Genomic DNA, 115,343 nt, shown 5'->3' with positions numbered 1-115,343 from the left:
CCCCTAGGACATAAAGATTTCCAGGATTGGCACCATTGCTCGACACATTTCCCACGCCCGAGGACATGATCCTGTTCTGTTTTGACAATAGACGGTGTCCTTACAAATGTCATCATCATTCATCATTCGACGTACCTAAAAACCAAGCCTTTGGCTAAACTCACGACACCTGACCTCCAAACTCACACCCCATTCAATCGTGATTCGATGGAAGGTCTTCGTGATTCTCATTGGTCTCATCCATGATTCAGATAAATCATCATTTGATCAGTTGCGGCGTCATATTTTGCCCGCCCTCGAACGACACGCTCTGCTGTCGTAGCGCCAATGCCTGGATCGAGAATGGCATCGACTTTGTCAAAATCCGCATCGCTGATCCCCGTAAAGTAGACATACACCACATTAGAATTACTCGGGATATCGCTACCGCCGTCATTATTCAGATCCCAACCAATATTGCTGGCGTCTGCCGCAGCAGCGTAGGCCACAGGCGTGCTAGACGTCGGCATAAAGACCTGCGTTCCCAAACCAGGCGGAACATTGGTGATAAACTTTGCCAAATATGGACCTCGAAACCTTACCCAACTATTCGCACCGGTATTCAAGGCATCGTTCACATCCAGCGTCAGGCGTGCCCCAAGCGATGTAGCCTCAGTGCTATTCCCCGTGGCTTCTGCTGTTGGCGTTCCACCAGCATCTAGCGGTAGCAGCGTACTCAGATCGGAGTAATAATCAACAACTGCTGTTTCATACGTTCTGACTGCAGCCACCAACGCATTCGCTCTTGATTCAGCCATGATTTCGAACACTTTTGGCAACAACAGTGCCACCAAAATCGCAATGACGGCTAAGACACCGATCATTTCGATCAAGGTAAATCCTTGTTCCTTGTTCATATTCTTCATAAATCCCTCTCCTCTTGCGGCTTCGTTGATGACCCTATGATTGGTTTGTTCACATATAAAGGCATTTCATTCTCGTTTCCTGTTTTCATTGTCATTCTTCGGCAGTCTTTTCTCCAGCCTTGAGGGCTTTCTGACTATAAAAGTAAAAATGTTGCTCGTTGCTCGTAAAAGAAAGATCAGAAGCTTTTTCTTTCGAGCGACGATTTACGCTTGCGCGCCGGAGCGCTCCCGGCCGTCGTAGCCAAGAGACTACTATGGCGGGGTCGACACAGCGCGCAGGCACGAACAACGAGCAACGTTTTCCCCTATTATTGGTGAGCCAGATAGAGGTGAAGACTCATTTCAACCGGATCGTATTTCGCCCGCCCTCTGACCTGCCTCTCTTCCATTGTTCTTCCAATGTCTGACTCCACAACCTTATCAATACGGAGAAATTGCTCCGGAGTAATTCCTGTGACACGAAGCACGACGATATGAGCCTGGGTCGGAACATCGCTTCTTGCATTATCGCCTTTTAAATCCCAGGCATCATTACTCCTGGTGACCACGGCGCCTAACGGCAGTGCTTTATGGGTCTGCAGATACATGGCTCCACCAAGTTCTGGGGGATGTTGCGTATCGAATTTCTCCAAGTACGGTCCCTGAAACTTCGTCCACAAATTAGAACCCCCAGCACGCGGGTCACCCGCAACAAGTGTGAGCTGAGCAGGAAGCGAGTTGGGGTTTGCGCTATTTCCCGTCTGTTCGAGATGAGGCAACCCCTGAGAATCCAAGGGCAACAGAGTCCCCACATCAGCATAATATCGACTGATCGCTTGCTGATAAATTTTGACAGATGAAACGAGCGATTCGGCTTTGGAGTCTGCGATCAAACCATAGACGTGAGGGAGCGTCATGGCCGCTAATACGGCGCCAATGGAGACCACTCCAATTGTTTCTAGTAGGCTTAAGCCACCCTGAGCATGAAGAAGAGCAAATTTTCGTAAATTCAACATCACCTGACTTTCAGATTTTTCCTTTGTTGTGATGTCTTTCGGTTGCCTGTTCATGAATCTATACCTGTTGATCTCGCAAGGCAGGTAAGCGTTCATCTGTCAACCTGCCAAACTGAAACAGAAAGATTTCCGAGTTTTCCTACAAAGTTATGAACGGGAGTCGAGTCCTTGTAGCGCAATCTTGGCAAAAGGGTCGCCCTGTTGCGAGGCACGCCGAAAGAGGTCCTTGGCTTTCTCAGTATCCTGATGTTCTGTCTGGGCGTCGGCATAAATAGAGCCAAGATGAACGAGTGCGGCGGTAGAATTTGGCTCTACTTGAAGGGCTTGTTCATACGCGTTGATTGCCTCCGATACTTGACCTTGCATTCTGAGCGCACTGCCAAGCCCCACATAGGCTTCGGCCGCATCTTGATTCTGACGAAGGGCTTGTCGATAAGCGGCGGCGGCGGCTTCATAGTTTCCACGAACAAAAAATGACCGCCCTAGTTCTTGATGCCATTTTTCACCATGGATGATGGGGTGGCCTGGTTCCGGAGAAAGACGGACTGGCAGAGGTGAGGGCATGGACACAGGTAGGTTCTGTGTTTCCATGCGAATTTCGCGTACTGATTCTTTTACGTTGAACAATGAGGAATCGTGCAAACCACGAAGAATGGCGGCTTTGGTAAACTGACCTTGTTGTGCCAGCGTTGCCGGATTTTTAACCGATTGAAGACTGCCGCCGTTTTCATAATCGGTTGCACACCCCTGACATATAGACAGTCCGACTACGATGATGGCACATCGGCTAAGCCAATTCGTTGTTCTCTTCACGACAGACTCCTCTGTTCATACATGGATCCCGATGGGAGACGTCACTCACCAATACTCCCATGATATTCAATCGTCACAACTTGGGATTCTTGCTACTTGTATCGGGACATTGACGTACGTCCTTGATCTTGAAATGCCGCACTCATCTCCTATAGCCGCGTCAGTTATACCGGAACGATACAGCGCCAATTTGTACGATGTTGATATCCAATACGTGAGAGAAAACGTCAATTATTGTCAGTACATCCAAGCGGGTATAACCTTCCAATGTTTGAGGCGTATAGCCGAATCAATTAACTTTCAATGTGTGATGTGAGTAATTTCGCTGGGTTACTTGGATATCTCTGATTGGTGGTATTAAAAGGATAAGGTCACCATGATCGATTGCCCACCCGTGACGCTTAGTCTTGCGAACGATCGTATCCACTGGGGCTATCTATGACCACCATATTGCATGACCATAGGAATTCTCAGTGAAGGTTGGACAGATATGACGAGTGGGGCGTTGAACGTTCATGGCCTCAGCACACCACTGGAAATTCTTTAAATTCGCAATAAACAACGACGACTGAGTGAAATATCCCTCAATGAATAACTTCAGAGGAACCATGAAGAAAATGTATTGAAATGAGTAGGAACGAAATCAAAAGCGTCACGAATAACAGGATATTCAGAAGCATTCTGATAGAGGAAACGGAGTAGGAACACGAAGCCCGCCAGGAGAGGCAGGCTTCGTGTTTTTTTTCTAGCAGGGGGTGACGTGTCGCTGAGAAAGAAGAGCGTGTTAGTCGGTTTTGAACGCCTCCTTCAGCAACGGTTCAATTTCACCTTTTTGTTCCATTGGCCCCAACACATCAGTATCACCATAAAACGTTCCATTGATGAACACCTTGGGTAAGGTTGGCCAATTCGTCATCTGATTCAAAAATTCTCGTTTTTCCGGGTTTGTGAGGACATTAATCAGCTCATAGGGATGCCCGAACTTATTAAAAAACTCCATCGTCTCTACGGTAAATCCACATTGAGGGGCAGATTTCGTCCCCTTCCCGTAAATCAAGATTTTATGCTCTTTAATTTCGCGTTGAACTTCTTCTTCGATTGGATTGGACATGGGATTTGTTCTCCTTATGCTTCATCGTGAGTTTTTGCCTGTAGCTCCACTGCATGTATACGGCCATCTTTCATTGGAACATCTAACGCCTGGTAAATCATTCGGTGCCGATCTAATAAATTTTTCCCTTTGAACATATCTGAGACCACATCGACGTTGAAGTGATCCATGGTTCCCGTTCGATCAACAATCGAAACTTTTGCATCAGCCATCGATTGCTGAATAAACATTGTAAGATCTTCTTTGCTAATCATGTATTCTCCCCAGTTCGCGAGTAATTGACTTCTTTCACCTAATATAGCCAACCGACTATTCGTTGCGCAATTCCAGATATCGCGCATCCACTACCCCTTAGCCTTCATCCACATACCGATATAAAGCAGATCTGATGAAGATCCCCAGCCGCTCCAGAACATTCATAGGAATCTCATGGCCTCCACGAAATTCATGCCATTCCACAGTAAGCCCTTCTGCTTTCAGCATATCACGGAGCTGTTTCGCCACGACCGGAGAAAGGATTGGATCATCAGTCCCATGACTTTGAAACACCGGCATTCCCTTCCGCTTGCCAGCCAGAGATGCCCATTCATCGCTCGCGATCAAAGAGCCAGAGAGTAAGACCAGGCCGGCATATGACTCATTGGCCCGTAACGCGGCATCACAGGCCAACATCGCTCCTTGCGAAAATCCGCCAATTATCAGTTCATCGGGTGTAACGTGAAATTCTTCCTTGACGGTCTGCAACACCTCAACAATTTTTTCGCGAGCCTCTGACAAACCATTCGGGACTTCTTTCGTTAATTGAGCCCAGTTCCCGCTTGCACGCTCTTGCGCAAGACGCTCCATGTCTAACATCCACCACGCTCGGGAATCCCCGAACCCGAAGTTCAAGGACAATGGTGCAGCGGGAAAGACAAATCGGGTTTCGTCAGGAACATCAAGGACCCGCCACAGAGGGACCAAATCATCTCCAGGAGCCCCAAAACCGTGAAGCAGCATGACTACAGGTCCTGAGCCACCGCCTTGACGGTCAGACCCGCCGGTTATACCTATTTCAAGTCCGGCCCATTTTTCAGTTCGCATAGATTTTTCTGTTGTTAGGGGTTACACTCCACGACCCACATTCTTTTTTTCATTATCGCGACTCTATTTCAGGATCATCTCTCATGGAGGAAACAAACGTTGCTCGTCGCTAGTATCTCGTCGTTCGTATTTCGTAAAAGAAAAGATTCTTTTTTTGCGAGCGACGCTTCACGCCTGCGCGCTACAGCACGCAGGCCCGAGCAACGAGAAACGTTGTTTCCTCTACGAAGAACGCCGGTAAACGATTTTCAATGTCCCATTTTGGGAGATCCGGCATTGGCCCCTTGCGTGATCATGGGAATTCGGAGGACTTGCTTGCAGTGTGTGCAGATGACCTTCATCGTATTCGGATCGGAATACACGATGTCTTGTTCTGGTATCCAAAACAATAAACTACATTTAGGACATTTTCTGACGAGCATCGGCATACAACAATCTCCATCAATCACTAGTTTTTAGGTAGCTATTTAGTGTAATACAGAGCAGCCTCTAATCGCCAGCTATGATTACATTTTCCGACTCGAAAGATATCACCCCCCAGAAGCTGCTCCCCCTCTTTGAGCAAGCCCAGTGGTCTAGCGGACGAACGCTGGAAGATACGTCCTCCATGCTGGCTCATAGCGATGTAATTATATCAGCCTGGGAAAGCTCGCGCCTGATCGGATTTGGGCGGGTCCTGACTGATTATGTGTTTCGTGCCTCAATTTGGGACGTGATTATCGACCAACACCATCAAGGCAAAGATATTGGCACCACACTCATGCGCCAGATTCTTGATCATCCTTCACTCCGCAACGTTGAGTTATTTTGGCTCTGCACTAGGCATAAACAGGCTTTTTACAAGACTTTAGGCTTTTCTGATCAAGAACAAACTGGCATGGTCTGGAATCGCAGTAAACATCGTTAACTAAACATTGTCTCCAATCCTATGAATGCACACCAGTTCAAGTCTGACAACACAGAATCGTATCTCGTCGCTCGTCGCTCGTCATTCGTCAATGGAAAAAACGTACCTCGTCGCTCGTCGTTCGTAGCTCGTGTAAAGAGTCTTCCTCGTCTTTTTCGAGCAACGAGCGACGAGCAACGAACGACGCGTTATTCCCCACGTTCTTCATGGCATCGTTTTTTCACCCAAACCCATGGTGTTCAACGATGATCGTTGCCGGTTTAATGTCTGGAACCTCAGCAGACGGCGTTGATGTTGCCCTGGCGAATATTCGAGGAAGCCAACATCGTCTCAATATGCACTTGAAATATTTTGAGACCATTTCGTATTCCCCTTCCCTTCGCAAGCGAGTGCTGGCAGCCGCAGAAAGCGGGCATGTGGCCGAAATCTGCCACTTAAACGTACTGATCGGCGAAGTATTTGCGACAGCCACGCTTCGAGCCATTGAGCGAGCTAAGCTCAAACCTCAACAAGTCAAACTGATCGGCTCTCATGGTCAAACGCTTCATCACCTTCCCAAGCCTCAGCGGGAACCAGGCATTGGCCCCGTTCGATCAACCCTGCAAATCGGTGATCCATCCGTCATTGCCGAGCGAACCGGCATCACGACCATTGCCGACTTTCGCTCGCGAGACCTGGCAGCCGGGGGAGAAGGTGCCCCGCTTGCCCCCTATGCTCATCACCTCTTCTTTCAGCATCGATCCCGGTCCCGGCTCATCGTGAACCTTGGCGGAATCGCCAATGTGACGGTCCTGGCTGCAGGAGCTCCTCTAGAATCCATGCAAGCCTTTGATACAGGTCCATGCAACATGTTGCTTGACGCCGTGACCGCTCGCTTGTCGAACGGCAAACAGACAATAGACCGCGGTGGACGACTCGCACAACGCGGTCACGTCGACCCGACGATTCTCCGATTTTTACTGTCGCATCCCTTTTTGCGCACTCCTCCGCCCAAATCCACCGGAAGGGAGGAATTTGGTCAGTCCTATGTCAAGAAATTGTTAGAACGGACTCGCAAACGTCGTCTTTCACGGTCCGACGTCCTAGCAACCTGTTGCCGCTTCCTCGCACATTCCATCCACAATGCACAAACGTGGATCGCAGACGACATTCATGAAGTCGTGCTCGGTGGCGGTGGAATCTTCAACGCCGCACTTATGAGCGCATTACAAGAAACATTTGCGCCAGTCCCGGTTCGCACCATGGATGAGTGCGGATCGTACAGCAAAGCCTTTGAATCCATCGCTTTCGCCGTTCTTGCTTACCAAAGTTTTCATGGCGTCTGCGCAAATGTTCCAGCCGTCACTGGAGCTCGACATCCAGTTGTGTTGGGAACCATCACCCCGGGACATCTGAGAATCAAGACGTGACACTCACAATAGAAACATCTCTGTCCAGCATAATGGCAGAAGGCACCTCTCTTCTTGCACAGTTACCTGACGCGTCGTTTCCGGTCATCCTGATGACCGTCCTTGTCCTCATCGCTCTGGCTCTTTGGTTGATTTGGGGACGTCAGCCTGCACATTCCCACACAAGCGAAACGCCATCAGATCAACAGTTTGACCAAGTGGAGGCCTCAACCCGGTCGCTCTTTCTCAACTCCGAAGCCTCAATATTTAATATGGTCCGCTTGGCCGTGCAAGACAGCTATTTGGTTCTCGCAAAACTTCCCCTCTCCTCAGTACTCGCCATTGAGAAGGATAACCGTGAGAAGCGAAAAAGGATCATGAAGGCCATCCAACACATCAAGATCGATCTGGCGTTGATTCATCCAGGGACACTTCAACTCGAAAAGGTCATTCGAATCACATCTCCTGAATCCTCCGTGATTCTGCCTTCGGAAAAGGAACATCTCGTAACCGCCATCTTGCTAGCAGCAGGTATTTCCACTGTCACGCTCGATGCCAATACATCATACACGGTCCCACAAGTATTGACGCTTTTGGGTTTAGGAGAAGAGGACTGAGGAAAACGTATCTCGTCGCTCGTATGTCGTATCTCGTGTAAGAAAATCATTCTGATCTTTCTTTTCCGAACGACGAACGATGAGATATGATTCACGCTTGCGCGCAGGCACGAGCAACGATCCTACGGACGGATTATGGGAAGCATCGTGCGAAATGTTTCTTCGCCAATCTCAGCAACGAGCCCGGATTGAATACGCGGGTCTTTCATAGGAATGAAGCGGGCAACTTTCATATATGACCGATTGGCTAATACTGCAGCAGCTTGAGACTTTCGGTCACGCGTGAGGTCCATCGTATATCCCGCACCATGGTTCCATTCCCACAGTGAAGAACTCAAACAGAGACAGAGGTGGTGATCGCAAATATCCGCATAGTGATTGATGAGATTTTCCTTGTAGCGTCGAATGTTGGGGCCTTCCAACATGAAAGCAAAAACGACATGGTGCCCCCACCAAAAGAGCGTGCGAAAAGCAAATTTTTCTTCTCGCGTATAGTGTCGAGGGAAGTCGAGATATTGATAGGGAAAATCTTCCAGATGTTCACCTTTCACAAACTGGACGGCTTCGGAGTTAAAACGCTGAGGGACGATCAGGTCCGTTCCAACGAGAGCTGATTGGATACGCGTATGAAGGGCTTCCAAGGACTGACGAACGGTGACCGTAATGCGTGCTTTTGTGCGAAAGAATGTTGTATCCGCAAAGCACTCGACTTCTTCTGGGGAAAATGAAAACGATTGGGTCATAGGAATGTCATTCATAACAACTGTATCTCGTCGCTCGTGCCTGCGCGCAAGCGTGAATCGTCGTTCATTTCTCGCAAAAGAAAAATCAGAAAACTTTCCTTGCAAGCGACGAGCAACGAACGACGAGATACGAATGAGTACTTATGAAAATTGCCACGTTTAATGTGAATTCGATCCGTCGACGCCTGCCCATTGTCATCGACTGGCTTATCAAAAAAAAGCCTGACGTGTTGTGCCTGCAAGAAACGAAGGTTCAGGATGCTGACTTTCCTCTCGAAGCCTTCGTTGAGACAGGCTACCACATCGCGTTTCGAGGTATGAAGTCGTATAACGGCGTGGCCATCTTGAGTCGAACATTGCCCGAGCATGTTTCTTCCGGCTTTGGTGATGACGAAGAGCATCCGGATGATCCTATGCGTCTCATGCGGGTCGTCGTTCATGGGATTCCCATCCTCAACACCTATGTCCCTCAAGGCTTCTCGATCGATTCACCCAAATATCAATACAAGCTCGGTTGGTATAGAAGGCTCAAACACTATTTCCAGCAACATCTCTCACCCAAGAAACCAGCCATCTGGTGTGGCGATATGAATGTTGCCCCAGAACCTGTCGATGTACATAGCCCTGAAACACATCTCAAACATGTCTGTTTTCATGCAGATGTCCGAAAAGCCTACGAGCACACGATTTCCTGGGGATTCGTTGATGTATTTCGTGCGCACTACCCCAAACGGCAGCAATTCACGTTTTGGGATTACCGGCAACCCAGCGCATTAGAGAATAATCGAGGCTGGAGAATTGATCACATCTTAGCCACACCGGTATTGGCACAAGCCTGCACAAAAGTTGCAGTTGACCTCGGTCCGCGTAAAGCGGAAAACCCCTCTGATCATACGGTGTTGTGGGCAGAGTTTTCTCGGTAGTCGGCTAGAAAAATTTGTGTATTGGCAGCTATTCAATATTTATAGCTTTTTAACTTTTCATTAAGACTTATAGCCGCTTCAGTTATACTGAAACGATGAAGCGCCAACTTGCACAATGTTGATATCCAATACGTGAGAGAAAACGTCAATCATTGTCAGTTATAGCCGATTCAATGATTTTTCGTACTCTTGACACATGGGATATCGCGTTGAAAGTCCTCATGGTTGAGCTGGAACGTATTTGTATTCGCTATAATCCAAGCGGGTATGACCTTCCAATACTTGAGGCGTAATATTACACGACTAGGCGACTTGTACTCGAGATGTCAACAGGATCGGAGGAGGAATCTATACTGTTTCTTCAGTCATCTGAGATGGTATACAACCACCGTCGCCTAGGGTACCGCCATATTGGATTCGCTATAATAATTTTATTTTTTTCGAGACGATTTTTTTCGACTCTCTACCAGGACATTTTCTGCTGGAATAAAGACACCGCACGCGACCACGGTGGTCCAAAGATTGGGTTTTCCAATGGCCGATTGTGTGATATTTTGGGTTTTGACAATTCTTCCACCCATTTTGAAGACTTGCTCACGTTCTTTCCACGCCACATCAGGGTCAAAGTCGATTCCAAGTGTGGTGGCCAGCATCTGTGCCGCTAAGTCTTCGGTATACTCTCCGGCCTCTTCATCCGTTTCCCCATAGGCATGGTGTTCAGAGAGATAGCCGTAGTGGGATTCGCGCCCCGTCGGAATCGCTAGCCCAATGGAAGACGAGATGAGCCGATTTCGTTCGTTCGTTTCTGATCGTGCCATGACACAGAACGTAATTTCTCCTGGATTTAAGAGTTTTTCTCCCCGTTTCCGTGGGACGATTTTACAATCTGGAGGGAAAATTGAAGATACGCTGACTAAATTGCAGGCCGCAATTCCTGCACTTCGCAGCGCTTCCTCAAAAGAGGTCAATTTTTCTCGATGAACACCGACCCCCCGAGTCAAAAACATATGTGTTGGGACCATAACTCCTCCTCTTTCTCTTTAAGATCTAGACCATCTATTTTCCTGCACTGACTTGTCCTTCCGCACACACCAGCACTCGATGAAACATGTTATGAATCCGTTGTCGTGTTATGAAAGGGTGAGTAGATGAAGGATAGTTTGACAAAGGCTCAACACAAGGTTTTCTTATTTACCAAGAGTCGAGGGCAAGGTGCAAGAAAGAACTCGATAATTGCATGTTACATTTTGATGACGAAGAAACCATTCAGCCTTCTAACGCCATTCCTCCAAGAGTCATGGCATAGGGACATTCAAGACCAATAACTTGGGTTCCGTCAATTCCTGAATGGCATACTTGACGCCTTCTCGACCAAGACCGGAATCTTTCACACCGCCATACGGCATATGATCGGCACGAAATGTCGGAATTTCATTGGCGAGAACCGTCCCAACTTCAAGCTGCTGAAAAGCCTGAAAGACCTTCTGTGTATTCTGCGTAAAGACGCCAGCTTGCAATCCGTACATCGAATCGTTGAGTTGCTGTAAGGCATCCTCAAACTGTCGATAGGGGCTCAACATCACCACCGGACCAAATACCTCCTGGCAGGAAACCGTCATGTGGGTCTCCACATCCGTCAGCACGGTCGGTGTTATCATTGAGCCTTGACGCGTCCCTCCAATACGAACCCTCGCCCCTTGAGTGACTGCCTCATTGACCCATGACTCAACACGCTGAGCCGCACGTTCGTCAATAAGCGGTCCTACGACCGTCTCATCTTGAGCCGGATCACCGACGACGACATCGCGAACCCGTATAAGGAATTTGTCGACTACCGAATCATAGATCGACTCATGAACGTAGACACGTTGAACGGAAATACATGTTTGCCCAGAATAGCCAAACCCTCCTGCGACACACCGTTGAACGGCAAGATCCACATCAGCATCAGGTTCGATGATCACTCCAGCATTCCCGCCCAATTCTAAAAGAACTCGTTTTTTCCCAGCCTTCGCCTTGAGCATCCATCCGACGGCAGCGCTTCCAGTAAAACTCAGGGCCTGAAATCCTTCACTCTGAACAAGCTTTTCCGCTAATGGAGTTTGGCAGGGAACGACATTCATCGAACCAGCAGGAAGATCAGACTCAAGGACCACTTCACCTAACAACAACGCGGTGAGTGGAGTTTGAGGAGCAGGTTTAATGACAATGGGATTTCCAGCAGCAAGACATGGCGCCACTTTATGCGCAACAAGATTAAGCGGGAAGTTAAATGGAGTAATTCCCAACACCGGGCCAATGGGAAACCGACGCAGCATACCCGTGTAGCTCTCCATGCCCGGCATACGGTCCATCGGGATGACTTCGCCTGGAATCCGTGTCGTTTCTTCACTGGCGATCAAAAATGTTTGAATGGCACGATCAACTTCTCGGCGAGCATCCGTAATTGGTTTCCCCGCTTCTTCACTAATCGTTTTCGCAAATTCTTCGCGCCGACGCCGAAGCGAGGCGGCAATCTGCTGCAAACCCTTAGCCCTGACATGCGCGGAGGATTTTTTTAGGAACGAATAGGCTTCTGCGGTTGATTGGAGAACCTGAGATATTTCGTGTTCCCCGGCTTGACAGACATGTGCAAGCACACGTTGATTGTACGGATTGAGAACCGGCTCAGTTTGAGGAGTCTGAACCCATTCTGAGCCAATTAAAAAATGTCGGTGAGTCTCTGTCGACATTGCCGTCATGGAGGTTAGGTTGTAAGCGGACCATCAGTCAATGCTGTCGAATCTGCTGACACGGGAGTCGCTTGAGGTTGCGCTCCAGTCGCTTGGGCTTTGGCAATTAACTCCGGCGTACCCCATTCTACCAAAGATTCTAAGGCAAAGGCCTCAAAGGTTGAAACGGCACCACAGCCTGGACAGCCCTGCATCGGAACCTTGGCTCTAAACACTTCATCAAGGCAATCCATACAGACAAACAAGTCTGGTTCACCAGGAGAACATTCAACAGACCAATAGACAGAAGATTCGGACATAATACTTTACATTCCCTTATGTTAAAACAACGCGATGACCGCGAAGTACTGGTTGACGAGAGGGCGAATGGCTACGATGCGGTTTCCGATGGCACAGATTTTAACACCTTTTCAATTTCTTCCTGAAACACATCATAGGGAAAGGCTCCAGGGATCATCACCATCTCACCATCTTTAGGAAGTGACGTGACAAAGATCACAAATCCTGGTGTTCCGCGGACTCCAAGCGTTCCGCCTTCAATTCGATCCTGATAAATGGCCTTGACGTAACTATCACCACCCACACATTCCGAAAACTTTGCGGTATCAAGTCCTAGCTCTTTCGCATACCCCGTCAGTTGCTCTGGGGAAAACTGTTGGTCACTATTGAACAACCGATCATGCATGGGCCAATAGGCATCTTGTGCTCCGGCACAACGAGCTGCCTGAGAAGCTTGAAGACCGGGGCCACCAGGGGCACGAGGGAAATCACGATACACAAAGCGGACCTTTCCCGTATCGATGTAGTCAGACAAGAGACGTGGAAACGTTTCATGGAAAAATTTTTCACAAAACCCACAAGTAAAATCTGAATATTCCAAGACCGTCACCGGGGCGTTGGGGTCACCCCTAACAATGTCGCTATCGCGAACGAGAAAGTCAGTCGATGATTCAGCACCTGCAAAAGTGGTCACGACGAAGAACAACAGTCCAAACAGGATAGCCCGGAAATAACAGAGTACCCGCTTGCGTGATGGATTCATTTTCATAGAAGACATAGGATTTGGTTTCTTTATCACCCAGAGATTAACAATGACCGAACAGTGAGTATGTTGACGGTCTATTGTGTCATTCTCAACAAGTCATTGTCGAGTCTAAGACACGAGAGACAGAATCACTCACTCAGTTAAGCATGAGCCTGTTTCTTTGAGATGCGGTCAAGAAGTCCCATCATCAAGATTGGCCAGACCACAGTTGCATCACTCAACACTTCCGAGAATTGCCCGCCCTCATGTTGAGGTACAAACTTGCCCCACGACACGCCCTCTTGATAGGTGCAACCACTCAATCCACCCCAGTAATCCGGCTCTGGGCATATCCGGACTCCGTAATGAAAACGCGGAGGCTTCAAATTTGTTCCCAGTCGGACATTGAGTATTTCAATATAGGGAGGAGTTTGTTGCGCCCAATTCCGTGGAACACCACCCCCAATCGTGAAAATCCCTAATCGTTTGGCAGACAATAATTGTTCCGTGTAGCTATTAAGATCCAGAAACGGGTTAAACGTCGGTCGATATTGCTGTAGTTGAGTCCAAATATCGAGAGGGGTTCCTTTCTCTGAAGGAAGCTCATGTCCTTTGCGATAATGCTCAGCCATCGCCCAAATGGAGACATCAAGGCCAAGCTCTGAATCCGTAAACGCTGGAATGTAAACAGGCACCCCTTTTTCATAGGCGCTCTTGAGAATGGCAGGACCTTCGAATTGATCAGCAAGGGTTTGACCAAGCTCCCGGTTGAGGCGTTCCGAAGACAGCGGTTCATCCGGAGACAGTCGCTTTAAGGTTTCACCCACAACTTCTTCAACATGATTTAAGTTGAGTTCCATCTCCAACGTGTCATAGACGCGATTATAGCCCTTCTCGTATAACTCGGGATCACTCATAGTGGGCTGATATTTATAATGCGTCGCTCCGACGGCCTCACTCATCCCATGTGCCATCAGCGCACCAGTTGACACCACCGCTTGCACCATGCCTTGATCAATCATTGTGCTGATTATTTTTCCCATTTTCGCAATGGTCATGGCTCCAGAAAGCGTCAGCACCACCTTGCAGTCCGGATCTTCAATCATGTTCGTGAGAATATCAAACGCCTCACCCAGGCGGCGTCCACCAAAAGCCGTTTTCTTCATCGCTTCCAACAAGTCCGAGAATGAGTTGACCCCGAGAGGATCAAGCGATTCAAGTGGTTCTAATCCATCTTGTTTGCCATCATGAAATTGTCTTGTATGCATAAGTATTACGAACCTCAGATTATGGTGATTAGCAGATGTGTGCGAATGGAACGCAGACGAAAGAAATGAAAGAAGAGTAGGTTATGAGACTTCCTGATTAACTGCACGAGTCACGAGCTGTGAAATTGTAGAACGATATTCCAACACGCCAACCCACCCGTTCGCCATTGAGACCAGGCTAGCCGGGCAGGCGGCAGCAAGGCTGGTGGTCCCAACGGGATTTGAACCCGTGTCTGCACCTTGAGAGGGTGCCGTCCTAGGCCAAGCTAGACGATGGGACCAATTTGTGTACTATTCATTTTGAATAAGAAACAGTGAAGAAACTACCAAAAATTTCAAGAAGTCTTCATCCCAGTTCCAGGGAACGAAACTGTATCACAGGGGTGATTTCTGCGCAATAAACCTTGTTCGATCACAACAATCGTCACAATTGGAGTGAACAGACATACCCAATTGTCACGAAAACCCAGCTTGACACCACATCAAATACTCGATGAGGGTGCGCCCCAACTACTCCCTTTAACCCGAATGAAGCCGCGCATGAAGGGGTGAATGCCGCAATGATAGGCATAATCGCCCGGCTGCAAATTGGAGATGACAAAGTGTTCCCCAGGTTCGAGCATCCGTGACTCAAACGCACATTTCGCCTGTCGTAGACAATCGTCTGCAAGAATGGAGTGCAGTTCCCTTCCTCTGTTCTCCCATTGAATCACCGATCCTGCATCAGCCGAAACATTGTGCGGAGAGAAGAAGGGGGGCTGTTGATAAATTTGGATAGACACAGTCGATGAACCGGCGAAAACCTTAAAAGAATATGACAGTCCGAGTATCAAGACGGGAAACATCGTCGCAATCATGACAGACATGGCAGACCAAGGCCTCGTGTGCGTTTTCACCTATATTGACCTCGCAGGACCCAGAGTTTCACGTTAGGGTTTGATTGTGAGAAAAATCGTTCTCGAACCACGTTTCAACAGCACAAGCACCGACGTCGTTTCTTCAAGATCACTTGCAACAGTGTCAAAATCTTCTATGGTTCGTATCGCTTCTCGATTGACCTCAAGAAGAATATCCCCCTTGCGAAGACCTGCCCGGTCTGCAGGAGAATCCGGCTCTACATGGGAGATCAGCACTCCTCGATCATCAGAATGTTGACCGGACGGTACCGTTTGCACCGTGATACCTGAAAGCACATGCTTCCCTGTCGTTTGACCTTCAGATGTACTCGATAGCGCCGTCACGTCTTTCGGCATCTCTCCGATATCAACATTCAACTCACGTTCTTCGCCATCTCTCCAAACGGAGAGAGAGATTTCAGAATTGGGTGGGGTTTCCGCTACAAGTGACCGCAAATGAGTGGGGTCCTTTACTGGCTTCCCATTAAAGTGTCGAATAATGTCGCCGCGCTGCACACCAGCACGTCCTGCAGGACTGTCAGCAAACACATCTCCGACTAATGCACCGGTCGTATTCGGAACCTGAAATTGCTCCGCCAAATCATGAGTGAGTTCTTGAATCGAGACTCCCAGCCAGCCGCGAATAACTTTTCCATGTCCAATCAAACTCTCCATCACATTTTTCACCATTCGGCTTGGAATGGCAAAGCCTATTCCCATGTACCCGCCGGTCTGTGAGAAAATAGCCGTGTTAATACCAATCAGTTGCCCAGAAAGATTCACCAAAGCTCCCCCGGAATTTCCGGGGTTGATGGCGGCATCCGTTTGGATAAAGTTTTCGTAATCCACGATCCCCATGTTGGCTCGACCCACGGCACTGATAATGCCCATCGTGACGGTTTGATTCAATCCAAATGGGTTGCCAACTGCAAGAACCATTTCCCCGACTTGCAACGCGCCTGAATTCCCCCACGGTAAAGTCGGTAAGCCCGTCGCCTCGACTTTAATTACGGCAAGGTCGGTTTTGGGATCGGTCCCTATCAATTTGGCAGGAAATTTCCGTTTATCGCTAAACAGCACCGTCAACTCATCGGCCTTCTCAACGACGTGATTATTGGTGACGATGTATCCATCTGCCCGTACGATGACACCCGACCCTAATCCCTGCTCCTTCCTCCGGCGAGGTTGTTTAAATTTTTCCTCAAATTCTTCCCCAAAAAATCGTCGAAAAAAGGGATCATTGAAAAACGGCGATTGTTGAGACTCTTTTGATTGACCAACCTTTCGGCTTGACGAAATATTAACCACTGAAGCCATAGCCTCTTTAGAAACTTTGATAAAGGTATCATTCGACGGAAGGGACACGGTGGCCACGTTCATCGCCTGAGCCTCCGGCTTGGGCTCAGTCACCGGGACTGTTGCTTCAGCAACCGGAGCAGAGCTGCCGGGAACATCAGAACATTGGACAAATGCACTGAGCATGCAAACAGCCATGATTATTCCAATGCCAAACGATCGTTGAGGTATAGAAGAACACAAATAATTGCGACAAACCCCTCGCATGAATCGCTCCTTTCAGCCACGACAAACTAAAACCAGGGCCAACTCTATCGCCAACACGAACAGGTCTATAACCGTTTCAGTTATACCGAAACGATAAAGCGCCAACTCGTGCAATTTTGATATCCAATACGTGATAGAAAACGTCAATCATTGTCAGTCAATCCAAGCGGGTATAACCTTCCGATACTTGAGGCCGTAGGAGTACTCTGCTAGGCGACCTGTAATAAAGACTTCAAGAGGAACCAAAGGAGGACTCTTTGCTGCCCATTCAGTCATCTGAGGGGGACAGAAAACAACTGTCGCCTAGGCGACCTTCTACCGACATCTTAGGGACAGCACGACTTTCAAGCACAGTGCCTATCAGGGTGCGCCCGGTTACGAACAATCGTCGCCTAAGCCTTAATAATTTAGCTGAAAATTAATTGGATTCGCTATAACCCTTTATTTATCATACCAGTTTGAATGAGTTAAGCGTAATCACTCACTTAAATACTATAGCAAATCTAATTAATTTCCTGTTGAGCGATTCAAATTGGCACAGCGAAATTATACACTTCAAGCTTTGGAAGTTATTCGAATCGGTTATAGCAACTATTACGTAACACCAAAGTCGTAAATTTTCTTAATGACAATATTTCCATACAATGGCCTTGAAAAATCAGAGGGAGAAGATTTTTACACGGTAGAAGGATGACGATGGATCACGGCACCTTGAGGCGTCCCGACAATAAGGATCGAAGTCATTCCCACAAACAACCCGGTCTCAACAACCCCTGGTATATCTTTGAACTGCTGTGCCAGCATTGAAGGATTTTCAAGAGCCTTTCCTTGCACATCAAACACATAGTTATGATTATCCGTCACAACGGCGTGGCCATCTCGCACTCGTCGGGTCGCCTGATACCCCAATCGCTCAATCGCTCTCATCGTACTTGGCCACCCAAACGGAACGACTTCAACAGGGAGAGGAAATGATACTCCCAACGATGTCACTTGTTTCCCTTCATCAACAATCACGACAAACTGCTTGGCATTGGCAGCAATAATTTTTTCACGAAGCAAGGCTCCGCCACCGCCTTTGATGAGGTTGAAGTGAGAATCGACCTCATCCGCGCCGTCAATCGCCACATCGATTTCCCACGCATCTTCATCCGGCAAGATTGGAATGTGGAGTTGTGTGGCTAAGGTTGCGGTTTCCCGAGAAGTCGGCACGCCCTGTATTCGTAGTCCCGCTTTGACGCATGGAGCAAGGGCTTCAAGCAGATACTTCACCGTAGAACCCGTCCCTAATCCCACCGTGTGACCATCTTGAATATATTCAAGAGATTTTTCGGCAGCCATTTTTTTTAGAGAATGGGGAGAGAGAGTTGAATCCGATTCGGTAGGCATTAGTTCGTTTTGTTATGAGTCAGCCCTGCGGCCAAAGACGCAGCACCCAGAAGGGCCGCCTGTGGATTGAGAATGACGTACACAGGAATCGTCGATAACAACCGTTTATATCGGCCTTTGGCCAGAAAGGCCTTCATAAAGCCCCCCTCACGAAGCATCGGCAGAATTTTCGGTGCAATTCCTCCGCCTAAATATACGCCACCATAAGACAAAGTATTTAATGCCATATTCCCGGCTTCCGCCGCATAGATGGAGATAAACAGGTTTAACGACTCGACACATATTTCCGGCTTTCCGGCTAAAGCGGCATCGGTAATCAGGGTTGATGGATCTCCAGTAGGTAATGTTTCAGCAAACCACGTTGGCTCATTTTTCTTCGTGTCCCGAAGAAACTGATAAATGGCATGCAACCCGGGTCCAGACAACACCCGTTCGTAACTCACATGCAAATAACTGCTCCGAAGATACCGGAGTAATTCGATTTCTCGATCACTATTCGGGGCAAAATCCGCATGCCCTCCTTCAGAAGGACAAATATGATAGCGTGTCTCGTCCCAGAATAAAGTGGCTTCCCCCAATCCAGTTCCAGCCGCTAAGAGCGTGCGAGTCCCGGAACTTTTTGAGGCCACTGAAGGGGTTAATGACTCCACTTCATCGGGCCGTAAGACTAAGAGTCCATGAGCCGTCGCTTCGAGGTCGTTGACCAGTCGAACATCTTTGACCTCAAGAAAGTCTGCTAACGTTTCGCCTTTGATGACCCAGGGTAAATTGGTTGTCTTACAGATATTATTAATGACCGGCCCCGGAACCCCAAAACAGACTCCTGTCAACGACGCACGGATTTCCGCTGAGGATAGTCGAGGAGAATCGGAAGACTCGTCTAGATTTTCATCTTCTTCATCTGAGTCCAAATCTGAGGAAGATACCGTGTCCTCTTCTTCAAGAAATTCGGTAATGATGTCTTCTAACGACTCATAGTCCTGACTATAAAACGAGTCCTCGCGAATTGGCTCAACCCGCGAACCGTTCCAGTCAAATAATGCCAACAGGGTTTTGGTCCCCCCAATGTCTCCCGCAAGAATCATGACGACCTACTCAGGACTTACGTTAATAATGAAAAGGGCACGCTCTTTCTTATTTATTGAGACTCGAGCGAATCGATGATGCTCACCTTAGCGGATACAAAAGCAACGGCGCAAGGACCCTTAAAAAGTCATGAAAATGTCGCTCGTATCTCGTCTTTCGTCTGATAATACCCATCTCCCGTCTTGGATTTCACGCTTCACGAGCGACGATTCACGAATGACTATCGGCATCCACATAGGACCAAGTTGAAAACGTGGCGGCCTGCCCATGACGTAACCCTTGAGAGTCCACAACGTTCCAGACAATCGCTCGTTCCACTACAAACCGTTTGCCAGTCTTTGAAATACGGATGCCTCGATAATCATCGATGTAGCCTTGAGATTTCGCCTTCCGCAGCATCTCAGCGCGTTCTGCTTGATTTATATGCTCAGCCGTCAGACGAGATGGCGTGTGGGTGAACTGACTCCAATCCATTTCCCAGAGAATCAACGCCTTCTGATTGCCATAGTTCAAAATTGGATCATCTTCCAGACCATGCGATACCACAATCAACGAACTTTCGAACAATCGTTCAGATTGCTCTTGAAACGTCCCAGCACGGTCAATCAATTCTTTCGCCAACCACTGTCGATAGCTACTCAACAGAAGCTGGACCCACTCCACCACATTCGGCTGTTGCCAGACCGCTACTGCATCTGGCTTTCGAGAATCTGTTGGATTATCGCTCACATTCAATATCACCTATGTCTAGACCATGACGTTCATTTGCATTTGATTCACGCAAAGAGATCTCATCGGCAGGACTCCGAATGCTTCCAATGCCTAATCATAGCGAATTGCTGAACAATATTTTATGCTGAAGATGATAAGGATCAATCAAAAAACCTCTCCGTATGTGAAGAAAAAATAGACATCATGGCATCGACTCCAACCGATCTCAAATTTACGTATGAGGATTACCTCGAATTTCCAGAAGATGGGAACCGCCACGAATTGATTGAGGGAGAACATTACGTGACGCCAGCCCCACTCACCAAACACCAACGAATTTCCTCTAATCTCATTGCCCATATCCATCATCATTGCCAGCGCACTCTTGCAGGACTCGTGTTAGCCGCTCCAACCGATGTAGTCTTTTCCGAGACCGACGTTGTACAACCTGACTTGGTATTCATCACAAAATCGCGACAACCCATCGTCACGCGTGAAAACATTCAAGGCGCGCCTGATTTCATTGTCGAAATTCACTCCGATTCGACCAGACGACGCGATGAACGAACGAAGCGAACATTATATAAACGTTATCAGGTCTCGGAATATTGGATCGTTGATCCGGAACTCGAAACAGTAAAAATCTTTCGCTTGAAAGAACGTCGCTATGTTGTCATCGAAGAATCAACCACCGAACAGCCTAAAACAAGCCTCTCAACTTCCCTCCTTCCAGGATTTTCCATCACTCTTAAGGACGTTTTTTCGTAAATAAGACCGTGTTTCATCTCCTATGCTCACAGCTTGATGTTTTACAGAATGAACTTTATCCCTTCGCAATCTCCCATTCATGAATCATCCATACAATACCTTTTTATTTTCAGAAAAATTTTCATTCATCGTATTATGCCTACCCTATGAAAATGAGACAGGCAAAGACTGACAGACCAACGGCACTTCATCGTTTGTAGGAAAATAGAGGTTATTCAAAACTTGGGTCCGGTCTATAATTAACAATGTTTCCATCTTTTCTTATGCTAGCAATTGTGCTACCGAAAGATGGATTATATTTTTGCGCTTCTTCCAAGAACACCATAGGAACGAGGATTGTCTGCTTATGTTTACCTCCACCTGTTTAATTCGATTAGCTAACTACCGTAATTATTTTTCTATACAAAATATCACATTGAACAATATTCATATTAAAGAAATTGGCTAAAGATTAGGCAATGATAAGCGTAGCGGTCAACGACAGGAGTCCGGAAGAAGGGAACATATGGATTCAACGATTTGGTCAGGTGAGAAATGATCGGTAGGAATGATGTGGTCGGCGGCAGCTTGGTATTTTGGCGTTCGTTCGTGCAAGATTTCTTCGATTTCTTCGACAAACGTTTTGGTTCCTGACAGGGAAGGGCGCTGTGTGTCACCACCAATCCGAGACGCAATGGTCGGGATTTCAGCTGTGAGCCAAAAAGTCACACTGTTGGTGTTGAGGGCGATCACATTTTCCTGTTTTAAGATCGCTCCGCCACCAGTGTCGATGACTAGACTTTCTTGCGTGCTTAATACCTGACAGACTTCTGTTTCTATCTGTCGAAAATGATCCCAACCAAACTTTTCGACTATTTCAGGAATCGGTAACTGCGCTTTTGCAATCACTTCAGCATCCGTGGAGACAACGTTTCGGCCTAATTTCTGGCCCAACAACTTCGCCACAGTACTTTTGCCGGTACCACGATATCCAATCAGCACGATGTTCATCGGAAATGTTCCTCAAGGATCGTTCTCATGACATCCACTGGGGCAGGTTGCCCGGTCCATCGTTCAAATTGCCCCACGGCTTGATTCACAAACATTTCAACCCCGCGAATGGTTTTGCCGCCGGCTTCCCGAGCGTCCCGCAGAAGCTGTGTTTCCAGGGGATTATAGACAATATCCATGACGACCACGTTTGGTGTTAGCAGAGCTTTATCAACACAACTTTTGTCAACATGGGGATGCATGCCAATTGGCGTACAATGAATCAGCACATGAGAGTCAGCAATTCCTGATGCGAGTGATTCCTGCTTGATCGGAGCCTGATTGACAGAAACAGCCGTTCGTTCACGTAAATCATTGACTAAAGATGCCCTTTCAGCTTCGTCAATTCCCAAAATTGTGAGATTTTCAATCTCTCCTTCAACAGCTAGCCCAAAGGCAATGGCCCGTGCAGCCCCACCTGACCCAAGAAGTAATATTCTCTGCCCTTTGAGCTGAGCCCCACCGAAGCGAAGAGCCTGAAGTGCTCCCGTTGCGTCCGTGTTATATCCAGTCAGGATATCTTGCTCCTTGACGATCGTGTTGACCGATCCAATATGACGCGCGGTCGCATCGATTTCATCTAAATACGGCATGACCGCAACTTTATGAGGAATCGTGACACTAAACCCGCGCAAATTCCCCAACGCTCGAATGCCACGAATCGCCCCCTCCACATCCTTCGTCACAGGCAATGCCAAATAGACGAAATTGAGCCCGAGATGGTGAAAGGCGGCATTGTGTATCGCCGGCGATAATGAATGGTGAACAGGATTACCCAGCACTCCACATAATTGTGTTTCCGTCGTAATAGTCATCGTCATCCTACAATCCCCACGTGTGTCATTGCCCACTTCTATACATGAATAGATCAGGTTGCAGTTATCACATACTCATAAGGGAAAACTCAACTCAGGAAGAACAACAGGGTGTGACTATAACGAATCCAAATCATGAGAAGCAGGTATGCTTGGACACGATAGCCCGGAAAACCACGAGTTTTTTGACATATCTCAAACGAGAGCGTTTTGAATAACCCTGCTGATGTTTACTTGAGAAATGTCCAAGTCCATTTGAGGCATATCAACTAACCCTGCGCGATGACTCACTTCAAACATGCGGAATTTATTTGAACCGGCTATAGACGTGACCGCGATGAAGTGGAGTAATCAAGGTCCGAGTGAGGATAAAAAAAGAAACCGGGGAGAAGCAACGCTCTCCCCGGTACAGTTATGAAGAACTGACCCCTCGAATTATCGAGAAGCTTTTTTGCGAGTCGAAGATTTCTTCGCACGCACGGCGGCTTTCTTTACTGGCTTTTTCTTGACGACTTTGGCCATGAACTCACCCCCCTTCCGTAGAAAATCTTATCGGAAGTTATCGGTGTACCTTGATTATTCCTAAAGTCTTTTTTCTAGGAAGTGCGCGTTCATGATCCAAAGACCGAGCAAGGTCCATGCGTGAGAAAAAATATTCGCGTGAGAGAATGTACGAATGATGGCACTGCGGTTGACAAGAACTCAACGCAAGTAAAAACAGCATTCAAGGACGAGAACTATGCGGCAAGCGAATAGGGGGCGTACACATGTTCAGGAAATGAAGTCAGACTCGAGTGAGACGCTAGAAATTTAGGCGGAGTGTGAGGACACCAATATGAATGGTGGTATCCCATTCACCGTTGATCAACGCCCCATTGATGTTATTACTCACTCCACGCGTTTGATACAATCGAACCTGATAGGCTAAATCCACACCAATCGCTTTCACACCGAATCCGTCACAACTCACCAAGCCAAGAAAGGCCCCTCCTTGGCGGCACAAAAACCCCAAACCAACCGATGGCGCGCTATACGCAGAATCAGGCACCCCCGGGTCGAAGGTTGAACTGGGAATTGGACTTTCGGAATACACGTATCCAGCTCGAACCGCCACCTTCCAGTCCGGGAGCAGGCTTGGCTGAAGCCACGCATACTCGGACCCAACCATAACGACAAACGCATCGCCATACTTGCGCGAAAATGGTACGGCTTGCCCGTTGGAAAGATTTAAATTGAGATCTTTGAAATCCCTCCAATCTTCGTAAGCAACGTCAGCTTCCACCTTCCACTCATGAAATTCATCACGTAGAGGCCAAATGGCGATGGCTCCTGTAAAGATATTCGGAAGCTCAATCGTTGTCCTCGTATCCGCCACTCGTGCTCCGCCTGCTAGAAACTTTCCTCGAAAATTGAGGTCGGCTCCACTGTGATAGACAAACGCAACATTGACGAGCGGTTTGCCCTCGTTGTTCCGTAATGGAGTCCACAAGAAACTGGCATTGTATCCTAAGGCCGTATCGGTACCGTTGGCTTCGAGCGAGGTCCCAGCAGGAAGACCAAACGCATTTCCTGCCGCGGCGGTTTGCTGAAATTGCGCCTGCCCTTCACCAATAAAACTCGCAAAGGTATAAATATCTAACCCTGCGCCTACCGAAATAGACTCGTTGAACTTCCACGCCACGGTGGGTTTGATATCGATGAGCGGTAACTCAACACTGGCGGTGACTGGGGCAACCTGACTATCTGTTGGATATTCAATGCTAATCCCAAATGGCGTTGTCACCCCCAGCCCCACAGTCCAATCATTCAAGTGCTCATTCGTCAAGTAACCAAGATTTGCCGTAAGATAGAGATGACTAGGAGGTGGATGAGCCACGGTTCCTCCAAACGTCCCCTCGACCTTCGTCCCATTGGCACTTCTAAACTTCGTCTTGGCCCCGGCCAACAGCGTTCCACCTAAAAATTGAACGCCATCTAATTGAGTCATTCCCGCAGGATTGAATTGAATAGCCGATGGATCATTGGCTTGTGCGGCAAAGGCGGTCCCCTGCCCGGTTGCCGATGCACCTTGATCTAACACACGAAACGCTCCACCGTGGGCTCTATCATGGACTGCCGACACAGAAACGAGCGTCAAGATGAGTAGACGAACAAGAGAACTTGAAAGAGATCTGAGGAATTGCAAAGATACCCCCTAGAAGCAGGTAGATTTGACTACTTTTAGAGCAGGAGGCGCAGTGTACGGGAAAGACCCTATTGATAGCAATATAACATCGATGAATAGAGCCTATTGCACAACACGATCTGATGCTATGATGGGTGCCACTCACACCGCCTACCACACGACGTTCTTGTTGGAATTCCGAGGACCAGTTAAAATTCGATATCGCTCTTTATAAGGAAAGATCTCGTGAACATCACAAAACTCCTCCATACCCGGATGCGCGTCAGCAATATGGAACAAACCATTGCCTTTTATCGAGACGTCTTAGGACTCGAGGTCGTCGATCAAAAAGTCTCACCCAGAGGATCACGCCTTGCGTTTTTAGCCACTCCAAATAGTGACGAGCTGATTGAGTTGTGCAGTTTTCCGACCAGCGGCCAAGTGAGAGTCCAAGAGGACCTCATTCACTTGGCGTTTCAAGTCGACAATCTGGACACAACCATCAAAGAACTTCAAGCAAAACACGTTCCGATCACTGATGGCCCCACCACCTCATCGTCTGGAAGCCGTTTTATTTTTATCGATGCCCCTGATGGATACGAAATTGAATTGATTGAACGCCCACCCGGCATCGCCATTGTCTAGCAGACCCGTTTCTTTGGTATTACATGAACCATACCTCACCATACAAGCTAACACAATCAGACAAGGTCTCAACCAGTCTCAGAGTCAAACTCCAGGGTCTCCCAAACAGGCCCGGCGTGTATCTCTTTAAAAATGCCCAAGGTGAGATTCTCTATATTGGGAAAGCGGCCATACTCTCAGACCGTGTTCGTTCGTATTTTCAGAACGGAGCTGACCTCAGCCCGAAGACGCTCGTACTGGCGTCATTGATTCATGACTTGGAAACCATCGTCACGCAATCTGAACTCGAAGCGTTACTCCTCGAAAGCAACCTGATCAAACGTCACCACCCCACATTTAACGTGGTGTTACGCGACGACAAACAATATCCCTATCTTCGACTACCCATCAAAGAAGACTTCCCTCGACTATCCATTGTGCGTCGAGTCAAAAACGACAAAGCCTTGTACTTCGGCCCGTATGTGCCAACCGGCGCCATGCGCGAAACCATTAAGATCATTCGCAAGGTATTTCCTCTGGCCACCTGCACCATTGACATTAATGGTACGGCAGATCGCGCGTGCCTAGAATTTGAAATTAAACGATGCATGGCCCCCTGTACTGGCAATCAAAGTCAACAAGACTATCATCGCATCGTCAAACAGGTACGCATGTTTCTGGAAGGACGAGACAGGGAACTCGTCGAATCCCTCCGCACGGACATGAACACCGCCGCGGATCATGAAGAATTCGAGGAAGCCGCCCGTCTGCGTGATCGCATTAGGAAAATTGAAAAGACGTTACAAAAACAACGTATTACACAAATTGATACGATCGATCAGGATGTCTTAGGCGTCGCCAGATCCGGCTCATCCGTCGATCTTCAAATGCTCTTTGTCCGAGGTGGCCTCTTGATTGGCCGTAAAGATTTCTACTGGAATGATGCCCAGGACATCCCAGACCAGGAGCTGATCCGATCAACGATCGAACAGTTTTATAACAAAGAGCTCTTGCCGCCAAAGGAATTATTGGTATCGACGGATTTCCCTGATAAAGAATTACTCCGGCGCTGGCTCAGTGAGAAAAAAGGAGAGAAAGTACGGATTCTTATTCCAGGACGAGGTGGGAAATATCAACTACTGAAGCTGGCTCAGGACAATGCCGCGGTCGCGCTGGATCATCACCTTCAAAAACACAGCCGAGAACGAGAAGCAGGAATCGCTTTACAACAACTCCTCCAATTGCCCCACCCGCCTCATCGCATTGAAGGGTTTGACATCTCGAATACAATGGGGACCAATTCGGTTGCCTCCATGGTAGTCTGGGAAAACGGAACCATGAAAAAATCTGACTATCGAAGATTCAAAATTAAGACCGTCGAAGGTGCGAACGACTTTGCCAGCATGGAAGAAACCATTCTTCGACGATATGGGGGCACGTTAGCCACGGATGAACAGAAAGCCCTTCCGTTTCCCGATGTCATACTCATTGATGGAGGACCAGGACAATTAGGGGCAGCCATGAGCGCGATCAAAAAACTTCATGTCCCTCCAATATCTCTATTTGGTTTGGCCAAAGCGAAGGGTGAAAAAGAGGAACGCATCTTTCTTCCCGGACAACGAATGCCCATCGTGCTTGCGCCACAGTCCTATATCAGCCAATTAGTCCAGCTCATTCGTGATGAAGCCCACCGCTTTGCTCTCCGCTATCATCGCCGACTCCGCAGCAAAGCAATCATTCCCATTCAACCCGGTCGGCGATCGGGGACAAAACCATTCACACGTCATTCATAATCAATCGAGCAGGTATTTATTCACGCTATCGCACCAGTCTTCATTCAATTTATGGATATCAAACGCACGACATTGACTTGGGTGATCAGTTTCATCGCTGTTCTGTTCGCACTATCCCTTGTCAGTCAACTGGTCGAGGAAGTCGGCCCTCCGATTCTCTTAGATCCTGAACATAAGCTTGAAATGCCTCCTCCACCTCAATCCATGTATCAAATGGGTCGAGAAGCAAACCCTCAACCTGCCAAACAAGAAGATTTGGACCCTCAACACTCAGATAAGCACTCCACTCTTCCTCTCACTCCTTTCTCTAAGGACACTCCCTCTCGTACACACTCTTTGACTGATAAAAATGCCAATACACAACCAGAAAAACCCACAAACGTATCGAGCGGCCGCCGTCACGATGATGCCAAACCATGAGAAGTGAATGACACCAATGTTCCTTAATCAAGCGCAGATTTCTTCATGTCGCGTACGGGCCTCCATTTCAGTGGACTCCGAGCGCAATAAAACAGCACGTTCATCGAATTTCATCCCGTTTTGTTTTTTCAATTGCACCTCCAACCAATAACCCGTTCCTCCTGAATACCCGCTCTATGGGGTGTAGGCGCCTCATTCACCAGCACCTGCCTTGATCACCACGTTTACACGTTCCACCTAGCAGCACTCCAACTCAAATGCCTTTTCATTTGAGACTGTGACAAAATTCATGATAAGTGCAAAGTTGCGTCGTGACATCCAAGTCTTTGTTTTCCTCACATCGACTGCCAGTCTCACACATTCAAGACTTCGCCTACCCCTTCTCAATACAAAAAATCTTCAAAAATAGGCTGATTTTTCAAGAATTCCCATAAAATTCCCGACAGAGAAAGGGAACCTCTCGAAATGCATGGCGGGTTCCTGATACCCCTACTGTGTCTAAAATATGCACAATATGAACGGTTATGAATCTGGCAGTGAGTATGCATGATGTTTCTATTCTTTCTTGAACACGACACACTATTCTATGGCTGACTTTCATTTCCTCACGGCTCACGACATGGTTCTGGACTCCTTACCACTGGGCATCTGCATCGTTCAGCAAGACTGGACTGTCGAATTTTGGAATAAAACACTTCAGGACTGGACCGGGATTCCGAAAACAAATGTTGAAGGGAAATCACTTGGAGAACCATTCCCTCATTTAACGACATCACCATACTTCTCTCGCCTCCAGCCATTGTTTTCAAGAAACTCTTCCGTGACGTTCAGCCCACCACACCACACTCAGCTTTTTCCTTCACACCTTCCCGACGGAACTCCTCGTCGGCAACACATCACCGCCCAATCTATTCCCTCCACTCAACATGATGCCTGGCGTATTATGTTTGTGGTTCAAGACGAGTCAAGTCTTCAGAGGCAAATCCCACAAGCAGAACACCTCAATGATCAAGCGGTTCAAGACCCAGAAGAACGTGAAAAGGTCAAACAAGAACTTCAAGATCTATCAGACCGGTATCGCCTAGCAACCGAAGCCGCCCAGATTGGCGTTTGGGATTGGGATAGTTCAACGAACAAGTTGCGATGGAATGATCAAATGTTCTTGGTGTTTGCCGTTGATCAACAAACATTCAGCGAGACATTAGACGATTGGAGACGCACCGTACACCCTGACGACCTTCACCAAGCGGAAGTCGCTCTTCAAAATTCCCTGCGTCACAAGACAGGGTTTCACACGGAATTTCGAATCATTTGGCCTGATCAATCAATTCACTACATACAAGCCCATGGCATCGTCATCGATGATAAACAAGGAAATCCGCGTCGGATGATTGGCGTGAACTGGGATATCACAGAACAACGCACAGCTGAACGTGAAATGGCAGAAAGCGAATCCCGCTTTCGACTTCTCGCCGACAGTGCTCCTGTCCTCATTTGGATATCAGGTGAAGATAGTACATATACATACGTAAATAAGACCTGGCTCGACTTTACCGGACGCACTCTTGAACAGGAACTCGGACGTGGGTGGGAAGAGGGTATTCATCACGATGACTATGAGCAATGTCTCCACACCTATGACTTCGCCTTCGAGCAGCGCACACCCTTTACCATTGAATATCGCTTAAGGCATGCCAGCGGAACCTATCGATGGCTCATCAATGTTGGCGTGCCGAGATATGGTCCGGACGGCAGATTTGACGGGTACATTGGTTCGTGTCTCGACGTAACAGAAGAGAAGAAAGCCAGCGAAGCCAGAGAACTCATTGAGCATGCAATTAATCAAGGGCACGAAGGACTGGCCCTCTTAAACACGCATGGCATCTTTACCTACATGAATCCCGCTCATGCTCACTTATACGGTTTTGAACCACAAGAATTGCTTGGGAAAAGCTGGAAGACGCTGTATGAACTAAAAGAAGTTTCGGCCATAGAACAAGAATGTATCCCAACCTTGCGAACCACTGGTCATTGGACAGGGGAGGTATTCGGCCGAAAGAAATCTACGGAACAATTCCCGATCGAACTCTCAATCAGCGCGTTAACCGACCGCAACGACGATATCATGGGAGTCGTCTGTGTCTGCCGGGACGTGGCGGAACAACGACGGGCAGATCAACGGTTTCGTCTCGTGGTTGAATCTGCTCCGAGCGGCATACTGATGACAAACAGTTCCGGCCATATTGTCCTCGCAAACCAGTTAATTGAGATGATGTTTGGCTATTCGCACGACGAACTGTTCGGACAAGACGTAGAAATGCTCATCCCTGAACGCTATCGTCAGCAGCACCAAACGGCTCAATCTAGGTTTTTTGTAAATCCGCACCCTCGCAAAATGCGATCAGATTTCAACCTGAATGGATTACGAAAAGACGGCACGGAGTTTCCCGTTGAAATTGGCTTAAACCCCCTCCATGCAGATGAAGACACCTTTGTCCTGGCCACAATCACAGACATTTCTGAACGACGTGAAATCGAAAATCAACTGATGTCGATCGCGCAAGACTTGGAACAAAAGAATCAAGAACTCGCCGCGGCCCGAGATGAAGCTCTCGCGGCAGCGAAGGCCAAAGCCGAGTTCCTTGCAACGATGAGTCATGAAATCCGTACTCCCATGAACGGAGTCATAGGCATGACCAGGCTACTCATGGATACAACCTTGACAGAAGAACAACGAGAATTCGCGAACACCGTGAAATATTCAGGTGAAATCTTATTGAAAATCATCAACGATATTCTTGATTTTTCAAAAGTTGAGGCAGGAAAGCTCGAGTTGGAACATATTGCGTTCGATCTTCGAACCACCGTTGAAGACGTGCTTGAACTTCTTGCGGAACGAGCAGCAGAAAAGGAAATTGAACTCGTGGCACTTGTCTACGCCACCACTCCCATCGCCCTCAATGGTGATCCGGGACGTATTCGACAAGTTCTGATGAATCTCGTGAGCAATGCCATCAAATTCACAGAAGAAGGCGAAGTGGTTGTTCAAGTTTCCCTCATCGACACACAACAAAACAACGACATCATTCGATTTTCTATTACCGATACTGGCCTTGGGCTATCCGAAGAAGTCCAAGGTCGTCTATTTCAATCCTTTACCCAGGCTGATAGTTCAACTACACGTCAATATGGAGGAACCGGACTGGGATTAGCCATTTGCAAAAAAATTGTCATGCTGATGGGGGGAGAGATTGGGGTCACGAGTGCCGTTGGCGAAGGGAGCGAATTTTGGTTTACGATCCCATTACAACGGCAACAAATTGATATCCACCCTCCCCTCTCTCGCCTGAACCTCCATGGAGTCCATGCCTGCCTGGTAGAAAGCAATGATACCGTTCGATTCTTAATTCACCATTATGCCCAAAGTTGGGACATGGCCTGTACTGTCGCCGAGAACGGGACAGAAGCCCTCACATTGCTACACTCGGCGATTACAAATAAAACCCCCTGTGATGTGATTATCGTCGACCAGCAACTCTCAGATATGAGTGGCGCTGACTTTGCCAAACGGGTCAAAAATGACCCGATATTATCCGGCAGCCGATTAATCATGTTGTCTTCGCTCGGCCAACGAGGGGAAGCTCGCCGTGCCCAAGAAGCTGGATTTGTGGGCTATCTGACAAAACCCGTGCGGCAAGAACAACTCTACCGGTGCTTGACCATGGCGATGGGCACAATTCCTCTCCCGTTCTCCGAGGATCAAAAATGTACGCCGACCTTGATTACACGACACACGCTAGAAGAAGCAGAAAAACGTTCAAAAACCCGAATCTTGCTGGCAGAAGATAATATCGTCAATCAAAAAGTTGCGACAAAAATGCTGGATAAATTGGGATATCGCGTCGACGTCGTCTCCAATGGACGTGAGGCTATTGAAGCCGTCCACCAAACCGCCTATGACGTCATTCTTATGGATTGTCAAATGCCGGAAACAGACGGGTACCAAGCCACCAAGGCAATTAGAAGATATGAGACAGAACAGGCAAAAGAGGGAAGACGCGACTCCATCGATACGACGAGCTCAACATCACGACCAGCGAAAAGTCGCACTCCAATCATTGCCTTGACCGCCAATGTACTTGAGGGAGAACGTGAACAATGCCTTGAGGTCGGAATGGACGACTTTCTTCCCAAGCCGGTTTTGATGGAAACGTTAGAAAAGACTTTACGTCGATGGACGACGCAGGAGCAGACACGGCACACGACCGCAACTCTCTCTCAAAAACTTGCCGGCACGCACGTTCCATTTTCCAATTCCGGAATGCCGGATCTTGTCGACCATCCTCCGTTAGATCTTCGCGCCGTCAACGAACTACTGACACTAGGAGGAGACGATGATCCAGATTTTTTCATCTCAGTCATTGAACAATTTCTGCAAGATCTCCCTCGCCACCTGTATGACATTCGGCAAGCGCTTCATGATCATGATGCCGCCAGATTAATCAAGGCGGCCCATGCATTTAAAGGAGGTTGTGGAAATATTGGGGCGACCTCTTTCACTGACATCTGTCTTCGCCTTGAACAATTGGGACGAACAGGAATCCCGCAAGGAGCCTCCCAATTACTCAATGAACTCAAAACAGAAGAAACCCGTATCCAACGTGCACTTCATCAATACCTGAAATACTTCGCACCACGAAATCGTTAACTTCACAAGATCTCTGAAACCTATGATTTTTTGGAAATATCACAAATCCCTGAACGCAAATGAATGGCGAGGATAATGTCGTTATCACATTCCACAACATCGTATATTGAGTCGCGTCGAGAGTTTCTTGCTTCCGCGAGCTTGAGGCTTGGAGCATTCGCCATGGCCTTATCTGGATTTTCTTCACCCTTATCATTTGCGAGAGACTCAGAAGCCTTCATCAAAGTTGGCATTCTTCATTCATTAAGCGGCACGCTCGCAACCAACGGACAATCCGTTGTGGATGGAATTCTCATGGCTATTGATGAAATTAATGAGCAGGGCGGATTACTTGGGAAAAAAATTCTGCCTGTCATTGCTGATGGTGCCTCTGACCCAAAAACATTCGAACGGAACGCCGAAGCCCTGATTGGAAGCGACCATGTTCACACTATCTTCGGGTGTTGGTCATCTGCCAACCGAAAATCTGTCCTACCAATCGTTGAACGCGAAGGTCTCCTTCTCTGGTATCCGGTGCAATATGAAGGTGACGAGCAATCTCCAGCCATCATGTATGGTGGGGCTGCCCCCAATCAACAAATCTTTCCAGCCTTACAGTGGGGAATCCAACAATTTGGGAAACGGGTCTTATTAGTCGGATCGGATTATCTTTTTCCTCGTGTCGCAAATCGTCTCATCAAAAAGATCCTTCCGAACCATCACGGTATTTTGACCGGAGAACTATATCAGCCATTAGGCAAACAAGACTTTCAACCCATCATCCATTCCATCAAGCTGGCCAAGCCTGATTTCATTATCAACACAATCAATGGTGATAGTAACCAAGGGTTTTTTCAGAGCCTCTTTGACGCCAATCTGACAGCCCATGATATTCCTGTAATTTCAACAAGTATCGGAGAAGATGAACTACAGCGGATCGGCATCGATCATACCTTCGGTCATTATTCAGTTTGGAATTACTTTCAAAGTATCGATTCGCCAAGTAACCATCGTTTTGTCACCAACTTCAAGCGACGATATGGCCAAGACCGCGTCACGGGCGACCCCATTGAGTCAGCCTACTCACAAGTTCACCTGTATGCGATGGCCGTACGGAGGGCAGGAACATTTTCTCCATCAATGATACGCCAAACGGTCAGGGGTTTGATTTTCGGAGCGCCACAGGGGCTGATTCGTATCGATCCTGAGAACCAACATACGTGGAAAGTCACACGAATCGGACGAGTGCAAGACAATGGACAATTTGCCGTGGTCTGGAAATCTCATGAACCGCTTCGCCCCGATCCCTACCCCCTTCCTCGTTAATCCCATGCGGCTCAACCCAACACAGCAGAGCTTCCAAACTAAAGTTGTCGGACTAGTTTTGGCCGCAACATTTTGTCCAATTATGGTCATGGGGTTCCTCTGGTCTGCCTATCACCGATCAAGTTTAGAACAAGAATTTCAAGGCATTTTACAAATGCAGGCTGGTCAAAGCGCACAACAAGTTGCGCAACTACTTGAAGAACGAACACGTCTCGCTTCCTTGCTTGCCAATAAGACCTTGCTCCGCCGAGACATCGCACGATTGATAGACATGAAACCAGGAACCGATGCGTATTTCCTCATACAGTTCAGACTTCACCAACAGCTCGAACAGATGATGACCCAAAACCGTTGGATCAGAGAAGCCCACATCAATCACCCCAAAACCGGCGAAGTGTTGATTGCCACGAATCCGGAGCGAATTGGAACAGCCTTCCAGGGTACACAGGAACAACTGGCAACAGTCTCTCAGGGAAAACCGTTGACCTCTTCCGTCATGCCATCAACCGCTCCTCTCGTCAATGCACAAGATCAGATTGAATCTAAATTGCCTATTCGTCATATTTTTTTCCCGATCCAGAAAGCACAATACTCTTCTGGCATTTTGACGCTAATAACGGACGCAACGAATTATGCGCAAAATTTCTGGAAAGACAAGCACCTCTTGAAGCAATTGAACTTTAAGTCCCTTGACATCTATCTTGTCGATGATCATGGAACCTTCTTGAGCCCTTCTGCCTTTGAGGACGCTCTCAAAACCAATGGAACCATTTCACGGCGCTCTCAACTCGAACTACAACTTGAAGTCCCTCAGCAAAACACTAAAACTCAAGCCTTCCAACAGTGTCAGCAGATCAGACAGAAGCGAGAAGGGGGAAAAAACTTTCAGATGAACGGCTATCTCGACTATCGCGGCATTCCTGTCGTTGGGGCGTGGAGTCCCGTTCCAGGCACGAACTGGTGTGTAATCGCTGAAATTGACGAAGCGGAAATGATGAAACCTCTGGCCGATTTTCAGCTAACGGCTTGGAGTATTGTCGCGATTATGGTGATTCTTTTTGGAATTGCCGGAACACTGCTATCACGATATCTGATTGCTCCACTTCAATCGTTAATGTCCGTTGCACAAAACCTCGCAAGTGGAAACCGACCCATCCGTTGTCCCGTAGATCGGACAGATGAATTCGGTCAACTAGGACAGACGTTGAACCATATGGCGGATGTTATCGATCAGACAGTGGGAAATCTCGAGCATAAAATTCAAGAACGGACAGAAACGCTTGCTCGTGCCAATAGTCAACTCACCTTGGAAATTCGTGAACGTCAACAAGCCGAAGATGGACTTCGAGTTAGTGAAGAACGATATGCCTTAGCCGTAGAAGCGACGAGTGCAGGGCTCTGGGATTGGAACATCACAGATAATACGGTGTACTATTCTGCTCAACTTTTAAGACTCCTTGGTTTAAAAAATTCTGAAATGGCTGAAACGCTTGAAGCCTTTACCTCGCTCATCCATCCAGCGGATGACCATCAAGCCACTGAGAGCCTCCATGCACATCTCGACCAAAGAGTTCCCTACAATATTGAGCTTCGCATTAAAACTCAAACGGCGAATTACCGTTGGTTTCACGTGCGTGGGCAGGCTATCTGGGATGATGAACAGCAACCCATTCGCATGGTTGGATCGATTAATGATATCCATGATCACCATGTGGCAGAAAACCGTCTTGCGGTTCAACACTGTGTGACCAAAATCTTATCGGAATCGTCTTCATTGGACGACGCGACCAAGCCGATCATTCAAACCATTTGCACGTACCTTGAATGGCAGATCGGAACATTTTGGCTCCCACTTCGAGACATCTCACGATTAACATGCGTAGAAACGTATGAAGATGTTCATGGTCCTTATCCACTCTTTATCACGGCGTCCTTGAATTCTAATTTTTCTTTGGCCGAAGGACTTGTCGGGCGGGTGTGGGAGAGCGGCAAAGCGGCATGGGTTTATGACGTGACAACCGATCCAAACTTTCCTCGTGCCGTCTATGCCGCACAAGAACATCTCCACACAGGGATTTCCTTCCCGATTGTCATGACAGAAGAAATCTATGGGATCATGGAATTTTTCTCTCGCGACGCGAGACAGTTCGATCCAGCCTTGCTTTCCATGCTGGAAATGATCGGACGTTCTATTGGTCAATTTGTTGAACGCAAAAAAGCCGAAGGGGAAGTGACTCGAGGAGCCTTAATATTAGAACAGCAAAATCACGACCTCGCCATGGCTCGAGATCAAGCACTCATTGCCGCTCAGACGCAAGCCGATTTCATCGCGACCATGAGCCACGAAATACGGACTCCGATGAACGGCATTCTTGGAATGACCCAACTTCTCCTTGATGCTGATCTCACGGACATTCAGCTTGAGATCGCTGACACCATTCATACCAGTGGACGCAGCTTACTGACCATTATCAACGATATTTTAGATTTCTCAAAGATCGAAGCGGCCAAAATGCAGTTAGAAGTGATCCCATTTGATCTTCGCACTACCGTTGAGGAAGTGTTGGATACGTTTGCGGAAACCGCAAGAACGAAACACATCGAACTGGGAGGACTCATTCACGCCACGACACCAACGGCTCTTCTGGGCGACCCAGGACGGGTTCAACAAATCCTCCTCAATCTCATTGGCAATGCCATTAAATTTACGGCAGAAGGCGAAGTGTTTGTCCAAGTAAGTGCCATTGAGGTTACCGAAACGGAAGCGTATCTTCGTGTTGAAATCAATGACACCGGTATCGGGATCCGTGCAGAAGACCAGAAGAAACTCTTTCAGGCGTTTACTCAAGTTGATAGCAGTACAACCAAGAAGTATGGTGGAACGGGGTTGGGATTAGTAATTTCTCGACATCTCGTGACGCTCATGAATGGAAAGATTGGGGTGAAAAGTACTGTAGGAGAAGGTAGCGTGTTTTGGTTCACTATGACCATGCCATTACAATCTGAACCCGCCCCCTCGATTTTACAACCTTCATCTCTCGAGGGAATCCGAATCCTTTTCGTCGATAACGCTGAAAGAAATCACATGGTTCTTGAGCATTATGCGACCGCATGGAATATTCCTTTCTCCAGTGCATTAAACAGCCTTGAAGCGATGGAGATATTACGAACAGCCGCACTCAACAGGCATGCGTATAACCTCGTCATTATTGGACAACCGTTACCTGAGACAGACGAGTACGAACTCGCGCACCACATGAAAGCCGACCCTTTGATATCTGACGCACGATTGATCCTTCTCACATCACTCGGCCATCGAGGAGATGAGAAAAAAGCCCAACAGGCTGGATTTATTGGATATTTACGAAAGCCAATACACCAATCGCAGTTATATCATTGTCTGACCATGGCGATGGGTCGCAGCGTTCATACTGCTGGACACTCGATAAGGTCAACTTCGGAAAATCTCAGCCATCTCCAATTTCACAGAGAAGACCGTCAGAGCCCTCTGCACGTATTGTTAGCTGAAGACAATCAGGTCAATCAAAAAGTCGCTGTTGGCATGTTGAAAAAGTTAGGCCACCGAATCAATGTGGTGCACAATGGACAAGAAGCTCTCCAAGCGGTTGAAGAGGATATGTATGACCTCATCTTAATGGACTGTCAGATGCCCGAGATGGACGGGTTTCAAGCAACGAAAGAAATTCGTCGTCGTGAAGCCTTGGTGATGAACCCTGAATTGGTAAATTCAAAAGATGACAGGACACGCACACAACAGGACACGTTAGCCAATAAACCAGCGACAACTGATAAGGCAGCTAAGCCACATCGACGTATACCGATCATTGCAATGACCGCCAATACCATGAAGGGTGATCGTGAACTGTGCCTTCAGTCCGGGATGGATGATTTTCTGCCCAAACCGATTTCTCTTGAAATGTTAGACGACACATTACGCCGTTGGACGACCCAAACCCATCCTAGACCTAGGGCAGAAAATGTCCTACCAGAGCAAGCATTGATTCATCCTACGTCTTCCACATCCCCAACCTCAAAGGGGGAGCAACGTCCTTCGGTCGATATGCAAGTATTGAATGAACTGCGTGCATTAGGAGGCGATGATGATCCAAACTTTTTAGCAACCGTGATTGAGCAATTTCTCTCAGACATTCCTCGACATCTTGCTGGTATCCGAAAGGCTATTGAAGATCACGACGCTGAAAGTCTCATGAAGGCCGCCCATGCATTCAAAGGCAGCTGTCGAAATGTCGGAGCCAAACCATTAGCTGACGCCTGTTTTATACTGGAACAATTAGGGCGAGAAGGAAAAACGGAAGATTCATTGTCGATTTTCACACAACTCGAAGCTGAAGAATCTCGGGTAGAATTGATATTGCAAACCGAAATTCACGCAAAGATATCCTCCTAACTATTTGACTTTCTCTCTATCAGAAATTCCCATTTTACTCATTTCTGATTTTTGACAAGAACATTGTCAATCAACCTGACTTTTCCCAGACGAACAGCCCCGAGTAAGACCATCCTCCCCTGAGCACGTTGAAGTGGCTCAAGCGTTTCGGCATGACAAACAGCAAGATAATCAATTTTGGCTTTTGAAGCCTTCTGGACATACGACTGCATCAATGCCTCGACTGACGCAATAGATTTTTCTCCATCGCGAATTGACGAAGCCCCCAGGTGCAAAGCGTGATAAAGAACTGGGGCCGTTCGACGTGCCAATGAAGATAAGTATCCATTGCGTGAACTCAAAGCGAGTCCGTCTGACTCTCGTATGGTGGGACACATGACCATGTCAACGCCCTGATGAAGATCTCTCACCATTTGCTTGATGATACAGAATTGCTGGTAATCCTTCTGTCCAAAATATACGCGATGAGGTCTCACAAGATTGAAGAGCTTGGTCACAACAGTGGTGACCCCTTGAAAATGCGTACGACGATGAGCACCTTCCCAATGTTGTCCTAACCGGCTCACTGTGACCGATGATTGAAAATCCGGAGGGTAGAATTCTTTTCGCGACGGAAGAAATACAACATCAACGCCCTCTTTGCGACAGAGCGCAAGATCAGTCTGTCGAGGACGAGGATATTCGCCTAGATCTTCAGTTGGACCAAATTGAAGTGGATTGACAAAAATACTGACGACGACCGTCTCACAAGATCGTCGGGCTCGCTGCATGAGAGACTGATGTCCAATGTGGAAAGCTCCCATCGTCGGCACAAAGCCAAGCCCCAAGCGTTCAGAAGAGTGTCTCTTTCTCCATAGCCGAAGCCCACGGACTGTTCGAATAATTTTCATCTTGTGCGCAAATAGAAATGAACGGTTACGAGACACCTTATGTGTTCATGCAGCAAGTACGTCGCACCAACATTAGGAGGATGGGGGTTGAGTACAAGTGGGACGGTTCCCATAGCGAGAACCGGGAATCACCGTTAACTTGCGAACCTCATGGGAATCATCAAGTTCGTGAAGCAATGTGTTGACCGATCGCTTGAACACCGGATGATTCCACTTCGGATCAAGTTCGACTAACGGCTCAAGGACAAACCGACGAAGATGAAGCCGCGGATGAGGAACGCTGAGATCAGGCTCATCAACGATCTGTTGCCCATAAAATAAGATATCGAAATCCATGGTTCGCGGCCCAGCTCGATGGGCAGAATCGCGTCCTAACGCTTTTTCCGTTTCCTGACAGATCTCAAATAATGTTCGAACCGGAAGCGAGGTCTCCAGCTTAACCGCCCCGTTATAAAACCAAGTATCCCCTAAACAACTATCAGGATCCACCGGCCGCGTCTCGTAATACGAGGATACCGCACACACGTGTGATTGCGGGAGCAATCCCATTAATGTAATGGCACGATCACATAAATCTTGGCGATCGCCATCGTTGGACCCAAATCCAATAAAGACAATTTCAGAAATTATTCCACCTCATCTTTTTATGCCATTCTTAGAATAGTCATGGTACGTGCTCTACCATCCAACTTTTTTGATCCGTTCAACAGCCTCAGACAAACGCTCTTTTGGCGTTGTGACCGTCATTCGAATATATCCTTCCCCCGGCTCACCAAATCCATTACCTGGAGTGGTGACAATGCCTGCTTGCTCTATTAAATGCGCGGTAAATGAAGCCGACGTGAACCCTTTTGGGACTTCAATCCATACATAAAAAGCCGCAGAGGGATTATCAAGCGTGAGACCAAGGCCCTGGAGACCGGGAACGAGAACATCGCGGCGTTCCTGATAAATTGCTCGTAGGCCGTCGGTCAATTGATCATCAGACTCCAGTGCGGTAATCCCCGCCTCTTGAATCGCCTGAAAAACACCGGAATCAATGTTGGTTTTCACTTTCCCTAATCCACCAATAACATCTTTATTGCCCACCGCAAACCCAATCCGCCAACCAGTCATATTAAAGGTTTTCGAGAGAGAATGAAATTCAATCCCCACCTCTTTGGCTCCATCGGCTTCGAGAAAACTTGGAGGACGTTTACCATCATAATAAATCTCCGTATAGGCCGCATCATGGCACACAATTATGTGATGCTCACGCGCAAAATCGACAACACGTTGAAAGAACGCCTTATCAGCCACAACAGAGGTGGGATTGTTCGGAGAATTCAAAAACATCAGTTTTGCTTTCTGAGCGACATCGTTTGGAATTGCGTCTAAGTCTGGGAGAAATCCATGTTGCTTCACCAGCGGCATAAAATATGGCGTCCCGCCAGCAAAACTGGTAGCCACGGGATACACCGGGTAACCGGGGCTCGGAATCAGCACCACATCACCTGGATTAATGAATGCCAGCGGTACATGCCCAATGCCTTCCTTCGATCCAATTAACGTCACCACTTCTGACGCGGGGTTGGCCTGTACGCCGAACCGCCGCTGATACCAATTGGCCACAGCGGTACGAAACGACAACATGCCGTCATAAGACGGATATTGATGATGCTTTGGGTTGTCGACCGCTTGCTTGAGTCTCTCAATGATTAGGTTTGGTGTTGGGAGATCTGGGTCACCGATCCCAAGATTGATGATATCCAATCCTCTGTCGATCGCCTTTCGTTTCATTTCATCTATCGCCGCAAACAAGTAAGGCGGCAATGTTCGAATACGATCAGCATACGTGATAGGAAATCCACCCATAAATTCTAGCTCCTTTCTTATACTCAGAAATAATGTGAAGCGTATCTCGTCATTCGTGTCTTACAGAGAAAACCAACGTTGATCGTCGCTCGTATCTTGTGTGAAGAAAAACGTTCCGATCTTTTTTACGAGCGACGCTTCGCACTTGCGCACTGGAGCGTTCCAGCGCACAGGCACGAGTAACGAACCAGGGAACGCCGCTGGCCGACTTTTTCAACGCTCCTTGAAGCGCTCACGTTACTTCAGCCTAAGGGAAGTAATCAAGGATAGGACATCAGGAGTCTCAGCTACCCTGAATAAATTTGTGAAGGATTTTCAGAAAGTATCCGGCGTGAGGTAGGAAATGAGCTTATCAGCACAAGCATGTAATTGAGGGAATGCCGAACTGACGTTGGTCAGGAGGGTCTCCGGCGAACAACCGCAACGAACCACATCCGCCGAACATTCTTGACACAAACTCTGCGCCCCTTCCATGTCCAATTCAAGGTGAAACAACAGGGCATAAACGTTTGTTCCATAGCGATACGCCTGGACGGGAAACTGTTCTGACGTGGCAAGAAGGACCGTATTGGCAGGTAACTCAAACCCATCTCCGTGCCATTGCCATACATCAAATTGACGTGGCATGAATTGAAAAACTGAATCACGCTCCCCATCAATACTTAAGGTCACCGGCAACAGTCCGATTTCAAAGTTTGGACTTGGCGTGACTGATGTCCCTAATGTCTGCGTAAGCAACTGCGACCCCAAACACACTCCGATAATAGGAATATTTTTGGATAAGGCCGATCGAATAAAGACCCGTTCCTCAGCAAGCCATGGCTCTGAGCCATTGACTGACATGGGTCCACCCATCACCAATAAAAAATCGCCGAGGGCAGAGGGCAGCCCATCTCGAGGCACAAGTTGTTGACGGACTTCATACCCACGCTGTTCAAGAAAAGGCTTGAAGACACCTGGTCCCTCAAACGGCACATGCATGAGACAATGCGCAACTCTCAATGAGGGCCTTTCCATGAGGTGTTGCCGTAACAACTCGTTGAGCGAGAAGTCTCGTCACTCTCAAGTCACATTTACAGATAATAGGCTAATTTTTGGTGAAAAGGCCGCACGAAGCGGCAGATTACTTGACAGAGACAGCCGGTATGGCATGTCCATTTTTTTGATTGACGCATTCGACGAGATGCCAAAACCGGAGAGGATTGACTTTTTTCTTCCGTTCAACAACTAGAGTCGTCCCCTCTAATACCGTGTTGAGTGATAAATCTGTTCGGAACCCCATATGCTTGCAGAGCGGCGAGATCATCTTTTCAACGGCTGCAATGACTTTATTTCCGTTGCTAAAGTGATTCAACATAATAATGCGACCACCGGGTTTGCAGACACGAATCATTTCACGAATGACTTTCCGATAATCAGGAACAGCGGTCACGACATAGGCGGCCATGACGAGATCAAACGAATCATTCTCCAATTCCATCTGTGCGGCATCCATACGACGCAGCGTCACATGATCCAACTGGTGCGTGAGAATTCGTTTCCGAGCTTTCTCCAACATCCCTTCAGAGAAATCGATACCCAGAATCTCGCAGTGCCGAGGATATAACGGCAGGGCTTCGCCAGTCCCGACACCGACTTCTAGCACTCGGTCCCCTGGCTGAACCGGTAAACCACGCACAGCAGACTCTCGTGACTGCTGAACGACTCGCCCAAAGGTTTGATCATACATCCCAGCATAATTCGTATATACCCGCTCAACCTTATCGAGGTCCATATACCCTCCCAGAGACGCTTTCACTGATTCGTTCACACGCATTTGATGAATTAAGTATGAATTACATTAAAGCTATGACATGAATAAGAATTGTGGATGGGGATCTTTTGGGTTAGGCGGGATACCCGGATGCTGGCGCCGTAGTCGGGACGGCCCACCTCCGCATGACTAGGCCTAATCTACCCAACTTTCTGCTTAGAGTCAACTGGTCATCTCGTTTCTTTCTGAAATGAGGCTTCACCCCAGTCATCAAAAAAATAATTGCCTGGGGTAGGCCAACCGATTAAGGTCCCCATCGCTAGGGATTGCAATGACTGATCCGGTTTTCTACAATCCGTGCTTTCATTCGTTCTTATCTTGCCTTTTTCTTTGGAAATAGGCCTGATGTTAAGGAGGATTGTCATGCAGGCCCAACGCTCATTCGCTGTGAAGCTTTTTGTTTGTATCATGATCACCATGTCGTGCCTTTTTTGGGATACGACGTTCAATCACGCGAACGCCATTGATATTGATCTCACCATGGAACAAGCCAACCGCGCCTTAGCTGACGGGCGAGGGTCAATGGAAAAAGCGGAGAACGTCGAAGACGTGGCGACGATCATGAAATCCGCTGAACAGGGGATTCGCGTTGGAGCTGATCCAGAGAAAAATCCTTGTGGTCCTCATGCCATTATGCGCACTCGTTATTATTGGCTAGAATACTTTGGTCGTCGGGAAGCTGCAGAATCTAAACGACAGAAGAAATCTGTTCGTATGCCGGAAGAAAAAATTCAGGAAATATTACAGATGCCATATTTGGAAGTTGAAGTTCGACTCTGTGGCGACGAAGAGTTTTTTGCTGAAGGCGTCGACATCGCATTACAGCAAGGGTCAGCCATGGCCCGTCCTGTGGATGTTGGAGCCGCTGAACGTGGCAAGAAAAACCCTGGAGATATCCCAAGCTACCGATCTCGCTTCACGGCAAGATTTGCCTATGCCGATTTTGACCCCAAAGCGGCCAGCACTTTAGCCGTCTTCTTCCCAGATGGAAAGCTGATCAATATCGAAGCTGATCTTGCCAAGATTCGTTAAACTCTTGGCGCGTCTCTCGTGAATCGTCGTTCGTATCTCGCATTCAGAGTCTTCAAACATTTCCTCTACGCTTCACGAAATATGATTCACTCTTCACTATTTAATTCCGCCATTTTCAACGTATACAAATGATGATAGAGTCCTTGCTGCTCAAGTAGCTCAGCATGCGGCCCTTCCTCAACAATATGTCCATGATTGAGGACAAAAATTCGATCGGCGGTTTGAACGGTCGTTAAGCGATGGGCAATGATGACGGTGGTTCGGCCAACCATCAAATTATTGAGAGCTGCCTGTACCAATGTTTCCGACTGACTGTCCAAGGCCGAAGTCGCCTCATCCATAATTAAGATTCGTGGGTTTTTCAAAAATGCTCTCGCAATCGCAATCCGTTGACGCTGACCTCCGGAAAGGTTGACGCCTTTTTCGCCAACAAGCGTTTGATAACCATCAGGGAGAGAGAGAATAAACTCGTGAGCATGAGCCCCCAGGCTCGCGGCATAGACTTCATCTTCGCCTGCCTCGGAACGTCCATACCGAATGTTCTCAAGAATCGTATCACCAAACAGAATGTTTTCTTGAGGCACCAAGGCAATTTGACGATAGAAACTATCCAATCGAACAGAACGGAGATCGTAGCCATCGACAAAAACCGCTCCGGCCGTTGGATCGTAAAACCGATGCAGAAGATTAATAATGGTCGTCTTCCCTGCCCCAGTTGGTCCGACGACGGCCACACGTTCCCCAGGTTGAACCTCAAACGTGACAGAGGACAACACCTCCTGCCGAGGATCATAGGCAAATCGAACCTGCTCAAAGCGTATACGTCCCTGTATCTCCGGTAACGTGATCGCCTCGGGCACGTCATAGATTTCCGGCTGAGCATCAAGAATTTCAAAGACACGCGCCATGGCCCCTTGGGACTCTTTCAATTGTGCAAACACGCGAGCAACAGAACCGAAAGGTCCAATCAGAATTCCGGCAAATAAGACAAAGGCAAACAGATCTCCGGGAGACATGGCCCCTTCGATGACTTGCTTCCCGCCATACCAGAGAACGGCAACTGCGGTAGCCAGTGTCAGCAACGTAATCACGGGAATAAACACTGAGAGAATGGCCGTACGTCGTAAGGTCGTGTCCATCAGGCTCATGACGCCAGACCGGAATCGTTTTTCTTCACGATCAGTCTGAACATAGGACTTCACAATGCGGATTCCCGATACGACTTCCTCAATGAGCGTCGTCAATTCTGCCGTACGATCCTGAATTTGAGTTGACAATGACTTAAGACGTCGACCAAACAAGCGGGCCACAATCGCCAGCAATGGCAATAGGAGAAGAATTAATCCGCACAAGCGCCAATTCATCACCAACAAGAATCCGACTCCTCCGATTACCGTCACGAAATGCTTTGCGGTATCAATAGGCGTATCCGTTAATGTCGACTGAATAACACCCACATCATTCATGAGACGGGAGACAATCTCTCCAGTTCGCCGCTTGGAAAAAAACCCCAAAGAGAGTCGTTGGAAGTGGGAAAATAAATGGGTTCGAAAGTCACAAATGATCTGTTGAGAGACTCGAGATGTTAAATAACTATGCCCCATAGAGAGCACGCTCTGCCCAAGCATAAACCCAAGAAACATCCAGATAGTCGTGGTCAACTGAGGGAGATTACGCTGAACGGTAATAAGATCCCACACATTTCCTGCATAGCGTATGAGCAGCAGGTTCAGAGCGGCAACACCCATGACCAGTAAGGCCGAGAGAGCCATCTGACCGAGATATGGTCGAAGAAATGGGAAAAAACGAGAAAACGTTGCCATTAATCGTTAGGGGCCTTTAAATAAATTTTAAACGTAAAATACGAAGGTGGGAAATGTGGAAGATTTAGAGCTGTCAAGTGAGAGACGCGAGGAATAGGAGTAAAAGGTGAGGCTAGGACACGGTCAATGTGTACGTTTTTGCTCTTGATGCTTTGTCCTGACTTAGTCCTGGTGAATGAGTCTTACCTGTTTTAATTACCAATGCCCTAGTCAGTCTAATTGCGTGACGGACTCGATCATGTTCTTATTCAACGCCACAAAGTCCGCATGTTCCGTGTCGTTCACCACAACTTCAGTCAAATTGATAAACAACACAGATTCGTCATTAAATACATCCGAAATCCTGTTGCGCATTGGAGGAATCAGTAGACTCCCAACGTAGGTATTGAGAGAAGAACGAATTCGAATACGCGCTTTTTTTCCCTGAGTCATGCACACCTATGGCTCAGTTAGAGAGCCGTTAATTACGACGACGTGCGAACTTCATTCGACGACGGAGTTTTTTATGCTTATGCTTTCGCATTTTTTTTCTCCGTTTTTTGACGACACTTGCCATAAACCTGATTCCTTACACCTTCATGTGTGGGACGAATATCTCAATCCTATCAAAGATGCCGCTAACAGCAAGAACAGCACACCGCTACGACATGGTAGGCACGGTAAGTATCACAGGGCTATAAAAGGTGTCAAGATAATGGTGGAATATGTGGACTCAAACGACACTCATAGAGCCGTGACCATTTAAAGATTGTACTTGACCTATTCTCTTGCAAACTCGCTATAATGGGCTGTGGATTGGCGACACATCATGATGTCATTGGCGATTACTGTTGTCGCATTCAGCCACGCCGGAATTCTTACCAGCTGTTCGTCCGATCCTCCGCGTTATCCAGAAAGCCATGCCAGATTCGAACGAATTGTGGAAGCCGTGAACACGCTTCAGCAAGCCTATGTGGCTCAGGACCAGGAAGCCACGAAAGACCTTCTCCTCCCGCTCGAGTCCTTGAATACGTGGGAGCAGGGAATCCAGCGAGACTTTCAGACCTATTCCGATATTGCCTTAGATCTTTCGATTGATCGGATGGTTATTGACGGCGACCTCATTTCAGTCCAGGTCTCTTGGTTGGGGGAATGGAAAGAAACACCCGAAGCACAGGCCATAAAAGCCCGAGGTCATGGAACGCTCCACTGGAGTGGAACCCATGTCATCCTTCTCACCGGCGTGGAAGGCGACTTACCATTTGGAATGGCTGATCGACAAGCACTCTCCTAGCCACTCTCTCATTCTGCAAACACTCCTCAATCATCTCTTCACACGATCAAAGAATAGAATGCCAATCATGACGTCTTCATATTCAAAGAAAATCACCAAAATTGTCGAGACAGACTTCCTTGTCATTGGAAGTGGCGTGGCTGGACTTCGCGCAGCTCTGGAACTCTGCCATCATGGACGCGTACTGATGATAGCCAAGGGTGGCCCACAGGAAAATAGTACGCTCTTTGCTCAAGGCGGTGTCGCGGTCGCGTTAAGTGAGGAAGACCATGTCGACTTGCATTTTACCGACACGATCAAGGCCGGCCATCAACTCTGCCGGAAACCGGCTACCAAGGCTCTTGTCCAAGAAGGCCCAGCGCGCATCGAAGAATTACTGGCATGGGGCGCCAAATTCGATAAGGTCAAGGGCAAGCTCGCTTTTGCTCACGAGGGAGCTCATAGCCGGCGACGAATTCTACGAGCTGGAGGTGACGCGATCGGAAGCGAGATGGTGAGAGTTCTGACAGCCCACGCCCGTCAACAACCGACTATTCAGTGGATTGGGAATCAATTCAGTATTGATTTACTGGTGCTCGATAGTCAGTGCTGTGGCGCTATTGTCCTGGATGAACTCACGGGAGAATTAAAATTGATCCTCGCTTCCGCCACCGTCCTTTCAACGGGAGGCGCAGGACAGGTCTATGCCCGCACAACGAACCCAGGAAGTGCGACAGGCGACGGAATTGCCATGGCCTTGCGAGCAGGGGCTGCGCTTGAAGATATGGAGTTTGTGCAGTTTCATCCCACAGCCCTGTACTTACCCTCAAGTCCACCATTTTTGCTTTCCGAGGCCATAAGAGGAGAAGGAGGACGGTTACGGAATAATAAGCGGGAATTCTTCATGAAGCGCTATCACAAAGATAAAGAACTGGCATCACGGGATATTGTCGCAAGAGCGATATGGGCCGAAATGCAAGCGACTAAAGCCCGACATGTCTATCTAGACATCACCCATCTTAGTGCAACATTTATCAAAAAACGATTCCCGACCATTTACGCCACATGCCTTCGCTTCGATATTGATATCACTGAAGAATGGATACCCGTGTCTCCAAGCGCCCATTACTGGATGGGTGGCGTCTATACTGATCTTCATGGGGCCACCACCCTACCGGGCCTTTTTGCTGCCGGTGAAGTGGCCTGCAGCGGAGTGCACGGGGCCAATCGTCTCGCAAGCAATTCTCTTTTAGAAGGCTTGGTCTTCGGACTGCGTTCAGCTCAATCGGCTGTCACATTCGCCTCAAACTCCTCGACTCCCCACTTAACCCTTCGAGACCTTCGAAAGCGATCGAAGCCGATTTCGAAGCCGTTAGAAGACGCAGAAAAGCTTCGGAACTCTCTCCGCCGCTTGATGTGGACGAAGGTAGGACTCGTTCGTCACGGCAACATTCTAACGAAAGCCGTAAGCCAACTGAGTCGATGGGAAAAAACATTAGAGCAAACGTCACTCACGCGCACAAATATGGAAACCCAGAATTTGCTTCAGGTCGGTCGGTCGACAACTGAAGCGGCATTATGGAGAGAGAATAGTGTCGGCGCGCATTTCCGAGAAGATTTCCCAACCCACAAGGGCCTCACTTGGAAAACGCATAGCCGTTCGCATCGACCTCTCAACACTGATCACTTCCCTTTGACATGAGAATAAGACTTGGGATTTGAACTTTTCTGCACTTTCAAAAATCCACCTCATGACTCAGGATCAGCCATCTACAAAACGATTCAGGTTGGCTTGAAATAGCTGGTGCAACTTCACGGTCCAAACACCAGGACATGAGCCGCCAATACGATGACCATCTACCTGAGAGACCGGCATCACCTCCATACCGGTATTTGTGAGAAAACACTCCTCCGAGACTAATAACTGTTCTACCGAAAACGAGCTCTCCGCAACAGACAATCCTTCTTCCTTCGCAAGCGTTATCACAACATCTCGAGTGACTCCACGAAGAATGCCGCATTCCGTCGATGGCGTACACAGCTGTCCTTGACAGACAAAGAAAATATTGCTCGTTGTACATTCAGTCAAAAATCCATCCATATTCAACATCAATGCATCGAAACTTCCGACACGAGAGGCTTCGTGCTTTGCCAAAATATTGTTGAGAAAACTCAGAGACTTTACTTCTGGCGGTTGCGCAATAATCGGATTTCGCCGAATGTTCACTAGCGCAAGATGGACGCCATTTTGACGGAAATCGACAGGATAGGGCTTATATAGTTTGGGCATGATGACCACCGTCGGGCGAGAACACAATGAAGGATCCAGACCAATCTCTCCTTCGCCCCGAGAAATGGTAATACGAATCGATGCATCCGACAAGTCATTGCGTCGCAAGGACTCTGAAAGCAGTTCCCGCCATTGGGACTTTGGGATAGGCAAGGAAAGTCCAATGAGATCACAAGAAGCTGTGAGCCGTTCAAGATGTCGTTCGATTTGAAAAATTTGTCCGTGATAGGCACGAAGAGTTTCAAATACGCCGTCTCCATACAAAAACCCATGATCAAACACCGAGATCATCGCTTGATCCCGAGAAACAAACCTATCGTTTAAGTAGATCCACTCCGTTTCTCCAACATTTTGCACTTTACAATTTTCACGTTGCATTGACTCTTCACCCTTCAGACCTAACTCCGTCATCTTCCCCCTCAACCAAACGCCTGAAAAAACGCTTGAGCTTTATGTACGGTTTCATCATATTCTTGACCTGGGATTGAGTCTGCCACAATACCGGCTCCGACCTGTAAATACCCCTGATCCGGAGCCAACAACAGCGTTCGAATGAGGATGTTCATATCCATCTGGCCCGACCAACTCATGTACCCAAGCGACCCGGTATAAACCCCGCGACGAACAGGTTCTAATTGTTCAATAATTTCCATACAATGGACTTTGGGAACTCCGGTAATGGTTCCACCGGGAAAGGCGGCTCGAAGCACATCAAACGCCGTGACACCTTTTTTGACAAAACCAGAAATATTCGACACGAGATGGGAAACATGTGAATACCGTTCAACAGTCATGAACTGCTCGGCCGAAATCGTGCCATACCGACAGACTCGGCCAAGATCGTTTCTTGCCAAATCAACGAGCATTAAATGCTCAGCACGTTCTTTAGGGCTGGCTAATAATTCCCCTATGAATCGACGATCTTCACTGATCGTCCTTCCACGAGGGCGAGTGCCGGCAATGGGTCGAATTTCCACTCGCTGTCCGTCTAATCGAACCAATCGTTCAGGGGAGTTAGAAACTAGAGTATAGTTGTCTAACATCAGCAGAGCGGAAAACGGAGACGGATTCACTTGACGAATCCGTTGATACCAACAGGCTCCTTGTACGTGATGGTCTTGAGGGAAATTTCGAGGAACATCTATCATAAATCGATGTGAAAGATTCGCTTGATAAATATCGCCAGCGGCGATCAAAGCCTGACAGATTTCGACTCGATTGATATAGTCTTGCCTCGACTGTTGGGCTTCAATTGGAGGCCTCGAGACATGAGGCCAATTACTGGTCAGATTCAAATGTTCATCTGATTTTTTCAATTGAGCCTGCCAATCGAGTAACCGCTCTTTGCCTTCCCGAACGAGTCGATCTCGAGACTCACTAACCCATCGCTTAGGTTCAGGTGTAAAAATAAAATGCAGTGCATTTGAGTCATGATCTATGGCAGCCAAAACTTCTACAAACAGAAACACCATATCCGGCAACTGCAAATCGTCAACGGCCAACTCGGGAATCCGTTCAAACTGACGGACCATGTCATAACTCAAAAATCCTACAGCCCCACCAAGAAACGGAGGAAGATTGGGTAAGCGTGGATGCGGGATGGATGGAAATAACTCCGTCAGTTTATCAAAAGGATCCCCAACTCCATCGACTTGGCCATCGTGGCTCAAAATTTCATAACGAGGCCCTTTGGCGGAAAAGATCTGGTATGGCTGACAGCCAATAAACGAATACCGTGCTAACCCAGAAATTCCCCCGCCGCTCTCTAATAGAAAGGACGAAGGCCTGCTGCCAGTCAGTCGAATATAGAGTTCAAACGGATTTTCAGTGGATAATGGGCAAGTAAGGATGAGTGGCTCTGGAGTCGTGGCACGGAGAAATCGCTGGGTGGACCAGTAGGAACACGAAGACGTGTCGCCCATAGATCACTCGTCGGGCGCAGAGGAAGACTCGAGTGCCTTAGTCGCCTCTTCGGGAGTCAGCAACCCTTTATTCACCAAGGTATCGACAAGTTCATCAACAGATTTAGATGATACTCGCTTCAAACCTCGAACTTGTATGGTTGGAGGATAAAACCGTAGATAATCTGGATTATCCAGCTCAAGCGTAATGGACTCGCTCTCTGCATAGGGCGCTAATTCTTTTTTTGAATCATACGGAACAAGAAAATATGGCCTTCCATCTTTCGTATGGCCATCAGCCCCTTTCACGTTAATACGATCAGAAATGTCTGCTCCGCTAAGTTCAACAATTCTATCAATGACCAGGATAAGGGATTCAGCAACAACGGGAACGTCTGTTTGATTTTTGACCCAAATGACATACGAAACATGACTCACCGATGTGAGTTGATCATTTGCAAAAGGATCATGTTCTTTATACGAAATAATCGGAACAACCCCGGACGTGATGTTCGGCAGCTCATCTACAGACGGAGCTGATATAGCGAGCCCTTCAAAAGACAGTAAGCTCCAGGCGCATACACACGACCGAAGAATTTTCCTAGAAATAACCATAATCCCTATACGTATCATAGCGCCCCGGTAATTACCAGTGAAGCAGACGAAGCCGGTGCCCTATTCCATTCTCACCGCTTGACAAATCGACAGACATTTTGTTTGAATTTGGCTCCTTCCGCCGGACTATGCTTACCGGCGCAACACATGGCACCATCTCAGAACCCAATGTTTTCTGGGCTGGGGCAGGCATTCAGAGTGAGTACTGATTTGCTGGCCTCTCTCATTGTCGGTGGAGCACTTGGTTGGCTCATTGACACATATGTGTTAATGTCGGAGCCATGGGCTCTGGTGATTGGGCTCTTTCTGGGTCTTGCTGCAGGGTTGCGCAATGCGTATCGGACGGCTCAACGTTGGAAATCATAATTTCTTAAAGCATTAACCATATAGGATAGTCCTTGCAAGACCCATTACACGCGTTCGAGTTACACCCCATACTCCCGCTATCTCTCTTTGGTCTCGATATTTCCTTGAACAAGGCAACCCTTGTCATGTGGGTTGTTGTCGCCCTGATTATTTGGTTTTTACTACGGGCCGGTTCGAGTCGATCGTTGATTCCCGGCAAACTCCAAAACCTTGCTGAGGTCCTGGTTGACTTCATACGCGGTATCATTAACGATACAATGGGCAAAGAAGGCATGCGATATTTCCCGCTGATTTGCAGTCTTTTTCTCTTTATCTTGTTTAGTAATCTTCTCGGGTTGATCCCTGGATCGTATACGGTCACAAGCCAGTTAATCGTGACTGCAGTGTTCGCAATATCCGTGTACGTTCTCAGTCTGATCATTGGCTTTTCCATTCATGGTGCAAAGTTTCTTCCTGGCATTTTAGTACCGCCCGGAACACCTGGGTGGTTGCTACCGCTCATGATTCCAATCGAATTTATCAGTCATATTGCCAGACCGCTGTCACTTTCAGTTCGGCTCTTCGCCAATATGACGGCGGGGCATGTTATTCTTGGCGTACTCTTTGGCTTAACGATTACTGGAGGGCTCCTGATTGGGTGGCTTCCATTCTCCTTCACTATCGCCTTGTATGGATTAGAATTTGGGATCGCCTTTATCCAGGCATATATTTTTACGGTACTGACGTGTGTCTACATCGGCGACGCGATGCACCTTCATTAGAAACAGTCATGCCTATGAAGGGCTCACGTTGACCGCACAAAACAAGAGCATACAGACCGTTCACCCGTGGCCGGTCAACTATTAACTTACGCAAACTCAGATCACTCACGATTCAACCCCTATTCAACGGGAGGAAAGAACACAATGGATGTCGCAGGAGCAGCTTTATTAGGAATGGGGCTCGCAGCCGCTGGATTTGCCGGAGCTGGCGTCGGTATTGGCTATATCTTCGGAAAAATGATCGAAGCCGTGGCCCGTCAGCCAGAAGCAGAAGCCCGTGTCGGAAAATATATGTGGATCGGATTCGCATTGGTCGAAGCTATTGCATTGTACGGTTTAGTTATCGCGTTTATTATTATGGGCAAGGGCTAACAAAGGTTCGAGACAATGCCACAATTTGACAGCAACTTTTTCTCATCGCTCATTTTCTGGGAAATCATTTCCTTTGGGATTCTCCTGTGGATCTTGTATAAATACGCCTTCCCTCCTATTCTAGAGACGCTTGAGGTACGAGAGAAAAAAATTCGTGAAAGTATTGAGCAAGCGGAAAAAAACCGAGCAGAATCCGAACAACGTCTGCAAACGTATGAGGCCAAACTACACGATGCAGCCCGTGAAGCTGAAGGCATCATCAATGAAGCCCGCGACCAAGCTCAACGTCTTCTTGACGATAACCAACAACGAATTCGTGCTGAAACGGATCGCCTCAAAACCGAAGCGTCCCAAGAAATTGATCGAGAACGAAGGAAAGCCCTACAAGATATACGAAATGAAACGGCTGACTTAGCGCTCCAGGTTGCTGAAAAAATACTGACTCGGAATCTTTCTGACGATGATCATCGGCGATTCGCGCAAGAAGCGCTGGATGCCGTAGCCCAACATCAAACTAATGGGCATGGCAAGGGATGAGAGGAAAAGGCAATTAAAAAATTCAAATAGTAAAATGAAACGTTTTGACAAAATGGATCAATTTGAACTCCCTCTTTTCCATTTCTCACTTCGAAGATTGCATTGTATTCGTGCTACCTGGTCGATATCCTTCCAAGTCTACAGTCACAAATTGAAATCCTAACCGCTTAAACTCTCTCACAATCCGACAACGCCGCCCTGGATCGTGAAATAATCCAATTTCCGAATCTGAAGTTTCAATCCTCGCAATTCCCTCATGGTCGCGAACACGAACCTGCTTCACCCCTTCACGAAACAACAAGGCTTCAGCCTGTTCCACACGCGACAATCCTACTCGCGTAATCAACGTGCCCCGAGGAATGCGGGATGACAGACAGGCCGCGGCAGGCTTATCCCAATTTGAAAGTCCCAATGCTTTAGCCAATGCTCGAATCTCTGCTTTTCCTAATTGCGCTTCCACAAGTGGACTGCGCACACCGAGAGCTCGTGCCGCGGTAATTCCAGGGCGATCATCTTTCAAATCATCAACATTTGTTCCATCAACAATCACCCTGGCTTCAGTATCTTTCTTGATGTTTCCAAGAAGTTGATAGAGGTCAGTTTTACAGTGATAACAGCGCATCTCATCATTTTTGACAAAGGCATCAATCTCCAATTGGTCCGTTTCAACAACTTGAAGGGGAACGCCGATCTCAGCGCTTAGTTGATGCACCGCTTCCAGCTCAATGGCTGGAAACGTGGGCGACACGGCCGTGACCGCCTTCGCATGAGGCCCCAAAGCTTCATACGCCACCTTCAGAACAAGTGTACTGTCTATGCCACCGGAAAATGCCACAACGGTGGATCCCATATCTTTAAACAATTTTTGCAAGACAACATACTTCTCACGCAAATCCGACTCAAGACCAATCATTTCCCATACTCCTTACTCGATCTTTTGTTGTTGAGATTTCCAACTTGAAGATCACCAAGCTGTCCGCAAGCTCCAAGGACATCACGGCCACGACTCTTACGAATAAAGACATCAAGCCCCGCGCGACGCAAAATCATCTGAAACTGTCCGATAGATTGCGCACTCGGTCGCTTGTACAGACTCCCGTGAAATTCATTGAATGGGATCAAATTGATTTTACAACGTATCCCATTCAAGAGCTTTGGGATACGCTTGGCATCGGCCATTGAATCATTGATGCCTGCCAGAAGAACATATTCAAAAGTTAGGCGTCGACCTGTCTTTAATGGGTAATCGCGGCAAGCTTTCAGTAAGTGAGACAACGGATGCAGCGTATTAATGGCCGGCATCAGTTCATGACGTTGCTTATCGGTCGTCGCATTTAAAGAGATAGCAAGATTCACCCCTAATGGAGCCACCTCCCTCAACCTGGAAGCCAATCCTGCAGTCGACACCGTAATCCGCCGAGGAGAAAACCCTACCCCCCAGTCTCCATTGGTCAAGCGCTTAATCGCTTCAGAGACCTCTTCCATATTGGCCAATGGCTCACCCATTCCCATAAACACTAACGAGGTCAGGCGAGAACTTGAAGCAACATGATCTTGAACCGTCAGAACTTGACTGACAATTTCATGTGCTTTGAGATTTCGCTTAAGACCCATTTGACCGGTTAAACAAAAGCCACAATCTAACGTACACCCAACTTGAGTCGATACACATAATGTGAGGCGATCATCCTCGGGAATCAAGACACTTTCGACTTCAAGTCCATCTGTGAGTTCAAGGAGAAACTTTTTCGTTCCATCCGTAGCCTGCCGGATAGTCACATTGGACGCACGTGTGATGGTCGCGATCGATTGAAGATGGGATCGATCCGACAGAGAAAGATCTGTCATCTCTGTAATATTAAGGATACGCTTTTGATACAACCAACATAGAATTTGCCTAGTTCGATAGGCTGGCCATCCTAACGTCGAAACCCAATCACGCATGGCAGACCAGTCCAAGGCCAATAAGTTCGTCAGCTGACGAGAAGGGCTAATCTGTATAGGGTCACTCAACATAGATAATAGTTAGAAACACGTAGATCAATACAGGAAAAAGACATTCGTTAACGTCTGCATCTTACTACGAGATCTGTCACGCAGCAAAAGCATGGGTTAAAAATCCTACAGGTTTATCTTCTTTCTGTGTACAACCAACTATTATTCACTAGGAACAGCCTCTCTTTCTACAAGCAGTCAGTCAATTTTATATATTTACTTGCATAGGAAAACTTTGCTTTATGGTGAAACACACTAAATACAGAATGATGAAATTTACAATCCACAACCTTTAGGCTTTCAATAGGGAAGCAATTGCATTAACTGTTTTTACTTTTCAAATAATAAGCATAACAAAAATTGCATGAAGTGAATTGCAATAATTCTTGTTGACATTGCTTGAACTCAATGATAAAAATCACTCATAGGCTATGGAGAGGATTTTCAGATGGACAGCGGAAAGGAAAAGAACGAACTCAAGGATATTACTGTCGGCTTAGAGCAACGTATAAGCGCCTACGAATCAAAGCTTAAGGATTTACGAAAAAAACGGGAGCAGCTCAATGAAGAAATCGCAACGATTGAGAAATACATCGAGTTGGCGAAGACTCTCTATCGTGTCGAAGCGGACAAGGCGAAACTGGCGAGCCTCTCGAGCCAGATTATTACGGATGAAACGGGAGCATTGCCCCCACAGGACACGGATGTCACGGACCAATCGCGAGAAATTCTTTTAGGTCGTAGTAAATACGTCGGCATGAGCGTACCCGATGCGGTTCATATGATATTAAAGGAAGCCAGACGATCCATGCATGCGAAAGAAATCTGCCAACACCTGGTCGAAGGCGGTATGCATATTCGTGGAAAAACTCCTGTGACATCTGTAGCCACCTCGTTAAAGCGAGATCGGCGTTTTCATAAGGTTGCGCCAAATACCTTTGCAATCATTCGCCATGATGGCGAGACCAAGCCCCTCACACAAGCGATGTGAGGTCCGGCACGCAGTCATGTGCGTAGTCAACGAACGTGAAAGGAGGTGAGTACCTTGGCCACAAAGAAAAAAGCCGCTCCTAAAAAGAAGGCTCCGACTGCGAAGCCAAAGGCGAAAGCCAAAACCAAGAAGAAGTAATCTAGCCTCCCTCCGTAGTACCGCCGGGGGCGGGGCCCCCTGCTCCCGGCGTGTTTTTCCTCCTGCCAGAGGCACACTCCTTTCATCGATCCCCTATCTGCCGCTCTTTTATTGTGTGCCCCCTTTCAGTATGCTCCATCATTACCTGGAGCAAGACAACAATGAAACCTTCTCGTATTGAACTTGACGACCTCACCAAGATTGCCATTGAAGCTGCACAACTTGGCGGCTCAATCCTGACAGACTATGCGCAAAAAGGGTTTGAGATTCACAAAAAATCCAAGATTAACCTCGTCACCGAAGCCGACCTCGCATCAGAAAAAGCCATCGTTGGAATCATCAGCCAAGCGTTTCCCTCTCATCAAGTGTTAGCGGAAGAAGAAGGGCTCCACACAAACCACAAAAGCCCCTACAAGTGGATTATTGATCCGCTTGATGGGACCACCAATTTCGCACATGGATTTCCGTTGTACAATGTATCGATTGGAGTCGAGCACGAAGGGAGTGTTGAAGTCGGCGTCGTCCTTGACCCAACGAGAAATGAACTATTTGTCGCAAAAAAAGGAAGCGGGTCGACATTGAACAACAAGGCCATCCACGTTTCCGCCACCCAAAAACTGGGAGATGCGCTCCTCGTCACCGGTTTCGCCTATGATGTCCATACCGTCGCTGATAATAATCTGAAAGAGTTTTGTGAGTTCTCATTACGCGCGCGCGGCATGCGACGGACCGGTACGGCCGCGATTGATCTGTGTTATATCGCCTGCGGTCGCTTCGATGGGTTTTGGGAATTGAAACTCAATCCCTGGGATACCGCAGCAGGCAAACTCATTGTCGAAGAAGCTGGCGGGAGAGTCACCAACTACAAAGGCGAACTGTTTTCCATCTATGGACAAGACCTGATTGCAAGTAATGGGTTAATACATGAAGGAATGGTAAGTGTCCTTAACGAAATTCGTTCGTCTCAGGAAGCAACAAAAAGCTGAAAGTTATTGGAATGATATGTCCTATATGCCAGATTGATCTTATTTCATTTCAAGAAGCTGACCTTCACTTGGATCATTGTCCAACGGGACATGGCATTTGGTTTGATGGGGGAGAACTCGCAACATATAGAAAAGAGCATCCCAATAGTGGGAACTCTGAAATAAATGGGTCCACAAAGTTTTTATCCATACCGGGAACACCCGTTAAAGACTGTCCACGATGCACGACGGCAACATTAGAAGGTGGTCGGCTATACGAACTTGATGTCCGGCACTGCTTCACTTGTCATGGGGTTTTTCTGGGGCAATCTCTTCCAATGACCCAAGACCCCCTAGATCCAACGCCAGTGCTTATCGGGACTTGGGTTCTTCAAGCAATCGCGTCTGGTTTCGGATAAGACTCAATTCTCCGCCCCCACTATCTCTCTATTTTTCTTGTTGCTGTGCTCTACAACAGCACTTTAATCCACTTTTACAAAGCTCAGGAGCAGTTTCACATCGTGAAAATGCAGCTCTCTTCAGCATCGATATAAATTTCCCAAAAGTCTGCCATCATCTCTTGCGGGATCATGCATAAAGGGGTATTGTGGGTCTTTCATTGACAATAGGTCTGTGTACTTTTTTGTAAATCGCTGGCGATGTGACAGTCTAGGCAACTCCGTTTATTTGATTTGTTGGAACCTGAAGCCAGGATGTATCCCCCCCTCTCAAATATATGTACGTCTACCCCTTTTGTAGCAGTCGACCACGTTCGTTGGTTCCACGCTCCGGTAACATGTCTCATCCCCTCACTTCTAAAGTTATGCATTACAACTCTTAGTCATACAAAAGATTTCAATTATCCAACAACAGACATTCGTCGATACGGTCTTGCATTATGACGTTCATAGAATTTTGGAATACGCATGTACACGTCAGGGAAAATCGATAGAAATCCTATAACTGTATCCGTAAGAACAACCACACCGCCATGAAGATTCTCATCGTCGATGACAAGAGGGAATCCCTCTATCTTTTGGAACAAATGCTCGCCACAAGCGGATACGAAGTCTTAGCCGCGACACATGGAGTCGAAGCACTTGAAACTCTATCAACACAATCCTGCAATCTCATTATTTCTGACATTCTTATGCCAGTGATGGATGGGTTTCAACTTTGTCGACACATCAAAAAGCACGATGAACTGCGAGCGATTCCGTTCATTTTTTATACCGCGACCTATACAGACAAAAAAGACGAAGAGTTCGCGTTATCATTGGGCGCAGACTGCTTCATCAGAAAACCTTCAGAGCCGGAGGAATTGTTACGACATATTAAATACATCACAGATAATATGCAGAGCGATCCGAACAATAAGGCACATGCGTCATCGTGTGCACTCAAAGAGACAGAAGTGTTAAAACTCTACAATGAGCGTCTCATCAATCGACTTGAGAAGAAACTTGTCGAGTTAGAGCAAGAAACGAAGGAACGCAAGAGAGGGGAAACGCGACAATCAGAGTTATTGAGAATGCTTGAAGCTTCTCTCAATGAACTCTATGTCTTTCACTTCGAATCGTTGAAATTTATCGAGGGCAATTCGGGTGCACGAGAAAATCTCGGGTATTCAATTGAAGAACTGTCTCGCCTCACACCGTTAGATCTCATGATCGAATTTTCGCCGGATTCGTTCGACAAACTTCTACGCCCAATCCGAACTGGTGAAGAAAAACGAATTCAGTTCACCACGATCCATCGTCGGAAAAACGGCACGTTATATCCCGTCGAAGTCTACCTTGAACGCTCAACATCAGAGTCCTTGCCAGCCTTCATGGCCATAGTCCTCGATATTACTGAACGCAAGCATGCAGAAGAAGCCTTTCGCCAAACAGAGCAAAAGCTTCACCAACTCCAGAAAATGGAAGCCCTCGGAACGTTATCAGCTGGCATTGCTCATGATTTCAATAACATTCTTGGAGCCATCCTCGGATACACGGAATTGGCATTGATCAAGATTTTTCCGAATGGCGATGTTTACCAGAATTTGCAACAGGTCTTGAAGGCTGGAAATCGAGCCAAAGAATTAGTCGCTCACATCTTGACCTTCAGCCGTCAAGTTGATCAACAACGGATTCCGACTGAACTCCATTTCATGGTCAAAGAAGCCCTTGACCTGTTGAGGGCGACCCTTCCTTCGACAATTACCATTCAACAAAGTCTTTCAACACAACCAGGGGTTGTTCTGGCAGATCCAACTCAAATTCATCAAGTCTTAATGAATCTTTGTACGAATGCTGAGCATGCAATGCGCGAAAACGGTGGCATCTTGGAGGTTTCACTCGACCACGTGGAAATCTCACGACACCAGGAATCTATGCCTCCTGAGCTTAAACCAGGCCTCTATCACCGCCTCTCAATCAGCGATACGGGAAATGGCATTCCCCCAAAAATTCAAAACCGGATTTTCGAACCGTTTTTCACCACGAAACGTATGGGAGAAGGAACCGGCATGGGCCTCTCAGTGGTTCATGGCATCATTGCCAACCATGAAGGGGCCATCACCGTAGAAAGTACACTGGGGAAGGGAACGAGATTTGATATCTATTTCCCTCAAACGAATGAGGTGATTGAATCTGAAATTGAAGTGAGTCCGCCAACTCAACCAAAACAAGGATGTATTCTGTTTGTCGACGATGAAGAACCGCTCACGCAACTCGGCCAAAAAATGTTGCAACAACTGGGGTATGAAGCTGTGGTCCGGACGAATAGCCTCGAAGCCTTGCGCGTTTTCCGCAATGATCCCTTTCATTACGATGTCGTGATTACGGATCAAACGATGCCAAACTTAACCGGAGACGCACTGGCTCGCGAACTACTCAGCATCCGTCCAGAACTCCCAATCATTCTCTGCACTGGATTCAGTTACACCATGACTCCTGAAAAAGCGACGGCGATGGGCATACGTGCATTTCTCATGAAACCAATTTTGAGTCATGAGCTCGCACAGACCATTCAGCGAGTGTTGGGATAAGGAAGGAAGTTATCGAGATCTGGCCGTAGCCTGAAAAAGAGGAAGACTCACAGTAAATGTGGTACCGACACCAATCTGACTGTCAACGCTGATCTGACCTCCATGCGCATCAACCACATCTTTAACAATTTTCGTACCAAGACCAGTGCCTCCAGCCTTTAGGCTAATCGTTCGATTTGTGAAGAGACTTTCACGAACCTCTGGCGACATTCCATGGCCTGTGTCGGAAATCGAAAGACGAATGGCCTGTGCACTTGAATCAAGCGAACCGCGAATGGTAATCGATCCCCCGTTCGACACCTCATCAAGCGCATTATTAATCAGATTATATAACGCATTGAAGATACGACGTTCATCAGCCTGAATGGCCGGCAAGTCATTCAGGTTTTTCTTTTCAAGACCGATACCGCGCTCTTCGGCTAATGGACGCAACGTCTCCATCACCATCGTCACCACATCGAGAATCTGACAGGAGCTAAATTGAGGCGGACTGCTCAGCCCCTTGACTGTATCAGCTATTTCCTTCACACGTTCTTGAATAAGACGAGCATTACCCCGAATCATCGAGAGAATTTTTTCGCTTGACTCCTGATTGGTTTTGACTTGCGCAACATCCTCTGGCACCACATGACCCAAGAGGTCGTGTAATTTCTTTTCAAGAATCCACGCACCATACGTAATTGGCATCATCATGTTTTTGATGTCATGACTGATGTCTCCCAAGACATGCGCCACCTCACTCAGTTTCACTTGTTCGAATAAACGTGCCTCCTCAATTGATATGGCCGTAAAAGCAGAAATAATCGTCAAAATTGAGACGTCATCATCATCAAGGCTCCCGGATTTTTTATTCATCACCTCGAGCACTCCGATTGGATTACCTTCCCAACGCTTTAATGGCAACGCAATCAAGTCCTGAGTGACCTGTCCAAACGTCTGATCGATCCGCATAAAATGACGTTGATCCTGTTGCACATTGTTCACCACAATGGCTTCGGCACGCTGAAACGCCACTCCGGCAATACCTTCATCCCAAGAAAACGTTGTGCCTATCGGCGGAGATTTTTCACCAATGACATGGGTAAACTCTAACTCTTTGGTTTCTGAATTCGCGAAAAGAATGCATCCGGCTTCCGCCCCAACAACATCCAACGCAATGCTCAAGGCTTGCTCTAAAACATCTTCTAAACGAAGACGCTGGAAGAGGGCTTCGCTAATTCGTCGGGCAGCTTCGAGTTCACGCTCTCGTCGGTCAAGCCGCTCCTGAATCTGTAAGCTGGCGCGGTCGGACAGCATGTCCGAATCATGCCCATGATTACTCATACCATCCCCTTCAAAAACTATGTACCCTGTGTATTTAAAGGATCGTAGCACCCTTAGAGCATTTTTTCTAGATAGTATCGTGCAACGAATCAACGCTTCATCCTGAGTCTCGGAGCTGACTCGCTCCTATTCGTCTTCAAGTGAGATGACGTGAAAAGCACCATGATACATGGGCATAAGATCACCGAAATGAAGAAATTTTTTGAGAAAGAATTTCTCATCGATACTTGTCAGTAGGCGTGAAAACGTCAATAATGCGTATAACATTCCTCCATGAGCCAAGTGGACATTCTCTGTATTCTCTCTCTTAACGTTCGCAGGACATGGCGAACGTCTCGAGGGAACAGAATGGACCGGAAGATGTGAAGAGCCTTTGACACTCTTCGTAGTATCATCCTGAACACTTCTAAAATGTTCATAGTCGCCTTTTCATACTGAGTAATCGAACCATTAAAGATCGACTGTTAGTAATGCAGGCATGAATTCATTCGCTGGCTTGTTAATGCGACCCCGATCCATGGGACTTGCGATCCTCGCGGTTCTACTGATCATACGAATCTGGGACCCTATTCCTGTCAAGACACTCCGCCTTCAAGTTTTTGATTATTTTCAAAAAATTCAACCCCGAACTCCAACAGGGAACCAGGTCATGATCGTCGACCTCGATGAGGCAAGCCTGGCAACTTACGGGCAGTGGCCTTGGCCACGAACGATGATAGCTCAGTTAATTACGAATCTCTTTAACTCCGGGGTGAAAACTGTCGGCTTTGATATCATATTCGCTGAACCAGATCGCTTATCGCCAGATTGGATGCTCGCAACACTTGATGGTCTCAACACACGAGCGAGAGAGCACCTGATGAATTTACCGAACCATGATGTCATCCTCGCCAATGTCATCAAACAGAAGCCCATTGTCCTTTCAGAGACGGCGTTGTCCAAGGCCAGCCCAGTCACTCATGATTCCCCACCGAGAACACCCACATTCGTTGAAATCGGCATGGACCCGAGACCTCATCTCTTTTCCTATCCAGGGTTGCTTCGTAATATCCCCGAGTTAGAAACCGCAGCAGCTGGACATGGCGTCATTACGCTCAATCCAGAACCTGATGGCGTCGTACGAAGAGTGCCCATGTTACTACGCGTTGACTCACACATCCTTCCTACCCTCAGCCTCGAACTCCTTCGGGTCGCTACGAATGAATCCGCCCTTTCAGTCAATACTGACTTTGCCGGCATTCAAAACGTGACAGTTGCGCAAACTCAAATTCCGACCGACAATATCGGCCGAATGTGGATCCATTATGCGAAACGCAATCCAGAACAGTACATCTCGGCTAAGGATATCCTGACCAACACTGTGACTCCTGAAAAGCTGGCCGGCAAATTGGTGCTGATCGGCTCATCAGCAGCTGGGTTGGGCGATGACAAGGTGACGCCAATCGAGGGGACATTGCCTGGAGTGGAAATCCATGCCCAAATTCTCGATATGTTGACCAACCAATCGTTCTTAACCCGTTCGAATATCGCGCTGGCACAGGAACTGATTACCATCCTTTTTCTGGGGCTATTCATCATTTTTCTTGTGCCGTTTTTCGGTGCACTTCAGACCTTGCTCTTGGGAACAGGCATTACCGCGGGAATGATCGCAATCTCATGGTATTGGTATGTGGCTCATGGCGTACTCTTTGATGTGTCCTACGGAGCGATAGGAATTCTCGGACTATATAGTCTCTTAAGCTATGTCAACTATGTTCGTGAAGAATATTCTCGTCGACAAATCCGGAACACATTCAGCCGATACATCTCACCAGCGCTCGTCGAACAATTGTCACGTAACTCGGGTCAGGTTCAGCTTGGAGGTGAAACCAAAACCATGACCGTATTGTTCTGTGATGTCCGTGACTTCACCAGCATCTCGGAACAATATCAAACTGACCCTCAGGGATTAACCCAATTCATCAACCAACTGCTCACACCCTTGACGGAGTCAATCCTTTCTCATCATGGAACGATCGACAAGTATCTTGGTGATGGCATCATGGCATTTTGGAACGCACCACTTGATGATCCTGATCATGCCGTGCATGCGTGTAAAGCCGCATTGGACATCATTCATCAATTAGAAATTTTCAATCAAACACGAATCTATGAATCTGACAATGCCGGGAATTCGTTTTCACCAATCAAGGTTGGAATTGGGATCAATACCGGTCCATGTGTCGTCGGGAACGTCGGTTCCAAACAACGATTTGACTATTCTGTCCTGGGAGATACCGTCAATATTGCCTCACGGTTAGAAGGACTCTCAAAATCCTATGACCTTGGAATTGTGATAGGCCCACACACGGCCGAATTCGTTCGGGCACGTTTGGCTATTCTTGAAATTGACGTTTTGACATTAAAAGGGAAAAAAGAAGCTGCCAGAACTTATAATGTGATCGGAGACGATCTACTACACATGGATCCCCGCTTTCAGGCTTTACGCCAGTTACATGCAGAAATGTTAGTGGCCTTTCGAAGCCGCGAGTGGGACCGGGTTAAGCAGATTTTGATGCATCTTGAACATAATCCTCATATGCCACTCCCACTCCACAAACTATATAATGAATGCCTTCTCTACTACCAAAAACATCCCCCCGCCAAAGACTGGACTGGCCATTTTATGTCAACCCTCAAGTAGGATGCTGACACTGCATAGGAAAGAGTACACACAAGTCGTCACCGTAAAAATCAGTACACGTGTTGTTTTAGATGAAATGTTGTATCATAATCATCCGGTCATGATTCATAAAAAAGAGAATTTCAAGGTCGTATGAACTGACCTTCCTCTTAGTCAGTCATAGGCGTATTTCTTTTTTGTGTTTCTTGGAAAGGGGAATGTGTGGTCGCGATCACCATAAAAAATCAAATGATGGTTCTGCTTGGCATTCTGCTTATTGGATTGTTCATGCATACCTCCATAGCCTCAGCAGACGAGCGCGTGATTGGAACCGTAAAATCGGTCAAAGACCACGCATTCATTATCAGAGAGGATAAACGAATCAAATGTCAAATTGGTAATGCCATCTTTCAACATGATGCTCTTGAAACAGACGAGAGCGGAACGTTGGGCGTCACACTCAAAGACAACACCAGGCTTTCTCTTGGCCCCAAAAGCTACCTCACGGTGAATGAATTTACCTTTAACCCCAAACAAGAACAATACTCACTTGTCACGGAGATGATCAGAGGCACACTCGTGTATCTCTCAGGTATCATCGCCAAGCTTTCGCCCGAATCAGTTTCGATCAAAACACCAACCGCAACAGTCGGAATTAGAGGAACACGACTCGTGATCCGAATCGATCATGAAGAAGACCGTCCTAACCAAGAAGGTTAGACGACTCGGCTCAAGACTATTGCAACACGTTGTGACGATATGGATGTCTGTTCAACGCAACCCCTAAAAGTATTTCATCGGTTGACAGGAAGGGTGCTCATTTTCCTTCTTCTTGTTTCAAGCTGTACAAGTCCACCCACACCTCTACCGGCTCCTTGGGTGAATCCAACCATGTGGGAGCATGGAACGACGGTCACAGGGACAGGAATTCCCCATGCACAAGTCTACGTTTGGCATAAAGGACTTCCCATCGCCAAGGATACCATTTCATCTGAAGGCACATATGAATTGATCGTGCCAGCATTACACGAGGAACAGATACTGACGGCGACTCAGACCCTCAACGGACAGACAAGCATCAGATCTGCTCCTGTCAGCGTGAATCCAGTCAAACTGACTGGCATCGAAGTTTACCCTGTTGTATCAACAACCATTGAACAAGATCAGACTTTCCCCTATACCGCAAAGGGGGTATTTTCAAATGGTGAGACCGAGAACCCACTACCCGAGGTTACCTGGCTCACAAATCCACCGACGGTGGCTATGATCAATGCTAATGGGATCGTCACAGGGCTCGAAGCCGGGACCACAACGATTCAAGCGACACGCGAGGGCATCAAATCTACTCAAGTCCAATTGACCGTAAAGCCTCGGCCTCCTGTCGTGACCTCCCCACTGAAGGCTGGCGACACCATGGTGACCGGCATTGCCACACCCTCTGCCAGCATCAATGTCATGATCAATGGAATTCCTCTTGACTCAAGAGTCATGGCTAACGCTGAAGGCCAGTGGCAGGCGGACGACTTCCCTCCTCTCGACGGACATGATTACGTGACCAGCTTCCAGCTTGTGAAGCACATCCAGAGCGCCACCTCACTTCCAGTCGACGTTAGTCCCGCCATCCTAACGGAAATCACTCTCAACCCTGACCCCACCACCGAGAGCACTTTGGAACTAGGCCAATCTCAACGCTACACCGCATCAGGCCTCTTCTCCAATGGCAGGACGGAAACCCCCATGTCAAAAGTCACCTGGATTTCGAAACGACCAACAGTGGCCACTATTGATACTGATGGAATTGTCACAGGGCACAAAGCCGGAACGACCACGATTCAGGCTATACGGGAGGGCATCCAATCCGCTCAAGCTCATGTGACAATCAAGCCCTGGCCCCCTGTTGTAAACTCCTCACTCAAAGCCGGCGACACTACAGTAACGGGTATGGCTACGCCCTCAGCTCAGATCAAAGTTATGGTCAATGAGATTCCTCTTGACCTGCAAGTCATTGCTGATGCCGAAGGCCAGTGGCAAATTGGCAATCTCGATCCTCTCAATGAACATGACCACGTCACCAGTTCCCAACTTGTCAAGCACGTCCAGAGTGTCGTCTCAACTCCAGTCGTCGTTGCACCTGCCGCCCTCACGCACATCACACTTAATCCTGGCTCCGCCACCATGACTATTCTGGAGCAAGGTCAGTCACAACGCCTCACGGCATCCGGACTTTTCTCCAATGGCAGAACGGAAACCCCTATGCCGAAAGTCACCTGGGCGACAACTCTCCCAACAGTGGCCGTTGTTGATGCTGATGGGATCGTCACAGGGCTAGAAGCCGGAACTACCACCGTTCAAGCTACAAGGGAAGGTATTCTATCGGATCCTGTTCAACTGACAGTGAAACCTCGCCCCCCAGTCGTCACCTCTCGTCTCAAAGCTGGGGATACGATCGTCGCTGGATCAGCCACTTCTTTAGCTCGCATTCAACTGTTTAAAAATGGCATCCCTCTTGATACACAAATCCTTGCAGACGAACAAGGCCAGTGGCAGGCCAGCAATCTCTCTCCTCTTCACGAAAGTGATCAGATTACGAGTACACAAACCGTTAATAGCGCACAAAGTGAGCCGACAACAACCATCAACGTCTTACCAAACCACCCACCGACGCTCGATCCAATCGGGGATCAAACAATTTCCGTCGGTGAAACATTGAAGATTGCCATTCACGCGACCGACCCAGAGGGTGATACACTTGCGTATGAGGTGATTGAACGACCGTTGCCTAAGAACAGCCTCCTGGACGAAGGATCAGGTCTCTTTACATTTACTCCAACCGCAGACCAAGTCGGGAAGTCCACAATAACGTTTTTGGTCAGAGACGAAAATACGTCACAGCAGGAAACGCTTACAATCAACGTCATGCTACCCAAAAGCTTGGTCGTTCTTCTTGAAAGTCCTGATGGTACAGTCGGAAGTATTCAAGTCGCCAATGCAGCAGGAAGTCAACAGCTCGACAAGGCTGGCCAAGCCGTCAGTCTCGGAAGTTCTGAGCAGGCACCTCCTGAACCATTCATGCTGAAAGAGGAAGATATTCTCGAAGTATTTAAGGATGCACTTCAAGCTAAGCCAGAAGAACCGATCTCGTATACCTTGCACTTTGAATCCGATACCAATCTCTCTCAAGAATCACAACAACTGCTACCGGATATTTTTTCGGCCGTTGCAGAACGGACATCTCCCGACATCAGTATTATCGGTCATTCCGACCGTGCGGGCTCTGACGAATACAATTACAAGCTATCCTTACGTCGAGCGACTGCTATTTTCGATTCCTTCGTGGCGGCAGGTATCAACCCGAAACTCATGGAAGTTACCAGCCACGGTGAAAATAACCCGATCGTTAAAACCCCAGATGGCGTCAGCGAACCTCTGAATCGTCGAGTCGAAATTATCATTCGGTAATAGTTGAATAAAACAGGCAGGTCTGAATAGGCAGTTACTCGGGCGGCCTCTCGAGCCTTAATGACAGGTAGCCTTAGCTACGGTAGGTGCATATTACCCGCTAAGCCTATCTAGGCAATCCACTTCGACCTCGGGCGGCCTCTCGAGCCTTAATGACAGGTAGCCTTAGCTACGGTAGGTACATATCATCCGCTAAGCCTGTCTAGGCAATCCACTTCGACCTCGGGCGGCCTCTCGAGCCTTAATGACAGGTAGCCTTAGCTACGGTAGGGGCATATCACCCGCTAAGCCTGTCTAGGCAATCCACTTCGACCTCGGGCGGCCTCTCGAGTCTTAATTACAGGTAGCTAAGGCTCAGGTCACATCGAGTTACTTGGGGACCGTTTGGACATTCATACCTATCACACGGATTGCCATTCTCATTCATCGATTCTCCGATGGAATTTCCATAACATCCTGCGCCTAAACGACACCTCAAGAATCCAATCACGAGCAACCTACATAGCTTCACACTTTTGCCCGCGCAATTAACGAGGTCAGCCCATTTCGAGAAGACGATGATCTGGGTTGCGCTCACTGGCAAAGTTCTTTGACCAAGGCGACCGAAAGAGAACGACAGGACGTTCTCGTTGATCAGTCACAACTAAGGCATCCGACGGAGCCTTAAAGGTTTTGACATCCCCCTCAAGCCATGCGCTGGACTCGTAAGCCAAGACCTCCAATTGTGTCTCCACTCGATATTCACTCCGTAAGCGAAACACCAAGACATCGAACTGAAGTTTCCCAACAGCTCCCACAAAGAACTCAAGGCCATCTAAGCTTTTAAAGATTTGAATCGCCCCTTCCAACGCCAATTGTTCGATACCTTTATCAAAGGCTTTTCGTTTGGTGGTATCCGTCGGTCGAACGCGGGCAAAAACTTCTGATTGAAATTGCGGGAGCGGTTTATAGTTAAATCCATCGGTGAGTGAAATCGTATCGCCTATCTGAAAGACCCCAGGATTGATGATACCAATCACATCGCCAGGATACGCAACATCTAAGGTATTCCGATCTTTTGCCACCATGCTATGGGGCCGAGAGAGACGGACATCGTTTTTAACACGATGATGCTTCACCACCATATCACGCTCAAATCTTCCCGAACAGACTCGAAGGAACGCCGTGCTGTCACGATGTCGAGGGTTCATATTGGCTTGCAGTTTAAAGACATAGGCACTAAACGGCATTTCCACCGGATCGACAATAATTTCTGTTCCGTCATTGGCATCAGCCGAACGAGCTTCAGCTGACGGTGCAAAGTCGACAAACGCATCAAAGAACACCTCAACACCAAAGTTGGTTAATGCTGACCCAAAAAAAGCGGGAGTCACGTTGCCTGCTTGAAACGCCTCGCGCGAAAACGGATTTCCCGCGACATCCAAGAGTTCAAGGTCATGTTCAAGTTGCTCTCGAAGGTGTTGAGGAACATGCTCAACATACCCAGGCTCGTCTAAGCCAATCTCGGTGACAATCGGTTTGGCTGCACCAGCCGATGCCGTTTTTGTATATTGCAACAGTCGTCGTTTTTCCCGTTCGACCACTCCTAAAAATTCGCTACCCGATCCGACCGGCCAATTCATTGCACTGGCATGAATGCCTAACACGTCTTCAACTTCAGACAACAAATCCAACGGAGGACGTCCGGGCAAATCCATTTTATTGATAAACGTCAAAACGGGAATCTTTCGTAGTCGGCATACTTCAAACAACTTTCGAGTTTGAGTTTCTACACCTTTTGCCGCATCAATGACCATGATCGCGCTATCAGCAGCCGTGAGCGTTCGATAGGTATCTTCGCAAAAATCTTGATGACCTGGTGTGTCGAGAACATTAATAATGGTCTCTTTATAAGGGAACTGCATAGCAGATGCCGTAATGGAAATGCCACGCTCCTGTTCCATCTCCATCCAATCCGAGGCCGCCAACTTACCACTTTTTCTCGCCCCGACCATTCCAGCGGTTCGAAGCATACCGGAATAGAGCAGAAGTTTTTCAGTCAGTGTGGTCTTTCCGGCATCTGGATGACTAATAATGGCAAAGGTTCGTCGTTTTCTCGCGGCCACACGAATTTCTTGTTTAATCTGAGGAGTCGACATGATGGATACCTTGGAAGAAAAATATATAAAGAATGGACTACAACGCGTGTAAACGCCCTTGCGCTCGAGCTAAATTCACGCGAGCCGCATTGAACGTAAACAACCCTTCAATGAGATTGTCACGAGCTTGAGCGACAGATGTTTGAGCGTTGGTGACTTCAATATTCGTCGCTACACCCACCGCGAAACGTTCACGGGCCAGATCGAGTTCCTTCAGGGATAACTTCAGTCCCAGTTGCGCCACCTCGACTTGTTGTTGCGCAGACTCAATGGTCAACAAGGCATCACGCACCTCTAAGGTCACCTGATAGTTAAGATCTTGCGTTCGAATTGATTCTTGACGAACGAGACTCCGATTTTCAGAGATCCGGCCTTCTCGCTGTCCACCATCAAAAATGGGCACAGTCAGTAAAACCTGCACATTATTCGTTGTCAGCGCGTCCGGAACTTGTGTTCCAATAAGACCAACATCGCCAGAAGCCTCGAGATTGGGAATCCGTTCACTCACGACCGAACTGAGAGTCAGCGATGCCAGCCGCTCTCGACGCTTTTGCGCAAGGAGTTCAATTCGATTTTCTCGTGCAACAAGCAACGCTTCTTTGGCGCTCTGTTTCGGGACTGGAATCAATTCCAACTCATCTGTGAGAACAAGCTCCACATCAAATGAAAGTCCAATCGCTCGAATGAGATTGAGCCTTGCACGATTATAATCATTACGAGCCACAAGAAGTCGTTGCCGTTCGTTTTCCAATTGGACACGCGCCCGTGTGACATCCAAACTTGTGGCCATTCCTGCAGACTTTCTTTCGGTAGCCAGTCTAAGGAGTTCTATGTTCAGTTTGACGTCAGCCTGTCTTGCCTGCACAGCTTTTTGTGCTCGTAACGCCTCAAGATACACTAACCCTGCAGTCGCCATTGTATCTCGTTCACTCACTTCAGAATCTAAATTGGCCACTTCGATACCTGTACGAGCGGCACGCCAGCGTTGAATTAAACTCAGACTAAAAATACTTTGCGTCAACGCTGCTCGGGCTTCATAGAAATCAATTGGTCTCGAGACTGATGGGCTCCCACCAAAAGATCCAAAGAAAAATCGTCGCCGCGCACCACTCAAGCGACCAGAAATATTTGGAAGCAATGCACCTAACCGTGTATCAGCCACATGTTCGGCTTGTGTCACCTGTTCTTTAAATAATTGAACCGTCGGATTTTGATCGACGGAGGCTTGCATCGCATCTCGTAGGCTCAGTCGAAGCATCGGGCCTTGGTCGTCGGAAAGGACTGTTGGGGGTTTCTCCGAAGCTGCAAATATCTCACTTCCCCCTCCCCACAGTAGTCCCAAGACCAACACCATGCTCCAACACGTCCATACGCCACCTTGTTTTTGACGATGACCGCACGCATCCTTATTCATAGAGAATTCTCTTTGGATTTGTAATCGACAGTATACAAGTGACGTGTTTAGACCTTGCTCGCTTCAGGAAAAAGCTGCGCCTTAACTTGCTGCTCCCGCTTTTGCTTCCATTCCATCACGATACTAAATAATGCCGGTACCACCAGAAGCGTAAACATCGTCGACATCACCAAGCCGCCTAGCACCACGCTGCCAATACCTCGATAGAGTTCTGAGCCGGCTCCAGACGACATCACTAGAGGAAGTAACCCAAACGTCGTCGTGAGCATACTCATCATAATGGGACGAACACGAGATCGCACGGATTCTCGAATAGCTTCATGCAGTGATAATGCGTGGATCGGTTCATGCTCAGACTGTTCATGAGATTCTCGATCATGTTGTTTCATGAAGTTTAACGTTTGATGGACCACAAGAATAGCATTATTGACCACGACGCCAATCAAAATAATAAAGCCAAGCATTGTCAGGACATCAAGTGGTTGATACGTCACAAAGAGGTTCACTAAGAATAGTCCAACAAAGCCACCGGCAGCGGCCAACGGAACGCTGAAAATAATCACAAAGGGATAAAGAAAACTTTCAAACAGTGCCGCCATAAGTAAATAGGTAATCACCAAGGCCAATAAAAAATTCCACTTCAGAGCATTATAGGTTTTCGTCAAATCATCGGCCGTTCCCGATAGATGAATATTATACAGTCGACCTAATTGCCCACTATTGTTGAGCGGTAGAAGAATTTCATCACGGATCAAAGACATGGCCGTTTCCAATGGCATTTCTGAAGGAGGGATCACCTGGACAACAATCGATCGTTCTCGCTCGATATGGTTAATCTGTTCCGGACCGGAAACAAAATCAATATCTGCAATGGCCCCCAACGTCGTCAACTTTCCTCCTCGCGTATAGATGGGAATCGATTCGAGATTTTGCGTACGATTCGCATACTGATCTTCTCCGCGCACCGTCAGATCTATCTCATCGCCCTCAAATTGGTAATCACTCGATTTCGCGCCATCAACCAAGGCATTGACGGTAAAACCTAGCTCACGATTCGTCATTTGGACATCCGCAGCTCGCTCACGCTTCACCCGAACATGTACTTCGGGGCTTCCCAAATCCAAACTCGGGATAGGGCGAATTTGAGCGCTTGGAAGTAATTGTTTCGCTTGTCCAAAAACCTGCCCACCTAAGGCCAACAATGTGTTCATTTCCGGTCCAGTAATTTCAATATCGATATTTCGTCCTTCTCCTAACCCTCGTTGAAAGAGGTTTCGTTGCGTCACAATGCTAATGACACCGGGCAAGTCGGCGGTGGCTCGACGAAAAAGCGGAATGAGTTCTGTCACGCGGTCATCTTGGTTGGTGCGTCCACCCATAAACACGGACCGTCCCGTCGCCACATAGAAAAAGTTTTTAATGCTCGGACCATCGAGTGCCGCATCTTCCGGCGTACCGGGCACTACATCCCAATAAGGCTGCAACACGGCTTCAATGGTCTTACCCATTTTCAAAAACTCTTCAGTGTTATAGCCTGGCGGTGGTAAAAGAATCCCAAGGATCAAATTTCGATTTCCATTCGGAAGATATTCCGCACGTGGAAGAAACGCAAATGTTAATCCAAGGGCGAACATCATCAACCCGACGACCGTCACAATCCGTCTTCTTCGATCACAACACAGCCAATAGACAAAATTCGCCACCCGCTCAGAACTGAACCCCAATCGTTGGATGAGCTGATCACTTTTCTCTAACACACGGTTCACGCCTCGCTGAACAGACGACCGTGGCCTTGTCGACTCAGAATCTTTCTGTCCAATGGTTGTCAGGATCCGAGCTGAAAGACTTGGGATGACACTGATCGAAACCAGGAGACTCAGACCAACCCCTGCGCTAATGGCAATCGCAATGTCCTGAAATAATTCTCCGGCTTGCTCTTGGACAAACACAATGGGAATAAACACCGCAATCGTAGTTAACGTACTGGCGAGAACCGCGCCCCAGACTTCGACCGTCCCGTCATATGCTGCACGAAATAGCGCCTTCCCCATTTCTCGATGTCGATAGATATTCTCAAGCACCACAATAGAATTGTCGACTAACATGCCTGCCGCAAACGTCATACCGGCAAGACTAATCACATTCAGGTTCCTGTCCAATAACCACAGTGTGATAAAGGTCCCCATAATGCTAATAGGAATAGCCAACCCAATGACCAACGTCGTACTGCCGGTGCGAAGAAATAAAAATAACACCGTGATGGCCAATAGGCTCCCGACCACCAAATTTTGCTTAACGAGATCAAGCGAACTGTAGATATAGTCCGTTTCATCATAGACCTGATACAGCTTTAAGCCCCGTGGTTTCAATAATTCTTCATTCAGATCCTTGACGGCCTGGCGAAGACCAGACATGGTATCAAGGACATTCGCTCCCGTTTCGCCGATGGTGTTAACCGCAATACATGGCCTTCCTGATTGGCGAACAACATGAGTGGCATCCTTATAATCAACTCGAGCCGTCGCAACATCTCGCACATAGACTGGTCGACCGCTTCTTCTGGCAATAATGACATCTTCGATGTCTTCAGGACTCTGATATTCACCGACGGTCCGAACCACGTAGGTGCGTTTGCCTTCATCAAAATCACCTGCACTAAAGTCACGATTTTCTGCGTCTAAGGCTTGAGACAAGTCCATCATCGTTAATGAACGAGCGGCCAGTTTATGCGGATCAACGAGTACTTGCACTTCACGTTCCCGTCCACCAAACACATTCGAAGAGGCGACTCCGGGAATTCGTTCAAAGCGAGCTTTTATAATATCTTCTGCAAAGTCTCGCATTGTATCGATATTGACTGGGTTTCCTTCTTCTGTCTGGAAGATAAACCACCCAATGGCCGCTCCTGCCGTATCGGCACTGCTAATGACAGGCTCATCAACTTCAAACGGATATTCTTTGACCTGATTGAGACGATTCGAGGCACGCAAGAGTGAACTATCAATGTTGGTTCCTGCCGGAAACCGCAAGATCACCTTGCCACTTCCATTGGAACTCTCAGAAAACATTTTTTCTAAGCGTTCAACTCCCTTCAGCTGCTCCTCTTGCTCATCAATAATCTCGCGTTCGACTTCATTGGGGCTCGCTCCTTGCCAAGTGGTATCAATCGTGATTTCCGTCTTACTGACATCAGGAGTCAATTGCACCGGCAACTGATAGAGTGCCACAACCCCAAATAGGACAACGAGCAACACACCCACCGTCGTGGTCACAGGATTACGAATCGCAAATTGCACTAACGGCATCAGTTAGCCTTCAGCCTCCAAAATTCGTACGGATTGACCGGGAAGTAGTCGCTCATTCCCTTCCACGACCACCGTCGCGCCAGGCTCAAGATCGCCAGTCACTTGAACGACTTCGTTCAAATGAAGTACAGGATTCACAGGAATCTGCGATACCTGACCTTCCTTGACAAGATAGATAAACTCTCGTCCTCCTCGTAACACGAGCGCATCTTTGGGTATAACGAGCGCGTCATAGGGCGCCCCAACCTGTAAGGTCACCCGAGAAACCATTCCGCTTTTGATAGATAAATCTGGATTGGGCAATTCCACGTTAATCGGAAAGGTCCGAGACGCCTGATCGGCTTGCGCGACAACCGAAAACACCCGCCCTTTTGCTTGGAGATCAGGCAAGCCATCAAAGACGGCGGAAACAGGGTCATTCACGCGGATGTCTTTAATATATCGCTCAGGGAGTGGCACTTCGAGTTGCACACGAGACATATCGACAATTTCGACAACTTGCCCTCCTGCGGAGACCCACTGTCCGACTTCTGTAAACTCTTGCGTGATCCATCCGTCGAATGGTGCAAGGATACGCGACTTCTGTAATTGATCACGGACTTGCTGAATTTCTGATTTCAACTGAATTAATCGCTGTCCCAATGCACTTTCTTCGGTAATCGCATCATCATATTCTTTTTGTGTCACCAACTCCTTTTTAAACAACACATTCACGCGTCGAAGATCTTTTTTCGCCTGTTGGTAGCGTGTACGGGCTTCATGATGAGAAGCCTCCGCTGAGTGCAGTCGAATAGTCAAGGTATCGGTCCGAAGTCGAGCAAGAACCTGCCCTCGTTTCACCGCCATCCCTTCTTTTACCGGGAACACTTGCACCAAGCCAGCGACTTCACTAGCAACCACGCTACGACGCCACGGTTTCACGGAACCAACCAAAGACACCGATCGCTGAACTTCTTGCATCATCGCTGTCGCAACTCGAACAGGAGAGGGTGGACGACCTTGAGGCGGTTGAGCAGCCTGCTGTTCGCTACAACCGGCCAACATCACCATCGCGAGGAAGGGAATTATCAGTTGTCGTATCTGCAAGCTCAAGGGCGTAGACTCACTTTTTTTTAATGGGTTTCTCAATCCCATTGAGAAATAAATTTCCGAGTATTTTCCCTTTACTTTCAAGCGATTCACTCGGATTCGATTGTAAAACCCATACATACATCGTCGAATTCAGCATACCATGAAAGGCTAATGAAACAGCTTCAGGATCAACACGTTGCAACTCGCCCCGACGAATTCCCTCGCGCACGACATCGGCGACTAGGGTAATTTGCGACAAATAGCATTTCCAAATTCGATTGCCGAACGCACTTTTCACGGTCCACTCAAACCCACTCCATTCTGAAACATAGATACGAAAAAAGTCTCTATTCCGATCAGCAAAAGCCAATTTCACCTGAATGACCGCACGAATTTTCTCGAGAGCCGTGTCGGCTTGAGCCATCTGCTCTTCAAGCAACTGAAATAATTCTTCACTTTTGGCTTCCATCAGTGAAATATAGATTTCCTCTTTGCTTTTGAAAATTCGATAGACGGTTCCCATGGCAAACTGTGCCGCGCCGGCAATTTCGACCATACTCGTCTTAAAAAATCCATGCTTAGAAAACAAACGTTCAGCCGCGCAGAGAATCTCATCCCGACGCGCCTCGACTTCACGCTGTTTCCGTTGTGAGCGTTGATCCATCATATTGTATCTGAATAATTATTCTAAGCTATGATTCTATATTCTACAATATAGAATGAGTATTCACATACATAGAATCGGCAGAAGAGTCCAGGTCACTTGAGCCAAAACTAGAGACACACTATATCTGGTAGACGACGAGGATGTTCAGGCACCTGAAAAGTGAGAAGTAAAATTAAATCATGAACAAGCAAAAATAAGATGGCTTGGACACAAAGAATTGAAACCGCGCACGATGACGTCAAAAGACAGAAAAACTGACCATTATGAGTATTCCTAATCTGGCCCACCAACGCCTCAACTGAATTTACGCAGAAGGCATCCCTTCCATTTGTGGGCCTCCTGAGACACCCCCGGAGACAATAAACGCCATGACATCGGAACTGTCAGCCTCTAGGGGACGAACCTGATCCTTGGGAAATACCAAAAGATTTCCCGCAAAATTATAGGACTGCGGGAAATACACGGCCACATGATCAAAAAGCCCCAAAAACTCCATATTGCTACGCGTGACAAAACCCACGGCCTCCGCATGACCATCGGGAGTGAGTGTCACAATCACGGGTTGATCGAACCTCCGTTTTTCTCCCATAAACGCGGCAATGAGATCCTTGATGGACGTATAGAGCAGTTTCACAAATGGGGCTTTCGTAAGCATTTGCTCAACAAAATCAAATACCTTTTGCACAAAGACATTCGAGGCAAATCGACCGGTTAAGGCTATGAGGCCAATTGTGACCAAAAATCCGACTCCCGGCACTGGAATATTCAGCCATCCATCGATGGTCTCGAACACAAAAAATGCGACTGATATGGTCACGACAACGGGGACTAAAATGAGTAGGCCTTCAAAGAAATTCCTGGCTAAATCGTTCATCGTGATATTTTTCCAAAACGCTGGTCTATCCCATTTCATGAGTCTTCACCCTCCACACATAAAAGGTAAATCTGAGAACATTCGTGAATCCGATAGAGATGGATCTCTGAAGCAACTGTGGCGAACCCAAATAAGTTCTAGCTGAGGCATATTAATTAACCTCGCGCAATTATTCACTTCAAACATGCGGAGGTTAATTGAAACGGCTATAGGCGTACGCCTCTCACGTTCGTAGACTCTACCGAACGATTCTAGCCGATACAAGCCGTACAACAACCTCTCTCCATACGTAATTGACCAGGGTTACAGCGAGGGAAGTGATGGGATACAATACGGGTGTGAGGCACGCACGCGGATACGAATATAGCCGTTCCAAATAACTTCGATTTTTGAGGCGCAGTATTACGCTGTCTAGGCGACCTATAATGAACACTTTAGAGGCAAGCAGGTCTCACCATTGACACCCACTTTAACCCTGCGAGAGGTATACAACAATCGTCGTCTAGACGATCTATAATGAACACTTAAGAGGCAAACAGGTCTCACAATGGTAAGCACCTTTTATGCTGCGAGAGGTATGCAACAATCGTCGTCTAGGCTGCCTTTTCTCATAAACTGGAAATTAATGGATTCGCTATATACCTAAAAAAAAGAAGGAAAATGATTATGGCAATGAGTGGAGCAAGTCCTGGGCAAGCATCATCACAATCTTCTAATGATCCCTCAGCGGAGACTGAAATATTAAATGTCGTTGTTCAACGTGATGGACAAAAAGTCAGCACGAAATGGGGTCTTCATCCCAATCTAAAAGATGAGCTGAAACCAGAAGAGTGGAAAGAGCTCACTGAAATCATGGGAAAAGTCACAACGATTGTTGGAACACGATTCTCGGAAGTATTGAATCAAACTGAAGAACGGACCGCCGGCACAGCATAACCACCCCTGCTCAAGAAAAATTTTTCATTCAAGAGGAAAATCACCGATCGAAACGATGAGGGCGATTACTCTGATGCCCTCACTAACGAAATCGCAAGCGTGAGTCCAGTCGACAGGTCTTGATACGAACCTTGCATTGACTTTCCATCCGCAGCCACAACGGCCTGGGATCGGCCGTTCGTGCCGAGAATCGTTGAATAAAAAATATTTAAGACATTTCCGCTGATCTGCCCCTCGCCTTGCGCCGTAATAGACGATCCATACAAATTGGTCGTGACTTCTTTCATGACTATATGATCACCGTTTTGCTCAAAAATATAGGAGAGTGTCAGGTCTGCAGGGGTACGCCACGTGCCTGAAATATTCAGGTTACCGCTTTTTTCAAGTGTCGCCCGTAATGAACGCGATTCTCCAGCATGCACCTCGATGTTTTTCCTCCATGAAGTGAACCCATCTTTGCGCACCGTAATTTCATATTCATCTGCATCAAGATTCTTCAGTGTCAATGACCCTTTTGAAGTTTTGCCCACCACCACATCATCAATCAATACATCGGCATTGGCAGGAGAGCTGTGGATCGTGAGCGACACCTGCTCGGCTTGTTTAGAGGATGAGGGAGTCTTGGCCAGAGAATCCACCTCAGTATTCACTGGAGGCCAACGCGAGAGAATGCCCCAGTTTTTCGCCAAGCGGCCAACGCGGGACGCGGGTACGCCATAACTAAAGGCTCCCTGATTCTCCATCACCACGCCAACCACCTGCCCATTTAGAAAAATAGGACCTCCAGAGTTCCCTTCGTCAATCGTCCCTGACAACGTCAAATACTCGCCTTTCCATCCTGAAACCCGCCCGTTGGTGACCGCCCACGGTGTATCAACAAATCGAGGAAACCCGATAAAATCAACGGACTCTCCCCCATTCAACGCATCACTGGTTCCCCATTTCAACGTCTCAATACCTTCTGGCAATTGACCTGTCACTCTCAACACAGCTAACCCGCGTGGATTGTCGACAATTGACTGCATGGCTTTAATCTCGGCCGAAAAGGTCCGTAATTTATCAGGATAAAAGGTCACGTTCATCTTGGGACGAGGGCCATTCGCATCTTCAATCACATGTGATGCGGTAATGATATAGGCTTCGTTGTCAGCATGACGGATGATGAAGCCCGTGCCAACCTTTCGTTTTCCACTTTCGAACTCCGACATGATATTTACCACACCAGCCTTGAGAGGCTCAAAGGCCAGGGCATGTACAATCGTTGGAAAGGCAACGACCAGACAAAACAGTAAACTATTGAATCGCAACCACATGACTCACCATATCCTCAGTCCGAAATTTAGCTCACCATATCTCAAAATCGTCTTACCATTCATCATGGCTTTTTTGCGTCTCGAGCACAACGAAACCCGGTTTGATCATCGGAGTCATCTGGAGATTGGTGCGCTCGGATTTTTAACGCCTGATAGACATACCAAGACCCGCCACGTTTGACTTTCTCATCGCCCATGGCCGGCCCTGGTGGATTTCGTTGAAGGCTTTCCTGATAATACCTTGGATCGTACCAATCATTCGTCCACTCCCACACATTACCTGCCATATCGTGAAGCCCCCAAGGGTTCGCACGGCCGGTTCCAACCAACGCCAACCGCGCTGCTCCATCATCAAAAGACTCAAAATTTATCTCTTTCTCAAACACCGTATTAAATGTCGTATCAGGAAGATTCCCAACAAGTTCACGAGGCGCCTGATCACCCCACCAATGCTCCGTGGTTGTTCCAGCCCGTGCCGCATACTCCCATTCCGCTTCCGTTGGAAGACGTTTTCCCGCCCATTCGCAGTATTGCTTGGCATCAAACCATGAAATTTGCACAACGGGAAGGTTGGGCAACGTTTCCGGTGTATCGTGCGTTTCCCCTAATGGTCGCTGCCAATTCGCGCCCTTTACCGTATCAGATTCCCATGATTTTCCAAAAAACAATGTTGAGTCCTCGACAAGCGCTGTTTGACGTCCTTGAGTTTCAACCGTACTCGTATACCCTGTGTCCTTGATAAATTGTCCAAATCGTTCGACGGTGACTTCTAGAGTATCTAAATAAAATTCATCGAGAGTAATCTTATGTCGAGGAGCATAATCCGCATTTCTTCCCTGGACACAAAATTCAACCTTGACGATCGAATCCCACTCGCATACATCATCAGGACGGGTGCCCATCATAAACTGTCCGCCTGGAATTAAGACCATTGAAGCGCCATCCTTCGCATCAATTGTATCAAGCTGAACTTTGAGCGATTCTTCAATCGAAGGAGAAAGACCGGGACCTGTTTCCTTTTTTGCGTCTGTCGTGCGAGAAGACGATTCGGCTGCAATGGCCGGCGTTGATTCAGCTACGGGCAGTTCCGCGTGAGGCACCCCAGACCCTTCATCCAAAGAAATATTCCAGCCACGTAATGCCACTTTCGCAATCACTACCGGCACAGCATACACATATCCATCAGTCACCTCACTCACCACTCCAATCACCCGATCGTTTTGAATCACCGGTCCGCCGGAATTCCCTTCGCTCGCCTTTCCAGAAAGAATTAAGTCCTGCCCAACTTGTCCCGTCACAATCCCGCGCGTCACAGCCCAGGGAACTGGAGGAAGACGTGGGAAACCGATCAACGTCACGTCTTCTCCCGCATGTGATCCGATTGCCTGGTCAAAGACGAGAGGATGAATGCCATCAGGCAAAGAGGAAGCTTGCACCATTAACACCGCCAACCCTTTTGGATTCCGAGCATCGAGTCCGATAATTTCACCCGGATACTTGCGATTGGGTTTCCCGTGAAACGATATCTGCGGACTCGGATCCCCTTCAATGACATGCGACACTGTCACAATATAGGCAACCTTTCCGTCCGTTTTCACAATCACTCCTGACCCCACACGGCTTCGACCATCCAGGGTCGACGTAATCTTCACAACACCATCTTTCAACCCATCCAAGTCATCAGCCAGCGCCTGTCCCATGGCGGCAACGATGAACAACAAAACCATCACAGCGAGTCTTACGACGACACAAGTTCGATGTGGGAATACTCCTTTAGAATTGTGCGTATGGTCGATCGACATACGTTTTAATTTATTCACATCGATGAACCTCCAAGTTCGCCGTCTCCTCCATGAACATTGCGCCCTCATGGCTTACCACCTTTCAACAGCCGCCACCCAGCAAACGTGGTAGGGACCATCCACACAACAACGCCGAGCAACGCCAAGATGTAGGGCTGTCCTGTGAGAAAATCAAATGCGGTGATTCGATGATCAACTTGCCGCGTGGCCGTGCCGGTTTTGAGTGTATGCGCTATTCCGTCAAAGCGTACATGCATGGTCTGGGTAGCCCCATCAAATTTCATCGTCTTTATTTCAAACACGTCTTCGTCATCAAAAGACAAATAATCCGGCGCACTCAATTCGAATGGCTTCAATTCATCGCCTTGGATATCATAGCTAATCGTCCCACGCAAACTTTCAGGACTTACGGGATTACCATTCTTCCCTTGTTCCAAAAAATCTAATCCATGAACGAGCATCGTACCTGTTGAAAAGAGCTTAATTTCTCGTTCCACAGGAAACCCCAAAATTAGCAGTACCCCGGTGTCTCCACCCTCAATCTCAAACGATGGGGCATTGGCTCGTAACGCCGCTCGTGCACTCAACGAATCCTCTGTTTCTGCAAATGCCGGAAGTTGTGCTCCTGCGATGGTAACGTGATCCAAGACAAGCTGCATCACATCGTTAGGCGTAAACGTCAGTTGGGTTGTGGGGCTTGTAATGCGGATAGCCAGAGAGGCATCTTGTCCAACACCGACAGCCATTTCCAACGTGGTATTGGGAACCACACGCACGGCATCGATCGTCCCAATGGTTGGGAATGTCGGCCCCTCAGTCTCGAAGGTGACTTCACTATCATTCGACTGACGATTAACCAGCGTGACCATGTTCTCAAGTCCCGTGAGATCTCGCCAAGCACTCTCCATAAAACGGTCAGTCTCAATATCATATTTCGAAGGATCAGCGACGCTGAACATGTTCGCACCGAAACGAATAGAGGAAAACTGCTGCAGCGTCATCCATTTCGGCTTGAGATCATCAGTCAGATACTGAGCTCCCTTCACCTCGCTCATCGTGAATGTCAGGCGATTCGTTATAAGATCAACATGGACGGACGTAGGAATTCGCCAGCTCATACTGGCCACAACCACCACGACAACCACAATGGTCGGCAACAGCAACCAAAAAATTCCAACACTCCGCTTCTTGGGAGGAGCAAGAGCGGCAGCGGCAGCCGCTTTCTCCGGTTGCCCCAACATCCTCGCAATACCTTGCACCAAGATTGCAAAGCCTTCATGAGGTTCTGTCCCTTCCCAATCGGTCAGCGACACCGTTTGCACTCGGCGAAAAGCCAACGGAATGTCAACGGGTTCGAAAAGAACCGGGATCAGATTTTGTCGTTTTCGACCCTCAGCGGCTTCACTCCTCACCCAGTCTGAATCTACTGACGCCTTCGTCCAGACGACGATGACACATTTGGCCTCGATCAACGCCGTTTCAATAACTTTATCCCAGGTTGTTCCTGGAGAAATGTGGTGATCCCACCAGACGGAAAAGCCTTGGGATTCAAGTGCGCGAGCAAGCGTCTTCACTTGTGGACGATCTTGACTTGAGTAACTGAGGAAAATGTCACTCATCAATGACAATTCACGCAGGGTTACTGAACAGGCGGCGTAGGCTGATGATAAAATCGAATAGTCTGAGCCTTAATGCCTGCGTTCGTGTTGAGAAAAAATCCAGTAATGACCAACCGATAGTTTCCCGGCGTTGCCTGCGACGCATCCCAAGTAATGGTAAACGGGCGTCCGCCACGTTTTCGGCGATACACTTGAGTATCAATAGGCTCGTCGACGCCCTCCTTAAAAATCTTACAAAACAGTCTCGCATCCCCACCGGTTTTGAGCGTAAAGCGGTAGCCGTTCACGGTCTTGGGGAGTTGGGAATGAAAAAGAATGGCCGGAAGCACTCGTTCTGTCGCTGAAGGAGTTTCTTTACCCAACCGTGCCACGACTCCAAGGTCATACAATCCGAATGAATCACTGAGTTGTCGCAGCACGGTCCCCGTCTCCCACTCAAACGCATTGTAGGATCCGGCTTTCCAGGTCATATCAAGTGTCACACGATCTAACCAATAGTAATGTCGGTAATCCAACTCTCGCACGGTCAGAAAGACGTCTGCCTCTTGCTCAGAGTAAAACCGGAGTTTGACTTTTTCAGGAAATGCTTCATTCATTTCCTGATAATCAACAAGAACAGAAATTAATTCGATGTCGTAGCCGGAAACCGGTTTGGGCTTGATACCCTCGTACCAACTCCCGCGATTTTGATATTGGAGTTCGACCTGAGCTAAGAGGTGGCTGAAACTAAAGAGAGTCAGAACCGTACACAACATGATGATCACGATGAACTGACCTTCTCTTATCTTGAAGGCACGACAAACCTTCTCACTTGCATTCGTTCTATCTAAGAGAATGAAGCTTTTTGAAACCTGTCGAGTATGTGTTGATGCATCCATAGCACTCCGATTCCCTTTTCATGAACAGCAATCATTTCATAAAATCTGTGCTCTGTTCAATCTGTCTGAATCAATAGCCGCAGTCTACCGCGTCTAAACAAATGAATCTAGAGGCTTATAGCGAATCTATAATACATGCCAGCTCATCAGTTGATGAACTCAACGTGATTACCCACATCCAACTGGGAAGATTCACAAAAGCGGCTATAAGAAAATGATAAACGTGGAAATGCGAAGGGCTGAATTTGAACCGAGTGAACGGGCGATGCTGGTCCTACAAATTCAGAGAAAGTGGAGTGTCAAAATCATCGGCAATGTATTGTACAATCCCTTTGGCACCTCCAAGTCTCCGTTCTTTCCGAATTTCTATAATCGGTACGATTTTTACCACTGATTCCTTGTTTCTTATCACAATGATTTTCTCTCCAGCTTCTACTCGTTGCAAAAGCTGAGAAAGTGGCCTCTTGGCTTGACTGATAGCTCCCCACCATCATGCTGCACTATGTTCTGGCGGATGCTCTTCGTCAAATCTACGAATCGCTTGTCAGGGATAACGGATTCTTGACAAACCCTAAGTTGTGGTCACAATGACTACAGGAGGGTTCGTCATGAAAGAGACTGTTGGGGCTCGAGAAGTAAAAACGAGATTGAGTAGTTATATTCATCAAGTCCTCAATGGCACTACGTTCGTAGTCACAGAGCGCGGATAATCAGTTGCTGAACTACGTCCGCTTCGTTTGAACGGCACGAAAGAAGAAGTGCGACTGAGTGAAGTGGTTGCCACAGGAAAAATTTCTCGAACCTCTTCGAGCTCCATACAACCGTTTAAGCCCGTTTGGATAAAAGGAAAATCATTGTCTAACAATCCTCGAAGATCGGCAGGATCGACGGTGACGCGATATTTTAATGCTAGGGCACTCGCTAAACGTTATGTCTATGAAACCGGTAGTCAACAGATGGAGCCCTTGACATTAGAAAGTTACTCCCCAACCAGCCGGTTCACCAAAGTTGAAGTCGCTTCAGCATTAGCTCGGCGCGCAGGCGAGGGCACGTTGACCATTCGAGAGCGCGATCGAGCACTCGAGGCCTTGGAGCAGGACATGGCTATATTCTATATTGTGGAGTTGAATTCGGAAGTGACTGTGTAAGCTTCCCCCAAAGAAGGACAGACCAAAAATAGAGCGTTCTGGCAGAATACCCCAGGAGGTTCTCATGAAAACGAGTCGATTCAGCGAAACACAAATCGTCGCCATCTTGAAACAGGCCGATGCGGGTATCAAGGTCAAAGACCTGTGTCGGGAGCATGGGATCAGCGATGCGACCTATTACAACTGGAACGCGAAGCAACAACGCTAAAACCACGAATTTCCATTACCATTTCATCTTTATCCGCTCTTATTCTTAAGCACTCATCATTCCGCAGTTAGCGCTGCCTTATTGCATTGTCATTCCACATCTTTCGCACAGCGCACGCCGTGCGCGGCATTCCGTGTTGACGGAAGGTTGAAGATTCTTACTCCAGTACCAAGAAATTCTGGAGACGTGGCCCATGAACCACCTCGAAGAACTTTGAAATGACCCTTCGGCGGTCCTTGAGGATTCTTCTCTGGACTTTGAGCGTAATACCCTTCCGCATACCAGTCAGCCACCCATTCCCATGCATTCCCAATCATGTCGTACAGCCCCCACGCATTCGGCTCAAACGAACCCACAGGTGCCGTTCGGACATAATGATCGTCATACTGCTCAAGAATCGGCCAAGGTCGTTTAGGGAATTCACTTTTGTGGGTGGTGTCTGCCACATTTCCAGCCCCCTGAAACCCAGATTGCGGCTTTCCCCACCACACATTCTTCGTCAGACCGGCACGCGCGGCATACTCCCATTCTGCTTCAGTCGGTAGGCGTTTCCCGTTTCCTTCACAATACCGCTTTGCATCTATCCAGGATACTGTTACAACCGGATGGCTTCCCCTTCGTGAGGCAAAAACACTCTCCGCTCCTTCCGGCTTTCGCCACCAAGCTCCGGGCACTTCCGTCCATCGTTCTTCGTCCACATAAACCCAAGCCTTTCCCTGATTCTCCGCCGTCGTTGTATAGGCATTCGTCTTAACAAATTTTCTAAACTGCCGGTTCGTCACTTCGTATATATCTAAGTAAAACGCATCCAAGGATACCGTATGTTGTGGATATTCATCGGCACTCCCTCGTGCATTTGGAGATCCCATCTCAAACATGCCAGCCGGAACAAGCACCATGCCCGTCGAAGTCCCATCCTGGGTGGATATGGCCAGATGCATGGGATCCGCCCATACCAAGAAAGGGGTACAGAAAAGATTGAATAGTAAGAGAAAGGAGAACAGCATGATGTCTATTTCATCGCATTCATGACAGGAAAAAACTTCCTGAGGTCATCATTACATAAGATAAATTTCGCCTGCATTACTCAGCACGTTCTCTATCCATGATCGGTCTGATATTCCATCCGCCGCCGACGGCTTTGAAGAGAGCCACCATCTCGGTGAGACGAGCGCGCTCTGTTGCGACTAATGTCTGCTCTGCACCCAATACACTTCGTTGCGCATCGAGGACATCAAGGTACGTCACGAGGCCTTTTCGATATCGAATCTCGGCAAGCTCACGCGCTTCATTGGCCGCAGACACTTGGGTGCCTTGGTGTTTCAGTTGTTCGCTCCGAGTTTGTAAGGCCACAAGGAGATCGGCTACTTCTCGAAAGGCATTTAGAATCGTTTGGTGATACTGCTGCAACATTTGTTCATAACGAACTTCCGCAATTTCTAATCGCGCCACATTGGTTTTCCCAAGAAAAATAGGGAGCGTGATGGAAGGCCCTATGCTCATTGACCGGCTCGCCCAATTGAACCATTGATCAAACTCGCTCGTTTGAAACCCTCCGTTTCCGGTGATGCTCAGAGATGGGAAGAAATACGCACGAGCTTCCCCAATTCTTGCATTAGCAGCAATGAGAGACCGTTCAACTTGAACAATGTCGGGACGACGTTTCAGGAGGTCGGAAGGCAGTCCGACTGGAATTCTTGGCTGGGTTAACACATTCCGAAGCGGATTGTGTGCAAGAGTTAGTGAATTCGGATGAGAACCGGTTAAGACTTCGAGATGATGGGCTTGAACAGCGCGCAGTCGATGCAGTTCGGGAATTTGTGCGGCACTCTCGGCCACGAGAATCTCTGCCCGCTTCACGTCAAGATCAGAAATTAATCCCGCATCAGCACGCGTTCTCAGTAAATTCAACGAATCTTGACGAAGGAGAAGGTTTTTCCGTGAGATTTCAATCTGTTCATCCAGTTCGCATAGTCGAAAATATGACTCACCCACATCACTGATGAGCGAAAGAACAATGCCCTGGCGTTCCATTTCCAATGCCTCAGCGTCGGCTTCAACGGCCTCTAACCCTCGACGAATCCTTCCCCATAAATCTAACTCCCAGCGCAAATCAAGGAGGGCACTCCACACATCAAAGTTCGCACCAGGCGGAGCAAAGCCTGCAGGTGCCCCACTGGTAGGGGCCACCAAGATGGTTTCCGAACGCCGGATTCGATTGTACGATCCATTCACATTGACTTGCGGATAAAGTCCTGCACCCGCAGCGGTCGTCAAAGCACGGCCCTCCAAAACTCGAAAGCTCGCGTCTTGGATGTTATGATTATTTTCCAATGCCAAATTGATCAGCCCAGACAATTCATCATTTCGAAATGCCTCCCACCAATTAGCTTCTGGAACTGAAGAAGATGTCGCCAAATTTTCAGCATCATTTTCACGCGTGAGGGAATCCCAGTTAGTCGGCACATCGATTGTCGGCTGTTGGTACTCAGGACCAACGAGACATCCAGTCACACTAAGCATCACGAAACATAGGAGAACTTGTGAGGCGGAAAGCGTGAAGTGTGAAGCGTGAAGCGTGAAGCGAAGATAGCTTAAGAAAGGATTCATTTCAGCGCTTTCTGTGTTTCGTTCTTCGACTCTTGTGAGCGTTCGATAAAGACATCGACTTGTTGCCCCACATACACCGGAAACTCTGGCTTCTCGAATTGATAAATGACTTGCAAGACTCGCGTATCGACTCGTTCCCGGTTATCACCTGTGAGCGAGCGCTTTGGTACAATATACGGCTCGATACGAGTAAATCGGAGAGGAATTGACCGCTCTGTCGAACCTTTCAGATACGCAACGGCTGGACTATGTGGTTTGACTAACGGAGCATTGACTTCATCAATATCGGCCCGAACCTGCAAGCTTTCGGTATCGCCCAAAAGAATATAGGGATCTTGAGCTCCAACCATGGCATACTCACCTGCCCGAATGTTCACTTGTAGGATGGTTCCGGCTCGAGGGGCACGCACGGTCAGTCGTTCCAACAGAATGTTTGCTTCGTCTCGCTGCGTTCTTGCCAAGCGCACATCAGCTTTGGCTCGAATAAGTGCACGTTTCGCCCCTTCAACCTCGTGCCATTTTCGTTGAATATCATCTTGGCTGACAGCCCGGCGATCTTCTACCGCCTGCAACCGACCTAATTGATCCATCAAATCCTTCAGGCGGATTTTCTGCTCATCAATGCGGGCAACAGTCGATGGAATCGAGTCCTGCCGGGTCTGAAGTTGAGCACGCAACTCACGATCATCCAGCTGGAATAAGGATTCTTTCTGCCTCACTTGATCACCCACTTCGACGTGAACTTTGGTGACCAGACCGGACACGGGCGGAGCAATTCGGACATTTTCATTCACGGCTTCAATAATTCCCGATGCGGCAACGGTTGACGAATACGGATTTCGTGGAGGCTCCTCTAATGGTGGGGGCGCAGGAGGTGTTTCACGTCCTCCCCATAATGTCGTCACCGTCAAGATCACCCCTCCGACCGCGATCCAGAAACTCAATCGTTTGAAAATCATCACGATTTTTCACCATTGGCATGTTGCACTTGATGAATTTGTCCATCTTCCATATGCACGATGCGGTCTCCAAATTCAAAAATTCGTGAATCGTGTGTCACAATAACAACGGCACGATCCGAACGCCTGCCAATACGCTGGAGCTGCTCAACCACCTTATGACCCGTCTCCCCATCTAAGCTTGCCGTCGGCTCATCGCAGAGCAGTAATCGCGGATCTCCAACAAGAGCTCGAGCAATAGCCACCCGCTGCTGTTCACCACCAGAGAGTTTGGCCGGCAACGACTGCATACGTTCAGACATCCCCAGCTCCGCAAGTATCTCCGCAGCGGTATCGAGTGCCTCCTTCTTTGATACACCACGAATGAACAAGGGCACGGCAGCGTTTTCCGCCGCGGTTAATGTGGGTAATAAATTATACTGTTGAAACACGAAACTTAAATAGTCACGACGAAATTGGGTTTTCGCTCTGGCCGAAAGGGTTGTGATTGATTGATCAAGGATAGAAAGCTCCCCTTCATCGGCATCAAGAATGCCGGCGATGACTGAGAGTAATGTGGTTTTTCCACTTCCGGACGGCCCAACTAACAACAGGACCTCTCCCATGAACACATCTAAATCCACGCTTTTCAGAACAGAGATTCGCGCCTTTCCTTCCCCGAAGCTCTTGCACAAACCTCTCGCCTTGACGAGACTTGCCTGAACATCATCTGTTGGGTGTATCATCGTCTGAGTCATGGTCACCCTCTAAACACAATGGCTGGCTCTAGTTTGGATAATTTGCGAATGCTAATGGCACTTGATAAACCACAAATCCCCAATAAGGCAACCAATACTCCACCTAATAGGGGCCACGTTTCGACAAACGGCAGCTGCTCATTGCTCGCTGCGGTCAGTCCAAAGATGGTCGCTAACCCAATCCCGATTCCATAGCCAATGAACCCCACTAAAAAACTTTGAAGAAGAATCATACGGGCTAACATACCCGTACTCGCGCCAATGGCTTTCAGTGCTCCAAATTGTTTTAAATTTTCAACCGTAAAGAGATAAAACGTCTGCCCGGAAATCGCCATGCCCACGATAAACCCTAACAAGACGGTTGTGCCGAAATTGACTCCAATCCCAGTGTTTTTCAAGACCCATTGAATGGTTTTCCACGAAAACTCTTTATCCGTAAATGCGCCCAGCTCTGTTTCGGCTTCGATACGTCTCGCCAGAGACTCCGGCGTCACCCCCGAAACAGGCTTCGCGATCACATAGGACAACATTCGTCGCTCAGGTGGCGAATAACTCAACGCACGCTCATAGGTTGTGTAGACAAAAGGAATATTTTGAAAGCTTTTTTGAGTATCAGCAATTCCAACAACCCGAGCTTTCCGGTCGTTAATTTCAAATACGGTTCCAAGCTTGATGACATCCGGACCACCCAAGCGTTCCACCGCCCATTGATCCAAGACGACGGTATCCGGCGAACGAAGTTCCTCAATCGACCCTTCGAAAATTGTATGAGGACGTCCCAGCAATGTAGCGGCATCCAGCCCCACTAAAGAAATTTGTTGATAGTTCCCATCAGCTAACCTCGCACGCTGCACACCTTTATACAGTGGAACCGCCCATTCTACTCCAGGCACACTTCTCACGATCGTCACAGCCGTATCAGCTAAAGGCTTCACCTCATCGACTTGATTAATGTTGGGATCCGTGACCCAGACCGGCGCCTGAATGTTACTAATGCCAGATTGCGAGTACATCATGAGTCCCCAGAAGATTGAGCCCTGCTGGACGATGAGCATCGTCGAAAAAGTTAAACCTGCCAACAACATCAAATACTTCGCCCGATCTCCAAAGAGCATTTTCAGCGCTACGAAATTCATACGCGTTTTTTTCTCCGTGAAGGTTGAGAGGCCTGACGTGTCACATGATGAGGCATTTCCGTGTAAATTTTTCCAGCTCGCAGACCATCGAGAAAAATCGAGACAAAGGCTTCCTCAATTTCCTGCGGTTTTTGTGTCACGGGCATTTGAAATAATTGGCTTAAGAGACGATGGTAGATCAACATCCCCATGAACGCGCGGGCCGCAAGCAGTGGATCAAGAGGACGAAAGGCCCCATCCCGAATACGACTGCTTATATAATTCGACAAGAAATCGTAAAACACGCGAACATGGTTCTGGAAAAACATATCTGACAGTTCATGCTCCTCAAGTGCACTAAACAACAACAGCCGCATCAACTGAATGTCTGGGGATTGTCTAACAATCGTTTTGGCAATAAATGCAAACACCTTGAGATCGTCACGCTGTTCCGCTACCGCTTTCAACTCAGGAAGAATGTCGGGGATTGGAGATTCCTTAACCAAAATGGCTGCATATAAATCACTCTTCGTGGGAAAGTGTTTAAACAACAACGCTTCGCTCACGCCAGCACGTTCAGCAATGGCTTTTGTCTTTGTCCCAGTAAATCCTTTGGCGGCAAAGAGGTGAGCCGCCGAAGCGATAATACTGGCCTTTCGTTCTGCCCCTGTGATTCGAGGCGATTGGCCATTGCGCGTGGAAGGTTTCATAGGTAGCCCATAAGTGAGTATTCACTTACCTGAAAGAATAAATCGCCCCTTGAATTATTGTCAACAAGAAATCAGTTCAGCGTTTGTACAGGGCATGGTTAAGCTCTCACGTCAAAAATTAGGGAACGTTGTGGAAATAGCCAAAACTCTACACTTATAGCCATTTCAATAATACCGGATCGATAGAATGCCAAATTGCTAAATTTTGATCTCCACCGTGTCCTGTGTTCGTGTCCTAGAGCACCTCTAATCGCACATTCAGTGTACCGAGTGAGTTTCGGGGAAGGGTTGGACTTCCAAAGGCCAATGGCCCGTGACACGTTCGTGTCCTAGGACACCTTTAAACCTCATATTCAGTACACCGAGTGAGTTTCGGGGAAGGGTTGGACTTCCAAAGACCAATGGCCCGTGACACGTTCGTGTCCTAGGACACCTTTAAACCTCATATTCAGTACACCGAATAAGTCTCGGGGAAGGGTTGGACTTCCAAAGACCAATGGCCCGTGACACGTTCGTGTCCTAGGACACCTTTAAACCTCATATTCAGTACACCGAGTGAGTTTCGGGGAAGGTTTAGACTTCCAAAGACCAATGGCGAGTTCTACGTTCGTGTCCTAGGACACCTTTAAACCTCATATTTCAGTACACCGAGTGAGTTTCGGGGAAGGTTTAGACTTCCAAAGACCAATGGCGAGTTCTACGTTCGTGTCCTAGGACACCTTTAAACCTCATATTCAGTACACCGAGGGAGTCGCGGGGAAGGTTCGGATTTCCAAAGACCAATAGCGTGTTATGCGTTCGTGTCCTAGGGCACCTTTAAACCCCATATTCAGTACACCGAGGGAGTCGCGGGGAAGGTTCGGACTTCCAAAAACCAATGGCCCGTGACACGTTCGTGTCCTAGGGCACCTCTAATCGCGTGTTCATCTTGAACAAGTGTTTTCAATAAGGAATGATTGTCCATAAGCTATTGGTATATTGAAACATCGTGCCTAAGTACCTCATGAAACTTATTTGAATTCGCTATAACCCAACTACGCCGATCATCACCCTCCATAAACTTCTCCTAATCGCAAGACAAGCGATAACCCTCGTCCAGTGCTACAATATAGAGGACTCCATCACATAAGCCCTACGACCTTGGTCTTTCGCGAACCATGCTCCATGGGAAGAAGGCTTCCCACTCATCCATTGGACGTACCATTCACTTCTTAAGGGGTGTAACGATGTCAAAGTTAGCCGATGTGATGATCACTAACCTCAAATCTATCTCTTGTACATCTTCAGTTATTGAAGCGGCGAAACGCATGAGAGCTGAAGGTATCGGCTCTCTCCTTGTTGAACGAACAGGAAAATTACTTCGCGATCCGGACTCGACGATTATTGGCTTAGTGTCTGAGACAGACATTATCCGAAAGGTTGTGGCTGACGACAAAAATTTGCACAATACCAAGGTCGAATCCATTATCACATCACCAATGATTACGGTCGAACCCACCTGGCCAATTGAAGAAGCCTACGAGATGATGAAGCAACAGGGAGTCCGCTATCTTCTAGTCACAGAGTCAGGAAATATTGTCGGCCTTATCTCATTACGAGATATCCTCGTGCACTTGAAAGAACGGTAATATCTAGCGTGTTTCAAGAGACAGACATCATTGCGGCTTAAGGTCAGTACTAATGACCAATGACGCGGAGAGGTGAATGAGGGTTGACTCCTTAGTATTCATGACTATCTAGGTACATGGAAGGTCAGAGCAATAGAAAACAATTACGAAAATGATAAAGAACCAGCAAGGAGCATACGATGAGCGATGAAGGAATCATCACGAGTCTACCCGTTGTTCCGGTGAAACGAACCGTCTTGTTTCCGGAAACGCTGGTCCCCTTCACGATTGGCCGCGCCCGATCTATTGCTGCCGTTGAGGCGGCCATGAACAGCGAAGATAAAGCGATTCTGTTTTCAGCTCAGCGCGATTTCGAACAAGAAGATCCAAAGTTTGAGGATCTCTATCAAATCGGTACGAAAGCCCTCATTAAGCAAATGGTGAAAACGGCAGAGGGCCACTTAAATATCTTAGTGCAAGGCGTCGATCGAATGGTGCTTTTGAAAATGGAGGAGAGCGATCCATATCTCATCGCTCGGGCTCGTCAGTTGGATATCCCAACGGACTCAAGCCACGAGATCGAAGCTCTACATCGCGCCCTGCTCGATCTTGTTGGTGAGCTCACCAATCTCATGACGAATGAAGGCGTCTCGGAGATTGTCAATGTTTTGCGTGCGGAAAAGAATCCTCTATCAGTGGCCTATCGGTTAGTTCCGCTTCTCAATATGAGTGTCGAACAATTACAGGCCTTACTAGAAGAGTCCCAACTCACTGATATTCTTCGAAAAGTCTATGCGGCCTTGTCCCATGAACTGCAAATTCTCAAGCTTCGTCACCAAATTGCCAGTCAGGCCCAAGCTGAAATTGGAAAATCTCAACGAGAGTATTTTCTCCGCCAACAACTAAAAGAAATCCAACAAGAGTTAGGTGAGATGGAGGGCGAGCATGAAGAAGGAGACGTCGCTCACCTCAAAAAACGTATTGAGGAAACGAAGTTACCTGAAGCCGTTAAAACCGAAGCCACTCGGGAAGTCAAACGCCTGGCCAAACTTCCGCCAACGGCACCTGATCATCAAGTCATTCGTAGTTATTTAGAACTTGTTCTTGAGCTTCCCTGGACTACGACCACCGAGGATAGTCTTGAGTTGTCTCATGTCCGAACCGTACTCGACGAAGATCACTATGGTATTCCAGATGTCAAAGAACGTATCCTGGAACATTTGGCCGTCTTGAAACTCAATCCCTCAGCCAAAGCCCCAATCGTATGCCTGGTCGGACCACCGGGAGTTGGAAAAACCAGCTTAGGCCAATCGATCGCACGTGCACTCAATCGAAAGTTTGAACGCATCAGCCTGGGTGGGCTTCATGATGAAGCGGAATTACGCGGACATCGACGCACGTATGTTGGCGCCATGCCAGGTCGCATTATTCAAGCGCTTCGACGTGCCGGCTCGAACAATCCAGTGTTGATGCTCGATGAGGTTGATAAAGTCGGAACAGATTTTCGCGGAGATCCGGCATCAGCACTGTTAGAAATTCTTGACCCGGCTCAAAACCATACGTTTCGCGATAACTATCTGGATCTGGCCTTTGACCTTTCAAAAATCATGTTCATCACCACGGCTAACACGTTGGATTCGATCTCGCGACCGTTGTTAGACCGAATGGAAGTTATTCGATTGCCCGGATATAGCCAACAGGAAAAACTGGAAATTGCTATTCGCTATCTGTGGCCTCGTCAAGAGAAAGAGGCAGGCCTGACTGACAAAGAAGTGACATTGCACGATGACGTGATTCCACACATCATTAATCGATACACAAGGGAAGCTGGGGTCCGGCAACTCGAACAGCAACTGGCGCGTCTCACACGAAAAGTCGCCTTACAGCTTGCAGAGCGTTCTCCCGAGAACACGCCAGAACCCATTTTTATTCGCAACCTCGATTTAAGTGAAATGCTCGGGGTGGAGCGCTTTCTGCCTGAAGAAGGACGGAAGGAACTTCCCGTAGGTGTCGCCACGGGGTTAGCCTGGACCGAGGCTGGCGGAGACGTCTTGTACGTTGAAAGTACTCTTCTTCCCGGAGGCAGTGACCTGACCATTACTGGTCAAATTGGCGATGTCATGCAAGAATCCGCTCGAGCAGCTCGAAGCTATTTGTGGTCTAGAGCTGAGACCATGGGACTTGCCATCTCCTTATTTAAACGAAACGGCCTCCATATCCACGTGCCCGAAGGCGCGATTCCCAAAGATGGTCCGTCAGCAGGCGTCACCATGGCGAGCGCGCTCGCCTCACTATTTTTACGCATTCCGGTTCGACACGATACGGCGATGACCGGAGAGATCAATCTCAGCGGAATGGTGTTACCCGTAGGTGGGATTAAAGAGAAAATTCTTGCGGCTCATCGCGTTGGCCTCCGGCGTATCCTGCTACCAAAAGCCAATAAAAAAGACCTCAAAGATGTCCCAGAGCAAGTCAAGCACGATATCAACGTCGTGTTTGTGGAAACAATTGATGAGGTCCTGCATCAGGTCTTACAAACGCCACCACCTGTCAAGAAGATGACCTCACCACCGAGACCGACAGCAAAGACTGCGCCAATTCAACATTAGTAGAATCGTAAATGGAAGGCTCAGGAATGTGTGTCGCAGCGACTGAACGCGTTTCAACTCGTTTGGCCTTCCAATACTTTTTCGACCAATACACATGATCTAAACTCGACATCATCACTCCACGGCTTTTTGAGGCATGGATGAATTGTCGCCCTTCAACGAAAATACCTACATGTTTAGTCCTACGACCTATTTTAAAAAACACGAGATCTCCAGGACGCAGATGACTTTGGGCAACTAGTAGTCCAACAGACGATTGCCGATCCGCTGTCCGCGGCAATGTGACTCCAAAGTGAGACTGATAGGTGAGATAGACAAACCCAGAACAATCGACACCATCCTTGCTGAGCCCACCATAGTCATACTCCACATCGTCCCATTCATCTAATTGCGCATACAATGATCGCTTGACTGCGTCCTCATTCGAGAGCGTGACCGTTGTCGATGCATGGATGCTGCCAATGGGATTCGTCGTATGTCGGGGAGCACTTTGGCACCCGCCGACAAACATCAGAAGGACGACACATGTAAGTTTAGTCATCATGATTTTCATCAGAAACCCTTCACAGGCTCTCCATCATATTCATTTTCATCAGACTGTCGTTTGAGTGTAAAAGTCCCTCCTGGATCCGAGGGATTATGGTCCTGTTCAATGCGAGTATACCACCACCGCCCAGTGGCAGTTAAAAGATTGTCCGATAATTGTATTTCAAATCCTCCTTCTCGGTCATTTTCTCGCTGAGACCAAGTACCTTTCCAGATTCGATCAATGACACTCATTGTCGTAAATTGACCGTCTTTCCATTCATAGATTCCGTTCCCTTTCTGATCGAAAGTTAATGGATAGACGACGTTTCCCTCTTCATATTCCCATACCCCTGCAAGATCACGAACTTGAATAGGAGATCGTTCTTGAACGTATTGCCGTGCCTGTTTCTCCTGTGACATTGAAGACGGAGAGGTACATCCCCATATACCCGTAAGGCAGACGAGCAACAGCATGCCCCATACATGCCATCTACACCTACTTATTTTCACTTCCACATTTCTCACTATTCTCACTCATCGGCATCTCCGACCACATAGCTGACGCCAAAAAACCGCTACAGACATTTTTTCACCCTTTCCCCTTGTCTCGCCTTCAAAAACCCAAGCTCCAAGCATCCGTTTATTTAGGTTTCCGCTTGTTTTTGCCGATACATCGTTAGATTCAAGCATGTCTCGACACTCATGATCAATATATCACATTCCCCCACATTGGAAATGAACACGAAGGAAGACCGAAATGGATACTGCTACAGAGCTGACTTGCCCGGAGTGCGGTAAGCAACAACCCCAAACGGAAGAATGTGTCTCGTGTGGAGTCAGTTTATTCAGCTTAGAGGAACCCGCTCCAGTCATCACGGGTGGGAAATCCGCTTCAGCAGCATGGCCATCAACGTCTTCCGCCAAAACTCAAACGGCATGGCCTTCACCATCAGCCAAACCCGTTCAGGAAACACAATCCATACATGATGATGTTGGCAAGCCCACAGAGGACATTTCCAATACTTTAGAAAAATCACAAGAGACGAACCAACCTTCTATAGTAGCTGGCTGGCAGCCAACAGCAATTGGCGACGACAAAGACCAAACTGATGCTGACTCAGAAGTATCAGAATCTCCAGATGATGTGCCCATAGAACTCAACCTCACGGATTCACAAGAATGGCTCACCCCTGAGCAGACAAAGCCTATCGAAGAATCCGATTCCGTCATCACTGACGCACCTCCACACGACGAGCCGTCATACGACGAACCACCAATGCCGGTCGTCCTGACACCAGAAAGCTCTACCTCACCGAATCGAGTCAGATACCCACTATTTTGGGGAAACGGACAATCACTCTTTGGCATATTTATCGTCAATAGTTTCCTGACACTCATCACTCTGGGCATCTATTCATTCTGGGGACGAGCACGTGTTCGAGCTTTCCTCAATAGTCAAACGAGTTTTGCCGGCGCCAGGTTTGCCTATCATGGTACAGGGAAAGAACTGTTGACAGGATGGATGAAAGCCATGCTCGTCTTTGGTCTTCCCTATCTGTCCTTCAGTGCGCTTCCGTTTCTTTGGCAAAGCGTGCCGCAGTATATTTCACAAGGCATCGCCGGAATGCTCTTTCTCTGCTTCATCCCCGTCGCCGTCGTCGGAGCGCATCGATACCGCATGAGTCGAACGTCCTTGAATAACATTCGATTCTCGTTTCGTGGAACTGTTGCGGAATATTCCAAACTCTGGCTCAAGGGTTCCGTTCTCACCGCGCTTACCCTCGGCATTTATTATCCATTCTTTGAAAATGCCCGTCGACACTACCTTGTCACACATTCTCAATGTGGAAGCCAAACGTTCGACTACGACGGAACCGGCAGAGACCTCTTCGCGATTTACAGTAAGGCCGGCGCCCTCTATTTGATGACCGTCACACTATTAAGCAGCCTGACCTTTGCCGTAATGACCCTGTACCTCTCCATGCCCCTGACTGACATGAAACCAATCATGGTTGCCTCTAGCTCCCTTCCAATCATTGCCGGGATCGGTCTTATTGTCCCATGGTTTTACCTGCAAGCGGCTCGGCAATGTTTTTTCTGGAATCATACAAAATTCAACGACGCACGGTTCTTTTCGACCGTAACAGCCTGGAAAATATTTGAACTACGACTTGGCCATCTATTTCTTCTCGTCAGTACATTAGGGATGGCTTGGCCATGGGTTCAAGTTCGTAATCTACAGTTTTTCTATTATTACACAGGCCTCAACGGGCCCCTTGACCTTCATCGTATCGAACAGGACACCCTGGATGCATCTCCAACCGGAGAAGAGTTAGCAGGATTCTTCGATACGGGCTTTGACCTCGGGTAATGAGTCAATTGAACGTATCTCGTCAAAGAAAAGTCCAGCAGAGTATTTTCGATTGAATCATAATATTTCTCAAAATTTTCTTATTAACTCGTGACTTCCACTACCCTTCAAACCGAATGGCCTGGCATCTATTATGATGGCGTGTCCGCCTCACCGCACCGAGTCACCATTCAGGTACGACCATCCGGCCTCCAGATCATCGCTCAATCGGGAAGCCAATTGTCATGGCAGTATCAAGAGATCCGACAAACTCAGGGAAAATATTCCGGGGAAGAAGTGCGGTTTGAACGGGGGAGTGGAATTTGTGAAGTTCTCACGGTATCCGATACGGCCATCTTGGATTGCCTTCATACCATCTCACCAGACTTGGTGACACACATTCACAATCCCGCACGTCGCCGATGGCGAATGCTGATGACAGGCCTCGCGGGTCTCGCCAGTATTCCGCTCTTGTGGGCAGCCTTTACTTGGGGCATACCATGGGTCTCAGGTCCAGTCACCAGGCTCATTCCAACAGCTTGGGAAAAAGAATTGGGCCAATTCATGGCCACAAAATTAGCTCCTCCTGAAACACAATGCACAAACCCTCAAGTCGTCGACTCTCTCGAAACCATCGTCACCACACTGGCTCATTCGGTTGAGTTAAATCCCTATTCGTTTCAAATACATGTAGTGGACAGCCCAACCGTCAACGCACTCGCGGCGCCGGGGGGACAAATTCTAGTGTTTCGAGGATTACTTGAACATACTGAAACAGCAGAAGAAATGGCTGGAGTCCTCGCCCATGAAATGCAACATATTTTACAGCGTCATGGCATGCGACTTTTAGTACAGAATTTTTCAATGGGATTCGTAGTAGGAGCCCTAAGCGGAGACGTCAGCGGGATTATGACGTTCGGACTTCAAGCCGCACATGTTCTCCAAACGCTCTCGTATACCAGAAATGTCGAAGAGCAAGCTGATCAAGAAGGCCTTCAATTATTACTTCGCTCGGGAATCGACCCAGAAGGCATGCTGAACTTTTTTCGCACCATCAATGAAAAACTTAACGAAAAGAAAAAACCTTCCAAGCATACTGCACAATATTTACACACTCATCCATCAACCGAAGCACGCATTCAACGATTACAAAACCTTATTCCTTCAACATTCAAATCCTCCATAGAGTTATTGCCCGAGACAGAATGGACTCAGATTCGAAAAATGTGCGGCCATTTGCAAAAAACGTCCGCGTAAATTAGGGGAACACACCATCCGTTCATTTCCCCTATCCTTCTTCCGTCTGCTCTCTAGTAAAATTCACTTCTTTGCAAAACTAATGTGAGATTTATATTCTTGAATCGCCGCAGCCAGTGATTTACTTCCAAGGGGGATATTGGCTTCAAGTGTATCTTCAATGTCTTCATCATCGATAATCACCTCATACCGCTCTTGCCTATTGGTCATCACTGCACCTTGCGTCATTTGGCTGGGCGGCATATAGATTTCTTTCCACACTTCTTTCTCCACAAGACAGACATCTTTGAACCGTTCATACAACAGCGCTAGTTTTTCAGGGTCAGTTTCTTTTTGCTTTTCATCAGCCATTATGAATTCTCCTTCTCCAATGTATCTTGCTTTTGACTTTTCATTAAATCGTTTTCCTATTGCGCTTCGCCATATCCTCCGCCTCCAGGGGTTTCGATCGTGAGGATATCACCCGATTGGACAACAATGCGACATTTCGCCGGCAATTCTTTCTTCTCGCCCTCGCGCTGCAACTGATTTCGTCCTGCTAGTCCCGGCTGCCCGCCAATCAAACCATATGGCCCATGAGTGCGGCGTTCGGAAAGGATCGTCACATGTGCTTGCTGCAAAAACTCATACGTTCGGCAAATTCCATCACCTCCAGAAAATTTCCCCTGCCCGCCAGACCCCGACCTCACAGAATATTGCGTGACTCGAAAGGGATAGGCATACTCCAACGCTTCAACCGGTGTGTTTAAGGTGTTCGTCATGTGAGAATGGACTGCACTTGCACCATGGCCAGTCGGCCTGGCACCCATCCCTCCGCCAATGGTTTCATAATACGAAAACGGCTGTCGACGGCCAAGGTCCCATCCTCCAATCGCCACATTATTCATGGTCCCCTGACTGGCAGCTGGAATACGTTCGGGACAGGCTTGCGCCAAAGCCCCTAACACCACATCAACAATCCGTTGCGAGGTCTCAACATTCCCTCCGGCCACAGCCGCAGGAGACCGTGCATTCACAACCGTACCTTCCGGCGCAACTAGATGAATAGGCTTCATACACCCACTGTTCGCTGGGATATCGAGTCCGAGCAGACATCGAAACACATAGACGGTTGCTGAAAGCGTAACGGGGTACACTGCGTTGATGCTCCCCGCTCGTTGGGAATCCGTTCCAGTAAAGTCGACGGTCACGTCGTCTCCATTAATCGTGATTGAGGTCTTGATCGTCACCGGTTCAGTCGTCACTCCATCGTCATCAAGTCGATCCTCAAAACAATAGGACCCATTCGGTAACTCTGCGAGAAGCCGACGTGTCATCCGTTCGCCATAATCAATCAATGCCGCCATATCCTGACTCACTTGCTCAACCCCATAGCGCTGCATCAAACCCTGCATGCGATTGATTCCGATAGTATTTGCAGCCATTTGCGCATGAAGATCACCCGCTCGTTCAGTGGGTGTTCGAACATTAGCCAAAAATAAATTCCACACGTCCTGATTGATGACACCACCGCATACCAATTTCAGAGGGGGAATAATGACGCCCTCCTGGTAAATTTCTTCCGATAACGGCATCGACCCCGCCGACATTCCTCCAATATCTGCATGATGCGCTCGGTTGGCCACAAACCCCATGAGCTCGTCACGTCCATTCTTTGGACTAAAAAGTGGCGATACCATGGTGATATCTGGAAGATGCGTCCCACCCTGATACGGATCATTCACCATCGCGACATCACCGGGAGAGAAAGTAAGAGCTTGCAAACAAGCTTGTACAGAGAGCGGCATCGCACCAAGATGCACAGGGATGTGAGCGGCCTGCGCAACTAACTGTCCATTGGCATCGAATACGGCACAGGAGAAATCACGCCGTTCTTTAATATTGGGAGAATATGCGGCACGCTGCAGCCGTACGCCCATCTCTTCAGCCACCGACACAAAGAGATGTTTCATCATTTCTATCCGAATGGGGTCATCCATGCTTATGCTCCAACGTCAATCACCAGATTTCGATACTGATCAACAAGAGCCGAATCGGTTGATCCTAAATAAATGGTCGTATCCGCCAGGACAATAATAGCCGGACCTTCGACCCGATGGCCCACTTGCAAAAGCGATTCACGATAATGAGGAACCGTATCAATCTGTCCGTGAAGCACCACTGGACGTCGACACCAGATCGCTTCTCTCACATCTGAATGTGCTGGTTGATACGTTGGAAGAACAGGAGGCGAGACCATCCCGATGACTCGAACTCGAACGTTCACGATCTCGGTTTGCGCATCGTCGTGACAAAAACCATAACGTTGTTGATGAAACGCATCAAACTGAGTTCGAAATTCTGAAGTGAGCGATACACTCAATTCAAAGGACTGTCCCCGGTACCGCATATCTATTTCCCTGATGACCTCAATGGATTCGGCATCAAAACCTTGACGCTGAAGGTCCTTCACTCCTCGTTTCACAAGAGGTTCGGCTCGCTGTTCGAGTTCTTCATAGGACACATCCCCTGCGATCATTAAGGTATGCACATAGTCGACTTGCGCATCGGCCGACAGCATACCCAAGGCAGAAAGTGTCGCGGCCTTTGGAGAAATCACCACGCGCGGAATATTCAATTGCCTCGCCACATCACACGCATGTAGACCACCTGCGCCTCCAAAAGACACTAAAGTAAAATCCCTTGGATCATGCCCACGTTCTACAGAAATGACTCGCATGGCCCGCTCCATATGAGCATTCACAACCTGCACGATGCCAAAGGCTAAGGCTTGCATCTTATCCAGTATTGATTGCGGAGGAAGTGAAAGGCTTCTTCCTAACAGAGTAAGTATTTCAGCAGCTTTGACGTGATCTAACGTCATTGACCCATCTAAGAACCAATCGTGCGGAAGACGGCCGAGAAGAACATTGGCGTCCGTAACCGTCGGCTGCTGACCACCACGTCCGTAACAAACCGGACCGGGATCTGCGCCTGCACTTTGAGGTCCAACTCGCAGCCCGCCCCCTGCATCCTGATATGCAATCGACCCGCCTCCTGAACCAACAGTATGAATATCAAGGACAGGCACACGAATAGGCAATCCGCCAACCGTCGCCTCATTCGTCACATGAAGATGATCGGTGACGAGAGAGACATCCGTCGAAGTTCCTCCCATATCAAATGTCATGAGATGTTCATAGCCGGCAAGTTTGGCTACATACCTCGCACCCACAACGCCCCCTGCCGGGCCTGATAGAATAGAACGCACCCCTTGGCCGCGAGCCTGTTCAACGGATAATCTTCCACCATTGGACTGTAAAATATGAAATTCAGACGGCTCCATCTTTTGCTGGATTCGAACCAGATATCGATCGAGCACTGGAGATACATAGGAGTTGATCGCGGTTGTACTCGTTCGTTCATACTCACGAAATTCCGGAACCAGTTCATGTGATGCCGTCACAAAAAAACCGGCATCTCGAAGGCGATCGGCCACCAAACGTTCATGATCGGGAAAAACAAAAGAAAACAAAAAACTTACAGCCACGGATTCGATTCGTTGATCCTGTAAAGATTCAATGATGCGTCCAACCTCCGTTAGGTCAAGTGGTGTCACAACCCTCCCTTGATAATCCACACGCTCCGTGACTTCAAAGCACCGCTCTGGCGGAATTAATGGAAGAAGAGGCTCAGGCACTAAATCATACAATTGCTCTCGTGTCTGTCGGCCAATTACCAACAGATCCCGAAACCCCTTGGTCGTGATTAAAGCCGTTGATGACCCCTTTCGCTCTAACAGAGCATTGGTCGCCACCGTTGACCCGTGAACGACAACTCGGGAACCAATGTCTGGAATGGTCTTTAACCCCTCAAGTACCGCGATCTCCGGAGAAGCAGGTGTCGACAGACGTTTAAAACTTTGCACGGTTCCATTCGTGTCGTCATGAACAACAAAATCAGTAAACGTCCCTCCGATGTCTATACCAATTCGTTGCCCTAGACCACCTGTCATTTGCATATCAAAACGTCATGCCTCCCAACAAAAACCTAACACATGTATCAGGATCAATTCAGAACTACTGTGCGGAGATAATATCTGAACTACCGAGGAGGATCGAGAGAAAAGCCCTGGAGGAATGCAGAAGGTCTTATTGAACGAATGAACCTAACTTACCCTTTGAATGTCCCTTTCAGCGCAACGACTCTTGGACTGCCACTACTGTTATCTAGAACCTTTATCATCGCGGTATGACTCCCGTGCGAGACCGAGGTAAAGACAATCTGCATGGTACATGACGAACCTGTCGACAACTTAGCCTTCACACATTGATTATCTGTCAGTGAAAAGGCTTCCGGATTTTTACCCACCAGTTCGACATTCATTACCTGAAGCGGGCCCAGCCCTATATTGGAAAGTCGTACAGTTTGCTCACGAGAATCCGACTGAGCACTATCGGCTTCAAATTCGACGGAGTCCGTACTCATCGTCGCAAGCGGAATAGCTCCCCCACCGCTCAGAAGCACCGAAATCGCATCGGAATCGCTATCAGCTGTCACAAGGTCCGGCAACTCGTCCAAATCAAAATCTTCAGCGACGACTGCCGATGGGACTGCCCCGACACCGAAGTTCCCAGCTTTCTGATAGGTTGCCACTCCGTTGCCGAGGAGAACTGACACACTATTCGAATCTCGATTGGTCACCACCAGATCTAATTCATCATCACCATCTAAATCACGAATGGTGACCGCGACCGGACTAAACCCCACTTTAATTGATCCTCGATTCACAAATTGCCCGTCCTTGCCTTGCAACAGGACAATGACACTATCGGAAAAGACACTTGTCGTCACCAAATCTCCACGTCCATCCCCATTCAAATCTGCCCCTGTAATCGCACTCAACGACAGCCCCGCTCTGATCTCACCCTGTAATTTGAATTGGCCCTGGCCTTGATTAGCCAGCAATGAAATCACCCCGTTCGGGGTACGCCAACTTGCCTGACTCCACGTCACGGCTATATCCACAAGATCATCACCGGTCAGGTCTTGAACATACACGCCAGTTGGAAACATCCCGTTCCGACCATCTGTTTCATAAAATGTCGGCTCACCAAATTTCCCGGCTCCCTTATTGAACAGCACTGACACACTAAAAGGAGGATAATACCCGAATCGCCCACTATTGGCTGTGACAATATCAACACTGCCGTTATTATCAACATCCTTTAAGGCCACAAAGGTCGTACCTTTTCCTGACGGATAACTCCCGGCCTTGGTAAATACTCCAGTCCCTTGCCCGAAGAACACGACGATCTGATCAAGCCCACTCGTGGCCACAACCAGATCTAACAGATCATCACCATTGAGATCACTCGTCGCCACAGCCATGGGAATTTTGCCGACGCCAAAAAACACAGCCGAACGAAAGGTTCCGTTCCCATTACTCAAAAGGATAGAGACATCATCGGATGTACTATTCACCGTGACAATGTCGAGCAACCCATCTTGATTAAAATCTCCCGTGGCCATCGATTGAGGCGTCCGTCCCACAGGAGTACTCGCCGTCGGTGTGTATACAAGATTTTGTGCCCACACCGGTTGAACCGTCAGAATAATCAAGATGCTCCAGAGTTGAGTCCTCGTGAAGAATCGGAAGAAGAACTTCATTCGCAACCTCAATGATTGACAGGTTTGGTGTAATCTTTGATTAATGCAATTTCAATCGCTTCTGTTGGCGCAATCCCACGATTGCGCACGCGAGCAGACCACGAAGGATATTTTCTCAGCGTGGTAAAGATTGACTTGACGACATCCGGCATAACTCGCGATTCCCAGTCGTGCAGCCAGGCTTGCTCATCTTCATCGCCCTCATAGTCATCAGGAAAATGTGCTTCTAAACTAAATGATACGGTAAATGTCTTGTCTTCATGATACATACATTCATCCCCTTAATTCGAATATCCATAGATTGAAGGCAAGTTCTTCTTATTGTCAGCGACAAAGCGCCTTACCTATAATATCCTCTACGATGATAAAAATGGAGGTCTCGAGCCCATGCCAATATTCTCATACATTTGTCAGGAATGTTCCCATCATTTCGACTCTCTTGTCCAGGGATCCATGATTCCTGAATGTCCGAATTGCCAGGCCAAGAATCTGGAGAAGCAATTATCGGCGTTTGCCGTTGGTGGGAGTGATGGAGGATATGCCATGGGAGAAGACCCAGAAGCTTGCGGTTCATGCGGGGATCCGCGCGGTCCGGGGTCGTGCTCACTCAATTAACAACGTCATTCGTTGTTCGTGCCTGCGCGCTGTAGCGCTCCGGCGCGCAAGCGTGAATCGTATCTCGTCAAAGAAGCACTGTCAGAACATATGCTTATTCCGAGATACCCAGAACACCAAACGGATTACGAGCGATGAAGTTTTTCCGCATGTCACAAAAGGAGGACTCATAATCATGTCTGCCTCTCAAATCGGAGAAGAACTCGTTGCGCTTTGCAAACAAGGTAAAAATATGGATGCCATTGAAAAGTTTTATAGCCCTAACATTGTCAGTATCGAAGCCTGTGCAATGCCCGGCATGGAACAGACTCAAACCGGAATCGACGCTATAAAAGGCAAAAATACTTGGTGGGTCGAAAACCACGAAGTCCATGATGGGGAAGTGTCTGGGCCTTTTCCCCACGGAAATCGTTTTGCCGTATTATTTAAGTTTGAGGTCACACCAAAGCACACGGGAAAACGTATGACGATTGAAGAAATCGGGCTGTATACTGTTGAAGAGGATAAAATTGTTAAGGAAGAATTTTTCTACGCCGCACAGTAGGGCCGATCAACATTCCATTGACAACCCGCTCGTTGGAAGTCACTGTCATAAACACAGAGAGTGGGTGCGAATGGTGTCTTAGCGTTCGTCTCCGCAGGTCATCTTAAGCAAGCGTAGGATGACGAGACGGCAAGAACCGAAACACACCTTCTTATCCTCATTGAGCCATCTTCGTCTGGACCAATCCAAGATTATCAAGGTAACCATGCGTCCACGGGAACGAATTCGTTTTTAAATCGAATTGTCTTCTCGACATAGATCATCTCTCGCATTCGGTGCATCAGTCTCTTCGTCCTTACGCTCACCTCAACTCCCTTGGTGCAACTCGTTTTCTATCCAAAAAGGCAAATCGTTTTATGTCATAAATTTCTTGTGCCCATAGCGAATCCAATTGCATGCAAGCGAATAGGCTTGGACACGATAGGGTGGAAGGCCTTGCATTCTTCACGGACTTTCAACGTTGATCTTTCCATATGCCATCTGACCAATAGGTTAAAGATGTCCAAGTCTAGTTCAATCAGAAAGAGAACTCTAGGCGACAGTTCATCCGGCCAGTCGCAAAATGAACGCATTCTCCCACATAGGTACACAGATGGCGACAATGGCATTCAAAACAAAGCGACCTTCGCATGACCACACGAATTGCCATTCAGCAATCAAGCAACACGAATACTACGTACTTTGTAGTATTGACAAATAAATTGTTCCGGGATGTCATACTGAGACCTATAAAGCCTACATATCGTGGAACACCTTGATAGGAGCCAAAATATAGAATTGTGTTGTTTTTTCATTCTAAAAAATGGACGAGGCATTCACATTCATATGTTTAATCATGTATTCCTAAGCAATGGCGATTGGTGGATCATTAGACTATCCCGCGACATGATAGAAGCATTCATCCCGCCGTTCCGCAGAAGGGAACGATATCATGATTTTTTTATCTATCATCGTGCTTTTCAGCAGTCTCCTCGTTGGACTCTTGTCCCCGATTCACTCCCACGCCACAGAATTGAGTACGGCCGCTGATGACGTGGCTCCCGGCACATGGGCACAGTTATCAAGCCCACCAGCCAGTTTTTTCCGTCAAAACAGTAGCATTTCGACGCTTGACGCAATGGGAGAAGGCACGTGGGATCCCGTTACCCGTCGCGTCTATTTCATGGCGGCAGCCCGTTTTGGTTCCAGTAAACTCCATGTGTATGACGATGGGACTAACTCATGGAAAGAAGGGGGGCGGATACCAGGATTTCCTCATGCCACGTGGAGTCATGGATACAATCATAACGCGCTTGATGCTGGCACGGGAACTTTAGGCTACATTAGATTAACGCCGTCAATGACTAGGTTTTATAATCTAACCATACGTCAAACAATCAGTACCACCAATACCTGGCAGCTCGTCAGTCTTACCTCCAACACCGGCAACGTCGCTGAATCGCTAGACTATTTTCCAGAGCGCGGCACTTGGGTTATCGCGGATGGAACCTCGGGCAACATTCGCGAATACGATCCCGATACCGACAATTGGAGTTTGATAACGAAAAAGGTGAGTTGTTTCGGGACCACCGGTGTATACCACACCTTTGCAACCTATCTTCCATTGCGAGGAGAATTGGCGTTTGGAGGAGGCAACACTTCAAGCGGCACTCCTCCAAGAAGATGGTGTACAATGGACCAAACGGGAATAGTAGTCCAACGACCCGACGCGCCTTCTGCCCTTCATGTCAACGCAGGACAGCAAACGGGAGCAATTATCACCGCTGATCCGGATTCCGGAGATCTCCTTGTTCTGACCAACATGGGGAAATTCCACGCCTTTGACTTTTTGACAAACCGGTGGCGTACTGTCAACGATGTAGGACGACCAAATATATTTAATAATTCTTCCAAGAATATTTCCAATTCCGTTGTGATCCCCATAAGTACCTATGGCGTGGTCATGTACGCAAAAGCGGTCACCAGCGATCCAGAAGTCTGGATCTATAAACATAGTCAGGGTGGAACGATCTCGCCGCATCCCCCACCAAATCCTCCGCCACCCCCACCAAATCCTCCGCCACCTCCACCAAATCCTCCGCCGCCTCCACCAAATTCTCCGCCGCCCCCGCCAGATGGCTCAACAGTCGCCATCAACTTTCAACCTAGCTCAGCTACCACACCAGCAGGCTTCCTAAAAGATGATGGCTCCGTCTTTAATGCTTCTCGCGGTTATGGCTGGTCAACACGAGTCAATACACGAGACCGCAATCGTTCAAGCAACCAGTCGCTCGATACGTTGGTTCACTTTGACACAGGTGCCGTTGTCACCTGGCAATATATGCTTCCCAATGGCCAGTATCATGTGTCGCTTGCGAGTGGCGATCCCTCCTGGCCACAAGGACCACATCATGTCCAAATCGAGGGAGTCACAGTTATTAATAATGTCACTACCAAGGTCAATGAATTTGTAAATATTACGAATCATCTCGTGACGATTGCCGATGGTCAATTAACGATTCGCCTCACGCGTCCAAACGGCACGAGCAAGAAAACCATTCTCAACTTTGTCCGCATTGCTCCCGTGGGATCAAACCCACCACCACCGCCACCGCCAGGTGGCCCAACCGTTGCCATCAACTTTCAACCTGGCACAGCTGCCACGCCAGCAGGTTTCCTAAAAGATGATGGCTCCGTCTTTAACGCTTCTCAGGGATATGGTTGGTCAACGCGGGTCAATACCCGCGATCAAAATTTTCTCAACGATCAGTCTCGAGACTCCTTTATTCATTTTGACGCCGGCAACTCTGTCACTTGGCAGTACAACCTCGCCAATGGTAGCTACGTCGTCTCATTAGCCAGTGGCGATCCTAGTTATAGCCAAGGGCCGCATCATATCGTGGTCGAAGGAAAGACTGTCATTCACAATGTCACGACTCAAGTAAACGAATTCCTGACAATCACCGATTTCCCAGTAACTGTGAACGATGGAAACCTTTCCATTCAGCTTACGCGCAACGGGGGGAAGACTAAAACGATACTCAATTTTGTCCGTATTGCCCCTGCAGGAGGATAAAGCGTGAAAAAATCTTAGGCTTTAGACAAATGCTACCGTCCCCACTGATGATTTTTCTTATGATGGGGACGGTTGCACCGGCAGTACGACTGAACTGTCAGGTTGAATATGCCGAAAATTGAGGAACAATCAACAATGAAGAACGTCCTTACCCTGAGCGGACGTGCGGTTGCATCTTTTATGTGTAGAGACAAGCAAAGAGCAGCGAGGGAGAGAGCGCTGTATGATTTGCTTCCTATTCGAGGATGTTCCTAGCAAACACGGAATACGAAAAGACGTGCATCGAAAAACTTCTCGTTGACTCGTTCACCCGTTCACTCTCTTGAGCCAGCTATCCGACAAGCGATACGGAATGCTCATTGCCATTGAGTCCATCTTCTTCTGGATCAATCCAAGATTTCTGAGGAAACCCCAACGAATCTGTCCCTTCACCATAATAGAGCGCATTGGCCTTCAGGAGATAGGTCATCGGGCCAATGGTTCCATCAGTTTCCATGATTTTATATTGCGGATCACGTAACTCTGGGAGGGATGGATACCGGCCTGGCAATACCCGAAGCACGCGATGGATCGTAATATGGGTTCGTCGTTCACCGGTTGAGTCACTGTAGACCACGACCATCATACCATTCGGCAGGAGTTTACTCTCAGATGGGAGATCGACTTGAAACTCTTCGGGATTAGGAATATTCAGGCAGGCAATACTCGCAAGCGGCAGAATGATCAACAGAAGAATCACGCCTCCTGATACAACAGACCTTGTAAAAAAAGGAATGGAGCCTCTCATTCGGCACCTCCTTTGCTGAAGGTTGGTCCAAACTTTTGCCCTTATAGTTCTTTTCGGTCAGTTAATGGAAAAACTGTAGAGATAGGTGTCGTTCATGTAGAACTTGGAGGAAGGGACTAGTGACATAACTCAATGAAACCTATAGCCATTTCCTCATAAATGTTCTTGCAGAATCACGAAGAGGATGTGGCGAAATATGAAGGGCCATACCACACTGAGGGGTTCGATAAAGAGAAGAAGGGATCTCGCGGGCTACTCTGAACTACCCAGCATATCATCGATGAGTGGACGATTAATATCTTCACACCCTGGGCAAATTAAATCAAAGAAGGCTTCATGATCTTCGACATAGTTTTTTTCATCCACAAGCTTTTCCTCATGAACGGACTCAAAGCAAATCGGGCAAAGCATCATGATGCCCCGCATAACCTTGACAGTTTTTCGACCAACACTTCCAGCCATAGCATCTACCTCACATGCAATTGGTTCGTATCTCGTCGTTCGTTGCTCGTATTTCGTCGAAGGCTAGGAGAAAGTTTCACGAGATGCAAGCGACAAGAGACGAGCAGCGAATTCAGGACCACCCACGCTGCTGAGCAAGCAAAAAGTCTTCTTGCTCAAGATCAATACCACAATCGGGACATTCATATGGTTCATCAGGAGGCGGGACCGGCAATTCTTTCTCCTGGACCCTTCCCTGACAGACATGGTAAAAATGTCCAGCAGAATGCTCTTCATCTAACACATCGTTTTCGTATTTAAGAATCATTGTCTGTTGTTATTTCAATAGAATAAAAATAGCCACACACGCCAAGGGATGAAATGTGACAAGATCAACTAAACTCCCTTTTTATACCAAGGCAACCTTTCGGTGCGCAATCCTGGAGTCCTGAATATGATACGTTTCAACCTTCAAAGCTGGCCTTTCCTACATGGATTGGCATGTTCCATTATTGTTTACGCTTTGGGCTCTTCTCCCGTCATGGGATTATCCGCAGCGCCTGAAACATCGACAGCTCCATTTGCCTTAACGCCTCTCATCACAGATCAGCTTCATAAACCAATCTTTGTAACCCACACCCGAGAAGGTAACGATCGACTGTTTATCGTCGAACAAGATGGAAAAATTCTCATCTTTGAAAAAGGACGACTCCTCCCAAAACCCTTTCTCGATATCTCCAGCAAGGTGTCAACTGGAGGAGAGCGGGGGTTACTTGGCTTAGCGTTTCACCCGAATTACGCCAAGAACGGACGATTGTTCATCAATTATACCCGTAAAGAAGATCAAGCCACGGTCATTGCCGAATATCACCGTGCAGCCATTCCTGATCAAGCTGAGATGAAGGAGCGTATCCTCCTCGTCATGCCCCAACCCTACGGAAACCATAATGGCGGCATGGTGGCGTTTGGTCCTGACGGATATCTCTACATCGGAATGGGAGATGGGGGCGCGGGAGGCGATCCGGAAAATCGTGCACAAAACTCCAAGGAATTACTTGGAAAAATTCTTCGTATCGATATTGATCAAGGTGACCCATATGGCATCCCCGCTGATAATCCATACGTCAAAAACGGAGGGCGGCCAGAAATCTATGCAATTGGATTTCGAAATCCGTGGAGATTTTCCTTTGATCGCCAAACCGGAGAGCTATGGGCGGGAGACGTTGGGCAAAACTCGTGGGAAGAGATCACCAAGGTCAACAAAGGTGAAAACCTTGGCTGGCGGTTGATGGAAGGAGAACACTGCTTTCAACCAAAGCAAGGCTGCCAGAACTCAACACAGCTGACAATGCCGGTCCTGAATTATGCCAATGGCGATAATGGGCGCTGCTCCGTCACGGGTGGCTATGTGTATCGCGGGAAAACTATGCCCTCGCTTCAGGGCACATATCTCTTCGCAGACTTCTGTAGCGGAGAAATTTTTGGATACGCAAACAAGTCGTTTAAAGTCCTTCTCGACACGGATTTGCAGATTCCATCACTTGGAGAGGATGAAACCGGTGAACTGTATATCCTCGGCTATGATGGATCTATTCACAAACTCACTCCAGGTACCAAATCAACTGGGCCTTAACAGCGAGACTTTGTTAAAGAGGTCTCCTTCATCCAGAACTTTCCCCACCCCAAGAACCACTGAGGTCAGCGGATCTTCTACCGTGATAATGGGAAGATTGGTTTCTTCCTGAAACCGCGTCGCCAAACCCGGGAGCATCGACCCACCACCTGTAATCACCACACCTCGGTCGATAATATCACCGGCCAACTCTGGCGGAGTATTTTCCAATGACGTTCGAAGCGCATTAACGATGGAGTGAATGGGTTCTTCCAAGGCCTCCCGAATCTCTGCATCGTTCACCACGACCGTACGGGGAATCCCTGAAATCATATCCCGCCCTTTCACCATCATCGTTTTTTGCTGTTCTAATGGATAAGCCGATCCGACTTCTATTTTAATTTTTTCAGCCATATGCTCGCCAATCAGCAAATTATAGCGTCGCTTAATATAGCTCATAATGGCGTCATCCATCTGATCCCCAGCTACCTTCACCGATTCACTGCACACAATGCCACCCAATGAGATGACCGCAATATCGGTCGTTCCGCCTCCAATATCCACGACCATATTACCCGAAGGCTCGGTAATCGGAAGACCCGCACCAATGGCGGCGGCGACCGGCTCTTCGATCAAATAGACTTCTCGCGCCCCGGCATGTGTCGCCGACTCACGCACTGCCCGTTGCTCAACTTCGGTAATCCGCGAGGGCACTCCGATAATGCATCGTGGCCGGACAAAGGAGTTTCGGTTGTGCGCTTTGGTAATAAAATAGTGCAGCATCCGTTCCGTCATGGCAAAATCTGCAATGACGCCTTCTTTGATCGGCCGTATCGCAACTATATTCCCCGGCGTACGACCAACCATTTTCTTGGCTTCGGCTCCCACCGCCAACACAGAATTACTTTGCTTCTCAATCGCCACGACCGAGGGCTCACTGAGCATAATGCCTTTTCCACGTACATAGACCAATGACGTGGCCGTACCAAGGTCAATGGCCAAATCACTTGAAAACCATCCGAGAAAGTCTCCTGCTAGTCCCACGGCATCTCCTTCCTGAGAATGTCAATCCACATCATTCGTTGTTTACATCCATTCCTCGGAATGTCCCACAACTCACACAATCGTACCCGTAATGTCATAATCGGTTGAAAATCGAAAAAATGAAGACGAAATAGGAAATAACTGAGATAAGGAAAGGAGAAAAGAGCGGATCAGCTCATCCATGAGATCCGATTTCATTAACGATCAACAGTAAATGATTGTGACGAGGTTGCGACGCAAGCGGGTGTTCGCTCTTATCACACTTCTCTAGTATTCTATGATGGTCTCGTTGATGAGTCCATACCAACCAAGCGGTTGCACAGGCTATGACATCACTGCACTGGTGTCAAGAGGTGAAGTGGGAAAACACAACAGGCCCTAAACATTCACCGCTCTTTGAGAAAATATCGTCATTATCTTGCTCTCTACCCTTCGTATGGTATAAGTAGATAGAGGAAAATATAGCCGTTCCAATATTTCCAACATTTGGTGCGTGTGATGGCGCAGGGTCTGTTTTGACGCCTGTGATCACACCTCAGAAGGAATGTTACTACAGCGTAGGATGTCCATGGATCGCTCTTAAACATAGGAACTATCGTGCCTAAGGACGGTTCGGCTAGACTTGGATACCTATAACGAATATATAAAGAAGGATAGTTGAATCACTAAGGTCGGAGACATTGACGTACGCGTTGTCTCACCACCATCGTGTCCAAGCATATCTTCTGTTATCGAATGGATTTGCTAATTTCCTTCAGATCTTCCTCTAAATATTGATATAACTACACAAAGGTCATTGCATCCGCGTGTCGAAAAAATTTCTCGTTATTCTGGTTGCTCTTGTACTGATGACCACATATCTGGTCATCGTTGGCTTATCGCGATGGGGAGATATCACCCCACCGGAGATCCTCATCACCCAGCCATTTGATCAAGTTGGTCCTTCCACTCCACTGTCTATTCGCATCTCTGATCCTGATACCGGCTTGCGTAATATTTCGATTCGAATCGTGCATAATCTGAAAACCTACGTGCTTGATAAACAATCGTTTTCCTCGCACGGTCTGCTCTCCGCCGAAGGAGGCACCCGACACGACTATGAACTCACGGTGACGCCGTATGAAGACGAGACCATTCCGAGAAAACCCGGTGATGCGAAACTTGTCATCACCGCTCGCGACTATTCCTGGCGTAATCTCCTCGAAGGCAATCGGCACCGAATCACCCAGGACTTCACCCCCAAGTTCAGTCCGCCACGCCTTGAATTGCTCTCACCTCCAAGTTCAATCGCGCAAGGAGGTTCAGGCGTTGTCCGATACCGAGCCTCACCTGATGCCGTTACGCATGGAGTAAAGATCCAATCGGCTTTTTTCCCAGGCTATCCCATGCCTGACGATTCCGGCATGTTTGCCCTCATAGCCATGCCGTACAACGCCAAATCGAATACACCGATTCAGCTCAC

The 115,343-nt window shown here is 47.9% G+C and carries 98 protein-coding genes, 1 tRNA gene and 1 pseudogene (1 of these 100 cut by a window edge); 37 read left to right on the top strand and 63 right to left on the bottom strand.

Annotation, left to right across the window (positions count from 1 at the left end; translation table 11 throughout):
* Positions 1–236 precede the first annotated feature (236 nt).
* The 7 genes from ACWQXP_RS17915 to ACWQXP_RS17885 all read right to left on the bottom strand — a co-directional run bounded on the left by ACWQXP_RS17915 (position 237) and on the right by ACWQXP_RS17885 (position 5,335).
* Positions 237–905, bottom strand: coding sequence for a type II secretion system protein (locus ACWQXP_RS17915; protein ID WP_454064221.1), 669 nt, complete (start codon positions 903–905; stop codon positions 237–239).
* Positions 906–1,213: 308 nt separating this feature from the next.
* Complete coding sequence (locus tag ACWQXP_RS17910) at positions 1,214–1,954, bottom strand: type IV pilin protein (RefSeq protein ID WP_454064220.1); 741 nt, start codon at positions 1,952–1,954, stop codon at positions 1,214–1,216.
* Between the two features lie 93 nt (positions 1,955–2,047).
* Positions 2,048–2,713, bottom strand: coding sequence for a tetratricopeptide repeat protein (locus ACWQXP_RS17905; RefSeq protein WP_454064219.1), 666 nt, complete (start codon positions 2,711–2,713; stop codon positions 2,048–2,050).
* A 784-nt stretch (positions 2,714–3,497) separates the two neighbouring features.
* The gene (locus tag ACWQXP_RS17900; RefSeq protein ID WP_454064218.1) at positions 3,498–3,824 is read right to left on the bottom strand and encodes a glutaredoxin family protein; all 327 of its coding nucleotides are present in this window, start codon (positions 3,822–3,824) and stop codon (positions 3,498–3,500) included.
* Between the two features lie 14 nt (positions 3,825–3,838).
* Entirely contained in the window at positions 3,839–4,165 is a 327-nt protein-coding gene (locus ACWQXP_RS17895) for a BolA family protein (protein ID WP_454064217.1), read from the bottom strand.
* A 10-nt stretch (positions 4,166–4,175) separates the two neighbouring features.
* The gene (locus tag ACWQXP_RS17890; RefSeq protein WP_454064216.1) at positions 4,176–4,907 is read right to left on the bottom strand and encodes an alpha/beta hydrolase; all 732 of its coding nucleotides are present in this window, start codon (positions 4,905–4,907) and stop codon (positions 4,176–4,178) included.
* Positions 4,908–5,155: 248 nt separating this feature from the next.
* Positions 5,156–5,335: a hypothetical protein gene (locus ACWQXP_RS17885; protein ID WP_454064215.1), complete on the bottom strand. Its 180-nt coding sequence runs from the start codon at positions 5,333–5,335 to the stop codon at positions 5,156–5,158.
* A 74-nt stretch (positions 5,336–5,409) separates the two neighbouring features.
* Here ACWQXP_RS17885 and ACWQXP_RS17880 point away from each other — a divergent pair, with 74 nt between their 5' ends.
* From ACWQXP_RS17880 to ACWQXP_RS17870, 3 genes are all read left to right on the top strand, one after another.
* Positions 5,410–5,814 carry a GNAT family N-acetyltransferase gene (locus ACWQXP_RS17880; RefSeq protein WP_454064214.1) on the top strand — a complete coding sequence of 135 codons (405 nt, stop codon included), beginning with the start codon at positions 5,410–5,412 and terminating at the stop codon, positions 5,812–5,814.
* Positions 5,815–6,059: 245 nt separating this feature from the next.
* Positions 6,060–7,223 (top strand): anhydro-N-acetylmuramic acid kinase, encoded by a 1,164-nt coding sequence (locus ACWQXP_RS17875; protein ID WP_454064213.1) that lies wholly within the window; start codon positions 6,060–6,062, stop codon positions 7,221–7,223.
* On the top strand, positions 7,220–7,819 hold the full coding sequence (locus tag ACWQXP_RS17870; RefSeq protein ID WP_454064212.1) for a DUF2726 domain-containing protein: 600 nt from the start codon (positions 7,220–7,222) through the stop codon (positions 7,817–7,819). Before ACWQXP_RS17875 ends, ACWQXP_RS17870 begins: the two co-directional genes overlap by 4 nt.
* 122 nt (positions 7,820–7,941) lie before the next feature.
* On the opposite strand, the gene ACWQXP_RS17865 is transcribed toward ACWQXP_RS17870, so the two are convergent.
* Positions 7,942–8,577, bottom strand: coding sequence for a hypothetical protein (locus tag ACWQXP_RS17865; protein WP_454064211.1), 636 nt, complete (start codon positions 8,575–8,577; stop codon positions 7,942–7,944).
* Between the two features lie 128 nt (positions 8,578–8,705).
* On the opposite strand from ACWQXP_RS17865, the gene xth reads away from it, so the two are divergent.
* Positions 8,706–9,485, top strand: coding sequence for an exodeoxyribonuclease III (gene xth, locus ACWQXP_RS17860; RefSeq protein WP_454064210.1), 780 nt, complete (start codon positions 8,706–8,708; stop codon positions 9,483–9,485).
* A gap of 431 nt (positions 9,486–9,916) precedes the next feature.
* On the opposite strand, the gene ACWQXP_RS17855 is transcribed toward xth, so the two are convergent.
* The 11 genes from ACWQXP_RS17855 to ACWQXP_RS17805 form a co-directional block, all read right to left on the bottom strand.
* Positions 9,917–10,507 carry a pyruvoyl-dependent arginine decarboxylase gene (locus ACWQXP_RS17855; protein ID WP_454064209.1) on the bottom strand — a complete coding sequence of 197 codons (591 nt, stop codon included), beginning with the start codon at positions 10,505–10,507 and terminating at the stop codon, positions 9,917–9,919.
* 273 nt (positions 10,508–10,780) lie between these two features.
* Positions 10,781–12,217, bottom strand: coding sequence for an aldehyde dehydrogenase family protein (locus tag ACWQXP_RS17850; RefSeq protein ID WP_454064208.1), 1,437 nt, complete (start codon positions 12,215–12,217; stop codon positions 10,781–10,783).
* Positions 12,218–12,231: 14 nt separating this feature from the next.
* Positions 12,232–12,516, bottom strand: a complete 285-nt coding sequence (locus ACWQXP_RS17845) for a hypothetical protein (protein ID WP_454064207.1) — start codon at positions 12,514–12,516, stop codon at positions 12,232–12,234.
* A gap of 71 nt (positions 12,517–12,587) precedes the next feature.
* A complete protein-coding gene (locus ACWQXP_RS17840) occupies positions 12,588–13,274 on the bottom strand; it encodes a DsbA family protein (RefSeq protein WP_454064206.1) in 687 nt (228 codons plus the stop codon).
* 128 nt (positions 13,275–13,402) lie between these two features.
* A complete protein-coding gene (locus tag ACWQXP_RS17835; protein ID WP_454064205.1) occupies positions 13,403–14,509 on the bottom strand; it encodes a deoxyhypusine synthase family protein in 1,107 nt (368 codons plus the stop codon).
* Between the two features lie 203 nt (positions 14,510–14,712).
* Positions 14,713–14,790: transfer RNA gene (locus tag ACWQXP_RS17830), tRNA-Glu, on the bottom strand.
* A gap of 201 nt (positions 14,791–14,991) precedes the next feature.
* On the bottom strand, positions 14,992–15,375 hold the full coding sequence (locus ACWQXP_RS17825) for a cupredoxin domain-containing protein (RefSeq protein ID WP_454064204.1): 384 nt from the start codon (positions 15,373–15,375) through the stop codon (positions 14,992–14,994).
* A 63-nt stretch (positions 15,376–15,438) separates the two neighbouring features.
* On the bottom strand, positions 15,439–16,968 hold the full coding sequence (locus tag ACWQXP_RS17820; RefSeq protein WP_454064203.1) for a DegQ family serine endoprotease: 1,530 nt from the start codon (positions 16,966–16,968) through the stop codon (positions 15,439–15,441).
* 675 nt (positions 16,969–17,643) lie between these two features.
* Entirely contained in the window at positions 17,644–18,357 is a 714-nt protein-coding gene (gene rpiA, locus ACWQXP_RS17815; RefSeq protein ID WP_454064202.1) for a ribose-5-phosphate isomerase RpiA, read from the bottom strand.
* Positions 18,357–19,442, bottom strand: coding sequence for a glucokinase (gene glk, locus ACWQXP_RS17810; RefSeq protein ID WP_454064201.1), 1,086 nt, complete (start codon positions 19,440–19,442; stop codon positions 18,357–18,359). Before glk ends, rpiA begins: the two co-directional genes overlap by 1 nt.
* Before the next feature lie 211 nt (positions 19,443–19,653).
* Positions 19,654–20,172, bottom strand: coding sequence for an MEKHLA domain-containing protein (locus ACWQXP_RS17805; RefSeq protein ID WP_454064200.1), 519 nt, complete (start codon positions 20,170–20,172; stop codon positions 19,654–19,656).
* Between the two features lie 186 nt (positions 20,173–20,358).
* On the opposite strand from ACWQXP_RS17805, the gene ACWQXP_RS17800 reads away from it, so the two are divergent.
* A complete protein-coding gene (locus ACWQXP_RS17800) occupies positions 20,359–20,922 on the top strand; it encodes a Uma2 family endonuclease (protein ID WP_454064199.1) in 564 nt (187 codons plus the stop codon).
* Positions 20,923–21,396: 474 nt separating this feature from the next.
* On the opposite strand, the gene ACWQXP_RS17795 is transcribed toward ACWQXP_RS17800, so the two are convergent.
* The 3 genes from ACWQXP_RS17795 to ACWQXP_RS17785 all read right to left on the bottom strand — a co-directional run bounded on the left by ACWQXP_RS17795 (position 21,397) and on the right by ACWQXP_RS17785 (position 24,888).
* Complete coding sequence (locus ACWQXP_RS17795) at positions 21,397–21,912, bottom strand: shikimate kinase (protein WP_454064198.1); 516 nt, start codon at positions 21,910–21,912, stop codon at positions 21,397–21,399.
* On the bottom strand, positions 21,909–22,772 hold the full coding sequence (locus ACWQXP_RS17790; RefSeq protein WP_454064197.1) for a shikimate dehydrogenase: 864 nt from the start codon (positions 22,770–22,772) through the stop codon (positions 21,909–21,911). Before ACWQXP_RS17790 ends, ACWQXP_RS17795 begins: the two co-directional genes overlap by 4 nt.
* Positions 22,773–23,568: 796 nt before the next feature.
* The gene (locus tag ACWQXP_RS17785; RefSeq protein ID WP_454064732.1) at positions 23,569–24,888 is read right to left on the bottom strand and encodes an OmpP1/FadL family transporter; all 1,320 of its coding nucleotides are present in this window, start codon (positions 24,886–24,888) and stop codon (positions 23,569–23,571) included.
* Between the two features lie 288 nt (positions 24,889–25,176).
* Here ACWQXP_RS17785 and ACWQXP_RS17780 point away from each other — a divergent pair, with 288 nt between their 5' ends.
* From ACWQXP_RS17780 to ACWQXP_RS17755, 6 genes are all read left to right on the top strand, one after another.
* Complete coding sequence (locus ACWQXP_RS17780; protein ID WP_454064196.1) at positions 25,177–25,575, top strand: VOC family protein; 399 nt, start codon at positions 25,177–25,179, stop codon at positions 25,573–25,575.
* A gap of 23 nt (positions 25,576–25,598) precedes the next feature.
* Positions 25,599–27,347, top strand: coding sequence for an excinuclease ABC subunit UvrC (gene uvrC / locus ACWQXP_RS17775; RefSeq protein WP_454064195.1), 1,749 nt, complete (start codon positions 25,599–25,601; stop codon positions 27,345–27,347).
* Between the two features lie 51 nt (positions 27,348–27,398).
* Positions 27,399–27,767 carry a hypothetical protein gene (locus ACWQXP_RS17770; RefSeq protein ID WP_454064194.1) on the top strand — a complete coding sequence of 123 codons (369 nt, stop codon included), beginning with the start codon at positions 27,399–27,401 and terminating at the stop codon, positions 27,765–27,767.
* 586 nt (positions 27,768–28,353) lie between these two features.
* Positions 28,354–32,475, top strand: coding sequence for a PAS domain S-box protein (locus ACWQXP_RS17765; RefSeq protein ID WP_454064193.1), 4,122 nt, complete (start codon positions 28,354–28,356; stop codon positions 32,473–32,475).
* Positions 32,476–32,550: 75 nt separating this feature from the next.
* Entirely contained in the window at positions 32,551–33,780 is a 1,230-nt protein-coding gene (locus ACWQXP_RS17760; protein ID WP_454064192.1) for an urea ABC transporter substrate-binding protein, read from the top strand.
* Positions 33,740–38,209 carry a response regulator gene (locus ACWQXP_RS17755; protein WP_454064191.1) on the top strand — a complete coding sequence of 1,490 codons (4,470 nt, stop codon included), beginning with the start codon at positions 33,740–33,742 and terminating at the stop codon, positions 38,207–38,209. The genes ACWQXP_RS17760 and ACWQXP_RS17755 overlap by 41 nt, the downstream gene beginning before the upstream one ends.
* A gap of 38 nt (positions 38,210–38,247) precedes the next feature.
* Here the strand turns inward: ACWQXP_RS17755 and panC are convergent, their stop codons facing one another.
* From panC to ACWQXP_RS17730, 5 genes are all read right to left on the bottom strand, one after another.
* Complete coding sequence (gene panC, locus ACWQXP_RS17750; protein WP_454064190.1) at positions 38,248–39,099, bottom strand: pantoate--beta-alanine ligase; 852 nt, start codon at positions 39,097–39,099, stop codon at positions 38,248–38,250.
* A 72-nt stretch (positions 39,100–39,171) separates the two neighbouring features.
* A complete protein-coding gene (gene folK / locus ACWQXP_RS17745; RefSeq protein WP_454064731.1) occupies positions 39,172–39,708 on the bottom strand; it encodes a 2-amino-4-hydroxy-6-hydroxymethyldihydropteridine diphosphokinase in 537 nt (178 codons plus the stop codon).
* Positions 39,709–39,777: 69 nt separating this feature from the next.
* The gene (locus ACWQXP_RS17740) at positions 39,778–40,953 is read right to left on the bottom strand and encodes an LL-diaminopimelate aminotransferase (protein WP_454064189.1); all 1,176 of its coding nucleotides are present in this window, start codon (positions 40,951–40,953) and stop codon (positions 39,778–39,780) included.
* A gap of 315 nt (positions 40,954–41,268) precedes the next feature.
* Positions 41,269–41,970, bottom strand: a complete 702-nt coding sequence (locus tag ACWQXP_RS17735) for a type 1 glutamine amidotransferase (protein WP_454064188.1) — start codon at positions 41,968–41,970, stop codon at positions 41,269–41,271.
* A gap of 106 nt (positions 41,971–42,076) precedes the next feature.
* Positions 42,077–42,727, bottom strand: coding sequence for a class I SAM-dependent methyltransferase (locus ACWQXP_RS17730; protein ID WP_454064187.1), 651 nt, complete (start codon positions 42,725–42,727; stop codon positions 42,077–42,079).
* A gap of 402 nt (positions 42,728–43,129) precedes the next feature.
* Here ACWQXP_RS17730 and ACWQXP_RS17725 point away from each other — a divergent pair, with 402 nt between their 5' ends.
* Positions 43,130–43,798, top strand: coding sequence for a hypothetical protein (locus ACWQXP_RS17725; RefSeq protein ID WP_454064186.1), 669 nt, complete (start codon positions 43,130–43,132; stop codon positions 43,796–43,798).
* A gap of 86 nt (positions 43,799–43,884) precedes the next feature.
* Here ACWQXP_RS17725 and ACWQXP_RS17720 read toward each other — a convergent pair whose 3' ends face one another.
* The 3 genes from ACWQXP_RS17720 to ACWQXP_RS17710 form a co-directional block, all read right to left on the bottom strand.
* Complete coding sequence (locus ACWQXP_RS17720) at positions 43,885–45,621, bottom strand: ABC transporter ATP-binding protein (RefSeq protein ID WP_454064185.1); 1,737 nt, start codon at positions 45,619–45,621, stop codon at positions 43,885–43,887.
* A gap of 210 nt (positions 45,622–45,831) precedes the next feature.
* Positions 45,832–46,053, bottom strand: coding sequence for a DUF6812 domain-containing protein (locus ACWQXP_RS17715; RefSeq protein ID WP_454064184.1), 222 nt, complete (start codon positions 46,051–46,053; stop codon positions 45,832–45,834).
* Between the two features lie 28 nt (positions 46,054–46,081).
* Positions 46,082–46,177 carry a 30S ribosomal protein bS22 gene (locus tag ACWQXP_RS17710; RefSeq protein ID WP_447969463.1) on the bottom strand — a complete coding sequence of 32 codons (96 nt, stop codon included), beginning with the start codon at positions 46,175–46,177 and terminating at the stop codon, positions 46,082–46,084.
* Between the two features lie 252 nt (positions 46,178–46,429).
* Between ACWQXP_RS17710 and ACWQXP_RS17705 the strand changes: the two genes are divergently transcribed.
* On the top strand, positions 46,430–46,894 hold the full coding sequence (locus ACWQXP_RS17705; protein ID WP_454064183.1) for a hypothetical protein: 465 nt from the start codon (positions 46,430–46,432) through the stop codon (positions 46,892–46,894).
* Positions 46,895–46,961: 67 nt separating this feature from the next.
* Positions 46,962–48,575 carry an L-aspartate oxidase gene (nadB, locus tag ACWQXP_RS17700; RefSeq protein WP_454064182.1) on the top strand — a complete coding sequence of 538 codons (1,614 nt, stop codon included), beginning with the start codon at positions 46,962–46,964 and terminating at the stop codon, positions 48,573–48,575.
* 60 nt (positions 48,576–48,635) lie between these two features.
* Here nadB and ACWQXP_RS17695 read toward each other — a convergent pair whose 3' ends face one another.
* Genes ACWQXP_RS17695 through ACWQXP_RS17685 form a run of 3 tightly spaced genes read right to left on the bottom strand, consistent with a single transcriptional unit; the run spans position 48,636 to position 51,679 of the window.
* Positions 48,636–49,574, bottom strand: coding sequence for an aminotransferase class IV (locus tag ACWQXP_RS17695; RefSeq protein WP_454064181.1), 939 nt, complete (start codon positions 49,572–49,574; stop codon positions 48,636–48,638).
* An 8-nt stretch (positions 49,575–49,582) separates the two neighbouring features.
* The gene (locus ACWQXP_RS17690) at positions 49,583–51,085 is read right to left on the bottom strand and encodes an anthranilate synthase component I family protein (RefSeq protein ID WP_454064180.1); all 1,503 of its coding nucleotides are present in this window, start codon (positions 51,083–51,085) and stop codon (positions 49,583–49,585) included.
* 3 nt (positions 51,086–51,088) lie between these two features.
* Positions 51,089–51,679, bottom strand: coding sequence for a hypothetical protein (locus ACWQXP_RS17685; protein WP_454064179.1), 591 nt, complete (start codon positions 51,677–51,679; stop codon positions 51,089–51,091).
* Positions 51,680–51,826: 147 nt separating this feature from the next.
* Here ACWQXP_RS17685 and ACWQXP_RS17680 point away from each other — a divergent pair, with 147 nt between their 5' ends.
* From ACWQXP_RS17680 to atpF, 4 genes are all read left to right on the top strand, one after another.
* A complete protein-coding gene (locus ACWQXP_RS17680; RefSeq protein WP_454064178.1) occupies positions 51,827–52,045 on the top strand; it encodes an AtpZ/AtpI family protein in 219 nt (72 codons plus the stop codon).
* 32 nt (positions 52,046–52,077) lie between these two features.
* Positions 52,078–52,806 carry a F0F1 ATP synthase subunit A gene (locus ACWQXP_RS17675; protein ID WP_454064177.1) on the top strand — a complete coding sequence of 243 codons (729 nt, stop codon included), beginning with the start codon at positions 52,078–52,080 and terminating at the stop codon, positions 52,804–52,806.
* A 144-nt stretch (positions 52,807–52,950) separates the two neighbouring features.
* Positions 52,951–53,178 carry an ATP synthase F0 subunit C gene (atpE, locus tag ACWQXP_RS17670; protein WP_454064730.1) on the top strand — a complete coding sequence of 76 codons (228 nt, stop codon included), beginning with the start codon at positions 52,951–52,953 and terminating at the stop codon, positions 53,176–53,178.
* Positions 53,179–53,193: 15 nt separating this feature from the next.
* Positions 53,194–53,715 (top strand): F0F1 ATP synthase subunit B, encoded by a 522-nt coding sequence (gene atpF, locus ACWQXP_RS17665; RefSeq protein WP_454064176.1) that lies wholly within the window; start codon positions 53,194–53,196, stop codon positions 53,713–53,715.
* An 85-nt stretch (positions 53,716–53,800) separates the two neighbouring features.
* On the opposite strand, the gene larE is transcribed toward atpF, so the two are convergent.
* Together larE and rlmN are read right to left on the bottom strand one after the other, a co-directional pair.
* Positions 53,801–54,628, bottom strand: coding sequence for an ATP-dependent sacrificial sulfur transferase LarE (gene larE / locus ACWQXP_RS17660; RefSeq protein ID WP_454064175.1), 828 nt, complete (start codon positions 54,626–54,628; stop codon positions 53,801–53,803).
* On the bottom strand, positions 54,625–55,731 hold the full coding sequence (gene rlmN / locus ACWQXP_RS17655; protein ID WP_454064174.1) for a 23S rRNA (adenine(2503)-C(2))-methyltransferase RlmN: 1,107 nt from the start codon (positions 55,729–55,731) through the stop codon (positions 54,625–54,627). Before rlmN ends, larE begins: the two co-directional genes overlap by 4 nt.
* Before the next feature lie 427 nt (positions 55,732–56,158).
* On the opposite strand from rlmN, the gene ACWQXP_RS17650 reads away from it, so the two are divergent.
* From ACWQXP_RS17650 to ACWQXP_RS17635, 4 genes are all read left to right on the top strand, one after another.
* Complete coding sequence (locus tag ACWQXP_RS17650) at positions 56,159–56,701, top strand: HTH domain-containing protein (RefSeq protein ID WP_454064173.1); 543 nt, start codon at positions 56,159–56,161, stop codon at positions 56,699–56,701.
* Between the two features lie 299 nt (positions 56,702–57,000).
* Positions 57,001–57,825 (top strand): inositol monophosphatase family protein, encoded by an 825-nt coding sequence (locus tag ACWQXP_RS17645; protein WP_454064172.1) that lies wholly within the window; start codon positions 57,001–57,003, stop codon positions 57,823–57,825.
* An 11-nt stretch (positions 57,826–57,836) separates the two neighbouring features.
* Positions 57,837–58,223, top strand: coding sequence for a TFIIB-type zinc ribbon-containing protein (locus ACWQXP_RS17640; protein WP_454064171.1), 387 nt, complete (start codon positions 57,837–57,839; stop codon positions 58,221–58,223).
* Positions 58,224–58,795: 572 nt separating this feature from the next.
* On the top strand, positions 58,796–60,835 hold the full coding sequence (locus tag ACWQXP_RS17635; RefSeq protein ID WP_454064170.1) for a response regulator: 2,040 nt from the start codon (positions 58,796–58,798) through the stop codon (positions 60,833–60,835).
* 9 nt (positions 60,836–60,844) lie between these two features.
* Here the strand turns inward: ACWQXP_RS17635 and ACWQXP_RS17630 are convergent, their stop codons facing one another.
* The gene (locus ACWQXP_RS17630; RefSeq protein WP_454064169.1) at positions 60,845–62,158 is read right to left on the bottom strand and encodes a sensor histidine kinase; all 1,314 of its coding nucleotides are present in this window, start codon (positions 62,156–62,158) and stop codon (positions 60,845–60,847) included.
* A gap of 517 nt (positions 62,159–62,675) precedes the next feature.
* Between ACWQXP_RS17630 and ACWQXP_RS17625 the strand changes: the two genes are divergently transcribed.
* The 3 genes from ACWQXP_RS17625 (at position 62,676) to ACWQXP_RS17615 (ending at position 68,279) form a co-directional block, all read left to right on the top strand.
* Positions 62,676–64,841 (top strand): CHASE2 domain-containing protein, encoded by a 2,166-nt coding sequence (locus ACWQXP_RS17625; protein WP_454064168.1) that lies wholly within the window; start codon positions 62,676–62,678, stop codon positions 64,839–64,841.
* 201 nt (positions 64,842–65,042) lie between these two features.
* Positions 65,043–65,540: a FecR family protein gene (locus ACWQXP_RS17620; protein ID WP_454064167.1), complete on the top strand. Its 498-nt coding sequence runs from the start codon at positions 65,043–65,045 to the stop codon at positions 65,538–65,540.
* Between the two features lie 39 nt (positions 65,541–65,579).
* Positions 65,580–68,279, top strand: a complete 2,700-nt coding sequence (locus tag ACWQXP_RS17615; RefSeq protein WP_454064166.1) for an Ig-like domain-containing protein — start codon at positions 65,580–65,582, stop codon at positions 68,277–68,279.
* Positions 68,280–68,815: 536 nt separating this feature from the next.
* On the opposite strand, the gene ACWQXP_RS17610 is transcribed toward ACWQXP_RS17615, so the two are convergent.
* The 6 genes from ACWQXP_RS17610 to ACWQXP_RS17585 all read right to left on the bottom strand — a co-directional run bounded on the left by ACWQXP_RS17610 (position 68,816) and on the right by ACWQXP_RS17585 (position 77,787).
* Positions 68,816–70,417, bottom strand: a complete 1,602-nt coding sequence (locus ACWQXP_RS17610; RefSeq protein WP_454064165.1) for a peptide chain release factor 3 — start codon at positions 70,415–70,417, stop codon at positions 68,816–68,818.
* Between the two features lie 37 nt (positions 70,418–70,454).
* Positions 70,455–71,831: a TolC family protein gene (locus ACWQXP_RS17605; protein WP_454064164.1), complete on the bottom strand. Its 1,377-nt coding sequence runs from the start codon at positions 71,829–71,831 to the stop codon at positions 70,455–70,457.
* Positions 71,832–71,878: 47 nt separating this feature from the next.
* Positions 71,879–75,136, bottom strand: a complete 3,258-nt coding sequence (locus ACWQXP_RS17600) for an efflux RND transporter permease subunit (RefSeq protein ID WP_454064163.1) — start codon at positions 75,134–75,136, stop codon at positions 71,879–71,881.
* Between the two features lie 3 nt (positions 75,137–75,139).
* Positions 75,140–76,228, bottom strand: a complete 1,089-nt coding sequence (locus tag ACWQXP_RS17595) for an efflux RND transporter periplasmic adaptor subunit (protein WP_454064162.1) — start codon at positions 76,226–76,228, stop codon at positions 75,140–75,142.
* Positions 76,229–76,238: 10 nt separating this feature from the next.
* Positions 76,239–76,874: a TetR/AcrR family transcriptional regulator gene (locus ACWQXP_RS17590; RefSeq protein ID WP_454064161.1), complete on the bottom strand. Its 636-nt coding sequence runs from the start codon at positions 76,872–76,874 to the stop codon at positions 76,239–76,241.
* A 304-nt stretch (positions 76,875–77,178) separates the two neighbouring features.
* Positions 77,179–77,787, bottom strand: a complete 609-nt coding sequence (locus ACWQXP_RS17585) for a DUF502 domain-containing protein (protein WP_454064160.1) — start codon at positions 77,785–77,787, stop codon at positions 77,179–77,181.
* A gap of 627 nt (positions 77,788–78,414) precedes the next feature.
* Here ACWQXP_RS17585 and ACWQXP_RS17580 point away from each other — a divergent pair.
* Positions 78,415–78,684: a hypothetical protein gene (locus ACWQXP_RS17580; protein WP_454064159.1), complete on the top strand. Its 270-nt coding sequence runs from the start codon at positions 78,415–78,417 to the stop codon at positions 78,682–78,684.
* Positions 78,685–78,749: 65 nt separating this feature from the next.
* Here the strand turns inward: ACWQXP_RS17580 and ACWQXP_RS17575 are convergent, their stop codons facing one another.
* The 4 genes from ACWQXP_RS17575 to ACWQXP_RS17560 all read right to left on the bottom strand — a co-directional run bounded on the left by ACWQXP_RS17575 (position 78,750) and on the right by ACWQXP_RS17560 (position 84,296).
* Positions 78,750–79,997 (bottom strand): trypsin-like peptidase domain-containing protein, encoded by a 1,248-nt coding sequence (locus ACWQXP_RS17575; RefSeq protein ID WP_454064158.1) that lies wholly within the window; start codon positions 79,995–79,997, stop codon positions 78,750–78,752.
* A gap of 62 nt (positions 79,998–80,059) precedes the next feature.
* Positions 80,060–81,817, bottom strand: coding sequence for an SUMF1/EgtB/PvdO family nonheme iron enzyme (locus ACWQXP_RS17570; RefSeq protein WP_454064157.1), 1,758 nt, complete (start codon positions 81,815–81,817; stop codon positions 80,060–80,062).
* Positions 81,818–81,864: 47 nt separating this feature from the next.
* A complete protein-coding gene (locus tag ACWQXP_RS17565) occupies positions 81,865–83,418 on the bottom strand; it encodes a toll/interleukin-1 receptor domain-containing protein (protein WP_454064156.1) in 1,554 nt (517 codons plus the stop codon).
* Between the two features lie 20 nt (positions 83,419–83,438).
* Positions 83,439–84,296, bottom strand: a complete 858-nt coding sequence (locus ACWQXP_RS17560; RefSeq protein WP_454064155.1) for a hypothetical protein — start codon at positions 84,294–84,296, stop codon at positions 83,439–83,441.
* Between the two features lie 854 nt (positions 84,297–85,150).
* On the opposite strand from ACWQXP_RS17560, the gene ACWQXP_RS17555 reads away from it, so the two are divergent.
* Together ACWQXP_RS17555 and ACWQXP_RS17550 are read left to right on the top strand one after the other, a co-directional pair.
* Complete coding sequence (locus tag ACWQXP_RS17555) at positions 85,151–85,444, top strand: type II toxin-antitoxin system VapC family toxin (protein ID WP_454064154.1); 294 nt, start codon at positions 85,151–85,153, stop codon at positions 85,442–85,444.
* Between the two features lie 64 nt (positions 85,445–85,508).
* Positions 85,509–85,640 (top strand): annotated as a pseudogene (locus tag ACWQXP_RS17550) (transposase); the annotation flags it as partial.
* Between the two features lie 101 nt (positions 85,641–85,741).
* Here the strand turns inward: ACWQXP_RS17550 and ACWQXP_RS17545 are convergent.
* The 6 genes from ACWQXP_RS17545 to ACWQXP_RS17520 form a co-directional block, all read right to left on the bottom strand.
* Positions 85,742–86,593 carry a formylglycine-generating enzyme family protein gene (locus tag ACWQXP_RS17545; RefSeq protein WP_454064153.1) on the bottom strand — a complete coding sequence of 284 codons (852 nt, stop codon included), beginning with the start codon at positions 86,591–86,593 and terminating at the stop codon, positions 85,742–85,744.
* A 142-nt stretch (positions 86,594–86,735) separates the two neighbouring features.
* On the bottom strand, positions 86,736–88,262 hold the full coding sequence (locus ACWQXP_RS17540; RefSeq protein WP_454064152.1) for an efflux transporter outer membrane subunit: 1,527 nt from the start codon (positions 88,260–88,262) through the stop codon (positions 86,736–86,738).
* Positions 88,259–89,221: an efflux RND transporter periplasmic adaptor subunit gene (locus tag ACWQXP_RS17535; protein ID WP_454064729.1), complete on the bottom strand. Its 963-nt coding sequence runs from the start codon at positions 89,219–89,221 to the stop codon at positions 88,259–88,261. The genes ACWQXP_RS17540 and ACWQXP_RS17535 overlap by 4 nt, the downstream gene beginning before the upstream one ends.
* Positions 89,221–89,946 carry an ABC transporter ATP-binding protein gene (locus ACWQXP_RS17530; RefSeq protein WP_454064151.1) on the bottom strand — a complete coding sequence of 242 codons (726 nt, stop codon included), beginning with the start codon at positions 89,944–89,946 and terminating at the stop codon, positions 89,221–89,223. The genes ACWQXP_RS17535 and ACWQXP_RS17530 overlap by 1 nt, the downstream gene beginning before the upstream one ends.
* Before the next feature lie 14 nt (positions 89,947–89,960).
* On the bottom strand, positions 89,961–91,094 hold the full coding sequence (locus tag ACWQXP_RS17525) for an ABC transporter permease (RefSeq protein ID WP_454064150.1): 1,134 nt from the start codon (positions 91,092–91,094) through the stop codon (positions 89,961–89,963).
* A complete protein-coding gene (locus tag ACWQXP_RS17520) occupies positions 91,091–91,783 on the bottom strand; it encodes a TetR/AcrR family transcriptional regulator (protein ID WP_454064149.1) in 693 nt (230 codons plus the stop codon). The genes ACWQXP_RS17525 and ACWQXP_RS17520 overlap by 4 nt, the downstream gene beginning before the upstream one ends.
* 1,226 nt (positions 91,784–93,009) lie before the next feature.
* Between ACWQXP_RS17520 and ACWQXP_RS17515 the strand changes: the two genes are divergently transcribed.
* Positions 93,010–93,411: a CBS domain-containing protein gene (locus ACWQXP_RS17515; protein ID WP_454064148.1), complete on the top strand. Its 402-nt coding sequence runs from the start codon at positions 93,010–93,012 to the stop codon at positions 93,409–93,411.
* A gap of 179 nt (positions 93,412–93,590) precedes the next feature.
* The gene (gene lon, locus ACWQXP_RS17510) at positions 93,591–95,999 is read left to right on the top strand and encodes an endopeptidase La (protein WP_454064147.1); all 2,409 of its coding nucleotides are present in this window, start codon (positions 93,591–93,593) and stop codon (positions 95,997–95,999) included.
* On the opposite strand, the gene ACWQXP_RS17505 is transcribed toward lon, so the two are convergent.
* Together ACWQXP_RS17505 and ACWQXP_RS17500 are read right to left on the bottom strand one after the other, a co-directional pair.
* Positions 95,941–96,543 carry an NlpC/P60 family protein gene (locus ACWQXP_RS17505; protein WP_454064146.1) on the bottom strand — a complete coding sequence of 201 codons (603 nt, stop codon included), beginning with the start codon at positions 96,541–96,543 and terminating at the stop codon, positions 95,941–95,943. The two genes, lon and ACWQXP_RS17505, sit on opposite strands and share 59 nt — an antisense overlap.
* Positions 96,544–96,551: 8 nt before the next feature.
* A complete protein-coding gene (locus tag ACWQXP_RS17500) occupies positions 96,552–96,947 on the bottom strand; it encodes a hypothetical protein (protein WP_454064145.1) in 396 nt (131 codons plus the stop codon).
* A gap of 337 nt (positions 96,948–97,284) precedes the next feature.
* Here ACWQXP_RS17500 and ACWQXP_RS17495 point away from each other — a divergent pair, with 337 nt between their 5' ends.
* Together ACWQXP_RS17495 and ACWQXP_RS17490 are read left to right on the top strand one after the other, a co-directional pair.
* Complete coding sequence (locus ACWQXP_RS17495; RefSeq protein ID WP_454064144.1) at positions 97,285–98,898, top strand: YjgN family protein; 1,614 nt, start codon at positions 97,285–97,287, stop codon at positions 98,896–98,898.
* 90 nt (positions 98,899–98,988) lie between these two features.
* On the top strand, positions 98,989–100,134 hold the full coding sequence (locus ACWQXP_RS17490; RefSeq protein ID WP_454064143.1) for a M48 family metallopeptidase: 1,146 nt from the start codon (positions 98,989–98,991) through the stop codon (positions 100,132–100,134).
* 63 nt (positions 100,135–100,197) lie between these two features.
* On the opposite strand, the gene ACWQXP_RS17485 is transcribed toward ACWQXP_RS17490, so the two are convergent.
* The 5 genes from ACWQXP_RS17485 to ACWQXP_RS17465 all read right to left on the bottom strand — a co-directional run bounded on the left by ACWQXP_RS17485 (position 100,198) and on the right by ACWQXP_RS17465 (position 106,052).
* Positions 100,198–100,485: a hypothetical protein gene (locus ACWQXP_RS17485; protein ID WP_454064142.1), complete on the bottom strand. Its 288-nt coding sequence runs from the start codon at positions 100,483–100,485 to the stop codon at positions 100,198–100,200.
* 56 nt (positions 100,486–100,541) lie between these two features.
* Positions 100,542–102,113 (bottom strand): hydantoinase B/oxoprolinase family protein, encoded by a 1,572-nt coding sequence (locus tag ACWQXP_RS17480; RefSeq protein WP_454064141.1) that lies wholly within the window; start codon positions 102,111–102,113, stop codon positions 100,542–100,544.
* A gap of 2 nt (positions 102,114–102,115) precedes the next feature.
* Entirely contained in the window at positions 102,116–104,134 is a 2,019-nt protein-coding gene (locus tag ACWQXP_RS17475; RefSeq protein ID WP_454064140.1) for a hydantoinase/oxoprolinase family protein, read from the bottom strand.
* 152 nt (positions 104,135–104,286) lie between these two features.
* Complete coding sequence (locus ACWQXP_RS17470; protein WP_454064139.1) at positions 104,287–105,783, bottom strand: FG-GAP-like repeat-containing protein; 1,497 nt, start codon at positions 105,781–105,783, stop codon at positions 104,287–104,289.
* An 8-nt stretch (positions 105,784–105,791) separates the two neighbouring features.
* Entirely contained in the window at positions 105,792–106,052 is a 261-nt protein-coding gene (locus tag ACWQXP_RS17465; RefSeq protein ID WP_454064138.1) for a hypothetical protein, read from the bottom strand.
* Between the two features lie 118 nt (positions 106,053–106,170).
* On the opposite strand from ACWQXP_RS17465, the gene ACWQXP_RS17460 reads away from it, so the two are divergent.
* From ACWQXP_RS17460 to ACWQXP_RS17450, 3 genes are all read left to right on the top strand, one after another.
* Positions 106,171–106,398, top strand: coding sequence for an FmdB family zinc ribbon protein (locus ACWQXP_RS17460; protein ID WP_454064137.1), 228 nt, complete (start codon positions 106,171–106,173; stop codon positions 106,396–106,398).
* Positions 106,399–106,573: 175 nt separating this feature from the next.
* A complete protein-coding gene (locus ACWQXP_RS17455; RefSeq protein ID WP_454064136.1) occupies positions 106,574–106,942 on the top strand; it encodes a SnoaL-like domain-containing protein in 369 nt (122 codons plus the stop codon).
* 931 nt (positions 106,943–107,873) lie between these two features.
* Positions 107,874–109,997 (top strand): hypothetical protein, encoded by a 2,124-nt coding sequence (locus tag ACWQXP_RS17450; RefSeq protein ID WP_454064135.1) that lies wholly within the window; start codon positions 107,874–107,876, stop codon positions 109,995–109,997.
* A 331-nt stretch (positions 109,998–110,328) separates the two neighbouring features.
* On the opposite strand, the gene ACWQXP_RS17445 is transcribed toward ACWQXP_RS17450, so the two are convergent.
* The 3 genes from ACWQXP_RS17445 to ACWQXP_RS17435 form a co-directional block, all read right to left on the bottom strand.
* Complete coding sequence (locus ACWQXP_RS17445; RefSeq protein WP_454064134.1) at positions 110,329–110,784, bottom strand: hypothetical protein; 456 nt, start codon at positions 110,782–110,784, stop codon at positions 110,329–110,331.
* Positions 110,785–111,036: 252 nt separating this feature from the next.
* Complete coding sequence (locus ACWQXP_RS17440; protein ID WP_454064133.1) at positions 111,037–111,246, bottom strand: hypothetical protein; 210 nt, start codon at positions 111,244–111,246, stop codon at positions 111,037–111,039.
* Between the two features lie 112 nt (positions 111,247–111,358).
* Complete coding sequence (locus ACWQXP_RS17435; RefSeq protein ID WP_454064132.1) at positions 111,359–111,553, bottom strand: hypothetical protein; 195 nt, start codon at positions 111,551–111,553, stop codon at positions 111,359–111,361.
* Between the two features lie 126 nt (positions 111,554–111,679).
* Between ACWQXP_RS17435 and ACWQXP_RS17430 the strand changes: the two genes are divergently transcribed.
* The gene (locus tag ACWQXP_RS17430; protein ID WP_454064131.1) at positions 111,680–112,858 is read left to right on the top strand and encodes a PQQ-dependent sugar dehydrogenase; all 1,179 of its coding nucleotides are present in this window, start codon (positions 111,680–111,682) and stop codon (positions 112,856–112,858) included.
* On the opposite strand, the gene mreB is transcribed toward ACWQXP_RS17430, so the two are convergent.
* On the bottom strand, positions 112,844–113,881 hold the full coding sequence (mreB, locus tag ACWQXP_RS17425) for a rod shape-determining protein MreB (RefSeq protein WP_454064130.1): 1,038 nt from the start codon (positions 113,879–113,881) through the stop codon (positions 112,844–112,846). The genes ACWQXP_RS17430 and mreB overlap by 15 nt on opposite strands.
* An 806-nt stretch (positions 113,882–114,687) precedes the next feature.
* Here mreB and ACWQXP_RS17420 point away from each other — a divergent pair.
* Positions 114,688–115,343: the 5' portion of a M23 family metallopeptidase gene (locus tag ACWQXP_RS17420; protein ID WP_454064129.1), read on the top strand. It continues 796 nt past the right edge of the window; 656 of the gene's 1,452 nt are visible here — the first part of the coding sequence; the start codon lies at positions 114,688–114,690; its stop codon lies beyond the right edge, outside the window.

The sequence above is a fragment of the Candidatus Nitrospira salsa genome (assembly GCF_965152625.1).
Note: the sequence above shows the minus strand (reverse complement) of the source record. Positions and strands in the feature narration are given on the sequence as shown.

What these genes read in the sequence shown, in the direction of transcription:
- ACWQXP_RS17565 (WP_454064156.1), bottom strand. Translation starts at nt 83,418, where the DNA reads ATGAGTGACATTTTCCTCAGTTACTCAAGTCAAGATCGTCCACAAGTG.
- ACWQXP_RS17740 (WP_454064189.1), bottom strand. Translation starts at nt 40,953, where the DNA reads ATGGGTGGATTTCCTATCACGTATGCTGATCGTATTCGAACATTGCCG.
- ACWQXP_RS17625 (WP_454064168.1), top strand. Translation starts at nt 62,676, where the DNA reads ATGGGACTTGCGATCCTCGCGGTTCTACTGATCATACGAATCTGGGAC.
- ACWQXP_RS17765 (WP_454064193.1), top strand. Translation starts at nt 28,354, where the DNA reads ATGGCTGACTTTCATTTCCTCACGGCTCACGACATGGTTCTGGACTCC.
- ACWQXP_RS17880 (WP_454064214.1), top strand. Translation starts at nt 5,410, where the DNA reads ATGATTACATTTTCCGACTCGAAAGATATCACCCCCCAGAAGCTGCTC.
- ACWQXP_RS17485 (WP_454064142.1), bottom strand. Translation starts at nt 100,485, where the DNA reads ATGGCTGATGAAAAGCAAAAAGAAACTGACCCTGAAAAACTAGCGCTG.
- ACWQXP_RS17580 (WP_454064159.1), top strand. Translation starts at nt 78,415, where the DNA reads ATGGCAATGAGTGGAGCAAGTCCTGGGCAAGCATCATCACAATCTTCT.
- ACWQXP_RS17695 (WP_454064181.1), bottom strand. Translation starts at nt 49,574, where the DNA reads ATGACGGAGTTAGGTCTGAAGGGTGAAGAGTCAATGCAACGTGAAAAT.
- ACWQXP_RS17615 (WP_454064166.1), top strand. Translation starts at nt 65,580, where the DNA reads ATGGATGTCTGTTCAACGCAACCCCTAAAAGTATTTCATCGGTTGACA.
- ACWQXP_RS17895 (WP_454064217.1), bottom strand. Translation starts at nt 4,165, where the DNA reads ATGCGCGATATCTGGAATTGCGCAACGAATAGTCGGTTGGCTATATTA.
- ACWQXP_RS17800 (WP_454064199.1), top strand. Translation starts at nt 20,359, where the DNA reads ATGGCATCGACTCCAACCGATCTCAAATTTACGTATGAGGATTACCTC.
- ACWQXP_RS17530 (WP_454064151.1), bottom strand. Translation starts at nt 89,946, where the DNA reads ATGATACACCCAACAGATGATGTTCAGGCAAGTCTCGTCAAGGCGAGA.
- ACWQXP_RS17525 (WP_454064150.1), bottom strand. Translation starts at nt 91,094, where the DNA reads ATGAATTTCGTAGCGCTGAAAATGCTCTTTGGAGATCGGGCGAAGTAT.
- ACWQXP_RS17445 (WP_454064134.1), bottom strand. Translation starts at nt 110,784, where the DNA reads ATGAGAGGCTCCATTCCTTTTTTTACAAGGTCTGTTGTATCAGGAGGC.
- ACWQXP_RS17885 (WP_454064215.1), bottom strand. Translation starts at nt 5,335, where the DNA reads ATGCCGATGCTCGTCAGAAAATGTCCTAAATGTAGTTTATTGTTTTGG.
- ACWQXP_RS17855 (WP_454064209.1), bottom strand. Translation starts at nt 10,507, where the DNA reads ATGGTCCCAACACATATGTTTTTGACTCGGGGGGTCGGTGTTCATCGA.
- ACWQXP_RS17900 (WP_454064218.1), bottom strand. Translation starts at nt 3,824, where the DNA reads ATGTCCAATCCAATCGAAGAAGAAGTTCAACGCGAAATTAAAGAGCAT.
- ACWQXP_RS17795 (WP_454064198.1), bottom strand. Translation starts at nt 21,912, where the DNA reads ATGAACATCGTGCTGATTGGATATCGTGGTACCGGCAAAAGTACTGTG.
- lon (WP_454064147.1), top strand. Translation starts at nt 93,591, where the DNA reads ATGAGCGATGAAGGAATCATCACGAGTCTACCCGTTGTTCCGGTGAAA.
- ACWQXP_RS17850 (WP_454064208.1), bottom strand. Translation starts at nt 12,217, where the DNA reads ATGTCGACAGAGACTCACCGACATTTTTTAATTGGCTCAGAATGGGTT.
- ACWQXP_RS17505 (WP_454064146.1), bottom strand. Translation starts at nt 96,543, where the DNA reads ATGATGACTAAACTTACATGTGTCGTCCTTCTGATGTTTGTCGGCGGG.
- ACWQXP_RS17645 (WP_454064172.1), top strand. Translation starts at nt 57,001, where the DNA reads ATGAAACCTTCTCGTATTGAACTTGACGACCTCACCAAGATTGCCATT.
- ACWQXP_RS17600 (WP_454064163.1), bottom strand. Translation starts at nt 75,136, where the DNA reads ATGCCGTTAGTGCAATTTGCGATTCGTAATCCTGTGACCACGACGGTG.
- ACWQXP_RS17735 (WP_454064188.1), bottom strand. Translation starts at nt 41,970, where the DNA reads ATGGAAAGGCCCTCATTGAGAGTTGCGCATTGTCTCATGCATGTGCCG.
- ACWQXP_RS17460 (WP_454064137.1), top strand. Translation starts at nt 106,171, where the DNA reads ATGCCAATATTCTCATACATTTGTCAGGAATGTTCCCATCATTTCGAC.
- ACWQXP_RS17770 (WP_454064194.1), top strand. Translation starts at nt 27,399, where the DNA reads ATGGATATCAAACGCACGACATTGACTTGGGTGATCAGTTTCATCGCT.
- ACWQXP_RS17690 (WP_454064180.1), bottom strand. Translation starts at nt 51,085, where the DNA reads ATGGGCGACACGTCTTCGTGTTCCTACTGGTCCACCCAGCGATTTCTC.
- ACWQXP_RS17475 (WP_454064140.1), bottom strand. Translation starts at nt 104,134, where the DNA reads ATGCAAATGACAGGTGGTCTAGGGCAACGAATTGGTATAGACATCGGA.
- ACWQXP_RS17585 (WP_454064160.1), bottom strand. Translation starts at nt 77,787, where the DNA reads ATGAAATGGGATAGACCAGCGTTTTGGAAAAATATCACGATGAACGAT.
- ACWQXP_RS17520 (WP_454064149.1), bottom strand. Translation starts at nt 91,783, where the DNA reads ATGAAACCTTCCACGCGCAATGGCCAATCGCCTCGAATCACAGGGGCA.
- ACWQXP_RS17440 (WP_454064133.1), bottom strand. Translation starts at nt 111,246, where the DNA reads ATGGCTGGAAGTGTTGGTCGAAAAACTGTCAAGGTTATGCGGGGCATC.
- ACWQXP_RS17835 (WP_454064205.1), bottom strand. Translation starts at nt 14,509, where the DNA reads ATGCATACAAGACAATTTCATGATGGCAAACAAGATGGATTAGAACCA.
- ACWQXP_RS17755 (WP_454064191.1), top strand. Translation starts at nt 33,740, where the DNA reads ATGAACCGCTTCGCCCCGATCCCTACCCCCTTCCTCGTTAATCCCATG.
- ACWQXP_RS17915 (WP_454064221.1), bottom strand. Translation starts at nt 905, where the DNA reads ATGAAGAATATGAACAAGGAACAAGGATTTACCTTGATCGAAATGATC.
- ACWQXP_RS17480 (WP_454064141.1), bottom strand. Translation starts at nt 102,113, where the DNA reads ATGGATGACCCCATTCGGATAGAAATGATGAAACATCTCTTTGTGTCG.
- ACWQXP_RS17590 (WP_454064161.1), bottom strand. Translation starts at nt 76,874, where the DNA reads ATGATGGATCAACGCTCACAACGGAAACAGCGTGAAGTCGAGGCGCGT.
- ACWQXP_RS17710 (WP_447969463.1), bottom strand. Translation starts at nt 46,177, where the DNA reads ATGGCAAGTGTCGTCAAAAAACGGAGAAAAAAAATGCGAAAGCATAAG.
- ACWQXP_RS17575 (WP_454064158.1), bottom strand. Translation starts at nt 79,997, where the DNA reads ATGTGGTTGCGATTCAATAGTTTACTGTTTTGTCTGGTCGTTGCCTTT.
- ACWQXP_RS17540 (WP_454064152.1), bottom strand. Translation starts at nt 88,262, where the DNA reads ATGAATCCTTTCTTAAGCTATCTTCGCTTCACGCTTCACGCTTCACAC.
- rlmN (WP_454064174.1), bottom strand. Translation starts at nt 55,731, where the DNA reads ATGTTGAGTGACCCTATACAGATTAGCCCTTCTCGTCAGCTGACGAAC.
- ACWQXP_RS17790 (WP_454064197.1), bottom strand. Translation starts at nt 22,772, where the DNA reads ATGACGATGACTATTACGACGGAAACACAATTATGTGGAGTGCTGGGT.
- ACWQXP_RS17720 (WP_454064185.1), bottom strand. Translation starts at nt 45,621, where the DNA reads ATGGCAACGTTTTCTCGTTTTTTCCCATTTCTTCGACCATATCTCGGT.
- ACWQXP_RS17435 (WP_454064132.1), bottom strand. Translation starts at nt 111,553, where the DNA reads ATGATTCTTAAATACGAAAACGATGTGTTAGATGAAGAGCATTCTGCT.
- ACWQXP_RS17705 (WP_454064183.1), top strand. Translation starts at nt 46,430, where the DNA reads ATGATGTCATTGGCGATTACTGTTGTCGCATTCAGCCACGCCGGAATT.
- atpF (WP_454064176.1), top strand. Translation starts at nt 53,194, where the DNA reads ATGCCACAATTTGACAGCAACTTTTTCTCATCGCTCATTTTCTGGGAA.
- ACWQXP_RS17495 (WP_454064144.1), top strand. Translation starts at nt 97,285, where the DNA reads ATGGATACTGCTACAGAGCTGACTTGCCCGGAGTGCGGTAAGCAACAA.
- ACWQXP_RS17500 (WP_454064145.1), bottom strand. Translation starts at nt 96,947, where the DNA reads ATGTCACAGGAGAAACAGGCACGGCAATACGTTCAAGAACGATCTCCT.
- panC (WP_454064190.1), bottom strand. Translation starts at nt 39,099, where the DNA reads ATGAAAATTATTCGAACAGTCCGTGGGCTTCGGCTATGGAGAAAGAGA.
- ACWQXP_RS17535 (WP_454064729.1), bottom strand. Translation starts at nt 89,221, where the DNA reads ATGATTTTCAAACGATTGAGTTTCTGGATCGCGGTCGGAGGGGTGATC.
- ACWQXP_RS17630 (WP_454064169.1), bottom strand. Translation starts at nt 62,158, where the DNA reads ATGAGTAATCATGGGCATGATTCGGACATGCTGTCCGACCGCGCCAGC.
- ACWQXP_RS17910 (WP_454064220.1), bottom strand. Translation starts at nt 1,954, where the DNA reads ATGAACAGGCAACCGAAAGACATCACAACAAAGGAAAAATCTGAAAGT.
- glk (WP_454064201.1), bottom strand. Translation starts at nt 19,442, where the DNA reads ATGATTCTTGCGGGAGACATTGGGGGGACCAAAACCCTGTTGGCATTA.
- ACWQXP_RS17470 (WP_454064139.1), bottom strand. Translation starts at nt 105,783, where the DNA reads ATGAAGTTCTTCTTCCGATTCTTCACGAGGACTCAACTCTGGAGCATC.
- ACWQXP_RS17605 (WP_454064164.1), bottom strand. Translation starts at nt 71,831, where the DNA reads ATGAATAAGGATGCGTGCGGTCATCGTCAAAAACAAGGTGGCGTATGG.
- ACWQXP_RS17430 (WP_454064131.1), top strand. Translation starts at nt 111,680, where the DNA reads ATGATACGTTTCAACCTTCAAAGCTGGCCTTTCCTACATGGATTGGCA.
- ACWQXP_RS17875 (WP_454064213.1), top strand. Translation starts at nt 6,060, where the DNA reads ATGATCGTTGCCGGTTTAATGTCTGGAACCTCAGCAGACGGCGTTGAT.
- ACWQXP_RS17845 (WP_454064207.1), bottom strand. Translation starts at nt 12,516, where the DNA reads ATGTCCGAATCTTCTGTCTATTGGTCTGTTGAATGTTCTCCTGGTGAA.
- ACWQXP_RS17890 (WP_454064216.1), bottom strand. Translation starts at nt 4,907, where the DNA reads ATGCGAACTGAAAAATGGGCCGGACTTGAAATAGGTATAACCGGCGGG.
- ACWQXP_RS17465 (WP_454064138.1), bottom strand. Translation starts at nt 106,052, where the DNA reads ATGTATCATGAAGACAAGACATTTACCGTATCATTTAGTTTAGAAGCA.
- ACWQXP_RS17560 (WP_454064155.1), bottom strand. Translation starts at nt 84,296, where the DNA reads ATGGATGCATCAACACATACTCGACAGGTTTCAAAAAGCTTCATTCTC.
- larE (WP_454064175.1), bottom strand. Translation starts at nt 54,628, where the DNA reads ATGATTGGTCTTGAGTCGGATTTGCGTGAGAAGTATGTTGTCTTGCAA.
- ACWQXP_RS17610 (WP_454064165.1), bottom strand. Translation starts at nt 70,417, where the DNA reads ATGTCGACTCCTCAGATTAAACAAGAAATTCGTGTGGCCGCGAGAAAA.
- ACWQXP_RS17840 (WP_454064206.1), bottom strand. Translation starts at nt 13,274, where the DNA reads ATGTCTTCTATGAAAATGAATCCATCACGCAAGCGGGTACTCTGTTAT.
- ACWQXP_RS17515 (WP_454064148.1), top strand. Translation starts at nt 93,010, where the DNA reads ATGTCAAAGTTAGCCGATGTGATGATCACTAACCTCAAATCTATCTCT.
- rpiA (WP_454064202.1), bottom strand. Translation starts at nt 18,357, where the DNA reads ATGCCTACCGAATCGGATTCAACTCTCTCTCCCCATTCTCTAAAAAAA.
- atpE (WP_454064730.1), top strand. Translation starts at nt 52,951, where the DNA reads ATGGATGTCGCAGGAGCAGCTTTATTAGGAATGGGGCTCGCAGCCGCT.
- ACWQXP_RS17715 (WP_454064184.1), bottom strand. Translation starts at nt 46,053, where the DNA reads ATGACTCAGGGAAAAAAAGCGCGTATTCGAATTCGTTCTTCTCTCAAT.
- ACWQXP_RS17450 (WP_454064135.1), top strand. Translation starts at nt 107,874, where the DNA reads ATGATTTTTTTATCTATCATCGTGCTTTTCAGCAGTCTCCTCGTTGGA.
- ACWQXP_RS17760 (WP_454064192.1), top strand. Translation starts at nt 32,551, where the DNA reads ATGTCGTTATCACATTCCACAACATCGTATATTGAGTCGCGTCGAGAG.
- ACWQXP_RS17680 (WP_454064178.1), top strand. Translation starts at nt 51,827, where the DNA reads ATGGCACCATCTCAGAACCCAATGTTTTCTGGGCTGGGGCAGGCATTC.
- ACWQXP_RS17455 (WP_454064136.1), top strand. Translation starts at nt 106,574, where the DNA reads ATGTCTGCCTCTCAAATCGGAGAAGAACTCGTTGCGCTTTGCAAACAA.
- ACWQXP_RS17730 (WP_454064187.1), bottom strand. Translation starts at nt 42,727, where the DNA reads ATGGACCTCGATAAGGTTGAGCGGGTATATACGAATTATGCTGGGATG.
- ACWQXP_RS17650 (WP_454064173.1), top strand. Translation starts at nt 56,159, where the DNA reads ATGGACAGCGGAAAGGAAAAGAACGAACTCAAGGATATTACTGTCGGC.
- ACWQXP_RS17820 (WP_454064203.1), bottom strand. Translation starts at nt 16,968, where the DNA reads ATGCGAGGGGTTTGTCGCAATTATTTGTGTTCTTCTATACCTCAACGA.
- xth (WP_454064210.1), top strand. Translation starts at nt 8,706, where the DNA reads ATGAAAATTGCCACGTTTAATGTGAATTCGATCCGTCGACGCCTGCCC.
- nadB (WP_454064182.1), top strand. Translation starts at nt 46,962, where the DNA reads ATGACGTCTTCATATTCAAAGAAAATCACCAAAATTGTCGAGACAGAC.
- ACWQXP_RS17825 (WP_454064204.1), bottom strand. Translation starts at nt 15,375, where the DNA reads ATGTCTGTCATGATTGCGACGATGTTTCCCGTCTTGATACTCGGACTG.
- ACWQXP_RS17865 (WP_454064211.1), bottom strand. Translation starts at nt 8,577, where the DNA reads ATGAATGACATTCCTATGACCCAATCGTTTTCATTTTCCCCAGAAGAA.
- ACWQXP_RS17545 (WP_454064153.1), bottom strand. Translation starts at nt 86,593, where the DNA reads ATGCATCTGGCCATATCCACCCAGGATGGGACTTCGACGGGCATGGTG.
- uvrC (WP_454064195.1), top strand. Translation starts at nt 25,599, where the DNA reads ATGAACCATACCTCACCATACAAGCTAACACAATCAGACAAGGTCTCA.
- ACWQXP_RS17640 (WP_454064171.1), top strand. Translation starts at nt 57,837, where the DNA reads ATGATATGTCCTATATGCCAGATTGATCTTATTTCATTTCAAGAAGCT.
- ACWQXP_RS17685 (WP_454064179.1), bottom strand. Translation starts at nt 51,679, where the DNA reads ATGGTTATTTCTAGGAAAATTCTTCGGTCGTGTGTATGCGCCTGGAGC.
- ACWQXP_RS17635 (WP_454064170.1), top strand. Translation starts at nt 58,796, where the DNA reads ATGAAGATTCTCATCGTCGATGACAAGAGGGAATCCCTCTATCTTTTG.
- ACWQXP_RS17725 (WP_454064186.1), top strand. Translation starts at nt 43,130, where the DNA reads ATGCAGGCCCAACGCTCATTCGCTGTGAAGCTTTTTGTTTGTATCATG.